The 114,425-nt window shown below is 65.2% G+C and carries 100 protein-coding genes (2 of these 100 only partly in view); 51 read left to right on the forward strand and 49 right to left on the reverse strand.

Annotated features, from left to right (window positions below; genetic code table 11):
* Together CCOS191_RS05000 and yejK are read right to left on the reverse strand one after the other, a co-directional pair.
* Positions 1-35 carry the start of a hypothetical protein gene (locus CCOS191_RS05000; protein ID WP_046854291.1) on the reverse strand. Its footprint begins 208 nt before the window's first position, so the window shows 35 of its 243 coding nt (coding positions 1-35); its start codon is at positions 33-35; its stop codon lies off the left edge, out of view.
* Positions 36-388: 353 nt separating this feature from the next.
* Positions 389-1,396, reverse strand: coding sequence for a nucleoid-associated protein YejK (yejK, locus tag CCOS191_RS05005; RefSeq protein ID WP_046854292.1), 1,008 nt, complete (start codon positions 1,394-1,396; stop codon positions 389-391).
* A 392-nt stretch (positions 1,397-1,788) separates the two neighbouring features.
* Between yejK and CCOS191_RS05010 the strand changes: the two genes are divergently transcribed.
* A complete protein-coding gene (locus tag CCOS191_RS05010; RefSeq protein ID WP_004882926.1) occupies positions 1,789-2,070 on the forward strand; it encodes an HU family DNA-binding protein in 282 nt (93 codons plus the stop codon).
* A 47-nt stretch (positions 2,071-2,117) separates the two neighbouring features.
* Here the strand turns inward: CCOS191_RS05010 and rlmF are convergent, their stop codons facing one another.
* From rlmF to CCOS191_RS05035, 5 genes are all read right to left on the reverse strand, one after another.
* Positions 2,118-3,068 (reverse strand): 23S rRNA (adenine(1618)-N(6))-methyltransferase RlmF, encoded by a 951-nt coding sequence (gene rlmF / locus CCOS191_RS05015; RefSeq protein ID WP_046854293.1) that lies wholly within the window; start codon positions 3,066-3,068, stop codon positions 2,118-2,120.
* 119 nt (positions 3,069-3,187) lie between these two features.
* Complete coding sequence (locus CCOS191_RS05020; RefSeq protein ID WP_046854294.1) at positions 3,188-6,034, reverse strand: valine--tRNA ligase; 2,847 nt, start codon at positions 6,032-6,034, stop codon at positions 3,188-3,190.
* 128 nt (positions 6,035-6,162) lie between these two features.
* Positions 6,163-6,534: a hypothetical protein gene (locus CCOS191_RS05025; protein WP_046854295.1), complete on the reverse strand. Its 372-nt coding sequence runs from the start codon at positions 6,532-6,534 to the stop codon at positions 6,163-6,165.
* Between the two features lie 5 nt (positions 6,535-6,539).
* The gene (locus CCOS191_RS05030; RefSeq protein ID WP_023629112.1) at positions 6,540-6,968 is read right to left on the reverse strand and encodes a DNA polymerase III subunit chi; all 429 of its coding nucleotides are present in this window, start codon (positions 6,966-6,968) and stop codon (positions 6,540-6,542) included.
* A gap of 50 nt (positions 6,969-7,018) precedes the next feature.
* On the reverse strand, positions 7,019-8,512 hold the full coding sequence (locus CCOS191_RS05035) for a leucyl aminopeptidase (RefSeq protein ID WP_046854296.1): 1,494 nt from the start codon (positions 8,510-8,512) through the stop codon (positions 7,019-7,021).
* 294 nt (positions 8,513-8,806) lie between these two features.
* Between CCOS191_RS05035 and lptF the strand changes: the two genes are divergently transcribed.
* Positions 8,807-9,922 (forward strand): LPS export ABC transporter permease LptF, encoded by a 1,116-nt coding sequence (lptF, locus tag CCOS191_RS05040; RefSeq protein WP_023632478.1) that lies wholly within the window; start codon positions 8,807-8,809, stop codon positions 9,920-9,922.
* Positions 9,915-10,976 carry an LPS export ABC transporter permease LptG gene (lptG, locus tag CCOS191_RS05045; RefSeq protein WP_046854297.1) on the forward strand — a complete coding sequence of 354 codons (1,062 nt, stop codon included), beginning with the start codon at positions 9,915-9,917 and terminating at the stop codon, positions 10,974-10,976. The genes lptF and lptG overlap by 8 nt, the downstream gene beginning before the upstream one ends.
* A gap of 80 nt (positions 10,977-11,056) precedes the next feature.
* Here lptG and CCOS191_RS05050 read toward each other — a convergent pair whose 3' ends face one another.
* From CCOS191_RS05050 to arcD (CCOS191_RS05105), 12 genes are all read right to left on the reverse strand, one after another.
* Positions 11,057-11,545: an RDD family protein gene (locus CCOS191_RS05050; RefSeq protein WP_046854298.1), complete on the reverse strand. Its 489-nt coding sequence runs from the start codon at positions 11,543-11,545 to the stop codon at positions 11,057-11,059.
* Positions 11,546-11,638: 93 nt separating this feature from the next.
* Entirely contained in the window at positions 11,639-11,851 is a 213-nt protein-coding gene (locus CCOS191_RS05055) for a cold-shock protein (protein ID WP_046854299.1), read from the reverse strand.
* Positions 11,852-12,199: 348 nt separating this feature from the next.
* Positions 12,200-13,321, reverse strand: coding sequence for a glycine cleavage system aminomethyltransferase GcvT (gene gcvT / locus CCOS191_RS05060; RefSeq protein WP_046854300.1), 1,122 nt, complete (start codon positions 13,319-13,321; stop codon positions 12,200-12,202).
* A gap of 26 nt (positions 13,322-13,347) precedes the next feature.
* Positions 13,348-14,724: an L-serine ammonia-lyase gene (locus tag CCOS191_RS05065; RefSeq protein ID WP_046854301.1), complete on the reverse strand. Its 1,377-nt coding sequence runs from the start codon at positions 14,722-14,724 to the stop codon at positions 13,348-13,350.
* Between the two features lie 141 nt (positions 14,725-14,865).
* Positions 14,866-17,721 (reverse strand): aminomethyl-transferring glycine dehydrogenase, encoded by a 2,856-nt coding sequence (gene gcvP / locus CCOS191_RS05070; protein WP_046854302.1) that lies wholly within the window; start codon positions 17,719-17,721, stop codon positions 14,866-14,868.
* A 9-nt stretch (positions 17,722-17,730) separates the two neighbouring features.
* Positions 17,731-18,114, reverse strand: coding sequence for a glycine cleavage system protein GcvH (gene gcvH / locus CCOS191_RS05075; protein WP_046854303.1), 384 nt, complete (start codon positions 18,112-18,114; stop codon positions 17,731-17,733).
* 302 nt (positions 18,115-18,416) lie between these two features.
* Positions 18,417-19,925: a sigma-54-dependent transcriptional regulator gene (locus CCOS191_RS05080; RefSeq protein WP_046854304.1), complete on the reverse strand. Its 1,509-nt coding sequence runs from the start codon at positions 19,923-19,925 to the stop codon at positions 18,417-18,419.
* A 105-nt stretch (positions 19,926-20,030) separates the two neighbouring features.
* The gene (locus CCOS191_RS05085) at positions 20,031-20,393 is read right to left on the reverse strand and encodes a DUF5064 family protein (RefSeq protein WP_046854305.1); all 363 of its coding nucleotides are present in this window, start codon (positions 20,391-20,393) and stop codon (positions 20,031-20,033) included.
* A gap of 56 nt (positions 20,394-20,449) precedes the next feature.
* Positions 20,450-21,379: a carbamate kinase gene (gene arcC, locus CCOS191_RS05090; RefSeq protein ID WP_046854306.1), complete on the reverse strand. Its 930-nt coding sequence runs from the start codon at positions 21,377-21,379 to the stop codon at positions 20,450-20,452.
* A gap of 85 nt (positions 21,380-21,464) precedes the next feature.
* Positions 21,465-22,475, reverse strand: a complete 1,011-nt coding sequence (locus CCOS191_RS05095) for an ornithine carbamoyltransferase (protein WP_046854307.1) — start codon at positions 22,473-22,475, stop codon at positions 21,465-21,467.
* A 68-nt stretch (positions 22,476-22,543) separates the two neighbouring features.
* A complete protein-coding gene (arcA, locus tag CCOS191_RS05100) occupies positions 22,544-23,800 on the reverse strand; it encodes an arginine deiminase (RefSeq protein WP_046854308.1) in 1,257 nt (418 codons plus the stop codon).
* 32 nt (positions 23,801-23,832) lie between these two features.
* Positions 23,833-25,260 carry an arginine-ornithine antiporter gene (arcD, locus tag CCOS191_RS05105; protein WP_046854309.1) on the reverse strand — a complete coding sequence of 476 codons (1,428 nt, stop codon included), beginning with the start codon at positions 25,258-25,260 and terminating at the stop codon, positions 23,833-23,835.
* A gap of 425 nt (positions 25,261-25,685) precedes the next feature.
* On the opposite strand from arcD (CCOS191_RS05105), the gene arcD (CCOS191_RS05110) reads away from it, so the two are divergent.
* Positions 25,686-27,113, forward strand: coding sequence for an arginine-ornithine antiporter (gene arcD / locus CCOS191_RS05110; protein WP_046854310.1), 1,428 nt, complete (start codon positions 25,686-25,688; stop codon positions 27,111-27,113).
* Between the two features lie 24 nt (positions 27,114-27,137).
* On the opposite strand, the gene CCOS191_RS05115 is transcribed toward arcD (CCOS191_RS05110), so the two are convergent.
* From CCOS191_RS05115 to gap, 6 genes are all read right to left on the reverse strand, one after another.
* On the reverse strand, positions 27,138-27,551 hold the full coding sequence (locus CCOS191_RS05115; RefSeq protein WP_046854311.1) for a YbaN family protein: 414 nt from the start codon (positions 27,549-27,551) through the stop codon (positions 27,138-27,140).
* Positions 27,552-27,600: 49 nt separating this feature from the next.
* Complete coding sequence (locus CCOS191_RS05120) at positions 27,601-28,206, reverse strand: biliverdin-producing heme oxygenase (protein ID WP_038706745.1); 606 nt, start codon at positions 28,204-28,206, stop codon at positions 27,601-27,603.
* 147 nt (positions 28,207-28,353) lie between these two features.
* Positions 28,354-30,963 (reverse strand): TonB-dependent receptor, encoded by a 2,610-nt coding sequence (locus tag CCOS191_RS05125; RefSeq protein WP_046854312.1) that lies wholly within the window; start codon positions 30,961-30,963, stop codon positions 28,354-28,356.
* Between the two features lie 125 nt (positions 30,964-31,088).
* Positions 31,089-32,051: a FecR family protein gene (locus CCOS191_RS05130; protein ID WP_046854313.1), complete on the reverse strand. Its 963-nt coding sequence runs from the start codon at positions 32,049-32,051 to the stop codon at positions 31,089-31,091.
* Positions 32,052-32,144: 93 nt separating this feature from the next.
* On the reverse strand, positions 32,145-32,657 hold the full coding sequence (locus CCOS191_RS05135) for an RNA polymerase sigma factor (RefSeq protein WP_023632569.1): 513 nt from the start codon (positions 32,655-32,657) through the stop codon (positions 32,145-32,147).
* A gap of 385 nt (positions 32,658-33,042) precedes the next feature.
* A complete protein-coding gene (gene gap / locus CCOS191_RS05140; protein ID WP_046854314.1) occupies positions 33,043-34,044 on the reverse strand; it encodes a type I glyceraldehyde-3-phosphate dehydrogenase in 1,002 nt (333 codons plus the stop codon).
* A 266-nt stretch (positions 34,045-34,310) separates the two neighbouring features.
* Between gap and edd the strand changes: the two genes are divergently transcribed.
* The 11 genes from edd (at position 34,311) to CCOS191_RS05195 (ending at position 47,499) form a co-directional block, all read left to right on the forward strand.
* Positions 34,311-36,137 (forward strand): phosphogluconate dehydratase, encoded by a 1,827-nt coding sequence (gene edd / locus CCOS191_RS05145; RefSeq protein ID WP_046854315.1) that lies wholly within the window; start codon positions 34,311-34,313, stop codon positions 36,135-36,137.
* Positions 36,134-37,090 (forward strand): glucokinase, encoded by a 957-nt coding sequence (locus CCOS191_RS05150; RefSeq protein WP_046854316.1) that lies wholly within the window; start codon positions 36,134-36,136, stop codon positions 37,088-37,090. The genes edd and CCOS191_RS05150 overlap by 4 nt, the downstream gene beginning before the upstream one ends.
* A 97-nt stretch (positions 37,091-37,187) precedes the next feature.
* Entirely contained in the window at positions 37,188-37,883 is a 696-nt protein-coding gene (locus CCOS191_RS05155; protein WP_267967174.1) for a response regulator, read from the forward strand.
* A complete protein-coding gene (locus CCOS191_RS05160; protein ID WP_046854318.1) occupies positions 37,867-39,321 on the forward strand; it encodes an ATP-binding protein in 1,455 nt (484 codons plus the stop codon). The genes CCOS191_RS05155 and CCOS191_RS05160 overlap by 17 nt, the downstream gene beginning before the upstream one ends.
* A 121-nt stretch (positions 39,322-39,442) precedes the next feature.
* On the forward strand, positions 39,443-40,699 hold the full coding sequence (locus CCOS191_RS05165; protein WP_046854319.1) for a D-mannose isomerase: 1,257 nt from the start codon (positions 39,443-39,445) through the stop codon (positions 40,697-40,699).
* 115 nt (positions 40,700-40,814) lie between these two features.
* The gene (locus tag CCOS191_RS05170; protein ID WP_046854320.1) at positions 40,815-42,101 is read left to right on the forward strand and encodes an ABC transporter substrate-binding protein; all 1,287 of its coding nucleotides are present in this window, start codon (positions 40,815-40,817) and stop codon (positions 42,099-42,101) included.
* 132 nt (positions 42,102-42,233) lie between these two features.
* Positions 42,234-43,142: a carbohydrate ABC transporter permease gene (locus CCOS191_RS05175; RefSeq protein WP_046854321.1), complete on the forward strand. Its 909-nt coding sequence runs from the start codon at positions 42,234-42,236 to the stop codon at positions 43,140-43,142.
* A complete protein-coding gene (locus CCOS191_RS05180; RefSeq protein ID WP_023630394.1) occupies positions 43,135-43,980 on the forward strand; it encodes a carbohydrate ABC transporter permease in 846 nt (281 codons plus the stop codon). The genes CCOS191_RS05175 and CCOS191_RS05180 overlap by 8 nt, the downstream gene beginning before the upstream one ends.
* Positions 43,981-43,983: 3 nt before the next feature.
* Positions 43,984-45,138, forward strand: a complete 1,155-nt coding sequence (locus CCOS191_RS05185) for an ABC transporter ATP-binding protein (protein ID WP_038706737.1) — start codon at positions 43,984-43,986, stop codon at positions 45,136-45,138.
* A gap of 43 nt (positions 45,139-45,181) precedes the next feature.
* Entirely contained in the window at positions 45,182-46,525 is a 1,344-nt protein-coding gene (locus CCOS191_RS05190; protein ID WP_046854322.1) for a carbohydrate porin, read from the forward strand.
* Between the two features lie 119 nt (positions 46,526-46,644).
* Positions 46,645-47,499: a D-hexose-6-phosphate mutarotase gene (locus CCOS191_RS05195; RefSeq protein WP_046854323.1), complete on the forward strand. Its 855-nt coding sequence runs from the start codon at positions 46,645-46,647 to the stop codon at positions 47,497-47,499.
* Here the strand turns inward: CCOS191_RS05195 and hexR are convergent.
* Entirely contained in the window at positions 47,492-48,355 is an 864-nt protein-coding gene (gene hexR / locus CCOS191_RS05200) for a DNA-binding transcriptional regulator HexR (RefSeq protein WP_172670918.1), read from the reverse strand. The genes CCOS191_RS05195 and hexR overlap by 8 nt on opposite strands.
* 191 nt (positions 48,356-48,546) lie before the next feature.
* Here hexR and zwf point away from each other — a divergent pair, with 191 nt between their 5' ends.
* The 3 genes from zwf to CCOS191_RS05215 are packed head-to-tail and all read left to right on the forward strand — an operon-like array spanning position 48,547 to position 51,408.
* Positions 48,547-50,016: a glucose-6-phosphate dehydrogenase gene (gene zwf / locus CCOS191_RS05205; RefSeq protein ID WP_046854324.1), complete on the forward strand. Its 1,470-nt coding sequence runs from the start codon at positions 48,547-48,549 to the stop codon at positions 50,014-50,016.
* Positions 50,003-50,716 carry a 6-phosphogluconolactonase gene (pgl, locus tag CCOS191_RS05210; protein ID WP_046854325.1) on the forward strand — a complete coding sequence of 238 codons (714 nt, stop codon included), beginning with the start codon at positions 50,003-50,005 and terminating at the stop codon, positions 50,714-50,716. The genes zwf and pgl overlap by 14 nt, the downstream gene beginning before the upstream one ends.
* 17 nt (positions 50,717-50,733) lie before the next feature.
* Positions 50,734-51,408 (forward strand): bifunctional 4-hydroxy-2-oxoglutarate aldolase/2-dehydro-3-deoxy-phosphogluconate aldolase, encoded by a 675-nt coding sequence (locus tag CCOS191_RS05215; protein WP_046854326.1) that lies wholly within the window; start codon positions 50,734-50,736, stop codon positions 51,406-51,408.
* Positions 51,409-51,617: 209 nt separating this feature from the next.
* Here CCOS191_RS05215 and leuA read toward each other — a convergent pair whose 3' ends face one another.
* The 4 genes from leuA to CCOS191_RS05235 all read right to left on the reverse strand — a co-directional run bounded on the left by leuA (position 51,618) and on the right by CCOS191_RS05235 (position 56,907).
* The gene (gene leuA / locus CCOS191_RS05220; protein ID WP_046854327.1) at positions 51,618-53,291 is read right to left on the reverse strand and encodes a 2-isopropylmalate synthase; all 1,674 of its coding nucleotides are present in this window, start codon (positions 53,289-53,291) and stop codon (positions 51,618-51,620) included.
* A 350-nt stretch (positions 53,292-53,641) separates the two neighbouring features.
* Entirely contained in the window at positions 53,642-54,469 is an 828-nt protein-coding gene (locus CCOS191_RS05225) for a M23 family metallopeptidase (RefSeq protein WP_046854328.1), read from the reverse strand.
* A gap of 3 nt (positions 54,470-54,472) precedes the next feature.
* A complete protein-coding gene (gene xseA, locus CCOS191_RS05230) occupies positions 54,473-55,852 on the reverse strand; it encodes an exodeoxyribonuclease VII large subunit (RefSeq protein WP_046857695.1) in 1,380 nt (459 codons plus the stop codon).
* Between the two features lie 176 nt (positions 55,853-56,028).
* Entirely contained in the window at positions 56,029-56,907 is an 879-nt protein-coding gene (locus CCOS191_RS05235; RefSeq protein ID WP_046854329.1) for a LysR family transcriptional regulator, read from the reverse strand.
* 97 nt (positions 56,908-57,004) lie between these two features.
* Between CCOS191_RS05235 and CCOS191_RS05240 the strand changes: the two genes are divergently transcribed.
* The 4 genes from CCOS191_RS05240 to guaA all read left to right on the forward strand — a co-directional run bounded on the left by CCOS191_RS05240 (position 57,005) and on the right by guaA (position 61,579).
* On the forward strand, positions 57,005-57,760 hold the full coding sequence (locus tag CCOS191_RS05240; RefSeq protein ID WP_046854330.1) for a sulfite exporter TauE/SafE family protein: 756 nt from the start codon (positions 57,005-57,007) through the stop codon (positions 57,758-57,760).
* 50 nt (positions 57,761-57,810) lie between these two features.
* Complete coding sequence (locus tag CCOS191_RS05245) at positions 57,811-58,368, forward strand: hypothetical protein (protein WP_046854331.1); 558 nt, start codon at positions 57,811-57,813, stop codon at positions 58,366-58,368.
* Between the two features lie 86 nt (positions 58,369-58,454).
* Entirely contained in the window at positions 58,455-59,924 is a 1,470-nt protein-coding gene (gene guaB, locus CCOS191_RS05250; RefSeq protein WP_023628475.1) for an IMP dehydrogenase, read from the forward strand.
* A gap of 77 nt (positions 59,925-60,001) precedes the next feature.
* A complete protein-coding gene (gene guaA, locus CCOS191_RS05255) occupies positions 60,002-61,579 on the forward strand; it encodes a glutamine-hydrolyzing GMP synthase (RefSeq protein ID WP_046854332.1) in 1,578 nt (525 codons plus the stop codon).
* A 49-nt stretch (positions 61,580-61,628) separates the two neighbouring features.
* On the opposite strand, the gene CCOS191_RS05260 is transcribed toward guaA, so the two are convergent.
* On the reverse strand, positions 61,629-62,102 hold the full coding sequence (locus tag CCOS191_RS05260) for an OsmC family protein (RefSeq protein WP_046854333.1): 474 nt from the start codon (positions 62,100-62,102) through the stop codon (positions 61,629-61,631).
* Positions 62,103-62,385: 283 nt separating this feature from the next.
* Here CCOS191_RS05260 and CCOS191_RS05265 point away from each other — a divergent pair, with 283 nt between their 5' ends.
* Positions 62,386-63,768, forward strand: a complete 1,383-nt coding sequence (locus CCOS191_RS05265; protein WP_046854334.1) for a multicopper oxidase family protein — start codon at positions 62,386-62,388, stop codon at positions 63,766-63,768.
* The gene (gene tadA / locus CCOS191_RS05270; RefSeq protein ID WP_046854335.1) at positions 63,768-64,247 is read left to right on the forward strand and encodes a tRNA adenosine(34) deaminase TadA; all 480 of its coding nucleotides are present in this window, start codon (positions 63,768-63,770) and stop codon (positions 64,245-64,247) included. The genes CCOS191_RS05265 and tadA overlap by 1 nt, the downstream gene beginning before the upstream one ends.
* Before the next feature lie 104 nt (positions 64,248-64,351).
* Here tadA and mltF read toward each other — a convergent pair whose 3' ends face one another.
* On the reverse strand, positions 64,352-65,809 hold the full coding sequence (gene mltF / locus CCOS191_RS05275; protein ID WP_046854336.1) for a membrane-bound lytic murein transglycosylase MltF: 1,458 nt from the start codon (positions 65,807-65,809) through the stop codon (positions 64,352-64,354).
* Positions 65,810-66,031: 222 nt separating this feature from the next.
* On the opposite strand from mltF, the gene purL reads away from it, so the two are divergent.
* On the forward strand, positions 66,032-69,931 hold the full coding sequence (purL, locus tag CCOS191_RS05280) for a phosphoribosylformylglycinamidine synthase (RefSeq protein ID WP_046854337.1): 3,900 nt from the start codon (positions 66,032-66,034) through the stop codon (positions 69,929-69,931).
* Between the two features lie 3 nt (positions 69,932-69,934).
* A complete protein-coding gene (locus tag CCOS191_RS05285) occupies positions 69,935-70,246 on the forward strand; it encodes an NIF3 1 (protein WP_023632229.1) in 312 nt (103 codons plus the stop codon).
* A gap of 110 nt (positions 70,247-70,356) precedes the next feature.
* Here the strand turns inward: CCOS191_RS05285 and nagE are convergent, their stop codons facing one another.
* The 8 genes from nagE to tatA all read right to left on the reverse strand — a co-directional run bounded on the left by nagE (position 70,357) and on the right by tatA (position 79,513).
* The gene (gene nagE, locus CCOS191_RS05290; protein WP_046854338.1) at positions 70,357-72,018 is read right to left on the reverse strand and encodes an N-acetylglucosamine-specific PTS transporter subunit IIBC; all 1,662 of its coding nucleotides are present in this window, start codon (positions 72,016-72,018) and stop codon (positions 70,357-70,359) included.
* A gap of 12 nt (positions 72,019-72,030) precedes the next feature.
* On the reverse strand, positions 72,031-74,574 hold the full coding sequence (gene ptsP, locus CCOS191_RS05295) for a phosphoenolpyruvate--protein phosphotransferase (RefSeq protein ID WP_046854339.1): 2,544 nt from the start codon (positions 74,572-74,574) through the stop codon (positions 72,031-72,033).
* Between the two features lie 18 nt (positions 74,575-74,592).
* Positions 74,593-75,615 (reverse strand): SIS domain-containing protein, encoded by a 1,023-nt coding sequence (locus tag CCOS191_RS05300; RefSeq protein WP_046854340.1) that lies wholly within the window; start codon positions 75,613-75,615, stop codon positions 74,593-74,595.
* Positions 75,612-76,700 carry an N-acetylglucosamine-6-phosphate deacetylase gene (nagA, locus tag CCOS191_RS05305; protein WP_046854341.1) on the reverse strand — a complete coding sequence of 363 codons (1,089 nt, stop codon included), beginning with the start codon at positions 76,698-76,700 and terminating at the stop codon, positions 75,612-75,614. The genes CCOS191_RS05300 and nagA overlap by 4 nt, the downstream gene beginning before the upstream one ends.
* An 11-nt stretch (positions 76,701-76,711) precedes the next feature.
* Positions 76,712-77,443, reverse strand: a complete 732-nt coding sequence (locus CCOS191_RS05310; protein ID WP_046854342.1) for a GntR family transcriptional regulator — start codon at positions 77,441-77,443, stop codon at positions 76,712-76,714.
* An 830-nt stretch (positions 77,444-78,273) separates the two neighbouring features.
* Positions 78,274-79,008, reverse strand: a complete 735-nt coding sequence (gene tatC, locus CCOS191_RS05315) for a twin-arginine translocase subunit TatC (protein ID WP_046854343.1) — start codon at positions 79,006-79,008, stop codon at positions 78,274-78,276.
* On the reverse strand, positions 79,008-79,295 hold the full coding sequence (gene tatB, locus CCOS191_RS05320; protein WP_046854344.1) for a Sec-independent protein translocase protein TatB: 288 nt from the start codon (positions 79,293-79,295) through the stop codon (positions 79,008-79,010). Before tatB ends, tatC begins: the two co-directional genes overlap by 1 nt.
* On the reverse strand, positions 79,295-79,513 hold the full coding sequence (gene tatA / locus CCOS191_RS05325) for a twin-arginine translocase TatA/TatE family subunit (protein ID WP_046854345.1): 219 nt from the start codon (positions 79,511-79,513) through the stop codon (positions 79,295-79,297). Before tatA ends, tatB begins: the two co-directional genes overlap by 1 nt.
* 136 nt (positions 79,514-79,649) lie before the next feature.
* Here tatA and gspK point away from each other — a divergent pair, with 136 nt between their 5' ends.
* Entirely contained in the window at positions 79,650-80,615 is a 966-nt protein-coding gene (gspK, locus tag CCOS191_RS05330; RefSeq protein ID WP_046854346.1) for a type II secretion system minor pseudopilin GspK, read from the forward strand.
* Between the two features lie 73 nt (positions 80,616-80,688).
* Here the strand turns inward: gspK and CCOS191_RS05335 are convergent, their stop codons facing one another.
* Positions 80,689-82,734, reverse strand: coding sequence for a PhoX family protein (locus CCOS191_RS05335; protein ID WP_046854347.1), 2,046 nt, complete (start codon positions 82,732-82,734; stop codon positions 80,689-80,691).
* A 207-nt stretch (positions 82,735-82,941) separates the two neighbouring features.
* Between CCOS191_RS05335 and CCOS191_RS05340 the strand changes: the two genes are divergently transcribed.
* From CCOS191_RS05340 to CCOS191_RS05395, 12 genes are read left to right on the forward strand one after another with little or no spacing between them, the layout of a single operon-like run.
* A complete protein-coding gene (locus tag CCOS191_RS05340; RefSeq protein ID WP_046854348.1) occupies positions 82,942-84,588 on the forward strand; it encodes a lipoprotein UxpA in 1,647 nt (548 codons plus the stop codon).
* Complete coding sequence (locus CCOS191_RS05345; protein ID WP_046854349.1) at positions 84,585-85,004, forward strand: pilus assembly protein PilZ; 420 nt, start codon at positions 84,585-84,587, stop codon at positions 85,002-85,004. Before CCOS191_RS05340 ends, CCOS191_RS05345 begins: the two co-directional genes overlap by 4 nt.
* A gap of 3 nt (positions 85,005-85,007) precedes the next feature.
* Positions 85,008-86,957, forward strand: a complete 1,950-nt coding sequence (gspD, locus tag CCOS191_RS05350; protein ID WP_046857696.1) for a type II secretion system secretin GspD — start codon at positions 85,008-85,010, stop codon at positions 86,955-86,957.
* Entirely contained in the window at positions 86,957-88,405 is a 1,449-nt protein-coding gene (locus tag CCOS191_RS05355) for a GspE/PulE family protein (protein WP_046854350.1), read from the forward strand. Before gspD ends, CCOS191_RS05355 begins: the two co-directional genes overlap by 1 nt.
* Before the next feature lie 2 nt (positions 88,406-88,407).
* Positions 88,408-89,604: a type II secretion system inner membrane protein GspF gene (gene gspF, locus CCOS191_RS05360; protein WP_046854351.1), complete on the forward strand. Its 1,197-nt coding sequence runs from the start codon at positions 88,408-88,410 to the stop codon at positions 89,602-89,604.
* A gap of 14 nt (positions 89,605-89,618) precedes the next feature.
* Positions 89,619-90,053 carry a type II secretion system major pseudopilin GspG gene (gene gspG / locus CCOS191_RS05365; RefSeq protein ID WP_046854352.1) on the forward strand — a complete coding sequence of 145 codons (435 nt, stop codon included), beginning with the start codon at positions 89,619-89,621 and terminating at the stop codon, positions 90,051-90,053.
* 13 nt (positions 90,054-90,066) lie between these two features.
* Positions 90,067-90,510 carry a type II secretion system minor pseudopilin GspH gene (gspH, locus tag CCOS191_RS05370; RefSeq protein ID WP_046854353.1) on the forward strand — a complete coding sequence of 148 codons (444 nt, stop codon included), beginning with the start codon at positions 90,067-90,069 and terminating at the stop codon, positions 90,508-90,510.
* Complete coding sequence (locus tag CCOS191_RS05375) at positions 90,507-90,875, forward strand: type II secretion system protein (protein WP_046854354.1); 369 nt, start codon at positions 90,507-90,509, stop codon at positions 90,873-90,875. Before gspH ends, CCOS191_RS05375 begins: the two co-directional genes overlap by 4 nt.
* Positions 90,872-91,462: a prepilin-type N-terminal cleavage/methylation domain-containing protein gene (locus CCOS191_RS05380; protein ID WP_046854355.1), complete on the forward strand. Its 591-nt coding sequence runs from the start codon at positions 90,872-90,874 to the stop codon at positions 91,460-91,462. The genes CCOS191_RS05375 and CCOS191_RS05380 overlap by 4 nt, the downstream gene beginning before the upstream one ends.
* The gene (locus CCOS191_RS05385) at positions 91,459-92,520 is read left to right on the forward strand and encodes a GspL/Epsl periplasmic domain-containing protein (RefSeq protein ID WP_046854356.1); all 1,062 of its coding nucleotides are present in this window, start codon (positions 91,459-91,461) and stop codon (positions 92,518-92,520) included. Before CCOS191_RS05380 ends, CCOS191_RS05385 begins: the two co-directional genes overlap by 4 nt.
* A complete protein-coding gene (gene gspM / locus CCOS191_RS05390; protein WP_046854357.1) occupies positions 92,517-92,903 on the forward strand; it encodes a type II secretion system protein GspM in 387 nt (128 codons plus the stop codon). The genes CCOS191_RS05385 and gspM overlap by 4 nt, the downstream gene beginning before the upstream one ends.
* On the forward strand, positions 92,900-93,559 hold the full coding sequence (locus CCOS191_RS05395; protein WP_046854358.1) for a general secretion pathway protein GspN: 660 nt from the start codon (positions 92,900-92,902) through the stop codon (positions 93,557-93,559). Before gspM ends, CCOS191_RS05395 begins: the two co-directional genes overlap by 4 nt.
* Positions 93,560-93,571: 12 nt before the next feature.
* Here the strand turns inward: CCOS191_RS05395 and CCOS191_RS05400 are convergent, their stop codons facing one another.
* The 4 genes from CCOS191_RS05400 to CCOS191_RS05415 form a co-directional block, all read right to left on the reverse strand.
* On the reverse strand, positions 93,572-95,191 hold the full coding sequence (locus CCOS191_RS05400; protein ID WP_156177509.1) for a ShlB/FhaC/HecB family hemolysin secretion/activation protein: 1,620 nt from the start codon (positions 95,189-95,191) through the stop codon (positions 93,572-93,574).
* A 187-nt stretch (positions 95,192-95,378) separates the two neighbouring features.
* Entirely contained in the window at positions 95,379-99,095 is a 3,717-nt protein-coding gene (locus CCOS191_RS05405) for a hemagglutinin repeat-containing protein (protein WP_046854360.1), read from the reverse strand.
* Positions 99,096-99,317: 222 nt separating this feature from the next.
* Positions 99,318-99,881 carry a L,D-transpeptidase family protein gene (locus CCOS191_RS05410; protein ID WP_046854361.1) on the reverse strand — a complete coding sequence of 188 codons (564 nt, stop codon included), beginning with the start codon at positions 99,879-99,881 and terminating at the stop codon, positions 99,318-99,320.
* 20 nt (positions 99,882-99,901) lie between these two features.
* A complete protein-coding gene (locus tag CCOS191_RS05415; RefSeq protein WP_046854362.1) occupies positions 99,902-100,456 on the reverse strand; it encodes an NUDIX hydrolase in 555 nt (184 codons plus the stop codon).
* A 137-nt stretch (positions 100,457-100,593) separates the two neighbouring features.
* On the opposite strand from CCOS191_RS05415, the gene CCOS191_RS05420 reads away from it, so the two are divergent.
* From CCOS191_RS05420 to purT, 5 genes are all read left to right on the forward strand, one after another.
* Positions 100,594-101,193 (forward strand): CoA pyrophosphatase, encoded by a 600-nt coding sequence (locus tag CCOS191_RS05420; RefSeq protein ID WP_046854363.1) that lies wholly within the window; start codon positions 100,594-100,596, stop codon positions 101,191-101,193.
* 45 nt (positions 101,194-101,238) lie between these two features.
* Positions 101,239-101,763 carry a gamma carbonic anhydrase family protein gene (locus tag CCOS191_RS05425; RefSeq protein ID WP_046854364.1) on the forward strand — a complete coding sequence of 175 codons (525 nt, stop codon included), beginning with the start codon at positions 101,239-101,241 and terminating at the stop codon, positions 101,761-101,763.
* Positions 101,756-101,950, forward strand: coding sequence for a DUF1289 domain-containing protein (locus tag CCOS191_RS05430; RefSeq protein WP_046854365.1), 195 nt, complete (start codon positions 101,756-101,758; stop codon positions 101,948-101,950). Before CCOS191_RS05425 ends, CCOS191_RS05430 begins: the two co-directional genes overlap by 8 nt.
* Positions 101,951-102,030: 80 nt before the next feature.
* Positions 102,031-102,498 carry a VUT family protein gene (locus tag CCOS191_RS05435; protein WP_023629807.1) on the forward strand — a complete coding sequence of 156 codons (468 nt, stop codon included), beginning with the start codon at positions 102,031-102,033 and terminating at the stop codon, positions 102,496-102,498.
* Positions 102,499-102,572: 74 nt separating this feature from the next.
* Positions 102,573-103,754: a formate-dependent phosphoribosylglycinamide formyltransferase gene (gene purT, locus CCOS191_RS05440; protein ID WP_023629808.1), complete on the forward strand. Its 1,182-nt coding sequence runs from the start codon at positions 102,573-102,575 to the stop codon at positions 103,752-103,754.
* A gap of 77 nt (positions 103,755-103,831) precedes the next feature.
* On the opposite strand, the gene CCOS191_RS05445 is transcribed toward purT, so the two are convergent.
* The 3 genes from CCOS191_RS05445 to CCOS191_RS05455 form a co-directional block, all read right to left on the reverse strand.
* Entirely contained in the window at positions 103,832-105,136 is a 1,305-nt protein-coding gene (locus CCOS191_RS05445) for an MFS transporter (protein ID WP_046854366.1), read from the reverse strand.
* A gap of 240 nt (positions 105,137-105,376) precedes the next feature.
* Positions 105,377-106,564, reverse strand: a complete 1,188-nt coding sequence (locus tag CCOS191_RS05450; protein ID WP_046854367.1) for a transporter associated domain-containing protein — start codon at positions 106,562-106,564, stop codon at positions 105,377-105,379.
* 9 nt (positions 106,565-106,573) lie between these two features.
* Positions 106,574-107,383 (reverse strand): cytochrome C assembly family protein, encoded by an 810-nt coding sequence (locus tag CCOS191_RS05455; protein ID WP_046854368.1) that lies wholly within the window; start codon positions 107,381-107,383, stop codon positions 106,574-106,576.
* Positions 107,384-107,653: 270 nt separating this feature from the next.
* On the opposite strand from CCOS191_RS05455, the gene ffh reads away from it, so the two are divergent.
* From ffh to CCOS191_RS05485, 6 genes are all read left to right on the forward strand, one after another.
* The gene (gene ffh, locus CCOS191_RS05460) at positions 107,654-109,030 is read left to right on the forward strand and encodes a signal recognition particle protein (protein ID WP_023629809.1); all 1,377 of its coding nucleotides are present in this window, start codon (positions 107,654-107,656) and stop codon (positions 109,028-109,030) included.
* Between the two features lie 232 nt (positions 109,031-109,262).
* Positions 109,263-109,514: a 30S ribosomal protein S16 gene (gene rpsP / locus CCOS191_RS05465; RefSeq protein WP_011535318.1), complete on the forward strand. Its 252-nt coding sequence runs from the start codon at positions 109,263-109,265 to the stop codon at positions 109,512-109,514.
* A gap of 5 nt (positions 109,515-109,519) precedes the next feature.
* Complete coding sequence (gene rimM, locus CCOS191_RS05470) at positions 109,520-110,056, forward strand: ribosome maturation factor RimM (protein WP_023629810.1); 537 nt, start codon at positions 109,520-109,522, stop codon at positions 110,054-110,056.
* A gap of 3 nt (positions 110,057-110,059) precedes the next feature.
* Complete coding sequence (trmD, locus tag CCOS191_RS05475) at positions 110,060-110,812, forward strand: tRNA (guanosine(37)-N1)-methyltransferase TrmD (protein WP_023629811.1); 753 nt, start codon at positions 110,060-110,062, stop codon at positions 110,810-110,812.
* Between the two features lie 43 nt (positions 110,813-110,855).
* Positions 110,856-111,206 carry a 50S ribosomal protein L19 gene (gene rplS / locus CCOS191_RS05480; protein ID WP_023629812.1) on the forward strand — a complete coding sequence of 117 codons (351 nt, stop codon included), beginning with the start codon at positions 110,856-110,858 and terminating at the stop codon, positions 111,204-111,206.
* Positions 111,207-111,304: 98 nt separating this feature from the next.
* The gene (locus CCOS191_RS05485; RefSeq protein WP_023629813.1) at positions 111,305-111,712 is read left to right on the forward strand and encodes an acyl-CoA thioesterase; all 408 of its coding nucleotides are present in this window, start codon (positions 111,305-111,307) and stop codon (positions 111,710-111,712) included.
* Between the two features lie 115 nt (positions 111,713-111,827).
* On the opposite strand, the gene CCOS191_RS05490 is transcribed toward CCOS191_RS05485, so the two are convergent.
* Positions 111,828-113,648, reverse strand: coding sequence for a cation:proton antiporter (locus CCOS191_RS05490; RefSeq protein ID WP_046854369.1), 1,821 nt, complete (start codon positions 113,646-113,648; stop codon positions 111,828-111,830).
* Positions 113,649-113,716: 68 nt separating this feature from the next.
* Between CCOS191_RS05490 and xerD the strand changes: the two genes are divergently transcribed.
* A protein-coding gene (xerD, locus tag CCOS191_RS05495; protein ID WP_046854370.1) for a site-specific tyrosine recombinase XerD crosses the window boundary here: on the forward strand, positions 113,717-114,425 show its 5' portion. The gene runs 188 nt beyond the window's last position; 709 of the gene's 897 nt are visible here — the first part of the coding sequence; the start codon lies at positions 113,717-113,719; the stop codon falls past the right edge of the window.

Here is a 114,425-nt window from a genome sequence, read left to right on the forward strand (position 1 = left end):
GGGTTGTGGGGTGGATCGGGGACAATCTTCAGCATGATGAATCCTCAATTTGAGATGGAACCATCACCATTCGCTGTCAAACAAAGGGTGGCAGCTGTACATGGGTTGACAGACCGGTCAAATAGAGGAAACCCGGCGCACCCGAAGATGCCCCACGCACAGCCGCCATAAAGGCAAAGCCATACGGTTCGTATTTGAGTCGGCCTGTCAAAGCACGGTCGCTGAATGTGCAGCGACCGTCCGAGACTAGAGGCCAACCCAGACCACCGCAATGGCTTGAAAGGGCTTGGGAGTATGTTTGGGAAATGGACTACAGGGAATGGGGAAAGTCTTATAAACAGGCGATCTGCTCCAGCTCGCCGGAGGGCGCAACGCGCCCCCGACCCTCTCAGTCCTTGCGCCGTTTCAGCTGATCGATCAGCTGGGTCGGCAGGCCTTTGATGACCAGCGTCCCGGCTTCTTCGTCATACTCGACCTTCGAGCCGAGCAGGTGCGCCTCGAAGCTGATCGACAAACCCTCGGCACGCCCGGTGAAGCGGCGGAACTGGTTGAGGGTGCGTTTGTCGGCCGGGATCTCCGGCGACAGCCCATAGTCGCTGTTGCGGATATGGTCGAAGAACGCCTCGGGGCGGTCTTCGTCGATCAGGCTGGAGAGCTCTTCCAGCGTTACCGGCTCGCCCAGCTTGGTCTGGGTGGTGGCGTAGTCGACCAGGGTCTGGGTTTTTTCGCGGGCGGACTCTTCCGGCAGGTCCTCTTTCTCGACGAAGTCGCTGAAGGCCTTGAGCAGGGTGCGGGTCTCGCCCGGGCCATCCACGCCTTCCTGGCAGCCGATGAAGTCGCGGAAGTAATCCGAGACCTTCTTGCCGTTCTTGCCCTTGATGAACGAGATGTACTGCTTGGAGTTCTGGTTGTTCTTCCACTCGGACAGGTTGACCCGCGCCGCCAGGTGCAATTGCCCCAGGTCCAGGTGGCGCGAGGGGGTCACGTCGAGCTCGGCGTTAACCGCCACGCCTTCACTGTGGTGCAGCAGGGCGATGGCCAGGTATTCGGTCATGCCTTGCTGGTAGTGGGCGAACAGCACGTGGCCGCCGGTGGACAGGTTGGACTCTTCCATCAGCTTCTGCAGGTGCTCGACGGCAACACGGCTGAAGGTGGCGAAGTCTTTCTCTTCGTCCTGGTACTGCTTGAGCCAGCCGCTGAACGGATAGGCGCCGGATTCGCCGTGGAAGAAGCCCCAGGCTTTGCCTTGCTTGGCGTTGTAGCTGTCGTTGAGGTCGGCCAGCAGGTTCTCGATGGCGTCGGAGGCCGCCAGTTCGCTGTCGCGAGCATGGAGCACGGCGGGGCTGCCATCGGGCTTCTTGTCGATCAGGTGAACGATGCAATGACGGATTGGCATGGAATTCTCGGTGATAGGAGCGGTGAAAAGCCGCGCTGCAAAAGGCGTTCAGTTTAACCCAGGGCGAGGGTGGTGCAGTGGCCAGATGTTGGCGTATATGTCGGTTGTTCGTTTTTTGTTCAATTTTTTGCGATTTTTCTGAAAACCCCCGAAAAACCTGAACAAAAACGCGGTCGGCAGCGGATATTTATCGATTCCTGTGGTAGCTTTGCGCGGTCTTGCGCCCCTTGGGTGGCGCATTGCTGGCAGATCGCTTGCGCGGTGTCGAACCAAACGCCGATTTGCGTATCTACATACGCGATCGACGCGGCCTCTGGATTGTCCCGGGCTGGCCCGACCACCGACCAAGCACGCTGCACAACCACTGAATTTGATAGGGAAGGAACACCACCATGGCACTGACCAAAGACCAACTGATTGCCGATATCGCTGAAGCCATCGACGCGCCGAAAACCACCGCGCGTAACGCCCTGGAGCAACTGGGCCAGATCGTCGCCGACCAACTGGAAAACGGCGCCGAAATCACCCTGCCAGGCATCGGCAAACTGAAAGTCACCGAGCGTCCTGCCCGTACCGGCCGCAACCCTTCGACTGGCGCTGCCATCGAAATCGCTGCCAAGAAAGTCGTCAAGTTCGTTCCAGCCAAAGTGCTGACCGACTCGATCAACAAGTAATTGTTGATTTGACGAAACCGCGCCCGGCTTGCCCGGGCGCGGTTTTTTCATGCCCGTGATTTACGCAGGGCGTGCCATTGCTGGCGTGCGCCATCGTCCTGGAAGCTCCAGGCGACCATGCGGCTCTGCTTCTGCCCCTGGCCCATCTCGATGATGCGCAGGGCCTTCACCCCGGCCTTTTTCAAGGCTGCCTCGATACCCGGCAGGTTGCTGGCCTTGGACACCAGGCTGGTGAACCACAGCACCTGGGCGGCGTACTGCGCGCTTTCGGCGACCAACTGGGCGACGAAGCGGATCTCGCCACCTTCGCACCACAGTTCATTGTTCTGCCCGCCGAAGTTCAGCACCGGCAGCTTGCGCTTGGGGTCCTGCTTGCCGAGGTTCTTCCATTTGCGCTGGCTGCCGCGGGTGGCTTCCTCGCGCGAGGCGTGGAAGGGCGGGTTGCACAGGGTCAGGTCGAAGCGCTCGTCGGCCTGCAGCAGGCCGCTGAGGATGTGCTTGCGATCGGCTTGCAGGCGCAGGCCGATGGCCTTGTCGAGCTTGTTGGCCTGGACGATGGCCTTGGCCGAGGCCAGGGCCACGCTGTCGATGTCGGAGCCTGTGAAGCGCCAGCGGTAGTCGCTGTGCCCGAGCAGGGGGTAGATGCAGTTGGCGCCGACGCCGATGTCCAGGGCGTGCACCTGGGCGCCGCGGGGGATTTCGCCACCGTTGTCTTCGCCCAGCAGGTCGGCCAGCACATGGATGTAGTCGGCGCGGCCGGGGATCGGCGGGCACAGGTAGTCGACGGGGATGTCCCAGTGCTGGATGCCGTACTGGGCCTTGAGCAGGGCGCGGTTGAACACCCGCACGGCTTCAGGGTTGGCGAAGTCGATGCTGGGCTTGCCGTAGGGGTTGGTGATGGTGAAGCGGGCCAGGTCCGGATGCGCCTTGATCAGGGCGGGGAAGTCGTAGCGGCCCTGATGGCGGTTGCGCGGGTGCAGGGTGGGTTTCTGGGTCATGGTGGGGTCCTGAAAAAGCATCGCCGGCAAGCCGGCTCCCACAGGATAGTGCAGTACCTGTGGGAGCCGGCTTGCCGGCGATGGGCTGCGAAGCAGCCCCCTATGGCTTCACGTTTGAATTACAGCGCAGCAATCCGCGCATGCTGTTCGGTGAAGTTGGCCAGGGCCTGCTCCGATTCGGCCAGCTTGGCGCGTTCCTTCTCGATCACCGCAGGCGGAGCCTTGTCGACGAAGGCGGCGTTGGACAGCTTGCCGCCGACGCGCTGGACTTCACCCTGCAGGCGCTGGATCTCCTTGCTCAGGCGCGCAAGCTCGGCGTCCTTGTCGATCAGGCCGGCCATTGGCACCAGCACTTGCAGGTCACCCACCAGGGCGGTAGCCGACAGCGGTGCTTCGTCCTGCTCGCCGAGCACGGTGAACGATTCGACCTTGGCCAGCTTCTTCAGCAGGGCTTCGTTTTCCTGCAGGCGACGCTGGTCGTCGGCGTTGGCGTTCTTCAGGAACAGCGGCAGTGGCTTGCCCGGGCCGATGTTCATCTCGGCGCGGATGTTGCGCAGGCCGACCATCAGCTCCTTGAGCCACTCGATGTCGCCTTCGGCGGCGGCGTCGATGCGGCTTTCGTTCGCTTCAGGCCATGGCTGCAGCATGATGGTCTTGCCGTCGATGCCGGCCAGCGGCGCGATGCGCTGCCAGATCTCTTCGGTGATGAACGGCATGAACGGGTGGGCCAGGCGTAGCGCCACTTCCAGCACGCGCACCAGGGTGCGGCGGGTGCCACGGGCACGCTCGACCGGGGCGTTCTCGTCCCACAATACCGGCTTGGACAGCTCCAGGTACCAGTCGCAGTACTGGTTCCAGATGAACTCGTACAGGGCCTGGCTGGCCAGGTCGAAGCGGAACTGCTCGAGCTGGCGGGTCACCTCGGCTTCGGTACGCTGCAGCTGCGAGATGATCCAGCGGTCGGCCAGCGACAGCTCGTAGGCCTCGCCGTTTTGGCCGCAGTCCTCGCCCTTGTCCAGCACGTAGCGGGCGGCGTTCCAGATCTTGTTGCAGAAGTTGCGGTAGCCTTCGACGCGGCCCATGTCGAACTTGATGTCACGACCGGTGGAAGCCAGCGAGCAGAAGGTGAAGCGCAGGGCGTCGGTGCCGTAGCTGGCGATGCCTTCGGGGAACTCGGCCTTGGTCTGCTTGGCGATCTTCTCGGCGAGCTTGGGCTGCATCATGCCGCTGGTGCGTTTTTCCAGCAGGGCGTCGAGGGTGATGCCGTCGACGATGTCCAGCGGGTCGAGCACGTTGCCCTTGGACTTGGACATCTTCTGCCCCTGGCCATCACGCACCAGGCCGTGCACGTAGACGGTCTTGAACGGTACCTGCGGGGTGCCGTCCTCGTTCTTGATCAGGTGCATGGTCAGCATGATCATCCGGGCGACCCAGAAGAAGATGATGTCAAAGCCGGTGACCAGTACGTCGGTGGAGTGGAACTTCTTCAGGAACTCGGTCTGTTCCGGCCAGCCCAGGGTGGAGAAGGTCCACAGGCCCGAGCTGAACCAGGTGTCGAGGACGTCGTCGTCCTGGCGCAGCTTCACCTCGCTGCCCAGGTTGTGCTTGGCGCGCACTTCGGCCTCGTCGCGGCCGACATAGACCTGGCCGGCCTCGTCGTACCAGGCCGGGATGCGGTGGCCCCACCACAGCTGGCGGCTGATGCACCAGTCCTGGATGTCGCGCATCCACGAGAAGTACATGTTCTCGTACTGCTTGGGCACGAACTGGATGCGGCCGTCTTCGACGGCGGCGATGGCAGGCTCGGCCAGCGGCTTGGTGGAGACGTACCACTGGTCGGTCAGCCATGGCTCGATGACGGTGCCGGAGCGGTCGCCTTTCGGTACTTTCAGGGCGTGGTCGTCGATGCTGACCAGCAGGCCTTGGGCGTCCAGGTCGGCGACCATCTGCTTGCGCGCGACGAAGCGGTCGAGGCCGGCGTACTGGGCCGGCAGCGAGGTATCGAGCTGCTCGTTGACGCTGCCGTCGAGGTTGAACGCCTGCACCGCGGCCAGCACGGTGGCGTTCTTGTCGAAGATGTTCAGCAGCGGCAGGTTGTGGCGCTTGCCGACTTCGTAGTCGTTGAAATCGTGGGCCGGGGTGATCTTCACACAGCCGGTGCCGAATTCGGGGTCGCAGTAGTCGTCGGCGACGATCGGGATCAGACGGCCGACCAGCGGCAGTTTGACGAACTTGCCGATCAGGGCCTGGTAGCGCTCGTCGGTCGGGTTGACGGCAACGGCGACGTCACCGAGCAGGGTTTCCGGACGGGTGGTGGCGACCACCAGGTGATCCTTGCCGTCGGCGGTCTTGGCGCCGTCGGCCAGCGGGTAGCGCAGGTTCCACAGGTGGCCCTTCTCGTCGTGGTTTTCCACTTCGAGGTCGGAGATTGCCGTGTGCAGCTTGGTATCCCAGTTGACCAGGCGCTTGCCGCGGTAGATCAGGCCGTCTTCGTGCAGGCGCACGAAGGCTTCCTTGACTGCCTCGGAGAGGCCGTCGTCCATGGTGAAGCGCTCGCGGCTCCAGTCCACCGACGAGCCCAGGCGGCGGATCTGGCGGCTGATGTTGCCGCCCGACTGGTCCTTCCACTCCCAGACCTTCTCCAGGAACTGCTCACGGCCCAGGTCGTGGCGGTTCTGGCCCTTGGCCTCGAGCTGGCGCTCGACCAGCATCTGGGTGGCGATACCGGCGTGGTCGGTGCCCGGCTGCCACAGGGTGTCGCGCCCTTGCATGCGGCGGAAACGGATCAGGGCGTCCATGATCGCGTTGTTGAAGCCGTGGCCCATGTGCAGGCTGCCGGTCACGTTCGGCGGCGGGATCATGATGGTGTAGGACTCGCCTGCACCTTGTGGGGCGAAATAGTTCTCGGACTCCCAGGTGTTGTACCAGGAAGTTTCGATGGCGTGCGGCTGGTAGGTCTTATCCATGCGCGGCGGGACCCTTAGGCATTAATTCGGGAAAGCCGGGAAGTATAACCAAGCTGCGCGTTTCAAGACAGGTGTAGCGGGCAAGCCCGCTTGTGGGAGCGGGCTTGCCCCGCGATGCGGACGAAGGGTTACTCGGAACGCTTGAGCAACCGTTCCAGCCGCGCATCGAGGCGGCGCTTGATCTCGGTCTCGATGTGCGGGGTGAAGTCGTTGATCACGTCCTGCATGATCGACTGCGCCGCGGCGCGCAGTTCGGCGTCCAGATGCAGCAGGGTGTCCTGGCGGCGGGTCTGGGCATCCTCTTCAGGTGCAGGAGTCGGTGCAGGCGCTGCGGCGGCGGGCGCTTCGGCGCTCGGCTCGTCGAGCAGCAGGGGGATCTGCTCCACGGTTTCGGTCAGCAGGGGCGGTTGCAGGTCGGCGTCACCCAGCAGCTCGCGGATCGACTCGAGGTCGTCGAGCAGGTGGGCGGAATGGGTCAGGGAGTTCAGCTGCTTGTCCATCGTCGTCAGAGTCGCTGTAAGCGGTGGTCTTGCAGAGCATAGCCCTGTTCGCGGTAGAAACGGAATCGCTCGCGAGCGGCCAGGCGGATGGCCGGTTCCTCGACGACGATTTCGGCGACCCGTTCGAACTGGCCGACAAAGGCCGGAACCTCGCCACCCAGGTTGATCAGCAGGTCACGGTGTTGGCCAGCATCGGCGCCGACACCCAGCGCGACAACGGCGTCCGGATGCTGTTCGGCATGGTCGTGGGGCAAGAAGGCCTCGCCCTTGAACTGCCACAGGCGCAGGTCGAGCTCGCTGCGCTGCGCCTCGTCCTGGCAGTGCAGGTAGACCCGGTGGCCGAGGCGCCAGGCCTTTTCGCACAGCTTGCAGGCGAAATCCAGGCGCACCGACAGCGAGTCGCTGGGCAGGATGTAGAAATCGACTTTGCTCATGATCGTTCAGTGCCGGCCGGTGGCGCAGGGGCGCCACCGGCTGCGCGCCATCAGGCGCCGGCGCGGTCCAGCAGGTACTGGGTGAGCAGCGGTACCGGGCGGCCCGAGGCGCCCTTGTCCTTGCCGCCGCTGATCCAGGCGGTGCCGGCGATGTCCAGGTGCGCCCAGTGGTAGGCCTTGGCGAAGCGCGACAGGAAGCAGCCGGCGGTGATGGTGCCGGCCTTCGGGCCGCCGATGTTGGCGATGTCGGCGAACGGGCTGTCCAGCTGCTCCTGGTACTCATCGAACAGCGGCAGCTGCCAGGCGCGGTCGTCGGCGCGCTTGCCGGCGTCGAGCAGTTGCCCGACCAGCGCGTCGTCATTGCCCATCAGGCCGGAGGTGTGGCTGCCCAGGGCGACGATGCAGGCGCCGGTCAGGGTGGCGATGTCGATCACTGCCTGCGGCTTGAAGCGTTCGGCGTAGGTGAGGGTGTCGCACAGCACCAGGCGGCCTTCGGCGTCGGTGTTGAGGATCTCGACGGTCTGCCCGCTCATGGTGGTGACGATGTCGCCCGGACGGGTGGCGCCGCCGCTCGGCATGTTTTCGGCGCAGGCCAGCAGGCACACCAGGTTGATCGGCAGTTGCAGCTCGAGCACGGCGCGCAGGGTGCCGAACACGCTGGCGGCGCCGCACATGTCGTACTTCATCTCGTCCATGCCGGCGCCGGGCTTGAGGCTGATGCCGCCGGTGTCGAAGGTGATGCCCTTGCCGACCAGCACGAACGGTTTTTCGTTCTTCTTGCCGCCCTGGTAGTTGAGCACGATCAGCCGTGGTGGCTGGTCGCTGCCCTGGCCCACGGCGTAGAACGCGCCCATGCCCAGGTCCTTGATCTTCTTCTCGTCCAGCACCTCGACCTTGAGGCCCTTGTGCGCCTTGCCCAGGTCCTTGGCCTGCTCGGCGAGGAAGCTCGGGTGGCAGACGTTCGGCGGCAGGTTGCCCAGGTCGCGGGTGAAGGCCATGCCGGTGGCGATGGCGCTGGCATGCTTGACGGCGCGCTCGGCCTCGGCCTGGCCGGCCTTGGCGGTGAGCAGGATGACTTTCTTCAGGGCGCGCGGTTCGGCCTTCTGGCTCTTGTAGCGGTCGAACACGTAGTTGCCGTCGAGCAGGGTCTCGGCCAGCAGGCGGTACTTGCCGTAGTGGCCATCGCGGCCGGTGACGGCGATGTCGTCCAGGGCCAGCACGGCGTCGCCGCCACCCAGGCCCTTGAGCACGCCGGCGACGCTGGCCACCAGCTTGCGCCAGGCGCGGTCGCCGAGGGCTTCGTCCTTGCCGCTGCCGACCAGCAGCACGCGCTCGGCCTTCAGGCCCGGCAGGCTGTGCAGCAGCAGGGTCTGGCCCGGCTTGCCGGCCAGGTCGCCACGCTTGAGCAGCGCGCTGATGGCGCCTTCGGTGGCCTGGTCGACGGCCTTGGCGGTGGCGCCGAGCTTGCGCCCTTCACCGACGGGTACGACCAAGGTTGCGGTCTTGACGGATACAGCGGCTACGCTTTTTACAACCAATTCCATGTCTGGGGTCCCCGAATGATCTGTCTGTCAGTGGGCGCTGTCTTTCGCAGGCGCTCGGAAAACGCGGCTGACGGGCGCTGCCTGCCAGCGGAAAAGCTGCCAGTTTGAGCCCGCCGCGACCACGATGACAACCCCGATATGCGCCATGGTGCGCGGCCAAGTGACAGGCGCCGTCAATCACAGGATAATGCGCGCACTTTTACATGGAGGTTCGCCTTGGCGAACCGGCATTGGTCTTGGCTGTCCGAATCGTTCGTTTGGCTGTCCGCCCCTGACAACCCAGGAGTGTCTGGTTTGATCGTCTTTCGTTATCTGTCCCGCGAGGTCCTGGTGACCTTGAGCGCCGTCAGCGCCGTGCTGCTGGTGATCATCATGAGCGGGCGCTTCATCAAGTACCTGGCCCAGGCGGCCCAGGGCATGCTCGATCCGGGCGTGCTGTTCATGATCATGGGGTTCCGCCTGCCGGGCTTCCTGCAACTGATCCTGCCGCTGGGGCTGTTCCTCGGTATCCTGCTTGCCTATGGCCGGTTGTATCTCGAAAGCGAGATGACCGTGCTGTCGGCCACTGGCATGAGCCAGCAGCGCCTGCTGGCCGTGACCATGGTGCCGGCGGCACTGGTCGCCCTGCTGGTGGCCTGGCTGAGCCTGAGCCTGGCACCCCTGGGGGTTGCCCAGGTGCAGAAGATCATCGCCCAGCAGGATACCCTGACCGAGTTCGACACCCTGGTGCCGGGCCGTTTCCAGACCCTGCGCGATGGCTCGCGGGTGACCTACACCGAGCAGCTGTCCGATGACCGCATCAACCTGGCGGGCGTGTTCATCTCCGAGAAGCGCTTCAACCAGGACAAGACCAAGGACCGCGCGCCTTCGGTGCTGGTCGCCGAGAAGGGCCACCAGGAAGTGCAGGCCGACGGCAATCGCTACCTGGTGCTGCAGAACGGATACCGCTACGACGGCAATCCCGGCCAGGCCGACTACCGTGCGATCAAGTACGACACCTATGGCGTGCTGCTGCCAAAGCCTGAGGTCGCCGAGGAGGTGACCGAGCGCGAGGCCATCCCGACCTCCGACCTGTTCGGGCACCAGGGGCTGCGTGAGCGCGCCGAGCTGCAATGGCGCCTGTCGCTGCCGCTGCTGGTGTTCGTGGTCACCTTGCTGGCGGTGCCGCTGTCGCGCGTCAACCCGCGCCAGGGCCGCTTCCTCAAGCTGCTGCCGGCGATTCTCCTGTACATGGCCTATCTGACAATGCTGATTTCCGTGCGTGGCGCCCTGGAGAAGGGCAAGTTGCCTATCTCGCTGGGTATCTGGTGGGTCCATGGCCTGTTCCTGCTGATCGGCCTGGCGCTGATGTACTGGGAGCCGCTGCGTCTCAAGCGTGCCGCTCGCCGTGCGGAGGTGGCCCGTGGTTAAACTGGATCGCTACATCGGCCAGAGCGTGCTGCTGGCCATTCTCGCCGTGCTGGGCATCATCCTCGGCCTGGCCTCGTTGTTCGCCTTCATCGATGAGATGGGCGACCTGAGCGACACCTACACGGTCATGGACGCCAGCAGCTTCGTGCTGCTCACCGCGCCGCGCCGGCTCTACGACATGCTGCCGATGGCGGCGCTGATCGGCTGCCTGATCGGCCTGGGCAGCCTGGCCAGCAGCAGCGAGCTGACCATCATGCGCGCCGCCGGCGTGTCCATCGGCCGCATCGTCTGGGCGGTGATGAAGCCGATGCTGGTGCTGATGCTGGTCGGCCTGCTGGTCGGCGAATACGTGGCCCCGGTGACCGAGAACAAGGCCCAGGCCGACCGTTCGCTGGCCCAGGGCGGTGGCGAGGCGCAAAGCTCCAAGCGCGGCATGTGGCACCGCCAGGGCGAGGAGTTCGTGCACATCAACTCGGTGCAGCCCAATGGCCTGCTGCTGGGTGTGACCCGCTACCGCTTCGACAGCGAGCGCAAGATCCAGACTTCCAGCTTCGCCCGGCGGGCGCAGTACGTCGATGGCAAATGGATGCTCAACGACGTGGCCACCACCTACTTCCGCGGTGATCACACCGAAGTGGTCAAGAGCCCCGAAGAAGTGTGGGACGTGTCGGTGACCCCGGAGCTGCTCAACACCGTGGTGCTGGCACCGGAGTCGCTGTCGATCACCGGGCTGTGGGACTACATCCACTACCTGTCCGACCAAGGGCTGAACAATGCGCGCTACTGGCTGGCGTTCTGGACCAAGGTCCTGCAGCCAGTGGTCACCGCGGCGCTGGTGCTGATGGCGATTTCGTTCATCTTCGGCCCGTTGCGTTCGGTCACCCTTGGCCAGCGCGTGTTCACCGGTGTGCTGGTGGGCTTCGTGTTCCGCATCGCCGGGGAACTGCTGGGCCCATCGAGCCAGGTGTTCGGCTTCCCGCCGCTGCTGGCGGTGGTGATCCCGGCCGGCATCTGTGCGCTGGCGGGCTTGTGGTTGATGCGCCGGGCGGGTTGATGGCCTGAGCTGCACAAAGAAGCCGACCCTTGGGTCGGCTTTTTTGCGGGTGCTTTTCGCAGGCCTGATGCCCGCGCAGCTCACTTCTTGCGCTTGGGCAGGCGTACCAGTTGGGTTTCAGAATAGATGTCGTGCCAGCTGCGTTTACGTTTGTCGAACAACGACCAGATGAAACCCAGCCCCAGACACAGCCACGACGCGATCGACACCACGAAACGCAGCAACGCCTGCCAGAGGCTGATGGCGCTGCCATCGGCGTTCTGCACGCGCATGCCCCACACCTGCATGCCGAGGGTCTGGCCGCCGTGGGTCCAGAACTTGGCGAAGAAGCCGAACAGGGCGAACAGCAGGATAGTCGACAGCAGCGGGTCGCCGTCCAGGGCACCGGCCTCGGTCAGCTCGCGCATGCGCGCCTCGCCGATGATCGCCATCTGGATCATCTTGTAGGCGCCGGCAGTCACGATCAGCAGGGCGGTGCACAGCAGGAAGTCGTAGAACATCGCGGCCAGGCGACGGCCCAGGCCGACCGGCGGGAAATCACCCTGGGGGTTGAGCAATGGCTTGGACATGCATGACAGCTCCAGATGGCAAAGGCCCATTCTATGGAATTGCGCGCACAAAAAAGCCCCTGTGCGTCAACACAGGGGCTTTTTATCGGAAGATCAGCCTTCGGCCTGGACTTCGTCAGCCTGCATGCCTTTCTGGCCCTGGACGGCCACGAAGGTCACTTTCTGGCCTTCTTTCAGGCTCTTGAAGCCGTTGCCTTGGATGGCGCGGAAGTGCACGAACAGATCCGGACCGCTTTCTGGGGTGATGAAGCCGTAACCTTTCTCGTCATTGAACCACTTGACGGTACCGTTCTGACGCTCAGCCATTGTCTTATTTCCTATGAAGCTTAAATATTGATGACAGTTTCTTTCACACTTTTTGTAAGTGAAAGACTACTGGGCTGGGTTGCAGGAAAGTAAGAGACGTCGAACGGGTTGTAGCAGATTGCGGCTACTGGCCCAGGTCACGAACTGTTGCGACCCATGCAAACACAGTGCAGTGACTCTACGCCAACTGCCGAGCGAAAAACAAGCCCTCGCGACGGGTGAAAATCAGGCTTTTCCCGATCACCGAACGATTTGTCGGAAACGCCGTGGCGCCTGGCCTGGCGCTATGTTCAGAAGTTATTGGACAGGTTCGAAAACGAATATGTCGAACCCGTCCAATCCACTCATTCAGCCACGGTAGTAACGTTGCGTCACGAAAGGCATTTTGCTGACTTTCATGGCAACTTGCTTGCCGCGCACCATTGCAAACAGCGCAGTGTCCAGGGTCGCGTGTTCGTTATCGACATAGCCCATTGTGACCGGCGCGCCGAGCGTCGGGCCGAAGCCGCCGCTGCACACCTCGCCGACCACCTTGCCTGCCGCGTCGACGATCTGCGCGCCTTCACGCACCGGGGTGCGCTCCTGGGGCAGCAGGCCTACGCGCTTGCGCGCCACGCCGGCCTGTTGCTGGGCAAACACAGCGTCGGCACCCGGGAAACCACCGGCACGTGCACCGTCGGCGCGGCGCACCTTGGAGATGGCCCACAGCAGGCTGGCCTCGATCGGCGTGGTGGTGGTGTCCATGTCGTGGCCGTACAGGCACAGGCCGGCTTCCAGGCGCAGTGAGTCGCGTGCGCCCAGGCCGATTGGCTGTACCTCTGGCTCGGCCAGCAGCCGGCGCGCCAGCGCTTCGGCCTTGTCGGCCGGCACGGAAATCTCGAAACCGTCCTCACCGGTGTAGCCCGAGCGGCTGACATAGCAGTCGGCGCCGAGCAGTTGAACGGGCTGGAACTGCATGAACGTCATCTGCGCCACCGCAGGTGCCAGGCGCTCCAATACCTTGACCGCCGCCGGGCCTTGCAGGGCCAGCAGGGCGCGTTCCTCGAACAGTGGCTGGATCTCGCAGCGGCTGCCGATGTGCTGGCGCAGGTGGGCCAGGTCCTGGTCCTTGCAGGCGGCGTTGACCACCAGGAACAGGGTGTCGTCACCCAGGTTGGCGACCATCAGGTCGTCGAGGATGCCACCCTCGGCATTGGTGAACATGGCATAGCGCTGCATGCCCACCGGCAGGTCGATGATGTCCACCGGCACCAGGGTTTCCAGGGCCTTGGCGGCGTCGTTGCCGCGCAGGATGATCTGGCCCATGTGCGAAACGTCGAACAGGCCGGCCTGCTCGCGGGTGTGCAGGTGCTCCTTGAGCACGCCCAAGGGATATTGCACGGGCATGTCGTAGCCGGCGAACGGCACCATGCGCGCGCCCAGTTCCAGGTGCAGGGCGTGCAGTGGGGTCTTGTGCAGTGTTTCGGACATCGGTGACTCCTTGGTTTTTATTCGGGTCAACATTCGATGATGTTGACGGCCAGACCGCCGCGGGCGGTCTCCTTGTATTTGCTTTTCATGTCGGCGCCGGTCTGGCGCATGGTGCGGATGACCTTGTCGAGGGAAACGTAGTGCTGCCCGTCGCCGCGCAGGGCCATGCGCACCGCGTTGATCGCCTTTACCGAGCCCATGGCGTTGCGCTCGATGCAGGGCACCTGGACCAGCCCGCCAATGGGGTCGCAGGTCAGGCCCAGGTTGTGTTCCATGCCGATCTCGGCGGCGTTCTCCACCTGTTGCGGGGTACCGCCCATCACTTCGCACAGGGCGCCTGCGGCCATGGAGCAGGCCACGCCGACCTCGCCCTGGCAGCCCACCTCGGCCCCGGAGATCGATGCATTCTCCTTGTAGAGAATGCCGATTGCCGCGGCAGTGAGCAGGAAGCGCACCACCCCGTCCTCGTTGGCGCCGGGCACGAAGCGCATGTAGTAGTGCAGCACCGCGGGGACAATACCGGCCGCGCCATTGGTCGGTGCCGTGACCACGCGTCCGCCGTAGGCGTTTTCCTCGTTCACCGCCAGGGCGTAGAGGTTGACCCAGTCGAGCACCGACAGCGCATCGCGCAGGCTGGCTTCCGGGTGGTGGCTGAGCTGGCGGTACAACGCCGGGGCCCGGCGCTTGACCTTCAGCCCGCCGGGCAGGATGCCTTCGTGCCGGCAACCGGCCTCGACGCAGTCCTGCATCACCTGCCAGATGCGCAGCAGGCCGGCACGGGTCTCGGCTTCCGGGCGCCAGGCAGCCTCGTTGGCCAGCATCACCTGGCTGAACGACAGGTGCTGCGCGGTGCAGTGGCCGAGCAGTTCCTTGCCGGTCTTGAAAGGGTAGGGCAGCACGGTGCTGTCCTCGACGATGCGGTCATGGCCGGCTGCATCCTCGTCAACCACGAAACCGCCGCCCACCGAGTAGTACTCGCGGCTACGGATCTGCAGGCCGGCGGCATCGAAGGCGCGGAAGATCATGCCGTTGGGGTGGTAGGCCAGCGGTTTGCGGATCATCGCCAGGTGCTGTTTTTCGACGAAGTCGATGTCGTGTTCACCGAGCAGGCTGAGCCGACCGCTTTCACGAATGGCTTGCAGGCGGGCGGGGATGGCTTCGGTATCGACGGTATCCGGATGCTCGCCTTCCAGGCCAAGCAGCACGGCCTTGTCGCTGCCGTGGCCCTTGCCGGTGGCGCCGAGCGAGCCGTACAGCTCGGCCTTGACCGTGGCCGTGCCGGCCAGCAGGCCATCACGGCGCAAGCCTTCGGCGAAGCGCGCGGCGGCGCGCATCGGCCCGACCGTGTGCGAGCTGGAGGGGCCGATGCCGATCTTGAACAGGTCGAAGACGCTCAAAGACATGCTGCTTCCTCCTGATGATGGCCAGTAAGCCCATTGGCGGCTGCTACGCAGCCCATCGCCGGCAAGCCGGCTCCCACAGCTTAGCGCTGAACCTGTGGGAGCCGGCTTGCCGGCGATGGGGCGCGCAGCGGCCCCACCCGATCAGACGTCCTGGTAGCTCTCGATGGACGGGCAGGCGCACACCAGGTTGCGGTCGCCGAACACGTTGTCGACCCGGCCGACCGGTGGCCAGTACTTGCCTTCCACCAGGCTCGGCAGCGGGTACACCGCCTGCTCGCGGCTGTAGCCGTGAGCCCATTCGCCGGCCAGTTCCGCCGCGGTGTGCGGGGCGTTCTTCAGCGGGTTGTCGTCCTTGTCCAGGCTGCCGTTCTCGACCGCGCGAATCTCTTCGCGGATCTGGATCATGGCGTTGCAGAAGCGATCCAGTTCCTCTTTCGACTCGCTTTCGGTCGGTTCGATCATCAGCGTGCCGGCCACCGGGAAGGACATGGTCGGGGCGTGGAAGCCGAAGTCGATCAGGCGCTTGGCGACGTCGTCGACGCTGATGCCGCTGGTGTCCTTGAGTGGGCGCAGGTCGAGGATGCACTCGTGCGCCACCAAGCCGTTGCCGCCGGTGTACAGCACAGGATAGTGCTCTTCCAGGCGACGGGCGATGTAGTTGGCGTTGAGGATCGCCATCTGCGAGGCGCGCTTGAGGCCCGCGCCACCCATCATGCGAATGTACATCCAGGTGATCGGCAGGATGCTGGCACTGCCGAACGGTGCGGCGCATACCGCGCCCTGGGTGTTCTCCAGCTGGGCATGGCCCGGCAGGAATGGCGCCAGGTGCGCCTTGACGCCGATCGGGCCGACGCCCGGGCCGCCGCCGCCGTGGGGGATGCAGAAGGTCTTGTGCAGGTTCAGGTGCGAGACGTCGCCGCCGAATTTTCCCGGGGCGCACAGGCCGACCATGGCGTTCATGTTGGCGCCGTCGATGTACACCTGGCCGCCGTTGTCGTGGATGATCGCGCAGATCTCGCCGATGGCTTCCTCGAACACGCCGTGGGTCGACGGGTAGGTGATCATGATCGCCGCCAGGCGCTCGCGGTGCTCGATGGCCTTGGCGCGCAGGTCGTCGATATCGACGTTGCCGCGCGCGTCGCAGGCGGTCACCACCACGCGCATGCCGGCCATGTGCGCGGTGGCCGGGTTGGTGCCGTGGGCCGAGGACGGGATCAGGCAGATGTCACGGTGGCTGTCGCCACGGCTGCGGTGGTAGGCGCGGATCGCCAGCAGGCCGGCGTATTCGCCCTGGGAACCGGCGTTGGGCTGCAGCGACACGGCGTCATAGCCGGTGGCGGCGCAGAGCATGGCTTCCAGCTCGCTGGTCATCTGCAGGTAGCCCTGGCTTTGCGCGGCCGGGGCGAACGGGTGCAGGTTGCCGAACTCGGCCCAGGTCACCGGGATCATTTCGCTGGCGGCGTTGAGCTTCATGGTGCACGAGCCCAGCGGGATCATGGTGCGATCCAGGGCCAGGTCCTTGTCGGCCAGGCGGCGCAGGTAGCGCATCAGCTCGGTTTCGCTGTGGTAGCGGTTGAACACCGGGTGCTCGAGGATCGCCGACTGGCGCAGCAGGCCGGCCGGCAGGCGCACGGCGACCGTGTTGGCCAGGGCGGTGAAGTCAGGGCTGGCCTGGCCGTCGGCGAACAGCTGCCACAGGGCCTCGACATCGGCCTGGGTGCTGGTTTCGTCCAGCGACAGGCCCAGCTGGGCGGCGTCGACCTGACGCAGGTTGATGCCCTGGGCGCGGGCCTTGTCGTGCAGCGCGCTGGTGCTGGCACCGGTGGCCAGGGTCAGGGTGTCGAAGAAATCGCCGGTGACGACCTTGGTGCCCAGCTTGGTCAGGCCGGTAGCGAGGATCGCGGTCAGCGCATGGGTGCGCTCGGCAATGCGCTTGAGGCCGGCAGGGCCGTGGTACACGGCGTACATGCTGGCGATGTTGGCCAGCAGTACCTGGGCGGTGCAGATGTTGCTGGTGGCCTTCTCGCGGCGGATGTGCTGCTCGCGGGTCTGCATGGCCAGGCGCAGGGCCGGCTTGCCGAAGCGGTCGATCGATACCCCGACCAGACGGCCCGGCATGTCGCGCTTGAAGGCGTCGCGGGTGGCGAAGTAGGCCGCGTGCGGGCCACCGAAGCCCAGCGGCACGCCGAAGCGCTGGGCGCTGCCGATGGCCACGTCGGCGTCGAACTCGCCCGGCGGGGTGAGCAGGGTCAGGGCCAGCAGGTCGGCGGCCACGGCCACCAGGGCGCCTGCGCCGTGGAAGCGCTGCACCACCTCGCGGTAGTCGAACACGTCACCGTTGCTGGCCGGGTACTGCAGCAGGGCGCCAAAGAAGGCGCTGACGTCGCCCAGTTCGCGCTCGTCGCCCACCACCACCTCGATGCCCAGCGGTTCGGCGCGGGTGCGCAGCACGTCGAGGGTCTGCGGGTGGCAGTGCACGGAGGCGAAGAAGGCATGGCTGGCCTTGTTCTTCGACAGGCGCTTGCAGAAGGTCATGGCTTCTGCGGCGGCGGTGGCCTCGTCGAGCAGGGAGGCGTTGGCGATCGGCAGGCCGGTGAGGTCGCTGATCAGGGTCTGGAAGTTCAGCAGCGCTTCCAGGCGGCCCTGGGAAATCTCCGGCTGGTACGGGGTGTAGGCGGTGTACCAGGCCGGGTTTTCCAGCAGGTTGCGCAGGATCGGCGCCGGGGTGTGGGTGTTGTAGTAGCCCTGGCCGATGTAGCTCTTGAACAGCTGGTTCTTGCCGGCGATGGCTTTCAAGGCGGCGAGGGCATCGGCCTCGCTCTGCCCGTCGTGGCTGCCGAGCACGCTGGTGCCCTTGATGCTGTCGGGGATGACGGCGGCGGTCATCGCGTCCAGCGAGTCGAAGCCCAGGGTCGTGAGCATGGCCTGCTCGTCAGCGGCGCGTGGGCCGATGTGGCGGGCGATGAATTCGTTGGCGGTGCCGAGGTTGATGGTCATGGTGATTCCTCAGGCGTCGTCGTTGGCTTTGAGCAGGCGATCGTAGGCATCCTGGTCGAGCAGGGCATGCACTTCGCTCATGTCGGCAGGCACGAAGCGGAAGAACCAGCCTTCGCCCAGCGGGTCTTCGTTGACCAACTCGGGGCTGTCGTTCAGATCTTCGTTGACCGCAACCACTTCACCGGTCAGTGGCATGTACACGCCGCTGGCGGCCTTGACCGACTCAACGGTGGAGGCTTCGGCGCCCTTGTCGTACTGCTGCAGCTCCGGCAGTTGCACATAGACCACATCACCCAAGGCGTTCTGGGCGTAGGCGGTGATGCCCACGGTGACGCTGCCATCGGCTTCGACGCGCAGCCATTCGTGATCTTCGGTGAAACGCAACTCGCTCATGGGAATTCCTCGGGAAGCAGGGGCGTTGGGCGCGGTAGGCTCCGCGCTCTTAAGGTTGGAATTCCCTTAGCAATAATGCGGCCAGTCTTAAAAATCCTTATAAATCAATTAGTTAGCTTGTTAATGCAATCGATTTGTCATTTTCGTGGAATGAAATCGATACAGCAGGAGGGTGATTCAAAAGCACTGTGGGATCAAACCCTTGTGCACAGGCACCCAGATGGTTGTGTAGCGAATTCGATACGGTGTAATGAATTCAATACGGTCTGCTTCCGGGGCAGGACTGGCCAGACGAAGCGGCATCAGGCCTTGTTTGGAATACCGTACTTGCGCAAGCGCTGGGCTATCGCGGTATGCGAGGTTTGCAAGCGCCCCGCCAACTGCCGCGTCGAGGGATAGCTGGCATACAGGCGTTGCAGCAACTCCCGCTCGAAATCCCCCACGGCCTGTTCCAGGCTGGCCACCTCGCCATCTTGACCGCGTGCCACCGAGGTGCCGGCAATGTCCAGGTCGCCGATGTCCACCACGTAACTTTCGCAAATGGCCGCGGCGCGGAAGATCACGTTCTGCAACTGGCGCACATTGCCCGGCCAGGGGTTGCCCAGCAGCGCCGGATGGGTGGCGGGCGCCAGGCGGCAGGGCGGGCGCTGGATCTGGGTGCAGGCCTGCTGCATGAAGTATTGCGCCAGGGACAGGATGTCCTGGCCGCGATCACGTAGGGGCGGCACCTGCAGGTTGAGCACGTTGAGGCGGTAGAACAGGTCTTCACGGAAGGTGCCCTCGGCGACCATGCGCTCGAGGTCGCGGTGGGTGGCGCTGATGATGCGCACATCCACCTTCACCTCGCGGTCGCCGCCGACGCGGCGGAAGCTGCCGTCGCTGAGGAAACGCAGCAGTTTGGCCTGCAGGTACGGCGACATCTCGCCGATCTCGTCGAGGAACACCGTGCCCTGGTTGGCCAGCTCCATCAGCCCGGGCTTGCCGCCGCGCTGCGCGCCGGTGAAGGCGCCCGGGGCGTAGCCGAACAGCTCGCTCTCGGCCAGGCTCTCGGGCAGTGCCGCGCAGTTGAGGGCGAGGAACGGCGCGGCATGGCGGCTGCTGATGGCGTGGCAGGCGCGGGCCACCAGCTCTTTGCCGGTGCCGGTTTCGCCATGAACCAGCAGCGGCGCGTCGAGGGCCACCACGCGCAGGGCGCGGGCCTTGAGGGTGCGAATCGCCGGGGAATCGCCGAGCATGGCGTCGAAGCCTTCGGCGTGGTCGTGGTGCAGGGCCGACAGGCGCTCGCCCATGCGGTTCGGCGGGTACAGCGTCAGCAGGCCGCCGGCATGGGTGATCGGCGTGGCGTCGAGCAGCAGGCTCTGGCCGTTCAACTGCATTTCGCGCATGGGCAGGTGGAAATTGTTGTCCAGCAGGGCCTGCAGCAGGTCGGGGTCGCCGAACAGCTCGCCCACCGAACGCCCAGCGGACTCACGCCCGCACAGGGCGATCAGCGCCGGGTTGGCCAGCAGCACCTTGCCCGCGCTGTCCACCGCCAGCACCGGGTCGCTCATGGCGGCGAGCAGGGCGTCGAGCTGCAGGTGCCGGCGTTGGCCGGGGAGGATGTCGACCACTTCCACCGATTGCACGCCGCGTACCTCGAACAGCGCGTCGTGCAGCTCTTCGAGCACGGCGGGGCTCAGGGTCGGGGCGTCGATGTAGACGTTCGGCGGGACCATCTCCACGGCATCGAGGTTGAGGTTGCGGGCGCCGAGCAGGGCCAGGACTTCCTGGGTGATGCCGACGCGGTCGATGAAGCTGACGTGGATGCGCATGGGGAGATCGGGGCAGTGGCCAAGCGAGTGCGCCAGTATGCCTTGCCAGGCGGGTTAAACCCAATCGCGGGGCAAGCCCGCTGCCATAAGCACGCAGCCGTTTGACTACTCAAGGTGTTCAGGATTGATCGGATCGCCTGGCTTACGCCCCAGCTGCTCCTGAATATCCTTGAACATCCGATCATAGAATTTGTGATTGGAGCCGAGAGCGATGGCTGATTCTGGTAAACCGTGGACGATCAATCGTCTGCTGATATCGCTCGCGAAATTGAATGCTTGGTCTTTTGCCATCTTGAAGGTTTCATCAACCTCCTTGCCCTGAACCTCACCTTTCAAACGAAACTCCATGCAGCGGCCATCCGTTGGGTCCTGCACCACGGAGTAGTAGATGTTCAGGTTATAGCTGTACTTCTCCAGGTTTTGAGGTGTGTGCTGAATATGCACGTGGCCGGGTTCGAACGTAGCCATGACAGAATCCTCCGGAAGGTTGAAAACGGCCGGTGCCAGGCACCGGCCAACTGCGTTCAACGGTAGCTGATTCCCGGCTTGGCGGTGGAAACGCGGGTACCGGCGGTGCCTTTGACGATGTCCTCGATGTTCTCCAGCGAGCTGATTACCGCGACCTTGCCGGTATGCCGGGCGAAATCGCAGGCAGCCTGCACCTTGGGCCCCATTGAGCCGGCGGCAAAGCCCAGCTTCTCGAGCTCGTCGGGGTGCGCCTGGGCGATGGCTTTTTGTGTCGGCTTGCCGAAATCGATGTACGCAGCGTCGACGTCGGTGGCGATGATCAGCAGGTCGGCATCCAGCTGTTCGGCCAGCAGCGCCGAGCACAGGTCCTTGTCGATCACCGCCTCGATACCCTTGAGCTTGCGGTTTTCGTCGTACATGGTAGGGATGCCGCCGCCGCCGGCGCAGATCACGATGCTGCTTTTTTCCAGCAGCCACTTGATCGGACGGATCTCGAAGATGCGCTTGGGTTTCGGGCTGGCCACCACCCTGCGGTACTTGTCGCCGTCGGGCTTGACCACCCAGCCTTTCTCCTTGGCCAGGCGCTCGGCTTCGTCCTTGGCGTACACGGGGCCGATGAACTTGGTCGGATCCTTGAACGCCGGGTCGTTGGCGTCCACTTCAACCTGGGTGAGCAGCGTGGCGAACGGCACCTCGAAGTCCAGCAGGTTGCCCAGTTCCTGTTCGATCATGTAGCCGATCATGCCTTCGGTTTCAGCGCCAAGCACGTCCAGCGGATAGGCTTCATCCGGCTTGTATGACAGCCCCTGCAGCGACAGCAGGCCGACCTGCGGTCCGTTGCCGTGGGCGATGACCAGTTCGTTGCCGGGATGGATCTTGGCGATCTGTTCGGTGGCGGTGCGGATATTGGCACGCTGGTTGTCGGCGGTCATCGGCTCGCCGCGGCGCAGCAGGGCGTTGCCGCCCAATGCAACAACGATACGCATGGGGAATGTCCTTTGCGATTTAGGGTGAGCGCCTCATTCCTTTGTGGGAGCCGGCAAGCCGGCTCCCACAGAGTCAAGGCCGCTGTCAGAGATCAGCCAGGGTCGACACCAGGATCGCCTTGATCGTGTGCATGCGGTTTTCCGCCTGCTCGAAGGCGATGCACGCCGGCGACTCGAACACGTCATCGGTCACTTCGATGCCGTTGGCCAGGTGCGGATACTGTTCGGCAATCTGCTTGCCGACCTTGGTGTCGGAGTTGTGGAACGCCGGCAGGCAGTGCATGAACTTGGTGCGCGGGTTGCCGGTGGACTTCATCAGCTCCTTGTTCACCTGGTAAGGCAGCAGTTGCTGGATACGCTCGCCCCAGGCCTCGACCGGCTCACCCATCGATACCCAGACGTCGGTGTGGACGAAATCCACGCCCTTGACCGCGGCTTTCGGGTCTTCGGTCAGGGTGATGCGCGCGCCGCTTTCTTCTGCGTACTTCTTGCAACGCTCGACCAGGTCGTCATGCGGCCACAGCGCCTTGGGCGCGGCGATGCGCACGTCCATGCCGAGCTTGGCGCCGATCAGCAGCAGCGAGTTGCCCATGTTGTTGCGGGCATCGCCCAGGTAGGCGTAGCTGATGTCGTGCAGCGGCTTGTCGCTGTTCTCGCGCATGGTCAGCACGTCGGCGATCATCTGGGTCGGGTGGTACTCGTCGGTCAGGCCGTTGAACACCGGCACGCCGGCGAACTTGGCCAGTTCCTCGACGATCTCCTGCTTGAAGCCGCGATACTCGATGGCGTCGTACATGCGCCCGAGCACGCGGGCGGTGTCCTTCATGCTTTCCTTGTGGCCGATCTGCGAGGAGTTGGGGTCGATGTAGGTGACGTTGGCGCCCTGGTCATAGGCGGCGACTTCGAAAGCGCAGCGGGTGCGGGTCGAGGTCTTCTCGAAGATCAGGGCGATGTTGTTGCCCTTCAGGTGTTGCTGCTCGGTGCCGGTGTACTTGGCGCGCTTGAGGTCGCGGGACAGGTCCAGCAGGTAACGCAGCTCGCGGGTGGTGTGATGTTCGAGGCTGAGCAGGTTACGGTTGTGGATGTTGAACGCCATGATGATTCTCCTTGAGTTCGGTAATCCCCCGGCCGCCGCTGGGTGAGCACGGCCGGGGTGATGGACGTTTAGTAGTCGATAGGGTCACGCACGATCGGGCAGGTCATGCAGTGACCGCCGCCGCGGCCCCGGCCCAGTTCGCCGGCGCTGATGGTGATGACCTCGACCCCGGCCTTGCGCAGCAGGGTGTTGGTGTAGGTGTTGCGGTCGTAGCCGATGACCACGCCCGGCTCCACGGCCACCACGTTGTTGCCGTCATCCCACTGTTCGCGCTCGGCGGCGAAGCTGTTGCCGCCGGTCTCGACCACGCGCAGCTTCTTGAGGTTGAGCGATTCGGCCACCACCTCGATGAACGATTTGTTCTCGCGACGCACGTCCATGCCATAAGGCTTGCTGCTATCCGGACGGATCACGAACGGCACGATTTCCTTGACCACTTCGGGGAAGACGGTGACCAGGTCGCGGTCGCAGAAGCTGAACACGGTGTCCAGGTGCATGGCGGCGCGGGATTTCGGCAGCCCGGCGACCACCACCTTCTCTACCGCGCCCTTGGCGAACAGCGATTGCGCCAGTTGGCCGATCGCCTGGCGCGAGCTGCGCTCACCCATGCCGATCAGTACGACACCATTGCCGATCGGCATCACATCGCCACCTTCAAGGGTGGCCTTGCCATGGTCCTTGTCCGGGTCGCCGTACCAGACTTCGAAGTCGGCATTGGTGAACTCTGGGTGGAACTTGTAGATGGCGCTGGTCAGCAGCGTTTCCTGGCGTCGCGCCGGCCAGTACATCGGGTTGAGGGTGACGCCACCATAGATCCAGCAAGTGGTGTCACGGGTGAACTGGGTATTGGGCAGCGGATCGAGCAGGAAACTGGAGTGGCCGAGGTAGTCGCGGTACATCTTGATCACGCTCGCGCCTTCGCTGTCGGGCAGGTCTTCGCCTGCCACGCCGCCGATCAGATACTCGGCCAGCTTGCGTGGCTCGAGGCCTTCGAGCCAACTGCGCACTTCGTTCTTCAGGCCGATGCCAACCGTGTCGTCGGTGAGCTTGCGGTCGAGGATCCATTTGAGCGCTTCGGGGTTCTGCACGGTCTCGGTCAGCAGGTTGTGCATTTCCAGGACCTCGATGCCGCGTTCACGCATCTTGGTGACGAAGTCGAAATGGTCGCGCTTGGCCTGGTTGACCCAGATGACGTCGTCGAACAGCAGCTCGTCGCAGTTGCTCGGGGTCAGCCGTTGGTGCGCCAGGCCCGGGCTGCAGACCATCACTTTGCGCAGCTTGCCGGCTTCGGAATGAACGCCGTATTTCTGTTTCTCAGTGGACATGGTGAATCCTCCTGTAATGCGAAGACATGGGTTCAGAGCGTCAGGAAGCCGTCATACAAGCCGTAGGCAGCCACCAGGGCACCCGCGACCACGGCGGCGAAGATCAGTTTTTCCACGCTGGTGAAGATCGGCTGGCCGACCTCGCGCTTGGCCTTGGCGAACAGGATCGCGCCGGGGGCGTAGAGCAGGGCCGAGAGCAGCAGGTACTTGACGCCACCGGCGTACAGCAGCCAGATCGCGTAGAGCAGGGCGATGCCGCCGATGATCAGGTCTTTCTTGCGTTCGGCCAGGGCCTGTTCGTAGGTTTCGTTGCGCCAGGCGAGCAGGAAGGCATAGGCCGCCGACCACAGGTAAGGCACCAGGATCATCGAGGTGGCGAGGTAGATCAGCGACAGGTAGGTGCTGTTGGAGAACAGGGTGATGACCAGGAAGATCTGCACCATGGCGTTGGTCAGCCACAGAGCGTTGGCCGGCACATGGTTGGCGTTCTCGCGGCGCAGGAACTCCGGCATGGTGTGGTCCTTGGCGGCGGCGAACATGATCTCGGCGCACAGCAGCACCCACGACAGCAGCGCCCCCAGCAGCGAGATGATCAGGCCGACGCTGATCAGCACCGCGCCCCAGTGGCCCACCACATGTTCAAGCACGGCGGCCATCGACGGGTTCTGCAGCTTGGCCAGCTCGGGTTGGGTCATCACGCCCAGCGACAGCACGTTGACCAGCACCAGGAACAGCAGCACGGTGACGAAACCGATGACCGTGGCCTTGCCGACGTCGGAGCGTTTTTCCGCGCGGGACGAGAAGATGCTCGCGCCCTCGATGCCGATGAACACCCACACGGTGACCAGCATCATGTTGCGCACCTGGTTCATCACGCTGCCCAGCTCTGGCGTGCCAAGGGCCCAGATATCCGCGGTGAAGATGTCGAGCCTGAAGGCGAACAGGCAGATCAGGGCGAACAGCGCCAGCGGCACGACCTTGGCCACGGTGGTGACCAGGTTGATGAACGCCGCTTCCTTGATGCCACGCAGTACCAGGAAGTGCACGGCCCAGAGCAGGACCGAGGCGCCGATCACCGCCGCCGGGGTATTGCCCTCGCCGAAGATCGGGAAGAAGTACCCCAGGGTGCTGAACAGCAGCACGAAGTAGCCGACGTTGCCCAGCCAGGCGCTGATCCAGTAGCCCCAGGCCGAGGAAAAGCCCATGTAGTCGCCGAAACCGGCCTTGGCGTAGGCGTACACACCGCCGTCAAGGTCAGGTTTGCGGTTGGCCAGGGTCTGGAACACGAAGGCGAGCGTGAGCATGCCCACCGCGGTGATGGCCCAGCCGATCAGCACGGCGCCGACACCGGCGCTGGCGGCCATGTTTTGCGGTAACGAGAAGATCCCGCCGCCGATCATCGAGCCCACTACAAGTGCAACAAGCGCACCCAGTTTTAGTTTTCCGGGAGAATCAGACATTTATCGACTCCGTACCAGGAGAAAGTTGACCTCAGAATAAATCTGACGCCTGGATCATTCGCTGACTTAGATCAGTTCATGCCCGCATGAAGGTAAGAAAAATCCTTCATGCGTCTCCTGGAGGATGCCGACAGCTTCGGCGCAGGCCTTGTGCGCTGGCACCTCCATGTCCTTCTGGAGCAAACGCTCCGTTTTGCCTGCGAACCATGAAGTTAGTCTCTTTTAGGGTTTTCGCAAATTTTTCACAGTAAATAGCGACGTATTTAGGTGGTGGGTGAGATACTTCGCAACTGTCATTTTTATCAGGTGGCTGGTATAGACAGTCCGGTTATGAGTGCTATAGCTTTAATGGCTCGATTCAATAAGAAACTTGTAACATTTATGTTGGTTAATACGTTTACGCGCGTGCGCGCACGAGGAGCCCCATGAGCGAACCGGGACAGAAGCTACGTCTGGGCGCGCTGATTGCGCTGGTGGTCGGTTCGATGATCGGCGGCGGGATCTTTTCGTTGCCACAGAACATGGCGGCGCGAGCCGATGTGGGGGCCGTGCTGATTGGTTGGGGCATCACCGCCGTGGGCATGCTGGCGCTGGCCTTCGTGTTCCAGACCCTGGCCAACCGCAAGCCCGAGCTGGACTCGGGGGTGTATGCCTATGCCAAGGCCGGTTTCGGCGACTACATGGGTTTTTCCTCGGCCTGGGGCTACTGGATCAGTGCCTGGCTGGGCAACGTCGGCTACTTCGTGCTGCTGTTCAGTACCCTCGGTTTCTACTTCCCGGTGTTCGGCCAGGGCAACACGCCGGTGGCCATCGGCTGCGCCTCGTTGCTGCTATGGGCGGTGCACTTCCTGGTGCTGCGCGGCATCAAGGAGGCGGCGTTCATCAACCAGGTGACCACCGTGGCCAAGGTGGTGCCGTTGCTGATGTTCATCGTCATCGCCGCGTTCGCCTTTCGCGCCGATATCTTCACCCGCGACATCTGGGGGCTGAGCAATCCGCAGTTCGGCAACGTGCTGGAGCAGGTACGCAACATGATGCTGGTGACAGTGTTCGTGTTCATCGGCATCGAGGGGGCGAGCGTCTATTCGGGGCGGGCGCTGCACCGTTCGGACGTGGGCAAGGCCACGGTGATCGGTTTTCTCGGCGTGCTGGCGCTGCTGGTGCTGGTCAACGTGTTGTCGCTGGGTGTGATGACCCAGCCAGAGTTGGCCGGCTTGCAGAATCCCTCTCTGGCCTCGGTGCTGGAGCATATCGTCGGGCCCTGGGGCGCGTTGCTGATCAGCATCGGCCTGGCGGTGTCGCTGATCGGGGCGTTGCTGTCGTGGGCGCTGTTGTGTGCCGAGATCCTCTTCGCCACCGCCCGTGACAAGACCATGCCGCGCTTCCTGGCGCGGGAAAACGCCAACCAGGTGCCGGCCAACGCGCTGTGGTTGACCAATGTGATGATCCAGGGCTTCTTGCTGATCACCCTGTTCTCGGCTGGTACCTACACCAGCCTGATCTACCTGGCGTCGTCGATGATCCTGGTGCCGTACTTCTGGTCGGCCGCCTATGCGGTGTTGCTGACCGTACGTGGCGAGAGTTACCAGGGGCAGCCAGGGCTGCGGCGCAAGGACATGCTGGTCGCGGTGATCGCGCTGTTGTACGCGGTGTGGTTGCTGTATGCCGGTGGGCTCAAGTACATCCTGCTGTCGGCGTTGCTCTATGCGCCAGGGGTGATCCTGTTCGCCCGGGCCAAGCGCGAGCAGGGGCAGGTGCTGTTCACCACATGGGAGAAGCTGATTTTCGCGGCGGTGCTGGTGGGCGCCGGGTTGGCGGCGTATGCGCTGTATTCGGGGTTGCTTAGCCTCTGACTGCTCATGTCGGGCACGATTGAATCAATTTTGCAGTTCGACGCTGCCTTGAGGGGTGGGCCGTTCCGGGCGCGACCAGATCCACAGGTTGCCCAGCGCCATGCCGCCGATGGCGAGGAACACGGGCCAGTGGTGCTCCAGGACGATCAGCATGAGGCTCGCGCACAGCAGCATGCTGATGGTGGCGCTGACCTTGGCGCGGCGCTGGATGACCTTGCCATTGCGCCAGTTGAACAGGATCGGGCCGAACAGCCGGTGGTTCTCAAGCCACGCGGACAGGCGCGGCGAGCTGCGGGTGGCGGCCCAGGCGGCGAGGAGGACGAACTCGGTGGTGGGCAGCCCCGGAATGACGATGGCCACCAGGCCAATCCCCAGGCTGACGTAGGCCAGGATCGCGTAGAGCAGGCGGGATACTTTGGAGCGGGCGATTCGGGTCATGGTCTCACTGCAACGGTGCGACCGCCCGCAGGCGGCCGGGTAAAGCGTGTCAGGCCAGCGCCGCGTCGGCGGCATAGGCATGCTTGAGCAGCTCGGTGAAGCGCTCGAAGGCGGCGACCGCGCCACGTTCGGCGGCGGCGTCTTCCTCGGGCGACAGGTCCAGGCTGTCAAGGATGCGGGTGAACTGCTTCCAGCCTTCGGCGCGACCGCCGGCCGGTTCGCCCAAGTGGCGGGCACCGAAGGTTTCGGACAGTTCCAGGGCCACGGCGCGCTTGATCAGGAACGCGGCGCCCAGTTTGGAGCCTTCGGAGACGAAGATCCAGCCCAGGGCTTCACCCAGGCTTGGCTTGCCCAGGGCGCCGGCGAAGGGCGCGGGCACTTCGGTGTCGAGGTCGGCCAGGTCGAGGCGGGCCTGCTCGGCGCGGCAGCGCTCGGCCAGGTCGGGGACGATGGCGATCAGTTGCGGGTCGGTGTACAGCGCCTGCAGCTCGGACTGGAACAGGTACTGGGCGACCACGAAACGGGCGAAGCTCTCGCGGCTGTCGAACGGCTTGTGCGACTTGACCAGGGCGTCCAGCTCGGTGTGCGGGGCGTGGGTGACCTGGTTCAGGCGCTGGGAGCGCAGGTTGGCGCGTTCGGTGGAAGGGGCGGTCATGGGGGCATCCTTGGAAAATGGGGCGTCTAGTGACAAGACGAAAAAGGAGACGCAGAACAGTAAAAAAACCTCACCTGCGAAGTGAAATCATTCTCATGACATGACAAGGGCGGCACCTGCATCGCGGGCGCCGCCGATTTCAGCCGATCAGATATCCCACACCAGGTTGATGGCGAAATTGCGCCCCGGCGCGGTCAGGCGGTCCAGATTGGCCGGCTGGGTGACGGCGGCCTCGCTCACGCCGGTGTTGTTGCCGACGCTGGCGTACTTGCGCACATCGTCCCACTGCCAGTACTTCTTGTCGGTCAGGTTGTACAGGCCGCCATTGATGGTCAGGTCGTCGGTGATCCGGTAGAACCCGGTCAGGTCGAGCACGCCGTAGCCCGGTGTGCGGAACTCCGAGCTGGAGCCGTCGGGGGCGAAGAACGTGGTGTCGTCCACCCGATTCTTGCGCTTGACCAGGGTCCAGCTCAGCTGAGTGCCGTAGTCGACTTGTTCGTAGCCCAGGCCGAACACACCCGTCAGCGGGTTCACGCTGTTGAGCGGCTGGCCGGTGTCGTCGTTGCGGCCATAGGCATAGGCAACCGAGGCGATCGAGTAGAGGCCTTCCGGCGCTCCGAAACGGTCCAGGTTGAGGCGACCCTTGATCTCCGCACCCTTGATGGTGGCGTGCTTGATGTTGTTGGCCTGGAAGGTCGCCCCGAGATTGCCGGACTGGACGGCGTCCTCGTTGATGAAGTCGCGATACTTGTTGTAGAACACCGCCACATCGAAGTTGCCGGCGTCGAAGTTACCGCGCAGGCCGGTTTCATAGCTCTTGCTCTTTTCCGGCTCCAGTCCCGAGTTGGGCTCCACCACATAGCCGCCGGCCAGGTTTTCGAAGCGCCCGTACAGGGCTTTCGCCGTCGGCGTGCGGAAACCTTCGGCGTACTGGCCGTACCAGGTGTAGTGATCATTGAATGCATAGGTCACGCCGAGTTTCGGCGACAGGCGATGCCAATTCTTCTGCGAGTCGTCCACGCCGGTCGACTGCCCTGGAGCGGCGCTCTGCAGGCCAAGCAGGTACTCGTCGGTCATGCGTGGATCGAGGCGGGTGTAGTCGTAGCGCAGGCCGGGCAGGAAGGTCCACTGGTTCCAGCGGATTTCGTCCTGGGCGAACAGGCTGTAGGTGTCCACGGTCGGGTCCGGGAAGTCGCTGACGCGCGCTTGGGTGTCGTCCGCGCTGATCTGGCCGATTGCCCGGCACGATCCACCGATGTTGAGACAAGTGCCGGTACCGCTACGCGAGCCGGTGATCTTCTCGTGCTTGAGCGTGGTGCCATAGGTCAGCAGGTGATCGGTTGCGCCAATGCTGAAGGCCTTGTCCAGTTGCGCATCGAACACCCATTGCCGGTCCTTGTAGGTGGTCTGTCGGTCACGAGCGACTTGGCGACCACGGGCGAAGTAGAGCTCTTCGGTGGTCTGGTCGGTCTTGGCGATCTGGTAGTTCAGGCTCCACTTGATGTTATCGGCGAACAGGCTGTCGAGGCCGAACTCGTGATTGATACCGAAACGCTCGCGGGTAACGGTGTCGTTGCCCTGGCGCATGCGGTACGAGTTCATCGCTGGCATGCCAGGAATGAATGGCCCACCCACGGCGCTGAGGACGTTCTGGTCGCGGTCGTCCTTGTAGCGCTCGTAGGTCAGCCCCAGTCGAGCATCTTCGGCATAGTTCCAGCCCAGCTTGGCCAGCACGTTGGTGGTACGCACGTCCTCGGGGTTGGCGGCGGTGCGTGACAGGCCGGTGCCACCGTGCCCACCGTACGAATCGGTTTCGTGGCCGTTGCGTTGGCTCAGGTGCAGCAGCCCGTCGAAGTCACCCTGGCGCCCGGCGACGGTGGCCGATGTCAGCCAGCTTTCATCAGCTGAACTGTAGCCGGTCTTCAGGCGTGCGCCGACGTCCTTGCCGGGCTTGATGATGTCTTCAGGGTCCAGGGTGAAGTAGCTCACCGCGCCACCAATGGCATTGCTGCCGTACAGCACCGAGGCCGGGCCGCGCAGGATCTCCACGCGCTTGACGATTTCCGGGTCGACGTAGTTGCGCTGGGTCTGGGCATAGGGACCGTAGAAGAAGCTGTCGGGAATCGACACACCGTCCACCTGGGTCAGTACCCGGTCGCCATCGATCCCACGGATGTTGTAGCCGTTCAGGCCACTGCGCTGGCCGGTGCCGGACACCGAGACGCCAGGCTCGTAACGTACCAGCTGCTTGATGTCGTTGACGTTCTGCCGGTCCAGTTGCTCGCGGGTCTGCACGCTGACGGTGCTCGGCACCTGGCTGACGTCCTGGGCGCTGCGGGTGGCGCTGACGGTGACCTGCTGCAGGGCGATGGCGTTGCCGGCGGCCTGGCGTTCCAGCACCACGTTGCCATTGCTGATCTTGCGGTAGCCCAGGCCGGTGCCGCGCAGCAGGCGCTGCAGTGCTGCCTCCGGGGCCAGCGAGCCCTGTACGCCCGGCGAGGCCACGCCGTCGGCCAGCTCGGCACTGAAGCCGACCTGCCAGCCGGTGACCTGGCTGAAGGCATTGATGGCCTCGACCAGCGGTTGCTGGGCAATGGCGAAGCGGTAGTCGCCCATGCGCGGGCTGCTCGCCTGGGCCGGTTCCACGGCCAGCGCGGGCAGGCTGCAGGCGCCGCTGGCGAGCAGGGCCAAGGTCAACAGGGACAATTGCCCGCGGCGGCGGGAAGAAGAGGACGGGCGGGTTTGACCTGTGGGCATCGAAAGCGCTCCCTGTCGCGCGTGAGTCATAGACAGTGTTTGTTCTCGTTTTCGAACGAGAATCAATCGTATTGGCTATAACGAGACGGGCGAGGCAGGGTGATCGCGTAAAAAAACTTGCAAGGTCAGTTGAGGATTACCACGGCAGGGTATTCATGCAGTTGCGCCGAGGTGATGTGGGCCAGGGCGCGCAGCGTTTCCAGCGGTTGGTCGAGGCGGTAGTTGCCGGTGACCGCGACCTGCTCCAGGTGCGCGTTGCGGTTGATGATCCAGCCCGGGTAGTAACGGCGGACCTCCGCGAGCACCTGGCTCAGCGGGCAGTTCTCGAACACCAGGCGGCCTTCGATCCAGGCCAGGTCCTTGCTCATGTCGGGGCGCTGGCGCTGGCCGAAGCCCTTGGGACCGACGCTGATGCTGTCGCCGGCGCTCAGGCGGATGCGCTGGTCGCTCGCGGCCTGCAGGTCGACATCGCCGCGTTGCACCCGCACCTGGGCCTCGCCATCGAGGTAGCGCACGGCGAAATCGGTGTCGCGCACGCTGGCCCGCAGTGGGCCGGCCTGGACTTCAAGCGGCGGCTGGCTGGCGTTGGACACCTGGAAATACGCCTCGCCCTGCAACAGCCGGGCGACCTTGCGGCCTTCGCGCTCGTCGCTGGCAAAGGCCGAATTGGTGTTGAGCAGCACCTTGGCGCCGTGGTCCAGCTCCAGGCGCTGGCGCTCGCCGACCACGGTCAGGTGGTCGGCCTGCAGGCGCACCGGCAGGTTGCCGAAAGTGAACAACCCGACCAGCAGTACCGCGGCGGTGGCCAGCGGTTTCCAGTGGCTGCGCAGGCGCCCGGCAAGCGAGCGCTTGCGCCTGTGCTGCAGTTGCCCGGCCACCTGGCGCAGCGATGCGCCGTTCCACATCGCCTCGGCTTCGACATAGGCCTCGGCGTTTTCCGGTTCGGCACCCAGCCAATGCTCGAAAGCGCGGGTGTCGTCTTCGCTGGCGCATTGCAGGCGGATCAACCAGTCCAGCGCCTCTTCGCGGGCACGGGCGCGGGCATCAGGCTCGGCGGGTGACGGGCGAGGGGTGGGGTGGTCGGTCACGGGGGATCCTTGCATCGGGCATTTTTTGCGCATGATCAGTGCAGACCTTGCCCATGGCAAGGGCTTTGCGCTGACCAGCGGCGAGCGGTCGCGTCACTGGTGACGATCGGCCACGCCCATGCAGATGGCCATGATCAGTTTCAGCTCCTTCTGCACGGTGCTGGCCGAGACGCTCAGTTGCTCGGCGATTTCCAGGTAGCTGGCGCCGTGCAGGCGGCTGAGGATGAAGATGCGCTGCTGGCGTTCGCTCAACTGGCCAAGGCTGACGCTCAGGTGCTTGAGCAGTTGCTCGGCGTGGGCGGCGTCCTCGCTGCTGGCGGCAGGCGCCGCGACGTTATGCAGGACTTGCTCGGGCACGTCGTCCACCAGTGTGCGCGCCTGCACCCGGCGCGTGCGCAGGTGGTCCAGGGCAAGGTTGCGGGCGGTCTGGAACACGAAAGGTTCCAGGTGCTCGATCGGGCGCTCGCCCAGGGCGCGGGTGACCCGCAGGTAGGTTTCCTGCAGCAGGTCCTCGGCGGTGCTGGGATTGCCCACCATGCGCTGCAGCGTGCGCAGCAAAGTGAGACGCTGGGTGAGGAACACTGAGTTGAACCGGGACTGACTCACGGGGGAACCTGGCCGATGAAAAGCTAATGATAATGCTTATCATCTTGTTGTCAGGTCAAGCTGGGAATTGTTAGGAAAAGGTAAAGATTGTGTGGGGAGGTATTTCGGGGTGTATGCCGTGAGGTTTTCAGCGCTTATGAGGTCGAGCGCCGCCCGCGCGGCGCATCGCGAATAAATTCGCTCCTACATTTTGTTGCAACGTAACCATGCCTGTAAGGCCATGGTTGTCAGCCTTGTTTGCAGGGTTCAAGACATGCGCCAGGACTGGCACCCATGGCGTGACAGGTTCGGCACGTTGCAACAAATGTAGGAGCGAATTTATTCGCGATGCGCCGCGCGGGCGGCGCTCGATCCCACAGGCGCTAAACCTCTACAGCCAGGCGCCTCAGCGCGCATTGAACAGCGCCAGACAGTTGTCCAGCATGCGGTTGGAGAAGCCCCACTCGTTGTCGTACCAGGCCAATACCTTGAGCATCCGCCCGTTGGCGCGGGTGTGGTTGGCGTCGAAGATCGATGACAGCGGGTTGTGGTTGAAGTCGCACGACACCAGCGGCAGGGCGTTGTAGCCCAGCACCCGGGAATGACGGCTGGCCTCGAGGAACAGCTGGTTGACTTCCTCGGCGCTGGTTTCGCGCTGCAGGTTGACGGTGAGGTCGACCAGCGACACGTTGATAACCGGCACCCGAACGGCCATGCCGGTGAGCTTGCCGGCCAGTTCCGGCAGTACCAGGCCGACGGCCTCGGCGGCGCCGGTCTTGCTCGGGATCATCGACTGGGTGGCCGAACGGGCGCGGTATGGATCGCCGTGGTAGACGTCGGTGAGCACCTGGTCGTTGGTGTAGGCGTGGATGGTGGTCATCAGGCCTTGCTCGATGCCGAACTCGCGGTGCAGCACCTGGGCAATCGGCGCCAGGCAGTTGGTGGTGCACGAGGCGTTGGAGATGATCTGGTGCGAGGCGCGCAGCACATCGTGGTTGGCCCCGTAGACCACGGTGGCGTCGACACCCTTGGCCGGGGCGCTGACGATCACCTTGCCGGCCCCGGCACTCAAGTGCGCGGCAGCCTTGGCGCGTTCGGTGAACAGCCCGGTGCATTCGAACACCACGTCGATGGCCAAGGTTTTCCAGGGCAGCTCGGCAGGGTTGCGGATGGCGCTGACGGCGATACGGTCGCCATTGACGGTGAGGCTTTCGTGGTCGGCCTCGACAGTGGCGTCGAAGGTGCCGTGGACGCTGTCGTACTTGAGCAAATGGGCATTCATCGCGCTGTCGCCCAGGTCGTTGATGGCGACGACCTGCAGGTCCTGGCGGTAGCCCTGCGTGTACAGTGCGCGCAGGACGTTGCGTCCGATACGGCCGAATCCGTTGATGGCGATGCGTAGGGTCATGGTATTACCTCTGGCAGTCGGGTGAAGCCTGTGGCACAAAGGACAGCTTCACTGAAACGGTTTTGTTGTTGGAATTACAAGATTATTCACCGAGAGATAGAAAACAAGCCTTTTTGCTGGCAGTATTTTGTTTAAACATACAACGAGTGGTTGGGTTGTTCCCTTGTCGAGCGGTGCTGGCGCCTTTTCCTAGAGACTAGGTCGCAATCGTTTGGAGGGAAAATGCCCCAGTAAAGCCGCCCCACAGTTAGCCTGGAGTCCAGTACATGCATCCGCGCATCCTTGAGGTCACCGAACGGCTGATCGCCCGCAGCCGCCGTACCCGTGAACGCTACCTTGAGCTGATCCGTGGGGCGGCCAGTGACGGACCCATGCGCGGCCAGTTGCAGTGCGCCAACTTCGCCCATGGCGTGGCCGGCTGCGGTGGGGACGACAAGCAGACCCTGCGGCTGATGAACGCCGCCAACGTGGCCATCGTCTCGGCCTACAACGACATGCTCTCGGCGCACCAGCCGTACCAGCACTTCCCCGAACAGATCAAACAGGCGCTGCGCGAAGTCGGTTCGGTCGGCCAGTTCGCCGGCGGCGTGCCGGCCATGTGCGACGGCGTCACCCAGGGCGAGCCGGGCATGGAGCTGGCCATCGCCAGCCGCGAGGTGATCGCCATGTCCACCGCCATCGCCCTGTCGCACAACATGTTCGATGGCGCGCTGATGCTGGGCATCTGCGACAAGATCGTTCCCGGGCTGATGATGGGTGCCCTGCGTTTCGGCCATCTGCCGACGATCTTTGTGCCGGGCGGGCCAATGGTCTCGGGCATCTCCAACAAGGAAAAGGCCGATGTGCGCCAGCGCTACGCCGAGGGCAAGGCGACCCGCGAGCAGTTGCTCGAATCGGAAATGAAGAGCTACCACGGCCCCGGCACCTGCACTTTCTACGGCACCGCCAACACCAACCAGCTGGTGATGGAGGTCATGGGCCTCCACCTGCCGGGCGCTTCGTTCGTCAACCCCTACACGCCGCTGCGCGATGCCCTCACCGCCGAGGCCGCGCGCCAGGTCACGCGCATGACCAAGGCCAGTGGCAGCTTCATGCCCATTGGCGAGATCGTCGACGAAAAGGCCCTGGTCAATTCGATCGTCGCCCTGCACGCCACCGGCGGCTCGACCAACCATACCCTGCATATCCCGGCCATCGCCCAAGCCGCCGGCATCCAGCTGACCTGGCAGGACATGGCCGACCTGTCCGAGGTGGTGCCGACGCTGTCCCACGTCTATCCCAACGGCAAGGCCGACATCAATCACTTCCAGGCCTCCGGCGGCATGGCGTTCCTCATTCGCGAGCTGCTCGACGCGGGCCTGCTGCACGAGGACGTCAACACCGTTGCCGGGCATGGCCTGCGCCGCTACACCCAGGAGCCGTTCCTCGAGGATGGCCGCCTGGTCTGGCGCGAGGGGCCGCAGCACAGCCTCGACGAAAGCATCCTGCGCCCGGTGGCGCGGCCGTTCTCCGCCGAGGGCGGTTTGCGGGTGATGGAAGGCAACCTTGGCCGTGGCGTGATGAAGGTCTCCGCCGTGGCGCCCGAGCACCGGGTGGTCGAGGCGCCTGCCCGGGTGTTCCACGACCAGCAGTCGCTGGCCGATGCGTTCAAGGCCGGCGAGCTGGAGCGGGACTTCGTCGCCGTGGTGCGCTTCCAGGGGCCGCGCTGCAACGGCATGCCCGAGCTGCACAAGCTGACGCCGTTCCTCGGCGTGCTGCAGGATCGCGGCTTCAAGGTGGCGCTGGTTACCGACGGGCGTATGTCCGGCGCCTCGGGCAAGATCCCGGCGGCCATCCACGTCTGCCCGGAGGCTTTTGATGGTGGCCCGCTGGCGCGGGTGCGCGATGGTGATATCGTGCGCGTCGATGGTGCCGAAGGCACGCTGCGGATCATGGTCTCGGCCGAGGAACTGGCCGACCGTGAACTGCCTGCGCCACCCAAGGGTAACGACCTGGGCTGCGGGCGTGAGCTGTTCGGCTTCATGCGTGTGGCGTTCAGTTCCGCCGAGCAAGGCGCGAGCGCCTTCACCTCGGCTCTGGAGAACCTCGAATGAAGGCCTTGCTGGTCGGCGACATCGGTGGCACCAACGCGCGTTTCGCCGTGTGGCGCGACAATGAACTGCAGGCGGTCCAGGTGCTGGCCACTGCCGACTACACCAGCCCCGAACAGGCCATCGAGGCCTACCTGGCCGACCAGGGCATCGCCCGTGGCGGCCTGGCGGCGGTGTGCCTGGCGGTAGCAGGCCCCGTGGACGGCGACGAGTTCCGCTTTACCAACAACCACTGGCGCCTGAGCCGCAGCGCGTTCTGCCAGACGCTGCAGGTCGATCGCCTGTTGTTGATCAACGACTTTTCCGCGATGGCGCTGGGCATGACCCGCCTGCGCGCAGGCGAATTTCGTGAAGTCTGCGCAGGCCTCGCCGATCCATCGCGCCCGGCGCTGGTGATCGGCCCCGGCACTGGCCTCGGCGTGGGCAGCCTGCTGCGCCACGGTGAGCACTGGCTGGCGCTGCCGGGGGAGGGCGGGCATGTCGACCTGCCGGTGGGTAATGCCCGCGAAGCGGCGATTCATCAGGAAATCCATCGGCAGATCGGCCATGTCAGTGCCGAGACCGTGCTCAGTGGCGGTGGGCTGGTGCGTCTGTACCAGGCCATCTGTGCGCTCGATGGTGCAGTGCCGACGCACAAGACCCCGGCACAGATCACCGACGCGGCGCTGGCCAACGAGCCACGGGCGCTGGCGGTGGTCGAGCAGTTCTGCCGGTTCCTCGGCCGGGTGGCGGGCAACAATGTGCTCACCCTCGGGGCGCGGGGTGGCGTCTACATTGTCGGTGGCGTGATTCCACGTTTCGCCGAATTGTTCCTGCGCAGCGGCTTTGCCGCGAGCTTCGCCGACAAGGGCTGCATGAGCGGCTATTTCGCCGGGGTGCCGGTATGGCTGGTGACGGCGGAGTTTTCCGGGTTGCTGGGGGCGGGGGTGGCGCTGCAGCAGGCGCTGGATCGGTGATCGTTGGGGCCGCTTTGCGGCCCCAAACAGCAGACACGAAGATCTGCGCATAACAAGAGGACTGACCATTGTGACCACTGCCGGCAAATCGATCCTGATGGTCGACGACGACCAGGACATCCGCGAACTGCTGCAGACCTACCTCGCCCGCTGCGGCCTGCAGGTGCACGCCGAACCTGACGGGCAGGGCTTTCGCCGCGCCCTGGACGCCAACCCCTACGACCTGGTGATCCTCGACGTGATGCTGCCCGACGAAGACGGTTTCAGCCTGTGCCGCTGGGTTCGCCAGCACCCGCGCCAGGCGCGGGTGCCGATCATCATGCTCACCGCCAGCTCCGATGAAGCCGACCGGGTCATCGGCCTGGAGCTGGGCGCCGACGACTACCTCGGCAAACCCTTCAGCCCGCGTGAGTTGCAGGCGCGGATCAAGGCCTTGTTGCGCCGTGCCGATTTCGGCCAGGCGGCGCCGGCCAGTGCGGTGCTGGCCTTCGATGACTGGCGCCTGGACACGATCAGCCACCGCCTGTTCCACCGCGACGGCGAAGAGGTGATCCTCTCCGGCGCCGACTTCGCCCTGCTCAAACTGTTTCTCGATCACCCGCAGCAGATCCTCGACCGCGACACCATCGGCAACGCCACCCGTGGCCGCGAGCCGATGCCGCTGGACCGTATCGTCGACATGGCGGTCAGCCGCCTGCGCCAGCGCCTGCGCGACACGGAAAAACCACCCCGGCTGATCCGCACCGTGCGCGGCAGCGGCTACCTGCTGGCGGCCAATGTCTGCCCGGCCTGACGAGCGTCGCTGGCGCCTGCTGCCGCGCTCGCTGCTGGGGCGCATGCTGCTGCTTACCTTGCTGGTGGTGTTGCTGGCCCAGGGCCTGTCCAGCGTGATCTGGGTCGCGCAGCTGCGCGCCAGCCAGCTGCAGGGCCTGCGCGCCAGCGCCAGCAGCCTCGCGCATTCGATGAGTGCCAGTGTCAGTTACTTCCGCTCGCTGCCGGTGGCGTACCGGCCCATGGTGCTGGACCAGTTGCGCAGCATGGGCGGCACGCGCTTCTTCGTCTCGCTCAACGTCAAGCCGCTGGAAATGCCGGTGTTGCCGATCACCCCGCGCAAACAGGCGGTGATCGACGTCTTCCAGGAGGTGCTGCACGAGCGCCTTGGCCAGCAGATGGAGATCTCCGTGGAATTCGTCAGCCCCGACGATCTGCGCATCTTCAACAGCGGCCTGAAACTCGATGAGCTGCCCCGCTCCTGGGCGCACTATTCGCTCACCCTCGAGCCGCTCAACCCGCCGGTGCTGGTGACCCAGATCCGCCTCGGCGAGGGCGAGTGGCTGTACATCGCCTCGCTGCTGCCCGAGCCCTACACCAGCCTTGAGGCCGAACGCCTGCCGCGTCAGCAGATCGGCTTCATTGCCCTGACTACCGTGCTGTTGCTGCTGTTCATCGGCCTGCTGGTGCACTGGCAAAGCCGGCCGCTCAAACGCCTGGCACGGGCTGCGCGGGAAATGTCACTGGGCGCCGACGTGGCCCCGGTGGCCGAGGGCGGGGGTAGCGAGGTGGTCGAGGTGGGGCGGGCGTTCAACAATATGCGCGAGCGGATCAGCCGCTACCTGACCGAGCGTTCCCAGCTGTTCAGCGCCATTTCCCATGACCTGCGCACACCGATCACGCGCCTGCGCCTGCGGGTGGAGCTGCTCGAGGACGAAAAGCTGCAGGCCAAGTTCAGCCGCGACCTCGATGAGCTGGAGCTGCTGGTCAAGGGCGCCCTGCAATGCGTGAAGGACACCGATATCCACGAGAACATCGAGCCGATCGATCTCAACCAGGTGCTGGAGATGCTGGCCGAGCCTTATCTCGGCGATGGGCGCATCACCGTGGAGGGGCAGGCATTGGCACCGTACCCCGGCAAATCGCTGGCCTTGCGCCGCTGCATCGGCAACCTGATCGACAACGCCATCAAGTACGGCGAGCGCGCGCAGCTGCGCATCATCGATACCGCCGAGAGCTTCGTGTTGCAGGTGGACGATCAGGGGCCGGGGGTGCCGGAGCAGCGCCTGGAGCAGGTGTTCGAGCCGCACTTCCGCCTGGCTGGGCAGCAGCAGGGATATGGGCTGGGGCTGGGCATCGCGCGCAACATCGCCCATAGCCATGGCGGCGAGGTGAGCCTGTTGAACCTGCGCGAGGGTGGTTTGCGGGTGACCTTGTACCTGCCGCGTACAGCCGAATGAGCCCTTGTCGCGCGATAAGCGCTTCGATGTAACGATGTGGTGACAATCGAGCCGGGCTTCGTGACATGCCAGCCAGGACCGCTGGCTAGAATCGGCTGACAACAACAAGGAAGGTGCACCCATGGCCATCAGCTGGCTCGACTCCCCGACACACCATGCCTGGCTCGACGCCGAGGCCCTGCGCCTGCTCGCCTTCGCCAGGGCCTCACGCCTGCCCCAGGGGTTCGGCAACCTCGATGACGCAGGCCGCCTGCCCCAGGGGTTCGGCAACCTCGATGACGCAGGCCGCCTGCCCCGTTGCGCCCTGGCCGAGACCATGAACACCGCGCGCATGACCCACAGCTTTGCCCTGGCGCATATCCAGGGCGTTCCGGGTTGCCGCGAGCTGGTCGAGCATGGCGTCGGCGCCCTGCTAGGCCCGTTGCGCGACCAGGAGCATGACGGCTGGTACGCGCAGCCCGAAGGTCATGGCGACACCGGCAAGGCCGCCTACCTGCACGCCTTCGTCGCCCTCGCCGCCAGCTCGGCGGTGGTGGCGGGCATCAGCCAGGCGTCGGCGTTGCTGGAGGCGGTGACCCAGGTCATCGAGCAGCGCTTCTGGTGCGAAGAGGAGGGCGCCCTGCGCGAGTCGTTCTCCCGCGACTGGCTGCACGCGGAGGCCTACCGGGGCGCCAACAGCAACATGCACGGCGTCGAGGCGTTCCTCGCCCTGGCCGACGTGACCGGCGACACGCAGTGGTTGCTGCGCGCCCAACGGATCGTCGAGCGCTTGATCCTGACCCGCGCCGCTGCCGACGGTATGCGCGTCACGGAGCATTTCGATGCGCAGTGGCAGGCGCTCCCCGACTACAACCGCGAAAACCCCGCCGATGGCTTCCGTCCCTACGGGACCACGCCCGGCCACGCCTTCGAATGGGCGCGCCTGGTGCTGCACCTGGAGGCGGCCCTGCAAAGGGCGCAACTGCCTGCGCCCGAGTCCTTGCTGCCCGCCGCCCGGGGCCTGTTCGACAGCGCCTGTCGCCACGCCTGGCAGGCAGATGGCGCGCCGGGGCTGGTCTACACCCTGGACTGGCACAATCGCCCGGTGGTGCGCGAGCGCCTGCACTGGGTGCATGCCGAGGCCTGTGCCACTGCCGCGGCGCTGTTGCGACGTACCGGTGAAGCCCAGTACGAACACTGGTACCGCTGCTTCTGGGACTTCATCGCCAGCCACTTCATCGACCGCGCCCACGGCAGCTGGCACCACGAACTCGACCCGGCGCTGCTGCCCAGTGCGCGCATCTGGGGCGGCAAGCCCGACCTCTACCACGCCTACCAGGCCTTGCTGCTGCCACGCCTGCCGCTGGCGCCGAGCCTGGCCACGGCGCTGGCTTTGTAACCAGACGATGACATTCGCGCATCCGTTCGTTACCTGATGCCGGGCGCGACCTCCCTACACTCCATGCCATGCAAGCGACAGTCTTGCCTCGCATAACAACAAGAAAGGTAATCCCATGCATCCGACGCTTCGTCTCGCCGCCGCGATCTCCTTCGCCTCCCTGTTCTCCCTCAGTGCCCAGGCCGCCGACTCCAAAGGCAGCGTGGAAGTCGTCCATTGGTGGACCTCCGGCGGCGAGAAGGCCGCGGTCGACGTGCTCAAGGCCCAGGTCGAGAAGGACGGCTTCACCTGGAAGGACGGCGCCGTGGCTGGCGGTGGTGGCGCCACCGCCATGACCGTGCTCAAGAGCCGCGCCGTGGCTGGCAACCCGCCCGGGGTCGCGCAGATCAAGGGCCCGGATATCCAGGACTGGGCCGCCACCGGGTTGCTCGATCCCGACGTGCTCAAGGACGTGGCCAAGGACGAGAAGTGGGACGGCCTGCTCGACAAGAAGGTCGCCGACACCGTCAAGTACGACGGCGACTACGTGGCCGTGCCGGTGAACATCCACCGTATCAACTGGCTGTGGATCAACCCGGAAGTATTCAAGAAGGCCGGTATCGACAAAGCCCCGACTACCCTCGATGAATTCTACGCCGCTGCCGACAAGCTCAAGGCTGCTGGCTTCATCCCGCTGGCCCACGGCGGCCAGCCGTGGCAGGACAGCACTGTGTTCGAGAATGTGGTGCTCTCGGTGATGGGCGTCGAAGGCTACAAGAAGGCCCTGGTCGAGCTGGATGAAAAGGCCCTGACCGGCCCCGAGATGGTCAAGGCGCTCACCGAGCTTAAGAAGGTCGCCACCTACATGGACCCGGATGGCAAGGGCCAGGACTGGAACCTTGAAGCGGCCAAGGTCATCAATGGCAAGGCTGGCATGCAGATCATGGGCGACTGGGCCAAGAGCGAATGGACCCTGGCGAAGAAGACCGCCGGCAAGGACTACCAGTGCGTGGCCTTCCCGGGCACCGACCAGGCGTTCCTCTACAACATCGACTCGCTGGTGGTGTTCAAGCAGAAGGACAAGGGTACCGCTGCAGGCCAGCAGGACATCGCCCGCAAGGTCCTGGGCGAGGACTTCCAGAAGGTCTTCAGCATCAACAAGGGCTCGATCCCGGTGCGTAACGACATGCTCGCCGACATGGGCAAGTACGGCTTCGACAGCTGTGCCCAGACGGCGGCCAAGGACTTCCTGGCCGACGCCAAGTCCGGCGGCCTGCAACCGAGCATGGCGCACAACATGGCCACCACCCTGGCGGTACAAGGGGCGTTCTTCGATGTGGTGACCAACTACATCAACGATCCCAAGGCCGATCCGGCCGACGCGGCGAAGAAGCTGGCCGCAGCCGTCAACGCCGCCAAGTAAGGCTCTGACGGCCCTATCGCCGGCAAGCCGGCTCCCACAGGTACAGCGATCAGCCTGAGCACACCTACCTGTGGGAGCTGGCTTGCCAGCGATGAGGCCCGTGCAGGCAACTTCGCATCGGGAACCCAGATCATGACTACAGCAACCGCCCGCCTGCGGGCCTCACCCCTGGACGCGCTGCAGCGCTGGCTGCCGAAACTGGTGCTGGCGCCGAGCATGTTCATCGTCCTGGTGGGCTTCTACGGCTACATCCTGTGGACCTTCGTCCTCTCGTTCACCACCTCGACCTTCCTGCCCACCTACAAGTGGGCAGGCTTGGCGCAGTACGCCAGGCTGTTCCACAACGACCGCTGGTGGGTGGCGAGCAAGAACCTGCTGCTGTTCGGCGGGCTGTTCATCGGCATCACCCTGGCCATCGGCGTGTTCCTTGCGGTGCTGCTCGACCAGCGCATCCGCCGCGAAGGCTTCATCCGCACCATCTACCTGTATCCCATGGCGCTCTCGATGATCGTCACCGGTACCGCCTGGAAGTGGCTGCTCAACCCCGGCATGGGCCTGGACAAGCTGCTGCGTGACTGGGGCTGGGAAGGCTTTCGCCTGGACTGGCTGATCGACCCCGACCGGGTGGTCTATTGCCTGGTGATCGCTGCCGTGTGGCAGGCCTCGGGCTTCATCATGGCGATGTTCCTCGCCGGCCTGCGCGGCGTCGACCAGTCGATCATCCGCGCCGCCCAGCTCGATGGCGCCAGCCTGCCGCGCATCTACTGGACCGTGGTCCTGCCCAGTCTGCGCCCGGTGTTCTTCAGCTCGCTGATGATCCTTGCGCACATCGCGATCAAGAGCTTCGACCTGGTCGCGGCGATGACCGCGGGCGGGCCGGGCTACTCCTCGGACCTGCCGGCGATGTTCATGTACTCGTTCACCTTCAGCCGTGGGCAGATGGGCATGGGTTCGGCCAGCGCCATCCTCATGCTGGGCGCGATCCTGGCGATCATCGTCCCCTACCTGTACTCCGAATTGCGGGGCAAACGCCATGACTAGTCCTGTCGACAAACCCGCGCTGAACCTCAGCCGCATCGCCATCCACGCGGTGCTGCTGCTGGCGGTGCTGCTGTACCTGGTGCCGCTGGTGGTCATGCTGCTGACCAGCTTCAAGACCCCCGAGGACATCGGCAGCGGCAACCTGCTGAGCTGGCCGGCAGCGTTCACCGGCATTGGTTGGGCCAAGGCCTGGGCCACGGTCAACGGCTACTTCCTCAACTCGATCCTGATCACCGTGCCGGCGGTGCTGATCTCCACGGCCATCGGCGCGCTCAACGGCTACGTGCTGTCGATGTGGCGCTTCCGTGGCTCGCAGCTGTTCTTCGGCCTGCTGCTGTTCGGCTGCTTCCTGCCGTTCCAGACCGTGCTGCTGCCGGCCTCGTTCACCCTCGGCAAGCTGGGCCTGGCCAGCACCACCAGCGGCCTGGTGCTGGTGCATGTGGTGTACGGCCTGGCCTTCACCACATTGTTCTTCCGCAACTACTACGTGAGCATCCCCGAGGCGCTGGTCAAGGCCGCGCGCCTGGACGGCGCCGGGTTCTTCACCATCTTCGGGCGGATCATCCTGCCGATGTCGACGCCGATCATCATGGTCTGCCTGATCTGGCAGTTCACCCAGATCTGGAACGACTTCCTGTTCGGCGTGGTGTTCTCCAGCGGCGACTCGCAACCGATCACCGTGGCCCTGAACAACCTGGTCAACACCAGCACCGGGGCCAAGGAATACAACGTCGACATGGCCGCGGCGATGATCGCCGGGCTGCCGACGCTGCTGGTCTACGTGATTGCGGGCAAGTATTTCGTGCGCGGGCTGACCGCCGGCGCGGTCAAGGGGTAAGTCATGGCAACACTCGAACTACGCAATGTGCACAAGACCTATGGCGCGGGCCTGCCGGACACGCTCAAGGACATCCAGCTGGCGATCAAGGACGGCGAGTTCCTGATCCTGGTCGGGCCCTCGGGCTGCGGCAAGTCGACGCTGATGAACTGCATCGCCGGCCTGGAAAGCATCAGCGGCGGGGCGATCCTCATCGACGACGAGGATGTCAGCGGCATGAGCCCCAAGGATCGCGACATCGCCATGGTGTTCCAGTCCTACGCGCTGTACCCGACCATGAACGTGCGTGACAACATCGCCTTTGGCCTGAAGATCCGCAAGATGTCCCAGGCCGCCATCGACGAGGAGGTGGCGCGGGTCGCCAAGCTGCTGCAGATCGAGCACCTGCTGGGGCGCAAACCCGGGCAGCTGTCCGGCGGCCAGCAGCAGCGCGTGGCCATGGGCCGGGCGCTGGCGCGGCGGCCGAAGATCTACCTGTTCGATGAACCGCTGTCGAACCTCGACGCCAAGCTGCGGGTGGAGATGCGCACCGAGATCAAGCTGATGCACCAGCGCCTGAAGACCACCACGGTGTATGTCACCCATGACCAGATCGAGGCCATGACCCTGGGCGACAAGGTGGCGGTGATGAAGGACGGCATCATCCAGCAATTTGGGACCCCGCAGCAGATCTACAACGACCCGGCCAACCTGTTCGTCGCCAGCTTCATCGGCTCGCCGCCGATGAACTTCATCCCTGTGCGCCTGATGAAGCAGGACGGGCGGGTGCTGGCGCTGCTCGACAGCGGCCAGGCGCGCTGCGAGCTGCCGCTGGGCGTGGCGGCGGACGAGCTGGAGGGGCGCGAGATCATTCTCGGCGTGCGCCCTGAACAAATCTCGCTGGGCGCCGCGGAGGGCAACGGCATGCCCGCGATCCGCGCCGAAGTACAGGTCACCGAGCCCACTGGCCCGGATCTGCTGGTGTTCGTCACCCTCAACCAGACCAAGGTCTGCTGCCGCCTGGCGCCGGATGTGGCGTGCCGGGTCGGCGACAGCCTCAACCTGCAGTTCGACCCGGCGCGGGTGTTGCTGTTCGACGCCGGCAGCGGCGAGCGCCTCGACCTCGCCGCCAGTGGCACTGCCATCAAGGACAACGTGACTCGCTTCAAAGGCCGTTGAATCGTCTAGAACAATGCATAACAAGAAAAGAGGACGCAAAGGGATGGAACATCACAAACGCATCAAGACCCTGGGATCGCTCGCCTTGCTGGCGCTGGTCGGCAGCAGCGGGGCCCAGGCCGCCGAGGCCTTCTCGTCGGAATCGAAATGGATGACCGGCGACTGGGGCGGCACCCGCACCGAGCTGCTGGAGAAGGGCTACGACTTCACCCTCGACTACGTTGGCGAAGTGGCCGGCAACCTGCACGGTGGCTACAACGACGACAAGACCGCGCGCTACAGCGATCAGTTCGCCCTGGGCGCGCACCTGGACCTGGAGAAGATCTTCGGCTGGAAGGACACCGAGTTCAAGCTGGCGATCACCGAGCGTAGTGGCCGCAACCTGTCCAACGACCGCATCAGCGACCCGCGTGCTGGGCAGTTCAGCTCGGTGCAGGAGGTCTGGGGGCGCGGCCAGACCTGGCGCCTGACGCAGATGTGGGTCAAGCAGAAGTACTTCGACGGCGCGCTGGACGTGAAATTCGGCCGCTTCGGCGAGGGCGAGGACTTCAACAGCTTCCCCTGCGACTTCCAGAACCTGGCCTTCTGCGGCTCGCAGGTGGGCAACTGGGTCGGCGGCATCTGGTACAACTGGCCGGTCAGTCAGTGGGCGCTGCGGGTCAAATACAACATCACCCCGGAATTCTTCGTCCAGGTCGGCGCCTATGAACAGAACCCGTCGAACCTGGAGACCGGCAACGGCTTCAAGCTCAGCGGCAGCGGCACCAAGGGCGCGATCCTGCCGGTGGAAGCGGTGTGGTCGCCGAAGGTCAACGGTCTGCCGGGCGAGTACCGCCTCGGTTATTACTACAGTACCGCCAAGGCCGACGACGTCTATGACGACATCAACGGCAACCCGCAGGCGCTGACCGGCGCGGCGTTCAAGTCGCACTCCAGCAAGCACGGCTGGTGGGTGGTTGCGCAGCAGCAGGTCACCGCCCATGCCGGCGATGTCAATCGGGGCCTGAGCCTGTTCGCCAACTTCACCGTGCACGACAAGGCCACCAATGTGGTCGACAACTACCAGCAGGTCGGCCTGGTCTACAAGGGCGCCTTCGATGCCCGGCCCAAGGACGACATCGGCTTCGGTATCGCCCGCATCCACGTCAATGACGATGTGAAGAAGCGCGCCGAGCTGCTCAATGCCCAGTCCGGCATCAGCGACTACGACAACCCAGGCTTCGCGCCGCTGCAGCGCACCGAGTACAACGCCGAGCTCTACTACGGCTTCCACGTCACCAACTGGCTGACCGTGCGGCCCAACCTGCAGTACATCAAGAGCCCGGGCGGTGTGGACGAAGTGGACAACGCGCTGGTCGCGGGGTTGAAGATTCAGTCGTCATTCTGAGAAAAATTGTTGTAAATTTACGCCATCCATTTCGGCCTCCCGCTAACCACTGGTCTGCAGTGGTTAGCGGGCACAGGCTGAGACAGCGCTATCTCGAACAACAAAAGAGCTTGGAAACCATGCCCGAACATCCGCTACATCGCTTCTTCACCTCGCAACGGCCGAGACCGACCTTCGAGTGGGAGCGTTACCAGCAGCGCGATGTGCTGATCATCGACCACCCTCGCTGCCAGGCGGTGTTCAGCCGCCAGGGCGGGCAGCTCCTGCACTTTCAACCCGCCGGTGAAAAGCCTTGGTTGTGGTGCGCCGAGCAGTGGCCGCAGGTGGGGGCCATCCGCGGAGGCGTGCCGGTGTGCTGGCCCTGGTATGGCCGCCATCCCAGCGAGGACTTGTGGCCGGCCCATGGCTGGGCGCGCCTGCTGGACTGGAAGCTGGTGGACAGCCGCGAGGACGAGGAGGGGGTGACCCTGAAATGGCGCCTGGACCTGTGCGACTGGCAGGTCGACCTGCATGCCCGGCTCGGGGCGAGCATGGAACTGAGCCTGAGCACCGAGCACCAGGACAGCGAACCGTGCCAGCTGAGCCATGCGCTGCTGGCCTACTGGCGGATCAGCGACGTGTCGAAGATAGCGCTATCCGGGCTGGAGGACATCGACGGCTACGATCGCCTCAATCGCCAGGCCTGCCGCGAAGATGGCGCGCTGACCCTCAAGGGCGGTTGCCAGCGGGTCTATCCCGGCACGCCGCGGGTGCAGCTGCAGGATCCGGCCTGGCAGCGCGAACTGTGCATCGATACCGGCGACAGTGACGACACCGTGGTCTGGCACCCTGGCAACCGGCCCTTGATGGGCGTGAGCGGGCGCGAGTGCCAAGGCTTCGTCTGCGTGGAGGCGGCCAGCGGCAGTGGCGAGGGCCTGAGCCTGGCGCCGGGCGAGCGGGCGCACCTGCGTTTGCAGGCGCACCGGCTCAGTTGAGGTCGTCGTCCTCGATCGGGTAGCGGCTGGCGTTGAGGCTTTCCTTGATCTTGCGCAGGTGTGGCTGGAAGTCCACGCCACGGCGCAGGGTCATGCCGGTGGCGAGCACGTCGAGCACGGTGAGCTGGATGATCCGCGAGGTCATCGGCATGTAGATGTCGGTGTCTTCCGGCAACGGAATATGCAGGCTGAGGCTGCAGGCCTGGGCCAGGGGCGAGCCGGCGGCGGTGAGGCCGAGCACCGAGGCGCCGTTTTCCCGGGCCAGGCGCGCCACCTCGACCAGTTCGCGGGTGCGCCCGGTGTAGGAAATGATCACGAACAGGTCACCGGTGTGGGCCACCGAAGCCAGCATGCGCTGCATCAGCACATCGGCGTGGGCCGACACGGCGAGGTTGAAACGGAAGAACTTGTGCTGAGCATCGAGGGCCACCGGAGCCGAGGCGCCGAGGCCGAAGAAGTGGATCTGCCGGGCCTGGATCATCATGTCCACGGCGCGGCTGACCTGCTGCGGGTCGAGCGCCTGGCAGGCGCTGTCGAGCGAGGCAATGGCGCTGCCGAAGATCTTCTGGGTGTAGGCGGCCGGATCGTCGTCGGCTTCCACCGCGCGGCTGACATAGGCGGCGCCGCTGGCCAGGCTCTGTGCCAGTTGCAGCTTGAGCTCGGGGTAGCCGCTGACGCCGAACGAGCGGCAGAAGCGGTTGACCGTCGGTTCGCTGACACTGGCCGCCTGGGCCAGGGCGGCGATGCTGAAGCGGGTGGCTTGTTGCGGGTTGAGCAGGATGACTTCGGCGACCTTGCGTTCGGCCTTGTTCAGCTCGTCGAGGCGGCCCTGGATCTGTTCCAGGAGGTTTCGCACGCGGTCCATGGTGTGTCCTTGGGTCGGGAAGCAGGCTTTTTGCGCTGGTGTGTATCCTACTGTCGGTAAGATTGTCACACCACTTGTCTGTAATGGCTGTATTGGATGTTGTGGTTTTTACTACATTAACCCTTGAAAAGCAGGGTTGAAACCGGTATTCCTAGTCCAACATTTATAAAAGAACCAACATCATGGCCGCGATCAGTGTCGAACCCTGCACCTTCGCCCTCTTTGGCGCCCTAGGCGACCTGGCATTGCGCAAGCTGTTCCCCGCGCTCTACCAGCTCGACCGCGCCGACCTCCTGCACCCCGACACCCGCCTGTTGGCCCTGGCCCGCGAGCCGGGCAGCGTGCAGGAACACCTGAACAACATCGAAGCCCATCTGCGCCGCCACGTGCCTGAGGCCGAGATCGATGCCGCCTCCCTGGGGCGCTTCCTGGCGCGCCTGAATTACCTGCACCTGGACTTCGTCGAGCCCGAGGGCTACCAGGCCTTGGCCGAACAGGCACCGAGCGGGCAGCCGCTGATCGCCTACTTCGCCACGGCGGCGGCGGTCTACGGCGCGATCTGCGAGAACCTCGACAAGGCCGGCCTGGCGTCGCGTACCCGGGTGGTGCTGGAGAAGCCCATCGGCCACGACCTGGAGTCGTCGCGCCGGGTCAACGACGCCGTGGCGCGGTTCTTCCCCGAGAGCCGGGTCTACCGTATCGACCACTACCTGGGCAAGGAGACGGTGCAGAACCTGATCGCCCTGCGCTTCGCCAACAGCCTGTTCGAAACCCAGTGGAACCAGAACTCCATCTCCCATGTGGAGATCACCGTCGCGGAGAAAGTCGGCATCGAGGGCCGCTGGGGCTACTTCGACAAGGCCGGCCAGCTGCGCGACATGATCCAGAACCACCTGTTGCAGCTGCTCTGCCTGATCGCCATGGACCCGCCCAGTGACCTCTCGGCCGACAGCATCCGCGACGAGAAGGTCAAGGTGCTCAAGGCCCTGGCACCGATCACCGGAGAAGGGCTGAGCACCCATGTGGTGCGTGGCCAGTACATCGCCGGTTTCAGTGACGGCAAGCCGGTGCCGGGTTACCTCGAAGAGGACAACGCCAACGCCCAGAGCGACACCGAGACCTTCGTCGCCCTGCGCGCTGATATCCGCAACTGGCGCTGGTCGGGCGTGCCGTTCTACCTGCGCACCGGCAAGCGCATGCCGCAGAAGCTGTCGCAGATCGTCATCCACTTCAAGGAAACCCCGCACTACATCTTCGCCCCGGAACAGCGTTTGCAGATCGGCAACAAGCTGATCATTCGCCTGCAGCCGGACGAGGGCATTTCGCTGCGGGTGATGACCAAGGAGCAGGGCCTGGACAAGGGCATGCAACTGCGCAGCGGCCCGCTGCAGCTGAATTTCTCCGACACCTGGCGCAGCGCGCGGATCCCGGATGCCTACGAGCGGTTGTTGCTTGAGGTGATGCGCGGCAACCAGAACCTGTTCGTGCGCAAGGACGAGATCGAATACGCCTGGAAATGGTGCGACCAGCTGATCGCCGGCTGGAAGCACACCGGCGACGCGCCCAAGCCCTATGCGGCCGGATCCTGGGGGCCGATGAGCTCGATTGCATTGATCACACGTGATGGGAGGGCCTGGTATGGCGATATCTGAACTGCAACTGCCGGCGACCGTGAAGGTTCATCAGCTGGCCGATCCGAAAACCCTGGCGGCGACCCAGGCCCATGATGTGGCCGAGCGCCTGCGCCAGGCGATCGCCAGTAAGGGGCAGGCCTGCCTGGTGCTGTCCGGTGGGCGTAGCCCGGTGCCGTTTCTCGAGAAACTGGCCGGCGAGGTGCTGGACTGGTCCCGGGTCACGGTGAGCCTGGCCGACGAGCGCTGGGTGCCGGTGGCGCACGACGACAGCAACGCCGGCCTGCTGGCTCGCCACCTGTTCAAGGGGCCGGCGGCCAAGGCCCGTTTCATCGGGCTCTACCAACCCGCCGCCAGCCTCGAAGCCGCTGCCGAGCAGGCCGACCAGGTGCTGGCCGACCTGCCACCGATCGATGTGCTGGTGCTGGGCATGGGCGACGATGGCCATACAGCCTCGCTGTTCCCGGCCAGCCCCAACCTGCGCCAGGGCCTGGCCAAGGTCGGTGAGCGCCGCTGCCTGCCGATGCTGGCACCCAGCGTGCCGCACCAGCGCCTGAGCATGACCCGCGCACTGCTGGCCACTGCCGGCCTGACGCTGTTGTCGGTGCAGGGCGCGGGCAAGCTCGCCACCCTGCGCACCGCGCTGGCGGCCGAAGACCCAACCGAAATGCCGATTCGCGCCTTTCTTCACGACCCCCTGGACATCTACTGGTGCCCATGAGCCAAGGATCCATTGTCATGACCACCCTCGAACGCCCACAGCCTTTGCTCTCGATGGCCGACAAAGCCGCGCGGATCGACGCGATCTGCAACAAGGCGCGCATCCTGCCGGTGATCACCATCGCCCGTGAGGAAGACATCCTGCCCCTGGCCGATGCCCTGGCCGCTGGCGGCATCCGCACCCTGGAAGTGACTCTGCGCTCGCAGCACGGCCTGAAGGCCATCCAGGTGCTGCGCGAGCAGCGTCCGGAGCTGTGCGTCGGCGCCGGCACCGTACTCGACCGCGGCATGTTCGCGGCCGTCGAGGCGGCGGGCGCGCAGTTCGTCGTTACCCCGGGCATCACCCAGGACATTCTCGAGGCAGGCGTGGACAGCGACATTCCGCTGTTGCCAGGCATCAGCACGCCGTCGGAGATCATGATGGGCTATGCCCTGGGCTACCGCCGCTTCAAGCTGTTCCCGGCCGAGATCAGTGGCGGCGTGGCGGCGATCAAGGCGTTCGGCGGCCCGTTCGGCGACATTCGCTTCTGTCCCACTGGCGGGGTCAACCCGGCCAACGTGCGCAACTACATGGCCCTGCCCAATGTGATGTGCGTGGGCGGCACCTGGATGCTCGACAGCAGCTGGATCAAGAACGGCGACTGGGCGCGGATCGAGGCGTGCAGCGCCGAGGCGATGGCGTTGCTGGACTGATAGATTTCGTTGTGTGCTACACGGCTTGTGGGGCGCTTGGTCGGCGCCCCTTTTTTTCGCCTGTGGGTTTTGGATTGTCTGTACCGGCCTCATCGCGGATGAATCCGCTCCTACACGGTCCCTGTAGGAGCGGATTCATCCGCGATGAGGCCGGTACAGACAAAAAAAGCCCGCATCCAAGATGCGGGCCTTGATCATCACATTGCGACTTACGCCGCCTTGGCCTGCTGCTGGCTCAGCGAGCGGTTCAGTGCGCTGAACAGCGCCTTGAAGCTGGCGGTGGTGATGTTCTCGTCGATGCCCACGCCGTGCACCGGACGCCCGCCGGCCACGCGCAGCTCGATGTAGGCCGCGGCCTTGGCATTGGTGCCGGCACCGATGGCGTGTTCGTTATAGTCCATGATCTCCACGGCGATCGGCAGGCCGGCCACCAGTGCTTCGAGGGCGCCGTTGCCCTTGCCGTGCCAGTGCAGGGTGGTTTCGCCTTCACCGGAGACTTCCACTTGCACGTGGCTGCTGCCGTTCTCTTCCTGCAGACGGTGGCTGACCAGGGCATATGGCGCGTTGGCCTGGAGGTATTCCTTCTGCAGCAGTTTGTAGATCTGCTCGGCGGTCATTTCCAGGCCGAGACGGTCGGTCTCGCCCTGCACCACCTGGCTGAACTCGATCTGCATGCGGCGCGGCAGGCTGATGCCATATTCCTGCTCGAGCAGGTAGGTGATGCCACCCTTGCCCGACTGGCTGTTGACGCGGATCACTGCCTCGTAGCTGCGGCCGATATCGGCCGGGTCGATCGGCAGGTATGGCACTTCCCACAGCTCGCCGTCCTGCTGCTTGGCGAAGCCCTTGCGAATGGCGTCCTGGTGCGAACCGGAGAAGGCAGTGTGTACCAGGTCGCCGACGTATGGGTGACGTGGGTGCACCGGCAGCTGGTTGCACTCCTCGACGACCTTGCGCACGCCGTCGATATCGGAGAAGTCCAACTGCGGGTCGATGCCCTGGGTGTAGAGGTTCAGTGCCAGGGTCACCAGGTCGACGTTGCCGGTACGCTCGCCGTTGCCGAACAGGCAGCCTTCGGCACGGTCGGCGCCAGCCATCAGGCCCAGCTCGGTGGCGGCGATGCCGGTGCCACGGTCGTTGTGGGTGTGCAGGCTGATGATCACACTATCGCGGCGGTTGACGTTACGGCAGAACCACTCGATCTGGTCGGCGTAGACGTTCGGCGTGGCGACTTCGACGGTGGCCGGCAGGTTGAGGATGATCTTGTGCTCGGGGGTCGGGTTCCACACCTCGATCACCGCGTCGCACACCTCTTTGGCGAATTCCAGTTCGGTGGCGCTGAAGGTCTCGGGCGAGTACTGGAAGGTCCACTGGGTTCCCGGCTGCTGCGCCGCGTACTTGACGAACAGCTTGGCGGCATTGACCGCGATGTCCTTGACGCCCTGCTTGTCCTGGTTGAAGACGATGCGGCGGAACGACGGGCAGGTGGCGTTGTACAGGTGAACGATGGCCTTCTTGGCCCCGCGCAGGGATTCGAAGGTACGCGCGATCAGGTCTTCACGGGCCTGGGTGAGTACCTGGATGGTGGTGTCGTCCGGGATGTGGCCGTCTTCGATCAGGGTGCGCACGAAGTCGAAGTCGGTCTGCGATGCGGACGGGAACGATGCTTCGATTTCCTTCACGCCTACTTGCACCAGGGTCTTCCAGAAACGCAGCTTCTTCTCGGCATCCATCGGCTCGATCAGCGACTGGTTGCCATCACGCAGGTCGGAACTGCACCAGATCGGCGCCTGGGTGATGGTCTTCGACGGCCAGGTACGGTCAGGCAGGTCGATGGTCGGGAAGGCGCGGTACTTCTTCGATGGATCTTTGAGCATGGTCATGGAAGCAATCCTTTTATGTGCGGCCGTGATCGGGCCTGCCGAACGTGTACGAGATGAAAAGGCGAGGCGACGCGATTCACCCTGGTAGTCGGGCGCTGACCAGGCAGAGGCTGCGGTGTTGTTGGAGGAGGGTGCTGAAGATGTTCATATGCTCAACCCTAACCAGTGGGTTGGGGGATGGCAAGCATTGCGGGAAAATTGAGAGGAATGCTTAAAAAAACGAGTTTACAGAGTTTTTATGGCCATTAATTTAGGCTTGTTGAGATTTTATTGCTTTAAGTTTTTTCATTGCGCAAGTCGCGGGGCCAGCGTTGGCTACGTCGGAGCGGGCTCGCCCCGCGATTGCGATTTCAGGGCTGGAACGCGCCGATGAAGATCGCCGGATCCACCCGCGCATCGTTGAGGCTGACGTTCCAGTGCATGTGCGGCCCGGTGGCCCGGCCAGTCGAACCTACGCGGCCCACCACCTCGCCACGGCGCAGCGCCTGGCCCGGTTTCACGTCGATCTTCGACATGTGGCAGAACATGCTGATGAAGCCTTGCCCATGGTCGACGAATACCGTGCGGCCATTGAAGAAGTAATCGCCCACCAGGATCACCTTGCCATTGGCCGGGGTCTTGATCGGCGTGCCGGCGGGCACGGCGAAGTCCAGGCCGGCATGGGGGTTGCGTTCCTCGCCATTGAAGAAGCGGCGCACGCCGAACTTGCTCGACAGCGGGCCGTTGACCGGCTTGTCGAGGATCAGGTTGCTCGGAAGCACAGGGCTGAAACTGCGGTAGGCCTTGATCTGCTCGGCCAGTTCGCGGTCGATGCGCTTGAGGTCCTGCGGCTCAGGGTTGACCTGGCGCTTGTTCTTCAAGGTGATGTGCTGCTCGGGGTACTTCTTGCTGCCAACACTGAAAGGAATGTTGCGCCCACCCTGGGTCAGCACGGCACTGCCGGGCTTTTGCGTCAGCGGAATACCGACGATGGCCAGCCAGTTGTCCTGCTCCCTGACCACCAATACCGGTTTGCCATCGAAGCGCGCGGTCGGGGCGCTGGCGCCCGGGCCCAGGTCGACCACCGCCACGCCGCCGGGCACGGGCTTGTTGAGGGCGCGGGTAATGTAGCTGGCGTGGGCGGCCGTGACCGGCAGCAGCAGGGCGAGGGCAAGCAGGGGCGCGAACAGGCGTGGCATGTGTCAGTCCAGTAGCGAGAGGGTGACCGGGGTCTGGTGGTTGTCCTCGACCCGCACCTTGAGCTCGCCTTCGTTGAGGCGGGCGGTCAGGCGTTGGCCGTTGTGGGTTTGCGCGGCGCTGCGGATGGCCTGGCCGCGCTCATCCAGGAGGATGCTGTAGCCGCGGGCAAGGGTAGCCAGCGGGCTGACCACCTGCAGGGTCTGCAGCTGTGCCTGGAAGCGCTGGCGGCGGTCCTTGAGCACGTCGCGCATGGCCCGCGGCAGGCGCTCGGCGAGGCTGTCCAGGCGCTGCTTGAGCAGTTTCAGGCTGCGCCCCGGATGTTGCGCGGCCAGGCGCGTGTCAAGGCGACCGAGGCGTTGCTGGCGCTGGTTCATGTCGAGCATGAAGGCGCGGCGCAGGCGCATGTCCAGGTCGTCCAGGCGCTGGGCCTGCTGGCGCAGGCGCTCGCCGGGGTGACGCAGGCGTCGGGCCAGCCCGTCGAGGCGCAGGCGGTCGTGGGCCAGGCGGTTCTGCATGCGCAGCAGCAGGCGTCGTTGCAGGCCGTCGAGGCGCTGCTGCAGGCCACTGCTGTCGGGGGCGAGCAGCTCGGCGGCGGCGGACGGCGTGGGGGCGCGCACATCGGCGACGAAATCGCTGATCGACACGTCGGTCTCATGGCCCACGGCGCTGACGATGGGCGTGACGCAGGCGGCCACGGCGCGGGCCACGGCCTCTTCGTTGAAGCACCAGAGGTCTTCCAGCGAGCCACCGCCACGGGCCAGGATCAGCGCGTCGAAGCCTTGCCGATCGGCCATCTGCAGGGCGCGGACGATCTGGTTGATCGCCTCGCGGCCCTGCACCGCGGTGGGGATCAGGTTCAACTCGACCTGCGGCGCACGACGGCCGAACACACTGATGATGTCGCGGATCACCGCGCCGGTGGGCGAGGTGATGATGCCGATGCGTTGCGGGTGCGCTGGCAGCGGCTTCTTGCGTTCGGTGCTGAACAGCCCCTCGGCGCCGAGCTTTTCCTTCAGCGCCTCGAACGCCAGGCGCAGGGCACCGTCGCCGGCCGGCTCGACCGTATCGAGGATCAGCTGGTAGTCGCCACGCCCTTCGAACAGCGAGACCTTGCCGCGCACCCGTACCGCCAGGCCGTCACGCAGGGCCTGGCGCACCCGGGCGGCGTTCTGCCGGAACAGCGCACAGCGGATCTGCGCGCCGCTGTCCTTGAGGGTGAAGTACATATGGCCGGAGGCCGGGCGGGCGAGGTTGGAAATCTCGCCTTCCACCCAGACGCTGCGGAACACGTCCTCGAGCAGCACGCGGGCGCGGCCGTTGAGCTGGCTGACGGTGAGGACCTCGCGGTCCAGGCCGAGTCGTTCGAAAGGGTCTCTTATCATGGCGGGCATCATAAATGAGCGAAGGCCCGGTTGTCTGTGCCGGCCTCTATCGCGGGGCAAGCCCGCTCCCACGTTCTGGACTGTCCCCAAGAAGCTGGACACCAATCCAATGCTTGGGGGCAGTCCATTCTACGTCGGTAGCTGCGTGGGAGCGGGCATGCCCCGCGATGAGGCCTTCAGCCTTGCATGATCGCCACGAACTGGCGCACCAGTTCCCCGGCATCCCGCCGGCAAGCCAGCGCCACGGTACTTTGGCACGCCTCGTCCAGCGGCACGAAATGCACCTCCGGCGGGGCAATCTCGCGCATGCTCGCCGGCAACAACGCCACGCCGAACCCGGCCTGGATCAGTTGCAGTTGCGTGGTCTTGCGCGATACCACCTGTGCTGCCTGCGGAAAGAACCCCGCATTCATGCACAGCGACGCCGACAGGTAGCTCAGGCCGCCGCGTTGGCGATGGGGGATGGAAATGAAACGTTCCTCGCGCAGTTGGTCCAGTCGAACACTGCTTGCCGTGGCCAGTGGGTGGCCCGCCGCCACTGCCAGCAGCAGGGGTTCGTCGAACAGCGCATGCAGCTCCACGCCTTCATGCTGGCGTAGCACCGGCAGGCGCAACAGGCCGATCTCCAGGCGGCCTTCGGCGATGTCCTCCAGTTGCGCCTCCGACGATTGCTGGGCGATCTCCAGGGAAACGCCGGGGTTGTCCTCGAGGTAGCCGCCGAGGCGCTGCAGCAAATGGCCGGTCAGCGGCACGGTGCTGGAGTGGTTCAGTCGCAGGCTGCCGCGCAGGCCCTGGCCGATTTCCCGGGCCAGGCGCTCGGCCTTGTCCAGGTCGGCCAGCAGATGGCGGGCGCGCTCGAGAAAGGCCAGCCCGGCGACGGTCAGCCGTGGCTGGCGGGCAGTGCGTTCGAACAGGACGGTGCCCAGGTGAAGCTCAAGCTCCTTGATCTGCCGACTGAGGGCCGACTGGGCAATGTACAGCCGCTCGGCAGCGGCACTGAAACTGCCGGCCTCGGCGATTTCGACGAAGTAGCGCAGCTGGCGGATCGAAGTCATGTCATGCCTTTTCGAGATGGCTAATAGCAAAAATGCATATTAGTCGGCATGGCTCGTCACTGGCTAACCTTCAGTTGTCTTCAAGGGAACTGCCGTGATGCTCGCTCAACTGTCGTTATCCACGTTCGACTGGCTGCCCATCCTGCTGGGAGTGGGGGTGGCCTATATCGTCTTCGGTATTGCCGGTTTCGGCACCGCGCTGGTCGCCGGCCCCGTGCTGATCCATTTCATGCCGTTGTCACGGATCATTCCGCTGCTGGTGCTGCTGGATTTCGTCGCCGCCTTCGGCAACCTGCTGCCTTCGCGGCGCGATGTGGTGCGCGGCGAGTTGCTGCGCCTGCTGCCGTTCATGGCCGTGGGGTGCACCCTGGGCGTGGTCTTTCTGCTGCGGCTCAAGTCCGATGTGTTGCTGTTGCTGATGGGCATCTTCGTGACCGCCTATGCGGTCTATGGCCTGGCGGTCAAGGTACGCCCGGCTAGCCTGTCGGGCGCCTGGGCGGTGCCCATGGGCACGGTGGGCGGATTGTTCGGCGCCTTGTTCGGCAGTGGTGGATTCCTCTACGCGATCTACCTCAGTGCCCGCCTGGAGGCCAAGGAACAGGTGCGCGCGACCCAGGTCGCCCTGATCAGCTGCAGCACGGTGGTGCGTCTGTCGCTGTTCCTGATCGCCGGGGTGTATGCCGATACCAGCCTGTTGCTGCTCGCCGCCTGCCTGCTGCCGGTGATGTTCGTTGGCACCTGGCTGGGGAGGCGACTGACCTTGAAACTGTCCCGCGAGGCCTTCATACGCCTGGTCACCTGGTTGGTCCTGGCCAGCGGCCTGGCGCTGATCGGCCGCTACCTGAGCGCCTGAGCAGGCGCTAGAATTGCGCCATTACCGCAGTCCGCAGGCCCGCCTCACCCATGAATACCCAGAGCATCATCGTCCCCAAACTGTCCACCGTGCCCGTCCATGAGGCCCGCTCTCGCGCCATCCTGCGCTGGTTGGTGCGCGAAAAAATCGTCGAGGAACAGTTGAGCACCTGTGGGCGCACCGGCAACCGCATGGGCCATGCCCTGGCGGAGGGGGCGCGCAAGGTGGCCCTGCGTCCCGAGAAGTTGCCGTTCGGCGAGCAGGTCAACGGCCTGGAGGTGATGCTCAAGCGCTGCATCTACACCCCCACCGACGGTTTTCTCGAAGAAGCCGGTTGCCCGGAGTGCCGGCGCGAGGTCGGCGAGCCGCTGTTCGAGAGCCTGGAGGAGTGGATGCCGGGGGTGAGTGACAACTTCACCTGCCCGCTGTGCGGCTTCGAAGACGACATCAATGGCTTTCTCTATTTGCAGCCGTGTGCCTTTTCCAACCTGGGGTTCATCTTCAATAACTGGGGCGAGGCCGGGTTTACCCAGGCCTTCCTCGACAGCTTCGCCGACTGGCTGGACCAGCCAGTGGCGGTGGTGCAGGTAAAACTGCCGCAAGGCTGACCGAAGGCCCTTATTTTGCATTGAGCGGCGCGCCATGGATGGGTATAATGGCGCGCTTCCATTTTTCCCTCCCGGGAGCCCCCGCGATGCTGCGTATCAGCCAAGAAGCCCTGACCTTCGACGATATCCTCCTTGTACCTGGCTACTCCGAGGTACTGCCCAATGAAGTCAGTCTCAAGACCCGTTTGACTCGTGGCATCGAGCTGAACATTCCCCTGGTCTCCGCCGCCATGGATACCGTGACCGAAGCGCGCCTGGCCATCGCCATGGCCCAGGAAGGCGGCATCGGCATCATCCACAAGAACATGACCATCGAGCAGCAGGCCGGCGAAGTACGCAAGGTCAAGAAGTTCGAGGCTGGCGTGGTCAAGGACCCGATCACCATCGACGCCGACGCCACCGTGCGCGACCTGTTCGACCTGACCCGCCTGAACAACATCTCCGGTGTTCCGGTGCTGGAAAACGGTGATCTGGTCGGCATCGTCACCTCCCGCGACGTGCGCTTCGAAACCCGCCTGGACGCCAAGGTCCGCGACGTGATGACCCCCAAAGAGCGTCTGGTCACCGTCCGCGAAGGCGCCGACAAGAACGAAGTCCGCGAGCTGCTGCACAAGCACCGCCTGGAAAAAGTCCTGATCGTCGACGACAAGTTCGCCCTCAAGGGCATGATGACCGTCAAGGACATCGAGAAAGCCAAGGCCTACCCGCTGGCCAGCAAGGACGACCAGGGTCGTCTGCGCGTCGGCGCCGCGGTCGGCACCGGCAAGGACACCGGCGAGCGTGTTGCCGCCCTGGTAGCCGCCGGCGTTGACGTGGTTGTCGTCGACACCGCCCACGGTCACTCCAAAGGCGTGATCGACCGCGTTCGCTGGGTCAAAGAGACCTACCCGCAAGTGCAGGTGATCGGCGGCAACATCGCCACTGGCGCTGCCGCCAAGGCCCTGGCCGAAGCCGGTGCCGACGCGGTCAAGGTCGGTATCGGCCCAGGCTCGATCTGCACCACCCGTATCGTCGCCGGTGTCGGCGTGCCGCAGATCAGCGCCATCGCCAACGTCGCCGCCGCACTGGAAGGCACTGGCGTGCCACTGATCGCCGACGGCGGCATCCGTTTCTCCGGTGACCTGTCCAAGGCCATCGTCGCCGGTGCTTCCTGCGTGATGATGGGTTCGATGTTTGCCGGTACCGAAGAAGCACCGGGCGAAGTCGAGCTGTTCCAGGGCCGTTCCTACAAGGCCTACCGCGGCATGGGCTCGCTGGGAGCCATGGCACAGGCACAAGGCTCGTCCGACCGTTACTTCCAGGACTCCTCGGCCGGCGCCGAGAAGCTGGTGCCGGAAGGTATCGAAGGCCGCGTGCCGTACAAAGGCGCTCTGGCCGCGATCATCCACCAGCTGATGGGCGGCCTGCGTTCGTCCATGGGCTACACCGGCAGCGCGACCATCGAAGAGATGCGTACCAAGCCGGAGTTCGTGCGCATCACCGGTGCCGGCATGGCCGAGTCCCACGTGCATGACGTGCAGATCACCAAAGAAGCCCCTAACTACCGCGTAGGCTGAGGCTTCCAGCAATTACCGAACGGGGCTGTCATACACAGCCCCGCGTCGTTTCCGATTTCCACTGACGAGATTGAGTCATGGCCCTCGACATTCACGCTCACCGTATCCTGATCCTCGATTTCGGTTCCCAGTACACCCAGCTGATCGCCCGCCGCGTGCGCGAGATCGGTGTGTATTGCGAGCTGCACCCGTTCGACATGGACGATGAAGCGATCCGCGAATTCAACCCGCGCGGCATCATCCTGGCCGGTGGCCCCGAGTCGGTCCACGAAGCCAACAGCCCGCGCGCGCCGCAGGCCGTGTTCGACCTGAAGGTCCCGGTGCTGGGCATCTGCTACGGCATGCAGACCATGGCCGAGCAGATGGGCGGCAAGGTCGAAGGTTCCGACCTGCGCGAGTTCGGCTACGCCCGCGTCGACGTGGTCGGCAAGAGCCGCCTGCTCGACGGCATCGAAGACCATGTCGACGATGACGGCGTGCTGGGCCTGGACGTGTGGATGAGCCACGGCGACAAGGTCACCCAGATGCCAGGCAACTTCAACGTGCTGGCCAGCACCCCGAGCTGCCCGATCGCCGGCATGTACGACGATGCCCTGGGCTACTACGGCGTGCAGTTCCACCCGGAAGTGACCCACACCAAGCAAGGCGGTCGCATCCTGTCACGCTTCGTCCAGGACATCTGCGGCTGTGAAGCCCTGTGGACCGCCTCGAACATCGTCGAGGACGCCATCGCCCAGGTACGTGCTCAGGTCGGTTCGGCCAACGTCCTGCTGGGCCTGTCCGGCGGCGTCGACTCGTCCGTGGTTGCCGCGCTGCTGCACCGCGCCATCGGCGACCAGCTGACCTGCGTGTTTGTCGACAACGGCCTGCTGCGCCTGCACGAAGGCGACCAGGTGATGGCCATGTTCAAGGAGAACATGGGCGTCAAGGTGATCCGTGCCGATGCCGAGAAGCAGTTCCTCGACAACCTGGAAGGCGAAGCGGACCCTGAGAAGAAGCGCAAGATCATCGGCCGCACCTTCATCGACGTGTTCGATGCCGAGGCCAGCAAGCTGGAGAACATCCAGTTCCTCGCCCAGGGCACCATCTACCCCGACGTGATCGAGTCGGCCGGCGCCAAGAGCGGCAAGGCCCACGTGATCAAGTCGCACCACAACGTCGGCGGCCTGCCGGAGGAAATGAACCTCAAGCTGGTCGAGCCACTGCGTGAACTGTTCAAGGACGAAGTGCGCAAGATCGGCCTGGAACTGGGTCTGCCGTACGACATGGTCTACCGCCACCCGTTCCCGGGCCCGGGCCTGGGCGTGCGCATCCTCGGTGAAGTGAAGAAGGAATACGCCGACATCCTGCGTCGCGCCGACCACATCTTCATCGAAGAACTGCGCAAGGCCGACTGGTACCACAAGACCAGCCAGGCGTTCGTGGTGTTCCAGCCGGTCAAGTCGGTCGGCGTCGTCGGTGACGGCCGTCGCTACGCCTGGGTCGTGGCCCTGCGTGCCGTCGAGACCGTGGACTTCATGACCGCGCGCTGGGCGCACCTGCCGTACGAGCTGCTGGAAACCGTCAGTGGTCGTATCATCAACGAAATCGACGGTATCTCTCGCGTCACCTACGACGTGTCGAGCAAGCCGCCGGCCACTATCGAGTGGGAATGAGTTGAGCCACAAGGGCGCCGTAAGGCGCCCTTGTCGTATCCGCGAGGGCTCAGGCCTTGCGCTGGATCACTGCCTCGCAGCGGACCGGGAAGTTCACCGAATTGGCGATGAAGCAGTCGTGGTGGGCATCTTCGTGCAGGCGCAGGGCCAATTGCGTATTCGACTCAGGGCTTACGACAACCTGCGGGCGCAGCAGGACATCGGTGAAGCGCCCCTTGTGCTCGGCATTTCCCTCGACCATGCGCCCCTCGGGGTGGTCGACGTATTCCAGGACCTGCACGCCGTTCACCGCGCACAGGTGCAGGTACCAGAGCTTATGGCAGGCTGATAGGGAGGCCAGCAGCATGTCCTCGGGGTTCCAGCGCCCGGGATCGCCACGAAAGGCCGGGTCGGCCGAACCGTGCAGCGGCGGTTTGCCCGGTGCCTGGACATCGAAGTCGCGTTGGTAGGCGGTGTAGCTGGAGGTGCCGGAGCCGGTGTTGCCAGTCCAGTTCACGGTGACGGCGTACTTATGTTCCTTCATGTGTTCCCCGTTCGGTTGTCTGGCTGGCGTGAATGCACCAGCTTGTGGACTGTCCCTGTTCCAGGTTCCAACTGCAATAGCGCTCTATGCAGAGATTGGGCGTGATGCAGCGCAGCTGTGGGGATTCACTCGCGAAGCAGGCGTACCGCCCCGTCGCTACGGCAACGAACAGCCCTGCGACAAGACTTCACTTAATATTTCGCAAATGCAGGTGTATCGTATTCGCCCTTCATCGCCAGCCCTGCTGGCAGCTTGATCGCGCTGAAACGAGGTACCCGCACCGATGTCCTTTACCCGTCGACAAATGCTCAAGGGCCTGACCGGCCTTGTAGTGGTAGGCCTGGGCGCCGGTGGCGCGGCGCGTTACTGGCTGGGCAAGGTCGAGGACGACAACGCCGGGCACGACTACGAGTTGATCGCCGCACCGCTGGACGTCGAGCTGGTGCCAGGCTTCAAGACCGAGGCCTGGGCCTTCGGCCCGTCGGCGCCGGGCACCGAGTTGCGGGTGCGCCAGGGTACCTGGCTGCGGGTACGCTTCATCAACCATCTACCCGTCGAGACCACCATCCACTGGCACGGTATCCGCCTGCCGCTGGAGATGGACGGCGTGCCGTACGTGTCGCAATTGCCGGTCAAGCCCGGCGAATATTTCGACTACAAGTTCCGTGTGCCGGATGCCGGCAGCTACTGGTACCACCCCCATGTGAGCAGTTCCGAGGAACTGGGGCGCGGGCTGGTTGGCCCGCTGATCGTCGAAGAGCGCGAACCGACCGGTTTCAAGCACGAACGCACGCTGAGCCTGAAGAACTGGCACGTGGACGAGCAGGGCGCCTGGCTGCCGTTCAGTATCCCCCGCGAGGCGGCGCGCAACGGCACGGCCGGGCGGTTGATCACCATCAATGGCCAGGCCGAGTCGGTCACGGAGCTGCCGGCCGGGCAGGTGGTACGGGTGCGTCTGTTGAACCTGGACAACACCTGGACCTATCGTTTGAACCTCAAGGGCAACTGCGAGGCGATGATCTACGCCCTCGATGGCAACCCGATCACCCCGCGCCCGCTGGACGAGGAGTACTGGCTTGGCCCCGGCATGCGCATCTGCCTGGCGATCCGCATACCCGAGGCGGGCGAGGAGGTCTCGTTGCGTGACGGCTTCGTGCGCCTGGGCACCTTGCGCTCGGTGGCCAGCAGCGACGCTCCCGGCGACTGGCCCAAGGCGCTGCCGCCGAACCCGGTTGCCGAGCCGGACCTGGAGAATGCCGAGAAGCTCAACTTCAATTTCGAATGGGTCGGCAAGGTTTCGGTGAATACCGAGAACGGCAAGCCGCCGAGTCTGTGGCAGATCAACGGCCAGGCCTGGGACATCACTGACAAGACTTGCGCCGACCGGCCCATCGCCACGCTGCAGAAGGGCAAGAGCTATATCCTCGAGCTGAAGAACATGACCCAGTACCAGCATCCGATCCACCTGCACGGCATGAGTTTCAAGGTGATCGCCTCCAATCGGCGCAAGATCGTCGAGCCGTGGTTCACCGACACTTACCTGCTGGGCAAGAACGAGCGGGCGCAGGTGGCGCTGGTGGCGGATAACCCAGGCACCTGGATGTTCCACTGCCATGTCATCGACCACATGGAAACCGGCCTGATGGCCGCGATCGCGGTGGTCTGATGCGTCCGCAGATCATCGATCGCAGCCGTGATCAGGAATTCATGCGCCTGGCCCTGGAACTGGCGGCCCAGGGCGCGGCCCTGGGCGAGGTGCCGGTGGGCGCGGTGCTGGTGCAGCACGGCCAGGTGCTCGGCCAGGGCTTCAACCGGCCGATCCTCGACAGCGACCCCAGCGCCCACGCCGAGATGGTGGCGATCCGCGCTGCGGCCAAGTCCGCCAGCAACTACCGCCTGCCGGGCAGCACCCTGTACGTGACGCTGGAGCCGTGCAGCATGTGCGCGGGGCTGATCGTCCATTCGCGGGTGGCGCGGGTGGTCTACGGCGCGCTGGAGCCCAAGGCGGGGATCGTGCAGAGCCAGGGGCAGTTCTTCACCCAGGGCTTTCTCAATCATCGGGTGATGTACGAGGGCGGGGTGCTGGCCGAGGAATGTGGCGCGATACTCAGCGAGTTTTTCAAGGCTCGACGGGCCAAGGGCTAACCTGCGCCGGCCTCATCGCTGGCAAGCCAGCTCCCACAGGATAGCGCTCGGCTTTAGAAGGGCGATTGAGGGAGCTGGCTTGCCGGTGAAGTGGCCTTGAAGACTCACATCGGCGACGCTTGCTCCGCTGGCTTGTCCTTGTTCACCGCGGGCACATGCAGGTTGCCCTCGGCCACCTGGCCTTCGAGCTGCGGTTGCGTGACCCAGGTGAGGATGTCGTAGTAGCGGCGGATGTTGGCGACGAAATGCACCGGCTCGCCGCCCCGGGCATAACCGTACTTGGTCTTGCTGTACCACTGCTTCTGCGACAGGCGCGGCAGCATCTTCTTCACGTCCAGCCACTTGTTCGGGTTCAGGCCTTCGCGCCTGGCCAGGGTGCGGGCGTCTTCCAGGTGGCCGCTGCCGACGTTGTAGGCCGCCAGGGCGAACCAGGTTCGGTCCGGCTCCTTGATGCTGTCGTCGAGCTGGTCCTTGACCAGCATGAAGTACTTGGCGCCGCCCTGGATGCTCTGCCGGGGGTCCAGGCGGTTGGACACGCCCATGGCCTGGGCGGTGCGCTGGGTCAGCATCATCAGGCCGCGCACACCGGTCTTGGAGGTGACCTCCGGCTGCCACATCGATTCCTGGTAGCCGATCGCGGCCAGCAGCCGCCAGTCCACCTGTTCGACCTTGGAGCTGGTCTTGAAGTGTTTCTCGTACTTGGGCAGGCGTTGCTGCAGGTGCTGGGCGAAGGTGTAGGCACCGACGTAGCCCAGCACATCGACATGGCCGTAGTAGCGGTCTTTCAGGCGTTGAAGCGTGCCGTTCTTCTGCGACTTGTCGAGAAACTCGTTGATCTCGTTGAGCAGGCTGTTGTCTTCGCCGGCGGCCACCGCCCAGCGCTGGTCACGGGTGTCGCCCAGGTCGAAGGCCACGCGCACGTTGGGGAAGTAGACCTGGTTCATGGCCAGTTCGTTGGAGTCGACCAGGGTCAGGTCGATCTGGCCTTCGTCGACCATGCGCAGCAGGTCGACCACTTCGACGGCGTCGGATTCTTCGTAATCCAGCCCCGGATTCTGCTTTTTCAGCTCGGCCAGCTGGTCGGCGTGGCTGCTGCCCTTGAGCACCATGATCTTCTTGCCCACCAAGCCCTTGGCATTGGTCGGGCGCGAGCGGCCGTTGCGGTAGATGACCTGCGGGGTCACCTCGAGATACGGGTGGGAGAACTTCGCCTGGCTGGCGCGGCGCTCGCTGCTGACCAGGCCGGCGGCGGCCAGTACCGGGCCGGAGGGCTTGCCCAGTTGGTCGAACAATTGGTCGAGGTTGTCGGCGGTCTCGATCTCGAGTTTTACCCCCAGGTCATCGGCGAAGCGCTTGACCAGTTCGTACTCGAAACCGGTTTCGCCGTTGCGGTCCTGGAAGTAGGTGGCCGGGCTGTTGCGGGTAATCACGCGCAATACGCCATCCTCCTTGACGCGCTCGAGGGTGCTGGGTTTTTCAACGCAGGCACCGAGCATCAGGAAGAGTCCGGTTGCGAAGAGCCATTTGGCGCAACGCTGGCGCAAAGCAGTGTGGGCGAACATAGGGTGCAGTATACGCAAAGGACTGCCGGCGCCATATCTCGACAATAGGTGGCTTGTCTGGTAGCAGGCGCTGTGACGGGCGTGGCGCAAGGGGGGATTTTTTGACCCCTGGGTCCGGTTCCACCGCCCGGCAGCATTGGCTTAGAGCGGGTGCCGAAAGCCTGCGAATTAGGCTAGAATGCACGGCCTCTAAGCACACCCCTTCCTGAGGCTGTCCCGACGATGTTGATCCTGCGCGGCGCTCCTGCCCTTTCTGCCTTTCGCCACGGTAAATTACTCGAGCAACTGAGCCAGAAAGTCCCCGCTGTTACTGGTTTGTATGCCGAATTCGCCCACTTCGCCGACGTCGACGGCGAGCTGACCGCCGACCAGCAGCAGGTGCTGGGCCGTCTGCTCAAGTACGGCCCGAGCGTGCCGGTACAGGAGCCGAGCGGCCGCCTGTTCCTGGTCGTGCCGCGCCTGGGCACCATCTCGCCCTGGGCATCCAAGGCCAGCGACATCGCCCACAACTGCGGCCTGCAGTCGATCCAGCGCCTGGAGCGCGGCATCGCCTACTACGTCGCCGGCAACATCAATGACGCCGACGCCCAGGCCATCGCCGCCGAGCTGCACGACCGCATGACCCAGCGCGTGCTGGGCAAGCTGGAAGACGCCGCCGACCTGTTCAGCCACGCCCAGCCCAAGCCGATGACCTCGGTCGACATCCTGGCCGGTGGCCGCGCCGCCCTGGCCCAGGCCAACATCGACCTGGGCCTGGCCCTGGCCGAAGACGAGATCGACTACCTGGTCGCCGCCTTCCAGAACCTTGCGCGCAACCCGAACGACATCGAACTGATGATGTTCGCCCAGGCCAACTCCGAGCACTGCCGCCACAAGATCTTCAACGCCAGCTGGGACATCGACGGCCAGGCGCAAGAGAAGAGCCTGTTCGGCATGATCAAGAACACCTACCAGATGCACAGCGAAGGCGTGCTGTCGGCCTACAAGGACAACGCCTCGGTGATCGTCGGTTCGGTGGCCGGGCGCTTCTTCCCGAACCCTGAGACCCGCCAGTACGGCGCGGTACAGGAGCCGGTGCACATCCTGATGAAGGTCGAGACGCACAACCACCCGACCGCCATCGCCCCGTTCTCCGGCGCCTCCACCGGCTCCGGCGGCGAAATCCGCGACGAAGGCGCCACCGGCCGTGGTGCCAAGCCCAAGGCCGGCCTGACCGGTTTCACCGTCTCCAACCTGCGCATCCCCGGTTTCGAGCAGCCTTGGGAAAAGCCGTACGGCAAGCCCGAGCGCATCGTCGACGCCCTCGACATCATGATCGAAGGCCCGCTGGGCGGCGCCGCGTTCAACAACGAATTCGGTCGCCCGGCCCTGACCGGCTACTTCCGTACCTTCGAGCAGGGCATCAACACCCCGCACGGCGAGGAAGTCCGTGGCTACCACAAGCCGATCATGCTGGCCGGCGGCATGGGCAACATCCGTGAAGACCACGTGCAGAAGGGCGAGATCACCGTCGGCGCCAAGCTGATCGTGCTTGGCGGCCCGGCCATGCTGATCGGCCTGGGTGGCGGCGCCGCTTCGTCGGTTGCCACCGGCGCCAGCTCCGCCGACCTGGACTTCGCCTCGGTGCAGCGCGAGAACCCGGAAATGGAACGCCGTTGCCAGGAGGTCATCGACCGCTGCTGGCAGCTGGGTGACAAGAACCCGATCGCCTTCATCCACGACGTCGGCGCCGGCGGTATCTCCAACGCCTTCCCCGAGCTGGTCAACGACGGTGGCCGCGGTGGCCGCTTCGAACTGCGCAACGTGCCCAACGACGAGCCGGGCATGGCCCCGCACGAGATCTGGTCCAACGAGTCGCAGGAGCGCTACGTGCTGGCGGTCAGCGCCGAGGACTTCGAGCGCTTCCAGGCCATCTGCGAGCGCGAGCGTTGCCCGTTCGCGGTGGTCGGCGAGGCCACCGAAGAGCAGCACCTGACCGTTACCGACAGCCACTTCGACAACACCCCGGTGGACATGCCGCTGGACGTGCTGCTGGGCAAGCCGCCGCGCATGCACCGTTCGGTCACTCGCGAAGCGGAGCTGGGCGATGAGTTCGACCCGAGCACGCTGGACCTGACCGACTCGGTCGAGCGCGTGCTGCGTCACCCGGCCGTGGCCAGCAAGAGCTTCCTGATCACCATCGGCGACCGCACCATCACCGGCCTCGTGGCCCGCGACCAGATGGTCGGCCCGTGGCAGGTTCCGGTGGCCGACTGCGCCGTTACCGCCACCAGCTTCGACGTCTACACCGGCGAAGCCATGGCCATGGGCGAGCGTACCCCGCTGGCCCTGCTCGACGCCCCGGCGTCCGGGCGCATGGCAATTGGCGAAACCCTGACCAACCTGGCCGCCTCGCGCATCGAGAAGCTGTCCGACATCAAATTGTCGGCCAACTGGATGTCCGCCGCCGGCCACCCGGGCGAAGATGCCCGCCTGTACGACACCGTCAAGGCCGTCGGCATGGAGCTGTGCCCGGAGCTGGGCATCACCATTCCGGTGGGTAAAGACTCGATGTCGATGAAGACCCAGTGGAGCGAAGCCGGCGAGCAGAAGAGCGTCACCTCGCCGATGTCGCTGATCATCACCGGCTTCGCCCCGGTCACCGACATCCGCAAGACCCTGACCCCGCAGCTGCGCATGGACAAGGGCGAGACCGACCTGATCCTGATCGACCTGGGCCGTGGCAAGAACCGCATGGGCGCCTCGATCCTGGCGCAGACCCACGGCAAGCTGGCCGCCCAGGCGCCGGACGTCGACGACGCCGAAGACCTCAAGGCGTTCTTCGCCGTCATCCAGGGCCTGAACGAAGACGGCCACCTGCTGGCCTACCACGACCGTTCCGACGGTGGCCTGCTGACCACCGTGCTGGAAATGGCCTTTGCCGGCCACTGTGGCCTGGAGCTGGAACTGGGCAACCTGACCAGCAAACGCGAGAAAGTCGCGGCCATCCTCTTCAACGAAGAGCTGGGCGCGGTGATCCAGGTCCGTCAGGACGCCACGCCGGATGTGCTGGCGCAGTTCAGCGCCGCAGGCCTGGGTGAGGATTGCGTCGCGGTGATCGGCCAGCCGATCAACAACGGTGAAGTGCTGATCAAGTTCGAAGGCGAAGAGCTGTTCAAGGGCGACCGTCGCCTGCTGCAGCGCCAGTGGGCCGAGACCAGCTACCAGGTCCAGCGCCTGCGCGACAACGCCGACTGCGCCGACCAGGAGTTCGACGCGCTGCTCGAGGAAGACAACCCAGGCCTGTCGGTCAAGCTCGGCTACGACGTCAACGAAGACATCGCCGCGCCGTACATCAAGAAAGGCGTGCGCCCGCAAGTGGCGATCCTGCGCGAGCAGGGCGTCAATGGCCAGGTCGAGATGGCCGCGGCCTTCGACCGCGCCGGCTTCGCTGCCGTCGACGTGCACATGAGCGACATCCTGTCTGGTCGTGTCGATTTCGAAGCGTTCAAGGGCCTGGTGGCCTGCGGCGGCTTCTCCTACGGCGACGTGCTCGGTGCCGGTGAGGGCTGGGCCAAGTCTGCACTGTTCAACGCCCGTGCCCGCGATGCCTTCCAGGCCTTCTTCGAGCGTACCGACAGCTTCGCCCTGGGTGTGTGCAACGGTTGCCAGATGATGTCCAACCTACACGAGCTGATCCCGGGCACCGAGTACTGGCCGCACTTCGTGCGCAACCGCTCGGAGCAGTTCGAAGCCCGTGTGGCCATGGTCGAGGTGCAGAAGTCCAACTCGATCTTCCTGCAGGGCATGGCTGGTTCGCGCATGCCGATCGCCATCGCCCACGGTGAAGGCCATGCCGAGTTCGCCAGCGAAGAGGCACTGCTGGAAGCCGACCTGTCCGGTTGCGTGGCCCTGCGCTACGTCGACAACCACGGCAAGGTCACCGAAGCCTACCCGGCCAACCCGAACGGCTCGCCGCGCGGGATCACCGGCCTGACCAGCCGCGACGGCCGCGTGACCATCATGATGCCGCACCCGGAGCGTATGTTCCGCGCCGTGCAGAACTCCTGGCGCCCGGATGAGTGGCAGGAAGACGCAGCCCTGATGCGCATGTTCCGCAACGCGCGGGTCTGGGTGAACTAAGGCGTGTACAAGCTCGCCTTCTTCGTCCCCGACAGCCATGTCGAAGTGGTCAAGGCCGCTGTGTTCGCCGCTGGTGGCGGGCGTATCGGCGACTATGACCACTGCGCCTGGCAGACCCTCGGCCAGGGCCAGTTCCGCCCGTTGCACGGCAGCCAGCCGTACCTCGGGCAGACCGGTCAGGTCGAGGTGGTCGAGGAATGGAAGGTGGAGCTGGTGGTGGCTGATGCGCTGATCGCCCAGGTGGTCGCTGCGCTCAAGCAGAGCCACCCGTATGAAACACCGGCCTATGAGGTCTGGCCGCTGGCTGATTTCTAAGGCAGCATCGAATTACATCGCGGGGCAAGTCGCATCGGCGCACCGCCGCTCTCACGAAGCAAATTCGTGGGAGCGGCGGTGCGCCGATGCGACTTGCCCCGCGATGCTTTTCAGCCTTGCAAGGCGGCGCCCAGCGCAGGCGCCTTGCCACCCACCAGCAGATGCCACACGCCGTCTGCCTGCGGGCTCACTCCCAGGCATCCCAAGGCGGCCAGGTGATCCTGTTCCACCTTGCTCTCATCCCTGACTTGCACCCGCACCCGGCTCGAGGCCACGCACTGCGCTTCCAGCAGATTGTCGCGCCCGCCCAGGGCCTGCAGCCATTCATCCACGACGACCGTCTCGGTGACCACGGCGGCCTTCTCGGCCACCGCTGTCGTCACCCGCGCATGGGGTAGCTCACCACGGATCTCATCGGCCAGCGCATCGGCCATCGGCCCCACCACCACTTGGAGGCTGCCGCCGCTGCCAGGCCGTACCACCGCCATGGCGCCGAGGGCTTTCAAGGCCTGGTCCTGGGCCAGGCCGCGATCGGCCAGTACCAGGCGCAGGCGCGTGGTGCAGGCGTCTACCCCTTGCAGGTTGGCCGCGCCGCCCAGTGCGTCGATATAGCGCCGGGCCCTGGGCACCTCCGCGCCGGCCGCCGCTTCGTTGCCGGGTTGCTCCTCGCGCCCTGGTGTCTTGAGGTCAAAGCGGCGGATACAGAAGTCGAACACGAAGTAGTAGACCACCGCGTACAGCAGGCCTACAGGGAACACCAGCCAACCGTTGCTGGAGCGCCCCCAGCCCAGGGCCATGTCGATGGCGCCGCCGGAGAAGGTGAAGCCCAGGCGGATGCCGAGCAGGTCGCAGACCGCCATGGACACCCCGGTGAGCAGCGCGTGGATCAGGTACAGCAGCGGCGCGAGGAACATGAAGGCGAACTCGATCGGCTCGGTCACCCCGGTCAGCGCCGAGGTCAGCGCCATCGACAGCAGCACGCCACCGATCAGCTTGCGCCGGGCCGGCAGGGCGTGGCGATACATGGCCAGGCACGCAGCAGGCAGGCCGAAGATCATCACCGGGAACATGCCGGCCATGAACTGGCCGGCGTTCGGGTCGCCGGCGAAGAAGCGCGCCAGGTCGCCGGTGACCACCTGGCCGCTGGCCGCCTGGAAGCTGCCGAAGACGAACCACACCAGGTTGTTGAGGATGTGGTGCAGGCCGGTGATGATCAGCAGGCGGTTGAGCACGCCGAAGAAGAACGCGCCGATACTGCCGCTCTCCAGCATCAATTGGCCGAGGCTGTTGATGCCGTCCTGGATCGGCGGCCAGGCCAGGCCGAACAGCAGCCCGAGGAACACCGCCGACACCCCGGTGGCAATCGGCACGAAGCGCCGGCCGCCGAAGAACGCCAGGTAGTCCGGCAGCTGGATGTCCTTGAAGCGGTTGTACAGGCCACCGCCGAGCAGACCGCAGATGATCCCGGCGAGCATGCCCATGTCGATCTTCGGGTCGATCACCTTTAGCGTCGCCACCAGCACCAGATAGCCGATGGCCCCGGCCAGCCCGGCGGTGCCGTTGTTGTCGCGGGCGAAGCCCACGGCGATGCCGACGGCGAAGATCAGTGCCAGGTTGGCGAAGATCGCTTGCCCTGCGTCATGCACCAGGGCGATGTCGAGCAGGTCGGTGTCGCCCAGGCGCAGCAGCAGGCCGGCGATGGGCAGGATGGCGATGGGCAGCATCAAGGCGCGGCCGAGCCGTTGCAGGCCCTGGATGAAGTGCTGGTACATGGTGCGCTCCGATTATTGTTGTAGGGCCGCGGCGGCGGCTGGTTGGGCGTGGGACTGGGCGGTGAAGTCGCGGCAGGCCTGGCGTACCGCGGCGGCGCTGGACAAGCCCAGCAGGCCCTGGCTGAAGCGGCGGCAGGCGGCGGCGTCGAGCTGGCGCACCTGCGCCTTGATCTCGCCGATCTGCGGCGCGCTGACCGACAGCTCGGCCACCCCCAGCCCGACCAGCACCGGCGTGGCCAGCGGGTCGGAGGCCAGCGCACCGCACACGCCAACCCAGCGCCCGTGCTTCGCCGCGCCCTGGCAGGTCAGCTCGATCAGGCGCAGCAAGGCGGGGTGCAAGGCATCCACCCGTGCAGCCAGCCCGGCGTGGTCGCGGTCCATGGCCAGGGTGTACTGGGACAGGTCGTTGGTGCCGATGGAGAAGAAATCGGCATGTTCGGCCAGGCGCTCGGCGAGCAGCGCCGCGGCCGGCACCTCGATCATCACCCCCAGCTCGGCGCGTTGCCCGATGCCCAGCTCGCCGGCCAGCCGGTCCAGGCGCTGGCGGATGGCGATCAGTTCGTCGACTTCGGTCACCATCGGCAGCATGATCCGGCAACGCTGTTGCGGGCTGACTTGCAGCAGCGCGCGCAACTGCTGGTCGAGCAGTTCCGGGCGCACCTGGCCCAGGCGGATGCCGCGCAGGCCCAGCACCGGGTTGGCCTCGGCCGGCAGGGGCAAGTAGTCGAGCTGCTTGTCGCCGCCTACATCGATGGTACGGATGATCACCGGGCGTTCGGCCATGGCATCAAGCACGGCCTGGTAGGCGCTGCGCTGCTCGGTCTCGTCCGGCGCGGTGGGGCGGTCGATGAACAGGAACTCGCTGCGCAGCAGGCCGATGCCGTCAGCACCTTGTGCCAAGGCCTCGGCGGCTTCCTCGGCACTGGCGACGTTGGCGGCGACCTCGATCACTTGGCCATCGCGGGTGCGGGCGCTCTGTTGGGCGGCGGCCTGCTGGCGTTGGCGGGTTTCACGGCGCTGCTGCACATGCTGGCGCACCTCGGCCAGGCGCTGCGCATCAGCCTCGGTTTCCAGGCGGCCCTGGTCGGCGTCCAGCACCAGCGGCGTGCCGGCGGGCAGCTCCAGCAGCGCTTCGCCCACGGCCACCAGGCACGGCAGGCCGCGGGCGCGGGCAAGGATGGCGACGTGCGAGGTGGCGCCGCCTGCGGCCATGCACAGCCCGGCGACCTCGTGGCGGGCCAGTAGCAGCAGGTCGGAGGGCGTCAGTTCATGGGCGACGACAATGGCCGAGGGCGGCAGGCGCAGTTGCCGGGTTTCACCAAGCAAGGCCCGCAGAACACGCTGTTGCAGGTCGTACAGGTCGTTGGCGCGCTCGGCCAGCAATGGGTTGCCCAGGCTGCGCAGGATCTGGCACTGGGCATCGATGGAACGGCTCCAGGCATGGCTGGCGGCGACGCCGTTGGCGATATGCTGGCGGGCGTCGCCGAGCAGGGCCGGATCGTCGAGCAAGGCCAGGTGGGCCTCGAGGATCGCGGCCGCGTCCTCCTGGCCGCGCGGCAGGTGGCGCCAGTCGCGGTCGATGGCATGACGCACTTCGGCCAAGGCCGTGTTCAACGCCTGGTGCTGTGCGGCAGGGTCGTTGTCGCCGTTGTCGGGCGGCAGGCTGACCCCGTCCAGCCGGGCCAGCGGCCCTTGGGCCAGGCCGGGGGCGGCGCAGACACCGGTAAGCATGCCGGGCCCGGCAGCGGGCTTGGGCATGGCGGTACTGGTCGGCGCGTGCGCGGCATGGCGCTCACCGACCGAGGCCGTCTGCACGGCGGCGATCAACGCCAGCAGCGCGGCCTGGCTGTCCGGCCCGGTGCAGATCAGTTCGACTTCGGCGCCTTCGCCAACGCCCAGGCCCATGACCGCCACCAGGCTGTCGAGGTCGGCCTCGCGCTCGGCGAAGCGCAGCACGGCATGGCTCTGGAAACCTTGCGCAGTCTGGCGCAGCAAGGCGGCGGGGCGGGCATGCAGGCCGCCGTGATGAGCGACCCGGGCGTGACCGCGCGCGCTTTCATCGCTGACCGGCCGGGCATGCGCTTCGCGACCCGTGGCCTCGACCTCCAGCAGCGCCGCGCCCAGCTGCGCATTGCCTGCCTCCAGTCGCCTCAGGCCAAAGCCTGGGCCATTGCTGATCAGCATCACGGTGACCAGGCTGACACAGTGCCGCGCCACGAGGTCCATGTCGAAGCGCACCAGCGGTTGGCCTTGGCTGACCTGGTCGCCCAGCGCCACCAATGGCGAGAAGCCACGGCCCTGCAGTTGCACGGTGTCGACACCGATATGCAGGAGGATTTCCGCGCCGTTGGCCGCGCGCAGGGTCAGCGCGTGGCCGGTGCGGGCCAGTTGCACCACCTCGCCGGCACACGGGGCGTGCAGCACATCGTTGAGTGGGTCGATGGCGACGCCGTCACCGAGGGTGGCGCTGCTGAACACCGGGTCCGGTACCTGCTCCAGCGGCACCAGCGGCCCGGCGAGCGGGGCATGGAGGATGATCTTGTTATTGTCGGGCATGCGCTGTTCCTCGCGGCTTCACTGCGTGCAGGTCACTTTGCTCAGGTGGCGCGGCTGGTCGGGGTCGAGGCCACGGGCCTCGGCCAGGGCCGCGGCCATGACGTAGAAGCTCTGGATCGCCAACAGCGGGTCCAGGGCCGGGTGTTCGGCGCAGCTCAGGGTGAGGTCGCGCCCGGCGATATCGGCGGGCGCCGCCAGCAGCACATGGGCGCCGCGCTGGCGCATGTCGGCGGCCAGTTGCAGCAGGCCGGCCTGCTCGACACCGCGCGGGGCGAACACCAGCAGCGGGTACTGGGCGTCGATCAGCGCCATGGGGCCGTGGCGCACCTCGGCGCTGCTGAAGGCCTCGGCCTGGATCACCGAGGTTTCCTTGAGCTTGAGGGCCGCTTCCTGGGCGATGGCAAAGCCGGCGCCACGGCCGATCACCATCAGCCGTTCGGCATCGCGCAAGGTGTCGAGGGCCGGGCTCCAGTCCTGGGCGGCGGCCTCGCGCAATTGCGCGGGCAGGGCAAGGCCGGCTGTCAGCAGGGCGCGGTCCTGGCCCCAATGGGCGACCAGGCGGGCGCTGGCGCTCAGGGTGGCGACGAAGCTCTTGGTCGCCGCCACCGACAGCTCGGGGCCGGCGCCCAGCGGCAAGTGGTGCTGGCAGGCCTGCTCCAGCGGCGAGCCCTCGGCATTGACCAGCGACACGGTGGTCGCGCCGCACTGGTTCAGGCGACGCAGGCTGTCGACCAGGTCCGGGCTCTGGCCCGACTGCGAGAAGCCCAGCGCCACCTGGCCGCGTACCCGCAACGGCGCCTGTTGCAAGGTCACCACCGACATCGGCAGCGAGGCCACCGGCAGGCCGAGTTGCTGCATGGCGACATAGGCGAAGTAACTGGCGGCGTGGTCCGAGCTTCCCCGGGCCACGGTCAGTGCCACCTGTGGGTCGAGGCGGCGCAGTTGTTCGCACAGGGTTTCCAGGCGCGGGTCCAGCGCCTGGTTCTGTCGTTCGACGACATCGGCGCAGCTGCGGGCTTCTTCGAGCATCCTTGAACTCATGCGGTTTCTCCTTCGACCATCACGGCGGTCAGGTTCAGTTGGCGATCGAGCAGCACCGCGTCGGCCCAGGCGCCCGGTTGCAGGCGGCCACGGTCGGCGATGCCGAGGTAATCGGCGGGGTAGCGGGACAGGCGCGCGGAGGCCTCGGCCAGGGGCAGGCCGATCTTCACCAGGTTGCGCAGGGCCTGGTCCATGGTCAGGGTACTGCCGGCCAGGGTGCCGTCGGGCAGGCGCACGCCGCCCAGGCACTTGGTCACGGTGTGGCTGCCCAGGCGGTATTCGCCATCGGGCATGCCGGCGGCGGCGGTGGAGTCGGTGACGCAGTACAGGCACGGGATCGCGCGCAGGGCCACCTTGATCGCTCCGGGGTGCACATGCAGCAGGTCGGGGATCAGCTCGGCGTAGCGGGCATGGGCCAGGGCCGCGCCGACGATGCCAGGCTCGCGGTGGTGCAGCGGGCTCATGGCGTTGTACAGGTGGGTGAAGCTGCTGGCGCCGGCGTCCAGGGCCGCCACGCCTTCCTCGTAGCTGCCCAGGGTGTGGCCGATCTGCAGGCGGATGCCGCGCTGGCTCAAGGCCTGGATCAGCGGCAGGTGCCCGGCGATTTCCGGGGCGATGGTGATGACCTTGATCGGTGCCAGGGCCAGGTACTCCTCGACTTCGTCGAGCAGCGCCTGGTGGGCGAAGTTCGGCTGCGCGCCGAGCTTGCCGGGGTTGATATACGGGCCTTCCAGATGCACGCCGAGAATGCGCGCGCCCTGGCGCGGCTGTTTGAGGTGCGCGCCCAGTTCGCCCAGCACGCGGGCCAGTTCCTCGCGTGGCGCGGTCATGGTGGTGGCCAGCAACGAAGTGGTGCCGAAGCGCCGATGGGTGCGGGCGATGGTGGCGAAGGCCTCACCGCCCTGCATGATGTCGCTGCCGCCGCCGCCGTGCACATGCAGGTCGATGAAACCGGGCAACAGGTAGGGCAGGTCGTTGGCCTGCGGGTCGCACGGCGTGCCCTCGATGGCCTGTATGCGGCCGTTTTCGAGGTGCAGTTGTCCGCGCACCCAGCCGTCGGGGGTGAGGATGTTGGCGATGTCCATGGGGGCTCCGGTCAGCGTCGCAGTTCGGCGACGAAGTCGTAGTAGTCGTTGCGGCAGTAGGTGTCGGTCAGCTCGATGGCGGTGTTGTCGTCGAGGTAGCCGATCCGGGTCATCAGCAGCATGGCGGTGCCGGGGGCGATGCCCACCTGGGCGGCCAGTTCGTCGCTGGCGTTGATCGCGCGGATATGTTGCAGGGCGCGGACCACCGGGCGGCCGAGTTGGTCGAGGTGCTGGTACAGCGAATCGCCGATGGCCTGCGGGTCGCCGAGCAGGCGGGCGGGCAGGGTGCTGACCTCCACCGCCATGACGATGTCGTCGGCCTTGCGCAGGCGCTTGAGGTGGGCCACCTGGTCTGTGGGCGACAGGCCGAGGCGGATCAGTTCGTCGCTGCTCGGCGTGCCGATGCTGCGCTCCAGCCACTGCGAGCTGGGCACGAAGCCTTTCATGCGCAGCATTTCGCTGAAGCTCGACAGGCGTGACAGGGGTTGTTCGAGGCGTGGCGTGATGAAGGTGCCGGAGCCCTGGATGCGCTGGATCAGGCCTTGTTCGAGCAGGACTTCCAGGGCCTTGCGCGCGGTGACCCGGGAGATGTCCAGGGTTTCGCTGAGGGTGCGCTCCGAGGGCAGGGCCTGGTCGGCGGTCCACTGGCCGGCATGGATGGCCTGCTCCAGGTTGCGTGCCAGCTGCAGGTAGAGCGGGGTGGCGCTGGTTTCGTCGGGGCGCAGGGCGGTTAGAGGACGCATGGGCGGTGTCCGATATTGTTGTGGGATGAAAATTAATACCACTTTAATACCAGGTCAATACCACTGGTCTGGATTGGTGTGTCGATGGAGATGTATGTCGATAGATATTTGGCGCCTATGAGATCGAGCGCCGCCCGCGCAGCGCATCGCGGATGAATCCGCTCCTACATTTGTTGCAACGTGCCGAACCTGTCAGGCCATGGTTGCCAGCCTTGGCGCAAGGCTTGAGACAGGTGGGGCGGCAGCAATGCCCGCCGAAACATCGCGTCCAGCGCACAAGGCTTACAACCATGGCCTATCAGGCGTGGCCACGTTGCAACAAATGTAGGAGCGGATTCATCCGCGATGCGCCGCGCGGGCGGCGCTCGGTCTCACAGGCGCAGCCCTCCTATCGATGAACGCCCCGTCCCCCCAATCTCCTGTCGGACATTTCCGAACTTGAAACCAAATGCTTCAGCCAGAAAAGCTTGAGAACTATCCTACGTGCTTGCCGGAAGCTGCTGCGTTGTCGGGGAAAGACCCCAGGGATAACTTCACCGGGTCGCCAGATATGGTGACCAGGATGTGAGAGTCCTGGAGTACAAGTTTTTCGGCAGTCCCTTCATGGCAGCCGTGCATGGGCAGACTTCGGTCTGACCGGGTTTCTTGTGCCCCGGATTCTCACCCCGTTCATGGCTGCCACCTTAATCGGGCGTGAGAGTCCGTATAACGAAGATCGCTGCTCTGCCATGGCAGCCGTAGGCGGGCAGGCCTTGCCTGATCGGTTTTCTTCGTGACCGGTTCTCACTCCGTGTACGGCTGCCACCCGACCAAGTAATGGCTCCTGCCTTTTACTCCGTCCGCCGCACCAACCCACACGCCAGCAACCCCACCTCGAACAGCACCCACATCGGCACCGCCAGCATGGTCTGGGAAAACACATCCGGCGGCGTCAGGATCATCCCCACCACGAAGCAGCCGACGATCACATAAGGCCGGCTGCGCCGCAGCGTGGCCACGTCGGTCAGCCCCGCCCAGACCACGATGAAGGTCGCCACCGGGATCTCGAAGGCCAGGCCGAACGCCAAAAACAGCGCCAGGATGAAGTCCAGGTACAGGCCGATGTCGGTCATCATCGCCACCCCGTCCGGGGTCACGCTGGCGAAGAAACCGAACATCATCGGGAACACCAGGAAGAACGCGAACGCCATGCCGCCATAGAACAGCACGATGCTCGACACCAGCAGGGGCAGGGCGATGCGCCGTTCGCGGCGGTACAGTCCCGGGGCGATGAAGCCCCAGGCCTGGTGCAGCAGCAGCGGCATGGCGACGAACAGCGCGCACATCGCCGTCAGCTTGAACGGCGCAAGAAACGGCGAGGTGACGCTGGTGGCGATCATGCTGGCGCCTTCTGGGAGGTAACGGCGCAGCGGTTCGGAGATGTGCGTGTACAGCGTCTGGGCAAAGGGGAACAGCCCGCAGAACACCAGCGCGATCACCAGCAGGCAGCGCACCAGGCGCTTGCGCAGGTCGCGCAGATGATCGGTCAGCGGCATGCGCGCCGCCTGGTCGAGAGCGAGGGACATCAAGCGCTCTCCTTGGCATGGGCGACTGGTGTCGGGTCATTGGCCGGCGTCGCGTCGAGCTGGATGCCTTGGCGCAGCTCCTGCTCCAGGCGCTGCAACGGCGCGGCATCCAGGGCGGGCATGTCGATCTCCCGTTCCACCTGCGCCTTCAACGCATTCAGTGCCCGACGGGCCTGGCCCAGCCCACGGCCCAGGGTCCGCGCCGCCACCGGCAGGCGCTCGGGGCCGAGCACCAGCAGGGCGACAATGCCCACCAACAGCAGTTCGGTGAAGCCGATCTCGAACATCAGGCCTGACGATCCGTTTGTGTCTGTTGCACCGGCTGATTGTTCAGCACTTGCGGCTGCTGCTCGACAGTGTTGTCGGCAGTGCCGCCCATGGACTTGCGAAAGCCCTGGATCGCCTCGCCCACATCACCGCCCAGCCCCTTGAGACGCTTGGTGCCGAACAGCAGGAAGACGATCAACAGCACGATCACCAATTGCCAGATTCCGATGCCACCCATGTAAGACCACTCCTGTCAGGTCAAAGAAAAAGGAAGGCCAATCCTGCCCTGCGCAGATGACGGGCACATGACTGCCATCTGCCTGCAACAACCGGCGTGTTGACTGGCGCTTTTCAGCGGCCAATGGAAGACAGGGATGGGGCGCAGGCGACAACGGGGCGCGGCACTGCTGATGGTGCTGGTGGTGCTGGCGATGCTGGCGGCGGGGCTGGCCTGGCTGGTGGAGGATGGCCGGCGCCAGGTGGACGCGGTGCGCCTGTTGCACCAGCGGGTGCAGGTACGGGCCATGGAGCAGGCGGGGCTGGCCTACGCCTCCCAGGCCCTGCGTGATCCGGCCTGGCGCGCCAGTCCGCTGTTCTGGCAGGCCCTGCGTGGGCAGCCGCTGGCCTACGACTTTGGTGCCGGCAAGGCGCAGTTGCGGGTGATCGACCAGCACAGCTGCTTCAACGTCAACGCCCTGCTGGGGGAGGATGGCCCACGGGCCGAGCGCCAGTTGCGCCAGCTGTTGGGCGATGACATGGCTGCCGAACGGCTGGTCGATGCCCTGGCCGACTGGCTGGATGCCGACAGCGATGCCCGTCTGCAGGGCGCCGAGAGCGCCCAGTACCTGCGCCAGCAGCCACCGCGGCTGGCGGCCAACCAGCCCATGCTCGACACCAGTGAACTGAACCTGCTGCTGGAGCCGGACAGTGCTCGGCAAGGCCGCTATCGAATGCTCTGCGCGCTGCCGTCGACCAGCGGCTGGCGGCTCAATGCCAATGCCCTGGGGTTGGAGCACCTGCCGTTGCTGGAGGCGATGTACGAAGGACGGTTCTCCCGTTCGATGCTCAGCCGCGTGATCAGTGGCCGCCCGGCGGCCGGGTATGTCGATGCCGCGGCCTTGCGCCAGGCGCTGGGGGCGGTGGATGACGAGACCTTCGCCCGGCTAAGCGAAGGGTTGCTGCTCAACAGCAGCCATTTCGTCCTGCAACTGTCGTTCGAGGAAGAGGGGCGCACGCTGCGCAGCCAGTTCCAGATCGAGGCGCTGGGCGTGGTGCAATGGCACGCGCGGGTGCCGGCGCAGCAGGTGCGGGTCAGGGGCAGGGAGGCGGTGGCCTGGTAGAACAAAATCGCGGGACAAGCCGCATCGGCGCACCGATGCGACTTGTCCCGCGATTGAGGTAAAAGCTGATCGATCAGACGGTGCCGATCTCCCCGCCATCATTACGCTGGATCACCACCGTCGAAGCCCGTGGCCGCACCGGGGTGCCGGCCGGCGTGACGTCGGTGGCCTTGTCGGTGCTCGGCCAGTTGTCCGGGTGCTGGATGTTGACGAACATGGTCTTGTTGTCCGGGGTGAAGGCAATCCCCGTCACCTCGCAGCCATTCGGCCCGACGAAGAAGCGGCGCAGGTCCACCTGGTTGGTGGCGTTGACCGGGACCTGCTTGCCGTTGGCGTCCACCAGGTCGGTGGGGATCACTGCCAGCACCTGGTCGTTGGTGTAGCTGGTCAGGGTGGCTTCGCCGTTGTCGGTCTCGAACCACAGCACGCCGCGGCTATCGAAGCTCATGCCGTCGGGGCTGGCGAACTGGTTCAGTTCGGTCAGGCCCGAGCGGTTGATGTCCGGCGCACCGGCGGCGTTGGCGCCGAACACGAAGATGTCCCAGGTGAAGGTCTTGTGGTCGTCGCTGTCGTGCCAGCGGATGATGTGGCCGTGGCGGTTCGGCCCGCGTGGGTTGGCCGCGTCGACCTTGGCCGCGGTGCGCGCGCTGTTGTTGGTGAGGGTTAGGTAGACGTCGCCGTTGAGCGGGTTGACGGCGGTCCACTCGGGGCGGTCCATGGGCGTGGCGCCCACGGCGTCGGCAGCGCCACGGGTGTTGAGGATGATGCCCGGCAGGTCGCCGAACTGCGCGCCCAGGGTGCTGCCGGCAGTGGTCGGGGTGGCCACGTCGAGCAGCAGCCACGCGCCGGTGCCGTTGGCATCGAAGCGGGCGACATACAGCTTGCCCTTGTCCATGTACTTGGCGCCGGTGGCCAGGCGGTCGGCCGGATTGGCGTCGGCCGGGTCCCACAGGGCGTCGGAGACGAACTTGTACAGGTACTCGTTGTTGGAGTCGTCGCCGGTGTACCAGACCAGCGGCTTGCCGGCCACCGGCAGGCCCGGGCAGCAGCCTTCATGGCGGAAGCGGCCCAGGGCGGTGCGCTTCACCGCCAGGGTGTTGTTGGTGTACGGGTCGATCTCGACGATATAGCCATAGGTGCTGGCTTCGTTGCGGAAGTCGTCGGTGGCGCTGGCGCCGCTGGGGGTGATGTTGAAGCGGGTGAATTCGCCGGCCACTTCGCTGGCATCACCAGCCGCGGTTTCCCACTTGTACTGGCCGCTGCTCGAAGAGACGCCGATACGCACCTGGTCGGCCGGGCGCACACCCTTGTTGACGAAGATGCCGGGCCAGTTCTCCTCGCAGGTCAGGTAGGTGCCCCACGGGGTGTAGCCGTTGCCGCAGTTGTTGTTGGTGCCGCGGCACTGGGTGCCGGTGGGCGAGAACTTGGTCTTGACGTGGTCGGTGCCGCGCATCGGGCCTGCGATATCCATCAGCGAGACGGTGGTGAAGCGGCGGTTGAGCGGGTCGTTGTCGACCACCTGCCAGCGTCCGGCGACCTTGCTGATGCGCACCACGCCGGCGCCATGGGCGTTGATCTCCTTGCGCACCTCTTCGACCGGGCGTTTGCCGGCGACGGTGGTGGGGCCGGCCGGGTGCAGGGCGGCGGTGTCGATGTATTCGAAGTTGATCGCCAGCAGGCCATCGCTGGAGCTGCCGTTGATGGGGAAGAAGTGCATGCCGTCATGGTGCATGCCCATGGCGTTGGCCTGGTCGGTGGAGGTGTTGCTGCCGTCGGCCTTCCATGGGTTGGCGGTGGCGTTCAACGGTGTACCCCAAGGGGCCAGCACGTAGGCGCTGTAGCCGGCGGCGACCACGCAGGCGTCGGTGCGCGAGCCGGCGATGGAGTTGAAGCCCAGCTTGAGTTTGGGTTTCTCCGGCTGCGGCGCGGGATCGTCGTGATCCGAGCCGCCGCCGCTGTCGAAGCAACCGGTCAGGCCGGCACCGGCGATCATGGCGATGGCCGCGCCGAGGCTGCCGCGCACCACGGAACGACGGCTCAGGTAAGTGTCCATGACACTGGCCATCGGCAGGTTGCCGCTCTGGTTGCGGTCCAGGTTATCGCCGGTATCTCGACTCATCAGGGTGTCCTTTTTTTGGCTGAGTTGAAGGAAACCGCGACTGTAGAGGGCAAGTATGATGATTGATTGTCAGATTTGTTAAAGAGCCTTTAAAACTCACCGCTATTACTAAAGCGTTAACCTGCGCTGTTTTGGAATTAACGTCGGTTTTCTGCCATCAAACTGTCACGCAAGCGCCGCAATATCCGGAGCCCTACGTGAACAGGGATGGCGGAGTCGATGGCGAGCAGGCGCGAAGTGATCAGCTGGATGGGTGTCGGTGCCCTGGCACCGTTGCTCGGCGCCTGCTCGGCCCTGCCCATGCCCGGTGGCGCTGGCGACCGTGCGCTGGACCTGCTGTATGTCGCCGATACCCTCGATGCCCGCCAGCCGGGCCAGGCCGTGGTGCCGGCCACGCGCCTCGGCCCGGTCAGCCACCTGGGGCGTGCACCCTGGATGAGCGGGCCGAATGCCAGCGCCGGGCAGCCGGCTTTGGCGCCGTTGCTCGATGCTGGCCTTGCCGGCCAGGCCCAGACTGGAGGCTATGCAATATTGGCCGCGCTGCTCGAACAGCTGCGGCGCGAGGCCGGCAGCGAACAATGCCTGACTCTGGAGAACGGCCAATGCTGGAACGGCAGCGGCCTGGCCTACCTGACCCAGGGCGAAAGCGGTGTGCAGGGCAGCCAACTGCTGGGCAGCGAGGTGCGGGTCAGCAGCGATGAGCGGGTGCTGTGGCCGCAGCGCAGTGCCGGGCTCTATCGCCAGTCCTCCTCTATTACCCTCGGTGCCGGCCTGGCCGATGCCCAGGCCAAGGCCTTGGGCGTCAAGGGGCTGCAGGTGTTCCAGCGTGGCGGTGTGCGCATTGCCGTGGTCGGCGTCACCGACCCCTATGCGCAGGATCAGAAAGCCTCCCTCAAACAGTGGTACCAATCCTTGCAACCGAGCTTCCAGCAAGCCCGGCGCGAGGCCGACCTGGTGGTGGCGCTGGCGGATGTCGGCACCGGCCCCGGCTTGTGGTTGGCCGAGCGAATACCCGAGGTGGATGTACTGCTGTGCGCCCGTGGCCAGGACCTGTGGCCGGCGCCGGTGCAGGCCACCCAGGCCAGCGGCCGCCGGGTACCGGTGCTGTTCGCTGGTTGCCGGGCCAGCGGCGCGTTTCGTCTGCGCTGCCGCCAGGCAGGCGGCCAATGGCAGTTCGAGGCGCGGTTCTTCCCGGCCTTCGAGCACAGCCTCGCCCCCCAGGCCCTGGCCCGCGCCAACCAGTTGCGCGGCGAGTTGCAACGTCAGCGCAGCGGCCATGCCGCTTGGCTCGACCAGCCGCTGGCGCGTGCCCCAGAAGCATTGTGGCGCCGCGATACCCGTGGCGGCAGTTGGGACCGCCTGCTGCACCAGGCCCTGGCCGACGATTCGAGCATGCCGGTGCTGCTGCCCGGTCTGCGTTATGACTACCCTCTGCAAGCCGGTGAAGCGATCACCCGCGAGCATCTGATCAGCCTGACTGGCGGCTATCCCGCCCCGGTGGTCGAGGCCCCGGCGCGCCAGGTCGAGCAGGTGCTGGAAAACGCCGCCGAGCAGCTGTTCGGCGACCCGTTGCTGCTGGACAACAGCCAGGACCTGCCGCGCTGGCAAAGCCAGGACTGGCAGGTGAGCTACAGCCCCAACGGCAAGCGCATCATCGGCCTGCAACCCGTCGAGGGCCTGTGCCGCACCTTTGGCCTGCACTTCGATGCCCAGGCCGGCGCGCCCCTGTGGCAGACCCTCGAAGCCTGGCTGACCCGCCAGGCGCCGGGATGGGCCCTGGCTCCCTTGCAACTGCCGGCCGTGCGCTACGTGCAGGGCCATCCTGGCTGGCACCCGCACCAGGTGGCCGCGTGATCTCGCGTGTTTTCAGCTTCGCGTTGCTGACCCTCGCCGGTTGGCTGGCGGCGCAGTGCGTGCTGCTGTTTAGCCGCCAGCCGCAACCGGCCAGTGCGCCGGTGCCGGCGCTGGCACCGTTGCCAGGCTTGTTGGCTGAGCACTGGCAGGCGCCTGTCGATGACGGACGCATTCCACTGACCCGCCTGCCCCTGGCCTACCTGGGCGGGCTCAAGGCCCAGCCGCTGTCGGCCAGCGTGGTGGTACTGCGCCATGGCCAGCAGGTGCGCACCCTCGGCCGTGGCCAGCGCCTGGCGCCGGGCATCGTGCTGCAGGACATCGACGCCGATGGCCTGATCTTCGACAACAACGGGCGGCGCGAGCGCCTGCCCTGGCCACCACGCCCCGCCGTGACCGGCTTCAAGCGCCAAGGATGAATGATGATCGCAAGGTACTGTCTGGCCGGGCTGCTGATGCTCGGCATATCCCTGGCCCAGGCCGAAGAGGCGGAAGTCTTCGCCGACGACGGCACGCCGCTGTACGAGGTGAACTTCGTCGACACCGAGCTCGGTGAGTTCATCGACAGCGTTTCGCGCATCACCGGCACCACCTTCATCGTCGACCCCCGGGTGCAGGGCAAAGTCACCGTGCGCACGGTCGATCGCCACGACGCCGACGCCATCTACGACATCTTCCTCGCCCAACTGCGCGCCCAGGGTTTCGCCGCCGTGGACCTGCCCAACGGCAGCGTGAAGATCGTGCCCGACCAGGCCGCGCGCCTGGAGCCGGTGCCGGTGGAAACCGCCGGCAAGAAGGCCGAAGGCAGCGACGGCGTGGCCACCCGCGTGTTCAATGTGCGCAACGCCGCCAGCGAGCAGATGCTCGGCATTCTCAAGCCGCTGATCGACCCACGGGTCGGGGTGATCACTCCGTATCCGGCGGCCAACCTGCTGGTGGTCACCGACTGGCGCAGTAACCTGGAGCGCATCGACAGCCTGCTGCGCCAGCTCGACCAGGTCAGCGACGAGCCGTTGCAGGTGATGCCGCTCAAGCACGCCAGCGCCGCCGACACGGCCGGCCTGGTGACCCGCCTGCTGGCCCGCGAGCAGGGCGCCGACAGCGCCCAGGTGGTTGCCGATCCGCGCAGCAATGCGCTGCTGGTGCGCGGCAGCGCCGACAGCCGGGAGCGGGTGCGGGCGCTGCTGGTGCAGCTCGACCGGCCCAGCGACAGCCTGCGCAGCAGCAACACGCAGGTCATCTATCTGCGCCACGCCAATGCCGCCGAGGTGGTCAAGGTGCTGCGCGGCCTGAGCCAGGCTGGCACGGTGCCGGCGGCGGAAGGCGAGGGCAAGGATGCGCCCGTGCCGGCGGCCAGCGACTCGGGCATTCGCCTGGAGTACGAGGAAGGCACCAACGCCGTGGTGATGGTCGGCCCGGACAGCGAGCTGGCCGCCTACCGCAGCATCGTCGAGCAGCTGGACATTCGCCGGGCGCAGGTGGTGGTCGAGGCGATCATCGCCGAGGTTTCCGACAGCAGCGCCCAGGAACTGGGCGTGCAGTGGCTGTTCGCCGACGAGAAGTTCGGCGCCGGCATCGTCAACTTCGGCGGCAACGGGGTGAACATCGCCAGCATCGCCGGCGCCGCCAGCAGCGGCGACAACGAGAAACTCGGCAAGCTGCTGTCGGCCACCACCGGCGCCACCGCCGGCATCGGCCATATCGGTGGTGGCTTCAACTTCGCCATGCTGGTCAACGCACTCAAGGGCAAGAGCGGTTTCAACCTGCTGTCGACGCCGACCCTGCTGACCCTGGACAACGCCGAGGCGTCGATCCTGGTGGGCCAGGAGGTGCCGTTCGTCACCGGCTCCGTCACCCAGAACAACGCCAACCCCTACCAGACCATCGAGCGCAAGGAAGTCGGGGTAAAGCTGCGCATCAAGCCGCAGATCAGCATCGACGACAGCGTGCGCCTGGACATCGTCCAGGAGGTGTCGTCGATCGCCGACTCCAGCGCCGCCAGCGACGTGATCACCAACAAGCGCGAGATCAAGACCAAGGTAATGGTCGAGGACAACGGCCTGGTGATCCTCGGCGGGCTGATCAGCGACGAAATGGCCACCAGCAACCAGCGCGTGCCGCTGCTCGGCGATATTCCCTACCTGGGCCGGCTGTTCCGCTCCGACGCCAGCAAGAACACCAAGCAGAACCTGATGGTGTTCATCCGTCCGCGCATCCTGCGTGACGGCGAGAGCCTGGCCGGGATCAGCCAGCAGAAGTACCAGAGCCTGCAGCAGAACACTCCGCTCAAGCTGCCTGCCCTGGCCGAGGGCCTGCCACTCCTGCAGGTGTTTCCCTCCAGCCGAGCACGCCTTGAAGGCGGTGACTGGTGATGCTGCCCTATCGCCTGGCACGGCAGAGCGGGGTGGCCATGGCACCGGCTGAAAACGGCTGGCAGTTGTGGCTGCGCGGCGACGCCGACAGTGACCAGTTGCAGGAACTGCTGCGCGTGCATGGCCAGCCGGTGGGCTTCGAGCAGCTCGACAGCGCGAGCTTCGACGAGCGCCTCGGCCAGCTTTACCAGGCCGGCGAGGCGGCAAACCAGGCCTTGATCGAAGGCATCGGCGAGCAGGTCGACCTGGACAGCCTGATGAGCGAGATGCCGCGCATCGAGGACTTGCTGGAGAGCGATGACGAAGCCCCGGTGATTCGCCTGATCAACGGCCTGTTCGGCCAGGCGCTGCGTCTGCGCGCCTCTGACATCCATATCGAGACCTTCGAGCAGAGCCTGGTGGTGCGCCTGCGCATCGACGGCCACCTGCGCGAGGTGCTGCGCCCGCCACGGGCGTTGTCGGCGATGCTGGTGTCACGGATCAAGGTCATGGCGCGGCTCGATATCGCCGAGAAGCGCCAGCCCCAGGATGGCCGCATCACTTTGCGCGCCGCCGGGCGCGAGGTGGACGTGCGTGTCTCGACCTTGCCCGGCATCCATGGCGAGCGGGTGGTGATGCGCGTGCTCGACAAGCAGGCCAGCCTGCTGGCGTTGGACAACCTGGGCATGCCTGCCGCAGTGCTGCGTGGCTTGCGCGGTTGCCTGGCGCGGCCCAACGGCATCGTGCTGTCCACCGGCCCCACCGGCTCGGGCAAGACCACCACGCTGTACGCCAGCCTCAACAGCCTGAATGACGGCAGCCGCAATATCCTCACCGTCGAGGACCCGGTGGAATACGCCATCGCCGGCATCGGCCAGACCGCCATCAACCCGCGTGCCGGGCTGACCTTCGCCAGTGGCTTGCGCGCCATCCTGCGCCAGGACCCGGACGTGATCATGCTGGGCGAGATCCGCGACCAGGAGACCGCGCAGATCGCCGTGCAGGCCAGCCTCACCGGGCATCTGGTGCTGTCGACCCTGCACACCAACAGTGCCGTGGGGGCAGTGACCCGCCTGCGCGACATGGGCATCGAACCGTTCCTGATTGCCTCGTGCCTGCGTGGCGTACTGGCCCAACGCCTGGTGCGCCGCCTGTGCACCTGCGCGGTGGCGCAGCCGCTGCAAAGCGCCGAGCGTGAACTGTGGCCGGAGCTGGGCAGCCTGCGTGAAAGCTTTCACCCGGTTGGCTGCGAGCACTGCCAGGGCAGCGGCTATGTCGGCCGGCTGGGGCTGTACGAGTTCATCGAGCTGGACGCCGGGATGGTTGCCTTGCTCTACGACGGCGAGAGCGAACTGGCCATGCAGGCCTACCTGGATGGCCGCCGGCAGAGCCTGGTGGCTGAGGCCCGCGATTGCCTGGCCCGTGGCGAGACCAGTCTGGCCGAAGTGCTGCGCGTGGTGCAGGGCTAGCCATGCCGACCTATCGCTACCAGGCCGTGGATCTTGCCGGCAAGGCGCACAAGGCCAGCGTGCAGGCCGACAGCGAGCGCCATGCGCGGCAATTGCTGCGCGAGCAGGGGCTGTTCACCCGGCACTTGCAACGCCACGACAGCGCCCAGCCACGTCGTCAGCGCCTGACTCGCGCCCAACTGTGCGAGCTGACCCGCCAATTGGCGACCTTGGTTGGCGCTGGCATCCCCCTGGTCGATGCCCTTGCCACACTGGAGCGGCAACTGCGCCAGCCGGCCTTGCACGCGGTGCTGGTGGCCTTGCGCGGTTCCCTCGCCGAGGGCCTGGGGCTGGCGCGTAGCCTGGCGCGACAGGGCGCGCCGTTCACCGGTTTGTATTGCGCGCTGGTCGAGGCCGGCGAGCGCTCCGGGCGCCTTGGCCAGGTGCTGAGCCGTCTGGCCGACCATCTCGAACAAGTGCAGCGTCAGCGCCACAAGGCACGCACCGCGCTGATCTACCCGGCGGTGCTGATGGGCGTGTCGCTGGCCGTGGTGGTCGGCCTGATGACCTTCGTGGTGCCCAAGCTCACCGAGCAGTTCGCCCACTCCGGGCAGAGTCTGCCTTTGATCACGTCGCTACTGATCGGCTTGAGCCAGGGGCTGGTGCAGGCCGGCCCCTATCTGCTGGCACTGGCGATCCTGGTCGCGCTGTTGGGCGGCTGGCTGCTGCGCAAGCCGCACTGGTGCCTGCGCCGCGACGACCTGCTGCTGCGCCTGCCGCGCATCGGCGCGCTGCTGCAAGTGCTGGAGAGCGCGCGCCTGGCGCGCAGCCTGGCGATCCTCTGCGGCAGCGGCGTGGCCCTGCTCGAAGCCTTGCAGGTGGCCACCGAGACGGTTGGCAACCGGCGCATCCGCGCAGCCATGGAGCAGGTGCGCCAGCAGGTGCAGGGCGGCACCAGCCTGCATCGGGCGCTGGACAACGCCGGGGAATTTCCGCCGCTGCTGGTGAACATGGTCGGCAGCGGCGAGGCCAGCGGCACCCTGGCCGACATGCTCGAACGGGTGGCCGACGACCAGGAGCGCGGCTTCTCCCGCCAGGTGGACACCGCCATGGCGCTGTTCGAACCGCTGATGATCCTGGTGATGGGCGCCGTGGTGCTGTTCATCGTGCTGGCGGTGCTGCTGCCGATCATGCAGCTCAACCAGGGATTGCAATTGTGACAAGGAGACCTTCGATGCAACGACGACGCAACCGCCAGCGGGGCTTCACGCTCATGGAAATCATGGTGGTGATCTTCATCATCGGCCTGCTGATTGCCGTGGTCGCGCCCAGCGTGCTGGGCAACCAGGACAAGGCGATGAAGCAGAAAGTCATGGCCGACCTCGCGACTCTGGAGCAGGCGCTGGACATGTACCGCCTGGACAACCTGCGCTTCCCCAGCACCGAACAGGGCCTGGCGGCGCTGGCGAAGAAGCCGACCCAGGAACCGCTACCGCGCAGCTGGCGCAGTGACGGCTATATCCGCCGCCTGCCGGAAGACCCGTGGGGCACTCCGTACCAGTACCGCATGCCCGGCGAGCATGGCCGGGTCGATGTGTATTCGCTGGGCGCCGATGGCGTGCCGGGCGGCGAAGGGCTGGATGCCGACCTGGGCAACTGGGCGCTTTAAGTTGATCAAGCCTATGGCCCACCCCCTCCAGCGCGGTTTCAGCCTGCTCGAACTGCTGGTGGTGCTGGCCATCGCCGCCTTGATGACCAGCCTGGCCGTGGCCTGGCTCGACAGCGGCCGAAGCAGCATCGACCAGGCGCTCGATCGCCTGGCCGCCGCCACCGTGGCCCAGGCCGACCTGGCGCGCCATGCCGGGCAGTTGCGCGGGCTGCGCTGGAACGGTCAACGCCCCGAGTTCGTCCGTCGGCAAGGCGAGCACTGGCAGGTGGAAGGCGTGGCACTGGGTGATTGGCCCAAGGGCTTGCGGCCGGACTGGCCCGTCAGCCAGGCGCCAGCGCTGCTGTTCACCCCCGATGGCTGGTCACGTCCGGGCACTGTGCGCTGGCGCTGGGCCGAGGGCGGTCAGCGCTGGGACTGGGACCGCGGCGGGCAGTTGCGCGTGAGCGCGATGCCATGAAGCGCCGGCAACGCGGCTTCACCCTGTTGGAGGTGAGCGTGGCCCTGGGCATCGCCGCCGTCCTGGCGGTGATCACCAGCCAGGTCCTGCGCCAGCGCCTGGCGGTGCAGGACACCGTGCAGCAGCATCGCCTGGGCCTGCTGTGCGCCCGTGAGCTGCAGGCACGTTTCGTGGTCGAGCAGTATTGGCCGGCGGCCAACCAGGACAACGGCGTGCTGGTGCAGGGCGGGCAGGCCTGTCATTGGCAGTTGCAGTTGCGCCGCACCGGTGTGCGCGACCTGCGCCGTGGCGAACTGCTGTTGCATGCCGATCGTGACCAGCGCCTGCCGCTGGGGCAGTTCACTGTGTTTCTGGAGCGGCCATGAAACGGCGCCAGGCGGGCATGACCCTGATCGAACTGCTGGTGGCCCTGGCCCTCACGGCCTTGCTCGGGGTGATGCTGTCGGCGCTGGTCAACGGCTGGCTGAAGGTGCGCGAGCGGCTCGATGAACAGGTGAGCGAAACCGGCGTAGTGGATTTTTGCCTGGCCTTGGAGCGGCGCTTCGACAGCCCGGTGCTGCGCCGCCTGTACGAACAGCGTTTGCCGTTGGCGGCGCGCTGGCTCGACTGGCAGCCCGACCGCCAGCAACTGCTGTGGGTGGCCGCCGCCGCCTGGCCGCAGGCCGAAGGGGGATCGCGCCTGCAGCGCCAGCGCCTGCGCTTCGAGCCGCGTGAAAAACGGCTGCTGCTGGAAACCTCGGCCGACCTGTATGCCGCCGCGGCACCGGTTTGGCTGCTACGTGAACGGCTGGAGCGGGTCAGCGCGATGAATGTTCTCTACCACCAGGCCGGCCGTTGGCTGGCCTGGCCTTCCGATCAACCGGCGCACCCCGGTAGGGGCGTGCGCGTGGAGCTAGTGCGTGATGGAGCACCTTATACCTGTACCTTCGTTCTGCCCTGGGGGCGCGCATGAAGCTTGAATGGCGCCGGCGGGCGCCGGCACAACCCTGGCTGCTGCTGCGCCCCGGCGAGGTCTGGGAGTGGCTGTTGGTCAGCCAAGGCCGTCCATTGCGCCAGGGGCAGGGCGAACCTCCGGCGGGGCTCGGAGCGCGGGTTGCCCTGATCGTCCCCGGTGAGCATTGCAGTCATTTCCAGCTGCCCGCGCCGCCTGGGCTGAAACGCGAGGAATGGCCCTTGCTGCTCGAGGACCGCTTGCTGCAAGGCGACGATGATGTGCTGTGCGGCTGCATCGGCCGTCACGCAGGGCACTTGCGCTTGCTGGTGGTGGCCCGGGGCAGGCTCAACGAATGGCGGGGGCAGTGCGCCGGCTGGGGGCTGATCGTGGAACGTTGCTGGGCCGAGTTCCAGTTGCTGCCCGACTGTGCAGCAGAAGCGGCTTGGCATTGGCGCCGAGGAGCGATGAGCCTGTACAAGGGCCAGGCCCACTGGCTGGCCTGGCCGCAGGGCCTTGGCCCGCCTCCCGCGCTCGCCTGGCTGCCTGGCGAGGTCGAGGGCATCGACGGTGATTGGCCCGATGTGCTGGTCCCGCTCGATGGCTTGCCCGGCTTGTTCGAGGCCCGCCGGCCACACCAAGGCCTGCGGCTGGCAAAAGGGCAGGCGCGCCTGGCAATTGCCTGCCTGGCGTTGATGTTGGCGTGGGGCGGGCTGTGGAGCGCGCAACAATGGCGCCAGGCTCAGCTCTATCGCGCCCAGGTGCAGGCCGTGACCGGCGTTCAGCCGACGCCTCGCCAGGCGGCGCGGGTGTTGACGCAACTGCAGGACGAGGCGCGTGAAAGCCAGGTGCGCCTGCGCCAGCTCGAGGCGTTGCAGGCGCAAGTCCATGGATGGTTGAACGATCATCCCGGCTGGCGCCTGCAAGTAGTGCGCTTCGATGGCCAGCGTTGGCACCTTGAGCTGGTCGGAGAGGGTGTAGCCGCGCCCTGGCAGGAGATGGCCAAGGCGGCCGGCGTGCAGGTCCAGATGGAAGACGAGGCGCGCCGCGTGGTGTTCGACCTGGGGAGCGCCGCATGAGCCGTGAATGGATGCGACACCATCGGCTACCGCTGGCCTGGGGCGTCGTCGCGCTGTTGCTGGTGTTGCTGGCGCTGCGCGAGGGCATGGCCTTGTGGCAGGAACAGCGGCAATGGCAGGCACTGGCCGAATCGCTGGCGGCACAGCCGCGCCAGCCAGCGCTGACCCTCGAAGCGCTGCACCAATCGGCTCAGGCCCGGCACATCGAGTTGGCCGAGGTGCAGTCCGAGGACCAAGGCTGGCTGCTGCGCGGCAAGGTGGTCGATGCCCAAGCCCTGCTGGGCTGGTTGCAGAGCCTGCGCGATGACGGCGCGCAGCCGTTGCAATGGGGGCTGGAGCGAGATACCGAGGGGCTGCGTTTCACTGTGCGGCTTCGACCATGAGGCGGCGGGCGTACCTTTGGCTGGGCCTGGTGTTCTGCCTGACCCTGATGGCCGAACTGCCGGCGCGTTGGTTGGTGGCGGGGTTCGGGTTGCCAGCAGAGGGAGTGAACGGCAGCCTGTGGCAAGGGCAGTTTACCCGGCTGGGACCGGTGGGGCCCGTGCAATGGACATGGCGTCCATGGCAGCGCGACCTGCAGGTGCGCCTGGGCTTCCAGGGGCAGGGCTGGCAAGGCCGCCTGAGCGGCTGGCCGTGGCGTTGGCAGGCCGACCTCCAGGCTCTGGGCGCACAGCCAAGCGTCGTCGGTGACTATCGCCTGGCCGGGCAATGGCAGGGCAGCATCAAGCTGCAAGGTTCGGGGCAGCGTTGCCGGGCGGCCGCAGGCAGCATCACCGTGGCCGACCTGGCTTTAAACGCGCCCTGGTCGCTGGTGCTGGGGCAGGGCTCGCTGGCGATGGACTGCCGTCAGGGCTGGCGGTTGAGCGCTGGCCTGGTTCGCCAAGGCCAGCACCAGATGAGCCTGGAGGCCGACCTGGCCGTCCGGCAAGCGCAGGTTGATTTCGTGTTGCAGGCCAATGCCGGTTTGACGCCGGTGCTGCGCGGCGTGCAATGGCTGGGGCCCGAAGACACGGTCGGGGAGCGCCGGCTCAGGTGGTAGCTCGCTTGTCGGTCAGAGGGCAAGGGACCATTGCGCGACCCAGAAGCCTTGCTCCAGTGATTTACGCGGGCGATCGCTGGCATGCAGTGCGCGTTGGTAGTCCAGGCGCACCGTGCTGTGCGGCAGGTGCAGCTCGACACCTGCCGAGGCACCGACCAGGCGCTGCGACGGGGTGGTGCGCGCATAACGGGCCCAGCCCAGGTCAACGCCGAAGGACGGGCGTACCTGCACCGGCAGGGGCAGCGGCTGGCTGAAGGTGTTGCGCCACGCCCCGGCGCTGGCGCCCGCGACATTGTGTTGGCGGAATCCGCGCACCGCCGAATGATCGCTCAGTTGCATCTGTTCGACGGCGGGCAGCACATGGGCGCTGTATTGCAGGGCCAGTTCGCTCTGCCAGCGCCAGGGCCATTGAGCCGGGCCCTGGCGCAGGTGCAGCAGGTTGGCGCGGTACTTGGTGAAGTCCGGGCGCGGCGCCTGCTTGTGCGCAAACGGTCGGTCGGCGCCGAACCAGCGTACCCCTTGGCTTGCGCCCAGGTAGGCATGCCATAGTCCACCTTCGAGCCACAGCAGGTTCAGGCCGGCTTCGAGGGTGGCCAGGGTCGGGCTCTGTACTGCCAGTACGGCGGGGCCGAAGCGGTTGAGCAATTGCTTGCGGTCCAGCCGGGCGCTGGCGCTGAACATGCCTTGCTGGTTGCGCCACAGCACGCGCTCGGCGCTGACACCGTAGAATTCGCTGCGGCCACTGCTGGCGTAGCGGGTATTCGGGATCGGCGCTCGGTAGCGCATCTGGCTGGCATTGAGGCTGAAGGTCCAGCGGCCATGGGGAATGCTGTAGTACAGGCTGGCGCCTTCACTCTGGCCGGGCGCGTCGAACACCACCGAACTCAGCGACAGGCGCAGGTCGTCGTTCAGGCCCAGCGGGCTGTCCAGGCCAAGGCCCAGGTTGAGGCGGTGACGTCCGGTCAGCTCACCGCCGCGGTTGTCGAGCAGGGCGTCCAGATGGGCGCGTGAAGCGACGCGCCGGGGTTCGAGCACAACGCGGGTGCCGCCTTGCATCTCGCCCGGCAGCAAGGCCATTTGCAGGTCATAGGCACGCAGCCGGTTGAGTTGGTCCAGGCCTTGCTCGAGGTCTGGCAGGTGCAGGGGAAGGCCGAGCATGCCCGGAAATGCGCCTTGCAGCGACAGGGGCAGGTCGGCGCCCGCCAGTTCGATCGATTCGATGAAGCCTTCGACGATGACGATGTCCAGCGGGGCGCCGTGCTCGGGCGCGCGGGCCACATAGGGGCGGCTGGTGGGAAATCCGGCTTGCACGTAGTGCCGGGTCAGTTGTTTGAGTAGCCGGTCAATTTCGGCGACACCCATGCAAGAGGACGACAGCGCACGCACGATCGGCTGCAGTTGCCGGTTGTCGAGCATGCGGTTACCGGCCAGGCGTACCCCGCTGATTGCCCAGCAGTGCTGGTCGGAGTCGAGCGTTGCAGTATCTCGGTCTTCAGTGGCGTTAACAGGTTGACTGCGCTGCCAGCGTTCGAGCCTCTGCTGCTGCTCCAGTTGCCGCACGGCCTGCTGCTGATCCCGCAACTGCTGGCTGGCCGGGTCTACCGTGGCGATGGCGTTGGCCGATAGCGTCATGATGAGGCAAGCCAGCAGGGCAGTGGCGATGCGGCGTAGGCCTGCACTTGATGGGCGGAAAATATGGGAAGAGAAGATCGGTGCGTTCATGGGGTTCGGTCCGATGCCGCTGTGGGAACGGGTGTACCCGCTCCCGCAGAGTCCGTGTGGGAGGCCCAGCGACCCACAGGCCGCTGCCTGGCACGCGTCAGCGCTGGCGGCTCTCCTTTATCTGCGAGACATACTCGGTAGTGCGGTCGTGACCGGTGTTGCTGTACGCCTTGTGGTCGTCAGCCTTGTCGGTGTTGCCGGTGAACAGATTCGAGAGGTACGAATAGGCGGTACCGGCAAGACCGGTCGTCGACAAATCGACATTGACCTTCACATCCTTGGCGTAGTCCCGACCGCTCAGGTTGTCGCGGGCGACCGCGCTGCCGCCGAGTTCGACCTGGCCATCGGCCGCCTGCAGCGTGGCGCCGACCAGCCGAGTGTCGCCAGCTACCTGCAGATCGATGCCTTGCGTGCCGGACAGGAGCGTCTGCTGGCTGATGGTGTCGTTGGTGCGCTTGGCGTAATCGATCTTGACCGACGGGGTAAATTTCGCGGTGACTTTGTTCCACAGCGCCCCGGCGATTTCCGTGATGTTGCCGCCCTCGAAAACGCTTGCCAGCGAAGCCGGGGCGTCAGTGTCGACAGTTGCCTGTTGCTTCTGGGCGAGACTGGCGTCGATCTCTAGCTTCACGCTGTCGACCTGGTCCTGCCGGCTGGCCACCCGCAGGTTGCCGTCGATCTTGCCTTCGATTGCCTGCGCCTCAAGTTGTGCGCCTTCGATGCGGGTATCGCCCTGGCTGCGCAAGTCGATCAGGTCGGCGCGCAGTTTGCTGTCATGCCAGGTGGTGTTGTCGCGTTTGTCCCGGCCGACCTTGACCTGGGCGTTGATGCCTCCGATCTCCATGGCATTGACCTTCAGGCCGCCACCAATGGTGACGTCGAGGTTGTCATGGCGCTCGGTGTTGCTGGCCGCCTCGACCAGCAGGCCACCATTGCGGGCGTCAAGGCCTATCCGTTTGGCGTTGGCTTGCAGCCCTTGCACATGTAGCGCGATATCCTCGTGGGCAAGACTGGTGAGTTGCAGTGTGCCCTTGCTGTCGAACCGCGCACCAATGGCTGTACTGCCCTGCTCGTTGACCCAACCGAAGGTGCCCTGGCCACCCAGTCCGCCACCGGTGCTGCTGCCTTCGACATCCAGCTTGCCGCCCCTGGTCTGGCCCTGGCTCTGGCGTGTATCGCTGGCGGCTGTCACGCTCAGTGTGCCTTGGCTGCGCAGGGTAATATCGCCGTTGCCGCCGTCGACGCGGACTCCCTCGTAGTGACCACTACGTTCGAGTTCTACCTGAACCCCCTGGCTGCCCTGCAAACTGCCTACTCGAGCTGTGGTTTTCTGCTTCAGCTGGTTCAGGGTGTTGCCATGACCTTCAAGTCTTGCTTTGAGATCCGTTCCCGTGATGGTGCTGACACGCAGGCTGCCGCCACCCGTGGTGTCGCGTATTTCGCTGCTGCTCTGATCCCGGGCGGCCAGCATCTGGTGTTCTCCAGCCTCAATGCGCAGGCTCCCGGCCCTGGCCTTGTAGGCGCTCCCTTCATCCTTGAGCTGATCAGCCCGAACGATGATATCGCCGCCATCGAAGGTCGTGATCTGCGCGGTGCTGTCGGTGTCCTTGTGCACACGCGACGTGCGCTGCAGCGACAGTTCGGCGCCGGCGTTTGGGGAGGCCGCCTGGTCTTTGGCTTTCTCGCCACCGAACAGCCACTTGACGCGATCGCTGAGGTATTTGTAATCGATACCGACGCTCAGGCCGCCGTCCCATTCAGCGAAGCTGGTTTCGTGGACCTTGGTGTTGGCTGCCGCACGGTTGTCGATGTGCCCGGCGTCCACTTTCAATGTACGTCCTGCTTTCAGCTGTGCAGCGGCGGTGGTCAGTTGCGTGGCGTCGATGTGCAGGTCGCGGGCTGACTCCAGATTGCTTCGTCGCGCGGTCGTTTCGTGTTCGAGCACCGCGGCCGGGCCATGGTGGCCATCGATGCCAAGGCCTACACGGTCGCTGCCGCCGGTGACGCTTAGCGCGGCGCCGGTGCGGGTATCTAGGGTATGCCTGGCGTGGCTGTCGTAGGCCGCCGCCAGTTCGATTTCGCTGGCGGCCAGCTTGAGGTCTCCTGCTTCTGCGTGCACATCCGAACCGCTGACCGTCAGTTTGCGATCGCTGCGCAGGGTGACGGAGCCCGCGTTGATGCTGCTGGCGACCTGGCGTGTCGCGGTGGTCTGCTCAACGCTGTGAAGATTCTCGTAGCCGACCTTGGCCGTGTACTGCTGCGAGTCCGGTGCGTCCTTGCCGGCGCGGGCCACGAACTCACGCTTGCCAGTGGTGCGCTGGGCTTGGTCGTTTTCCACGGCGCTTTCGATCCGCAGGGCGCCTTTGGCGTCGAGTTCGACCTGCTTGCGCGCCTCGAGGCGGGCGCCAGAGATCTGCATGTCGGCCCCGGCGCTGGCGATGAGAGTGCCGCCCTTGAGGGTGCTGGTCTTGACCTGCTCGGTGTGCGCCTGGCTGTCGATATCGGTGCGATCCAGGTAGCGCCTGTGGGTGGACTGCTCGGCGATATCGAGAGTGTCCACGCCAGCGTCGATCGTCATCTGTCCACCGCTGCGCAGTTGCAGGGCGTTGTCCGCCTCCAGTTGCGCGGCCGTCAGGTGCAGGTCGGTGCCGGCCGTCAGGTTCAGGCTGTCCTCGGCCACCAGGCGGCTACCCAATTGCTGGCGACTGGTTTGCGTGGTGTTGCCATCATGGCTTTCAGTGGGGATGAACAGCCATTGCTTCGCCCAGTTGACCGGATCGTTCGTGACCTTTTCGCGGGTGGCGGTATCCAGGGTGAGTTTTTTGCCGGCGTGTACCTCGATCTGCCTGGCCTTGCCATGGGCATGGGTAAGCTGCAGGTCGCCGGCGGCCTTGAGGTCCAGCTTGCCGGTGTTGCTGACGAGACTCGCCTGGCGCTTGTCATTGCCCTGTACCTTCAGGTCGCCCGCGGAATGGATGATCAAATCGCGATCCGCACGCAGTTCCTTGTCGCCAATCTGTACGCCGGCGCCTTCGGCGGTACTGACGATGCGGATGCGTCCGGCCTGCATGGCGCCAAGCAGGTTGGCATCGATGGCTGTGGCGACGGGCAGATGTTCGAGCACCGCGCGGCTGCCGGCGTCGACAAGGTTGTGGCCGATGGTCAGGTTCAATTGCCCCTTGGCCAGCAGGTGCCCTGTGCTGTCGATACGCGGCGCGATGAGGTCCAGGGCGCCACCGGCATTGCTCTGGCCACGGCCCAGCACATTGAGCGTGCCGCTGGCGTCGCGGCTGTCGAGGTGCCTGATCTGCCCGTCATGAATGTCCGCCTTGCCGACCAGGAAGCCGGCGCGGGTGGTATTGATGAAGCTGCCGCCGTTGAGGGTGATGCCGTTGGGGTTGGCGAGCAGGTAATCGGCTTTCTGGCCAAAGATTTCCTGGGCCCCCTCGATACGCGAGGCGTTCTGGCCAACCACCTCGTTGAGGATGGTCGAGGCGGCCTGGCCCTGGAACTGCGAGTTGGCGCCCAACTGGCCGGCCAACTGCGACTGCCCGGCCTGCAGGGCATTGTTCAGCACCAGGCCGGGCTTGCCGACGTTGTAGTCGAGGAACTGGTTGTGCGACAGGCCGCTGGCATTGGGTGCGACGATGTCGATGACCGGTACGCCATGGCCGTTGTCGATGATCGGGGTGCCGCCGGGGCCTGGTGTCGGTGTCAGGGCGCCTTGCGCCTGAACCTGGGTGCTGCCCAGAAGGGCAAGGAAGACAGCCCAGCGCAGGGTATCTGGTCTGGTCTTGGAGACAGGGTTTTGCATGAGAACCTCGCAAGTGATGTACGAAATCGTGAAATCAGCTGCGGGAATTCTAAGAATGTCAGTGGTGGCATTTATGTGGCTTAACGCCACTATGCTGCGGGGAATGAGGCGATTCTATCTGTAGGAAAAGTGAGCGGCGGTGTGGCGAAAGGGGGAGGGTACTAAAAGAGAAAGGCCTGTCGCGCGTGAGCAGGACAGGCCTTTGGTGCCAACGGTGGGTGCTCAGGGGCGGATTTCGATCAGCGTGCCGTCTTTCACCATGCTCCACACCTCGCGCATGTCGTCGTTGCGCATGGCGATGCAGCCCTCGGTCCAGTCAAGGGTGTGGAAGTACCACTCGGGGTACTCCTCGTTGATCGGCGTGCCGTGGATCATGATCATGCTGCCAGCGGCAACGCCTTCGCTGCGAGCCTTGGCGGCATCGGTGATATTCGGGTAGGAGATGTGCATGGCCAGGTTGTAGCGGTCGCTGACCTTGCGCCAATCCAGCCAGTACAGGCCTTCCGGGGTTTTCTTGTCGCCTTCGCGGGCCTTGGCCCCCTTGGGTTGCTTGCCCAGGGAGATGCGGTAGGTCTTGAGCGGCTCGCCACGGCTGATCAGTTGCAGCCGGCGCTCGGACTTGATCACCAGCACCTTGTCGATCAGCCGCTCCTGCTGGACGCCGGTAGTGGCGGGCTGGACCGGCGACGGCGCGGCCGACGGCGTCTTGCGGATGATGGTCTCGGTGAAGGCGGCTTGCGACACCGAGGCGACACTGAAACAGAGGAGGGCAAGCAGCCAGCGCATGAAACCGTATCCCTGAAAACTTAGGTGGTGGACGACGTGACGTTCATCGGCGGCAAGTATTCATGGCCAATCGGATAGTGCTGCCTGACGCGGTCGCGATAATAGCATTCTAGTGTGCGAGTGACGGTGCGGAAAGCCAGCTCGCGCCAGGGGATCTCGTGTTCTTCGAACAAGCGTACCTCGAGGCTCTCGATACCCACGGCGAAGTCCAGATCGGCCAGTTCGGCGCGGAAGAACACGTGCACCTGGTTGATGTGCGGCAGGTCGAACAACTGGTACAGGCTGGTTTCGCCGACCCGCGCGCATGCCTCCTCGACGGTTTCGCGACGGGCGGCGGCATCGAGGGTCTCGCCGTTTTCCATGAAGCCGGCGGGCAGCGTCCAGAACCCTCGGCGCGGTTCTATCGCCCGGCGGCACAGCAGCACCTGGGAGCCCCAGGTCGGCAGCACCCCGGCGACGATATTGGGGTTCTGGTAGTGGATCGTCTGGCAATGGTCGCAGACATACCGCAGGCGGCTGTCGCCTTCGGGGATCCGCTGGGTGACCGGTTGGCCGCACGCGCTGCAGAATTTCATGCTTTCATTCATTCCAGTGGGGTCGGGCTATCTTGGCGCGCCCGGCCCGCTTACCGCAAGCGGCCTGCGGGCGGGGCTTGGGTGCCTCGCGGCTTTGGTGCATCATGCAGGGCAGGCCTTGGACACGAGAGTGCGTAATGCTGGACGAGCTTCTTCGCCGAATGAGCAACCATACCCCCGCGTCACCGGAGACGGATCGCCGTTTCCCCGAAGCGGCGGTGCTGCTGCCCATTACCCGCAGCGAGGAGCCGGAGCTGGTGCTGACCCTGCGCGCCAAGGGCCTGTCCACCCACGGCGGTGAAGTCGCCTTCCCCGGCGGGCGGCGCGACCCGGAGGACCCAGACCTGGTGTTCACGGCCCTGCGCGAAGCCGAGGAGGAAATCGGCCTGCCGCCCGGGCTGGTCGAGGTCATCGGCCCGCTCAGCCCGCTGATCTCACTGCATGGCCTGAAGGTGACGCCGTTCGTCGGTTTGATCCCGGACTATGTCGAGTATCGTGCCAACGATGCGGAAATCGCCGCCGTGTTCAGTGTGCCGCTGGCGTTCTTCCGCCAGGACCCCCGCGAGCACACCCACCGCATCGACTACCAGGGCCGCAGCTGGTATGTGCCCAGCTACCGCTACGGCGACTACAAGATCTGGGGGCTCTCGGCGATCATGATCGTCGAACTGGTCAACCTGCTGTTCGACGCTGGCATCAGCCTGCACCAGCCCCCCGAGCGTTTCATCGAAAATTGAGCGGGGCACACCCCGCCACTGGCGTTCAACCGTGAGGAGCGACACATGAAATACCGCCTGGGCGACCTGCGCGTCGAAACCCATCCCGAGAGCTGGGCCGCGCCCACTGCCACGCTGATCGGCAAGGTGCGTCTGCACGCCCGGGCCAGCGTATGGTTCGGCGCGGTACTGCGCGGCGATAACGAGCTGATCGACATCGGCGAGGACAGCAATGTCCAGGACGGCACGGTGATGCACACCGACATGGGCTCGCCGCTGACCCTTGGTCGCGGGGTGACCATCGGCCACAACGCCATGTTGCATGGCTGCACGGTCGGCGACTACAGCCTGGTCGGCATCAACGCGGTGATCCTCAACGGGGCGCGTATTGGCAAGCACTGCATCATCGGCGCCAACGCCCTGATCCCCGAGGGCAAGGAAATTCCCGATGGCTCGCTGGTGATGGGCTCGCCGGGCAAGGTGGTGCGTGAGTTGACCGAGCAGCAGAAACGCATGCTCGAGGCCAGCGCCGCCCATTATGTGCACAATGCCCAGCGCTATGCCCGTGACCTGGTGAGCGACGATGAGTGACGAGCGGCCCGTGGCCTCGCCCTGCGTCAATGTCTGCGCGCTGGACGAGCAGGATATCTGCACCGGTTGCCAGCGCACGGTGAGCGAGATCACGCGCTGGGGACGCATGGACAATGCCGAGCGGCGCGTGGTGTTGCAGCGCTGTCATGAGCGGGCGGTGGCGGCGGGGCTGATCATCGGTCTGTAGCACCGACGCCCGTGGCACGGGCTTGTCCCGCGATGGTGCCGGCGCTAATCTGTGCGGCTGGCCCTCCGAAAACGCAGACCATGTTCTATCTCATCGCCTACATCAGCAGCGTGGTGCTGATCAACTTCGCCTTCTCCAGTGCGCCGCACCTGGACGTGATCTGGTCCGCCTGGGGCGGGTTGGTGTTCATCCTGCGCGACATGGTGCAGACCCGCTACGGCCATGGCGCATTGTTGGCCATGCTGGTGGCGCTGGTGCTGTCCTATATCACCTCCGAGCCTGCCATCGCCCTGGCCAGCGCGACCGCGTTCTTCGTCTCCGAGCTGATCGACTGGCTGGTGTTCAGCGTTACCCGGCGCCCCCTGCGCGACCGGCTGTGGTTGAGCTCGGCGCTGAGCATCCCGGTGGACACCTTCATCTTCTTTGGCATGATCGGCGCCTTGACGCCTGCGGTGATCGGCACGGCGATGGCCTCGAAGTTCGCCGGGGTCACGGCGGTGTGGTTGATCATGGCCTGGCGGGCACGGCGCGCGGTGGCCACATCCTGATGTAGAATACCGGTCCATTTTTCAGCGGGCGGCAGCCAGCGTGGCGCGGCCCCGGACGCCTTCGAGGACCTGAAATGACCCGTATCGGAACCCCACTGTCGCCCACCGCGACCCGTGTACTGCTGTGCGGCTGCGGCGAGCTGGGCAAGGAAGTGGTGATCGAGCTGCAGCGCCTGGGCGTCGAAGTGATCGCCGTGGACCGCTACGCCAATGCGCCGGCGATGCAGGTCGCGCACCGCAGCCATGTGATCAACATGCTCGACGGCGTGGCCCTGCGCGCAGTGATCGAGGCGGAAAAACCGCACTACATCGTTCCCGAGATCGAAGCCATTGCCACCGCCACGCTGGTCGAGCTGGAAAGCGAAGGTTTCAATGTCGTCCCCACCGCCCGCGCCACCCAGCTGACCATGAACCGTGAAGGCATTCGTCGCCTGGCTGCCGAAGAGCTGGACCTGCCGACCTCGCCGTACCATTTTGCCGACACCTTCGAGGATTACAGCAAGGCGGTGGCCGACCTGGGCTACCCCTGCGTGGTCAAGCCGGTGATGAGCTCGTCCGGCAAGGGCCAGAGCCTGCTGCGCGGCGCCGATGACCTGCAGAAAGCCTGGGACTACGCCCAGGAAGGCGGCCGTGCCGGCAAGGGGCGGGTGATCATTGAAGGCTTCATCGACTTCGAATACGAAATCACCCTGCTGACCGTACGCCATGTCGGTGGCACGACCTTCCTCGCGCCGGTCGGCCATCGCCAGGAGAAAGGCGACTACCAGGAGTCGTGGCAGCCCCAGGCCATGAGCCCGAAGGCATTGGCCGAGTCGCAGCGCGTGGCCCAGGCGGTCACCGACGCGCTGGGCGGCCGTGGGTTGTTCGGTGTGGAACTGTTCGTCAAGGGTGACCAGGTGTGGTTCAGCGAAGTGTCGCCACGCCCGCACGACACGGGCCTTGTGACCCTGATTTCCCAGGACCTGTCGCAGTTCGCCCTGCACGCGCGGGCCATCCTCGGCCTGCCGATCCCGGTGGTGCGCCAGTTTGGCCCGTCGGCGTCGGCGGTGATCCTGCCTGAAGGCCAGTCGCAGCAGACCAGCTTCGCCAACCTGGGCGCGGCCCTGAGCGAGCCGGATACCGCCATCCGCCTGTTCGGCAAGCCGGAGATCAATGGTACCCGGCGCATGGGCGTGTGCCTGGCGCGTGACGAATCGGTCGAGGCGGCACGAGCCAAGGCGACCCGGGCTTCGCAGGCGGTCAAGGTCGAGTTCTGATCTGAAACGATTGCGGGGCAAGCCCGTTCCCACGCCAGTATCAGTCTGGCGTGGGAACGGGCTTGCCCCGCGATTGATTAAAGCTCGGTATTGCGCGTCTCTTTCAGACACAGCACGGCAATCAGGCTGATCAGCGCCGCCGCCGACACATAGCCTCCCACCCAGCTCAAGCCCCCCATGCTCACCAGCTTCTGGGCAAAGAACGGTGCCGCCGAGGCGCCGACGATGCCGCCCAGGTTGTAGGCCGCCGAGGCGCCGGTGTAGCGCACATGGGTCGGGAACAGCTCCGGCAGCAACGCGCCCATCGGGGCGAAGGTCACCCCCATCAGGAACAGCTCGATGCTCAGGAACAACGCCACCCCGGTGGTCGAGCCCGAGGTCAGCAGTGGTTCCATGGCAAAGCCCGAGGCGATGGCCAGCAGCGCGCCGGCGATCAACACCGGCTTGCGCCCGTAACGGTCGCTCAACCAGGCCGACAGGGGCGTGGCCAGGGCCATGAACACCACGGCGAAGCACAGCAGGCCGAGGAAGGTTTCGCGGCTGTAGCCCAGTGTGGACACGCCATAGCTCAACGAGAACACCGTGGAGATGTAGAACAGCGCGTAGCACACCACCATCGCCGCTGCCCCCAGCAGGGTCGGCAGCCAGTACTGGGAAAACAGCTCGATCACCGGCATCCTGACCCGCTCCTGGCGGGCCACGGCCTTGGCGAACACCGGGCTTTCCTCGAGTTTCAGGCGCACATAGAGCCCGACCAGCACCAGTGCGGCGCTGAGCAGGAACGGAATGCGCCAGCCCCATTCGCGGAACTGCTCGTCGCTGAGCACCAGGGCCAGGGTGAGGAACAGGCCGTTGGCGGCAAGGAAGCCGATCGACGGGCCCAACTGCGGGAACATGCCGAACCAGGCGCGCTTGCCCTCAGGGGCATTTTCGGTGGCCAGCAGTGCCGCGCCGCCCCATTCACCACCCAGCCCCAGGCCCTGGCCGAAGCGCAGCACACAGAGAATGATCGGTGCCCACACGCCGATGCTGTCATACCCGGGCAACACGCCGATAAGGGTGGTCGAGACGCCCATCAGCAGCAGCGAGGCGACCAGCGTCGACTTGCGCCCGATGCGGTCGCCGAAGTGGCCGAATAGCGCTGACCCCAGTGGTCGGGCGAGGAAGGCGATACCGAAAGTAAGGAAGGCCGCCAGCATTTGCGCGGTGCCGGAACCGGACGGGAAGAACACCGGCCCGATTACCAGCGCGGCGGCAGTGGCGTAGACGTAGAAATCGTAGAACTCGATGGCGGTGCCGATGAAGCTGGCGGTGGCCACCCGGGCAGGCGAGTTGACCGGGGCAGCCGAGGCAGGTTCGGCGTAGGTGCTGCTGGTAGTCATGCGAAGGTCCCTGACAGTCATGCTCCATGGGGCACGGCCCATGTGGCGGGCACACGGGAGCCGGAGCGTATTGTTGTTGGTCGCCGACTGACGATAGCCCAGGGGATAGGCGGTGAGCGGTGGCTGCTCGGGGTGCTGAGCAGGGCCGCGGGGCGTGTCAGTGGGGCGGACTGGCCGTCGAGCGCCGGGTGCGGGTAGCGGGCGGGACGGCAGGGCTGGGTAAGCGTGAGCCGAGTATAACTATCGAGCCAGTGTCCAGACCAGTACCTTGCTCGCGCAATTATCCTCGGTTTCTAGGATTTCCAGCCGATATCTGCCAATTTTCAGGCATACAGCGCTTTCTGGAATGCTTTCAAGCGCTTCGGTGACCAGGCCGTTCAGGGTTTTCGGCCCGCCATCGCACGGCAGGTGCCAGCCCAGGGTACGGTTGATCTCGCGCAGCGAAGCCGTCCCTTCGATGACGAAGCGGCCATCGGGCTGAGGGTGGACATGCGGGTTGTCCAGGCTCTGCTCGTCCTCGAACTCGCCGACGATCTCTTCGAGAATGTCTTCCAGGGTAACGATGCCCAGGACCTCGCCATACTCGTCCACCACCACGCCCATGCGTCGCTGCTGCTTGTGGAAGTTCAGCAGCTGCATCTGCAGCGGTGTGCTTTCGGGCACGAAGTAGGGTTCGTAGCAGGCCGCCTGGAGCTTCTCCGGGGTGAGCTCTGCCCGTGGCAGCAGGTGGCTGATCAGCTTGGTGTTGAGGACCGCTTCGACCTGGTTGATGTCGTTGTGGTAGACCGGCAGGCGCGTGTGACGGCTGATGATCAGTTGCTCGATGATCTGCTCGATGGGGTCGTCGAGGTTGATGCCGTCTACTTCGTTGCGCGGTACCAGGATGTCGTTGACGGTGATCTTGTCCAGCGCCTGCAGGCCCTCCAGCAGGCCGTGCTGGTTGGTCTCGGCAGGTTCGTCTTCGTCGAATGTATCGCCCTGCTGTGGGTGCAGTGCCACCGCGTTGGGTTGCACGCGAAACGGGCGCAGGATCAGTTTGGCGCAGCCGTCGAGCAGGCAGCCCAGTGGCTGCAGCAGCGCCAACGGCAATTTCAGCAGGTTGCCGCCCAGGTCCAGGAAGGCTTGCGGGTTGCGGCGTGCCAGGCGGCGCGGCAGGTAGTCGGCGAGTACCAGCAGGGTGAAGCTGGCGCCAAGGCCGGACAGCCAGAAACCGTGTTCACCGCTGTAGCGCTGGCCAATCAGGCAGGCCAGGCCCAGTACCAGCAACTTGCCCAGGCTGGCGCCGAGCACCAGACCCTGGGCGGGCAGGGTTGGGGCGCCGTGGCCATTGAGCTGCTGGCGGGCGCAATCTACCGCGGTGAACAGCGCCGACCACAGCAGGGCCAGTGCGATGATGCCGAGCAGCGGGGCGTACGGCAGAGTGTCCATGGGCGGCCGTCAGATGTGCAGGATGAATTCGCGGACCAGCTTGCTGCCGAAGTAGGCCAGCATCAGCAGGCAGAAGCCAGCCAGGGTCCAGCGGATCGCCTTGTGACCGCGCCAGCCGAGGCGGGTGCGGCCCCACAGCAGCACGCTGAAGACGATCCAGGCGACACAGGCCAGCAGCGTCTTGTGCACCAGGTGCTGGGCGAACAGGTTGTCGAGGAACAGCCAGCCGGAGATCAGCGACAGCGACAGCAGCCCCCAGCCGGCCCAGAGGAAGCCGAACAACAGGCTTTCCATGGTCTGCAGCGGCGGGAAGTTGCGGATCAGCCCGGACGGGTGCTTGTGCTTGAGCTGGTGGTCCTGCAGCAACAGCAGCAGGGCCTGGAACACGGCGATGGTGAACAGGCCGTAGGCCAGGATCGACAAGAGGATATGGGCGAGGATGCCCGGCTCTTCGTTGATCAGCGGCACCGTGCCGGGTGGCGCGAACTGGGCCAGCAGCGCGGTCACCGCGCCGAGCGGGAACAGCAGCACCAGCAGGTTCTCCACGGGAATGCTCAGGCAGGCGAGCAGGGTCAGGCCGATCACCGCCACGGCGATCAGGCTGGCGGCGCTGAAGAAGTCGAGGCTCAGGCCCAGGGGCGTGATCAGCTGGAAGAACAGGGCACCGCCCTGGGCGACGACCGCCAGGGTGCCGAGCAGGCCAAGCAGCCGTTTGTCGGCACGGGCGCCACGGGCCAGGCCGGTGGCCTGGTAGACGGTCGCGGCCAGATAAAGGAAGGCGGCGAGCAGGTTGGGGATGAGGCTGGGTGAAGAGAACATAAGTCCTGGCGTGCAAGCCCTAAAGGGACGGAGTTTGGCATAGAACGCAGCAGGCAAGGAAGACTGCGTATCAATCGCGGGGCAAGCCCGCTCCCACGAATTCAATGTGGGGCAGCCTGGCATGAGCTGCATGATTGGCCGGTGGTCCAGCGCGAGGTGTGCGTCTATCCCAGTCTTCGCTATAATCGCCGCCTTGTTGTGCCCAGTGCGTGTGCATTTCCACCTGGGCGCCTGAAAAACCTCGGCTTCACTGGGCCTGAAAGGATCACCATGTTCGAAAACCTGACCGACCGCCTGTCACAGACGCTGCGCCATGTCACCGGCAAGGCCAAGCTGACCGAAGACAACATCAAGGACACGCTGCGCGAAGTGCGCATGGCCCTGCTCGAGGCCGACGTCGCCCTGCCGGTGGTCAAGGATTTCGTCAACAGCATCAAGGAGCGCGCGGTCGGCACCGAAGTGTCGCGCAGCCTGACCCCGGGCCAGGCGTTCGTGAAGATCGTCCAGGCCGAGCTGGAAAGCCTGATGGGCGCAGCCAACGAAGAGCTGACCCTCAACGCCGCCCCGCCGGCCGTGGTGCTGATGGCCGGTCTGCAAGGTGCGGGCAAGACCACCACCGCCGGCAAGCTGGCGCGTCACCTGAAAGAACGCAAGAAGAAGAGCGTGATGGTGGTGTCGGCCGACGTCTACCGTCCGGCGGCGATCAAGCAGCTCGAGACGCTGGCCAATGATATCGGCGTGACCTTCTTCCCGTCCGACATCAGCCAGAAGCCGGTGGCCATCGCCGAAGCGGCGATCCGCGAAGCCAAGCTCAAGTTCATCGACGTGGTGATCGTCGATACCGCGGGTCGTCTGCACGTCGACGCCGACATGATGGACGAGATCAAGGCCCTGCACGCCGCGGTCAAGCCGATCGAAACCCTGTTCGTGGTCGACGCCATGACCGGCCAGGACGCCGCCAACACGGCCAAGGCCTTTGGCGATGCGCTGCCGCTGACCGGCGTGGTGCTGACCAAGGTCGACGGTGACGCCCGTGGCGGCGCCGCCCTGTCGGTGCGCGCCATTACCGGCAAGCCGATCAAGTTCATCGGCATGGGCGAGAAGACCGAAGCCCTCGAGCCGTTCCACCCCGACCGGATCGCTTCGCGCATCCTTGGCATGGGTGACGTGCTCAGCCTGATCGAGCAGGCCGAGCAGAACATCGACAAGGAAAAGGCCGACAAGCTGGCCAAGAAGTTGAAGAAGGGCAAGGGCTTCGACCTCGAAGACTTCCGCGATCAACTGCAACAGATGAAGAACATGGGCGGCCTTGGTGGCCTCATGGACAAACTGCCGAGCATCGGTGGCGTCAACCTGTCGCAGATGGGCAATGCCCAGGGCGCGGCCGAGAAGCAGTTCAAGCAGATGGAAGCGATCATCAATTCCATGACCCCTGCCGAACGCCGCGACCCTGACCTGATCAGCGGTTCGCGCAAGCGCCGCATCGCCCTCGGTTCCGGCACCCAGGTGCAGGACATCGGCCGGTTGATCAAGCAGCACAAGCAGATGCAGAAGATGATGAAGAAATTCTCCGCCAAGGGCGGCATGGCCAAGATGATGCGCGGCCTCGGCGGGATGCTGCCGGGTGGCGGCATGCCCAAGATGTAAGCGAATTCGGGCGGCTGTCTTTATATGAAGACAGCCGCCCAGCCCCCGCTTCGGCGGGTACAGTGCCGCCAAATGGCGGCTTAACCGGCAGATCTGAACGGTGGGTCAAGCGCTCGCCGAAAAAGGCATTTGCAAATGTCCGTGTATTCCCCGAGAATATGCGGCCTTTTGGGCACCCGTGTGCCCATTGGGCATTCAGTTTTGCAGCACCGACTATAGGAACGATGTTCACATGGTAACCATTCGTCTGGCCCGTGGCGGCTCGAAAAAGCGCCCATTCTACCACCTGACCGTGACCAACTCGCGTAACGCCCGTGACGGCCGTTTCGTTGAGCGCGTTGGCTTCTTCAACCCGATCGCATCGGGCGCCGAAGTCAAGCTGTCGGTCAACCAAGAGCGCGTCACCTACTGGCTGAGCCAGGGCGCACAGCCGTCTGAGCGTGTTGCTCAGCTGCTGAAGGAAGCTGCCAAGGCTGCAGCCTGAGCAGTATGAACGCGACGCCAGAAAAGGCTGATGACCTCATCGTCGTTGGCAAGATTTTTTCGGTTCACGGCGTTCGCGGCGAGGTGAAGGTGTATTCCTTTACCGATCCGATTGAAAACCTGTTGGATTATCCGCGCTGGACGCTTCGGCACGAAGGCAAGGTAAAGCAGGTCGAGCTGGTCAGCGGTCGTGGCTCCCAAAAGGGCCTGGTCGTGAAATTGAAAGGCCTCGAGGATCGTGACGAAGCCCGTCTTCTGAGCGGTTACGAGATCTGCATTGCGCGGAGCCTTTTGCCCAACCTGGCAGCCGACGAGTACTACTGGTACCAGTTGGAAGGCCTGAAGGTCATCAATCAGGACGAACAGCTGTTCGGCACGATCGATCACCTGTTGGAGACCGGTGCGAACGATGTAATGGTGGTCAAGCCTTGCACAGGCAGCCTGGATGATCGCGAGCGTCTGTTGCCCTATACGGAGCAATGCGTGCTGGCAATCGACCTGCAGGCCGGTGTGATGCGAGTCGAATGGGACGCGGATTTCTAGACGATGGGTAGCCTTCGCGTAGAAGTCATCACGTTGTTCCCCGAGATGTTCTCGGCCATCACGGAGTACGGCATTACCAGCCGTGCGGTGAAACAGGGGTTGCTGCAAGTGACCTGCTGGAACCCGCGGGACTACACCACAGATCGCCACCACACCGTGGATGATCGGCCGTTTGGCGGTGGTCCGGGCATGGTGATGAAGATCAAGCCTCTGGAAGACGCCCTGGTTAGCGCCAGGCAGGCGACCGGAGCTGCGGCAAAGGTGATCTACCTTTCGCCACAAGGCCGCAAGCTGACCCAGCAGGCGGTCAAAGGCTTGGCCGAACAGGAATCGTTGATCCTGATCGCCGGCCGTTATGAAGGCATCGACGAGCGCTTTATCGAGGCTCATGTCGATGAGGAGTGGTCGATTGGCGACTATGTGCTTTCCGGTGGCGAGCTGCCGGCCATGGTACTGATCGATGCGGTTACGCGGCTGCTGCCCGGAGCTTTAGGGCATGTGGACTCGGCGGAGGAAGATTCTTTCACCGACGGTCTGCTGGATTGCCCGCACTACACCCGACCTGAGGTGTATGCGGATCAGCGTGTACCCGACGTGTTGCTTAGTGGCAACCATGCACATATCCGGCGATGGCGGATGAAGCAGTCCCTTGGTAGGACCTTCGAACGACGCGCCGATCTTCTGGAAAGTCGCTCGCTTTCTGGAGAAGAGAAGAAGCTGCTCGAGGAATACCTCCGCGAGCGGGACGATAGTTAAACGTATCGATGGTGGATCGCGTTATCCATCTTAGGAGCACAGCATGACCAACAAGATCATCCAGCAGCTCGAAGCCGAGCAGATGAGCAAAGAGATCCCGACCTTCGCACCAGGCGACACCATTGTCGTCCAGGTCAAAGTGAAGGAAGGCGACCGCTCGCGTCTGCAGGCGTTCGAAGGCGTCGTTATCGCCAAGCGTAACCGCGGTCTGAACAGCGCCTTCACCGTGCGCAAGATCTCCAGCGGCGTTGGCGTAGAGCGTACCTTCCAGACCTACAGCCCGCAGATCGACAGCCTGGCCGTGAAACGTCGTGGTGACGTGCGTAAAGCCAAGCTGTACTACCTGCGTGACCTGTCCGGTAAAGCAGCTCGCATCAAGGAAAAACTGTCCTGAGTGCAGTTTGTCCGGTGGCCTAGGCCCCGTGCGAGAAAAAGCAGCCTTCGGGCTGCTTTTTTGCGTCTTGAATCTTGCCTTTGCGATGTGACTCCGAGATGACAACCCGAGACCAGGAAATTCAGCGCCGCACCGAACTGTCGGTGACCCGCGTGACCAAGGCGGTGTTCCCCAACACCACCAACCACCACAACACCCTGTTCGGCGGCACGGCGCTGGCGTGGATGGACGAAGTGTCGTTCATCGCCGCCACCCGTTTCTGCCGGCTGCCGTTGGTGACCGTGTCCACCGACCGCATCGATTTCAAGCACCCGATTCCGGCAGGCTCGATCGTCGAGCTGGTGGGGACGGTGATCAAGGTCGGCAACACCAGCCTGCAGGTGCAGGTGGATGTGTTCGTCGAGAACATGTACCTCGATGGGCGCGAGCGGGCGATCCATGGCGTGTTCAGCTTCGTCGCCATCGACGAGGACAAGCGTCCGGTGCCGGTGCTGCCGTTGGCCTGATCGCCAAAGCGCTGGTTTGACGCGTCCCTGTAGGAGCGGCTTCAGCCGCGATCACCCGCAAAGCGGGTGCCAGGCACCGCGACGCATTCATCGCGGCTAAAGCCGCTCCTACAGGTCAATTTGCTACTGGCTGCTCAGTAAGCTCCGGCTCCACCAGCGCCACCAGTGTCCACCCCGGTTGTGGCTTGAGCGGGTTGTCCGGGCTGGTCACATGTACCCAGCCTTGCCCGTCGCGGGCGAACAGCAGCGTCGCCCGTGGGCCATGCAACTGCTGGTAGTCGCCCCAGCCGAAGGCCTCGGTCAGCGTGGTGCTGTACAGCTCGGCACCCTGATGCAGCAGTTTGGCCAACTGCCCATAGGTCATTGCGCTCGACCCGAGCAATTGCCCGCGATGCTCCTCGCTGGCCCGGTGCTTGTCGCTGCGCTGTTTCTCCAGGCCGCTGGCCAGCACAAAAAGCCGGGCGTGGCCGAAGTCATGACGAAAGCGCGCGCAGGCCAGGGCATTGAGTTCGCCTGCCGGTGACAGCCCCAGCAGATGGCCCAGCCCGACCAGGTCGAGGTGAGCGTCGGCATGCTGCGACGCAGGGTTGCCGAAGTAGGTCGGCAGGTTGTCCATGCGAGCGGCGCGGATGTTCTCCCAGCTCGAATCGGTCAGCAGCACCCGGCAGCCCAGTTGTTGCAGCGCTTTGGCGATGGCACGTGCAGGCGGGTTGGCGCCGACCAGGAGAAACCCGCTCGGTGCCGGTTCTGCCACCTTCAGCAGGCGCGCCAAGGGGCGTGCGGTGGCGCTTTGCAGGACCACGGTGCCGATGATCACGGCAAAGGTCAGTGGTACCAGTAGCAGTGCGCCCTCATGCCCGGCCTGGTCCAGGCGAATGGCGAAGATGGCCGAAACCGCCGCGGCGACGATGCCCCGCGGTGCGATCCAGGCCAGCAGCGCGCGTTCCCGCCAGTTCAGCGGCGATCCCAGGGTCGACAGCAACACGTTCAGCGGCCTGGCCAGCAACTGGATCACCAGCAGCAGTGCCAGCACCGCTGGGCCCAAGGCGAGCAGGGCCTGCAGGTCGAGCCGCGCCGCCAGAAGGATGAACAGGCCGGAGATCAGCAGCACGCTGAGGTTCTCCTTGAAGTGCAGGATCTGCCGCACATCCACGCCGGGCATGTTGGCCAGCCACATGCCCATGACCGTGACCGCCAACAGGCCCGACTCATGGACGATCTGGTTGGCGGCGATGAAGATGCCCAGCACCGCGGCCAGCGACGCCAGATTGTGCAGATACTCCGGCAGCCATTGCTCACGCATGATCTGCCCGAGCAGCCAGCCTCCGGCGACGCCGAGCGCGCTGCCGCAGAAAATCACCCCGGCGAAGGTCGCCAGGCTGTGGCTCAGGCCTTCGCCGGCGGCGCTGGCGATGATGAAGCTGTAGACCACCACCGCCAGCAGCGCGCCGATCGGGTCGATGACGATGCCTTCCCAGCGCAGGATATTGGCGATCGTCGCCTTCGGCCGCACCACCCGCAGCATGGGGATGATCACCGTGGGGCCGGTGACCAGGGTCAAGGTGCCGAACAGGATCGCCAGGGGCCAGTCGAAGCCCAGCAGCCAGTGGGTGGCCAGGGCGATCACCAGCCAGGTGCTCAGCGCGCCGATGGTAACCAGGCGATGCACCACGCTGCCGATCTCGCGCCATTGCGACAGGTGCAGGGTCAGGCTGCCTTCGAACAGGATCAGCGCCACCGCCAGCGATACCAGTGGCATCAGCAACGGGCCGAACAATGCCTGCGGTTGCAGCCAGCCCAGCACCGGCCCGGCGAGGATGCCGCACAGCAGCAGGAACAGGATCGCCGGCAGTTTCAGGCGCCAGGCCAGCCATTGGCAGAGCAGGGCGGCCGCGCCAATGCCACCGACGCTCAAAAGAATCTGCTGTTCGTTCATGCGGGCTCCCTCTGCATGCCATGTTGTGAAAGACTAAGCGTCATTTCGTCGTTTGCCACCGAGTTTTCATGCCTGCACTGGACCACCCACTGATCGACCAGTTCCTCGATGCCTTGTGGCTGGAAAAGGGGCTTTCCGACAACACCCGCGCTTCCTACCGCAGTGACCTGGCCTTGTTCAACGGCTGGCTGCAGGAAAAGCACGTGCTGTTGCCCGATGCCGGCCGCGAACTGATCCTCGATCACCTGGCCTGGCGCTTCGACCAAGGCTACAAGCCTCGTTCCACAGCGCGCTTCCTGTCCGGGGTGCGCGGCTTTTTCCGTTACCTGCTGCGCGAGCGGCTGATCGGCGTCGATCCGACCTTGCAGGTGGATATGCCGCAGTTGGGCCGGCCACTGCCCAAGTCGCTGTCGGAGGCCGATGTCGAAGCCTTGCTGCAGGCGCCGGATCGCGGTGAAGCGATCGGCCAGCGTGACCGCGCCATGCTCGAAGTGCTGTATGCCTGCGGTTTGCGGGTGACCGAGCTGGTCAGCCTGACCCTGGACCAGGTCAACCTGCGCCAGGGCGTGCTGCGGGTGATGGGCAAGGGCAGCAAGGAGCGCCTGGTGCCGATGGGCGAGGAGGCGGTGGTGTGGATCGAGCGCTACCTGCGCGATGGTCGCGCCGAGCTGCTGGGCGGGCGCCCCAGCGACGTGCTATTCCCCAGCCAGCGGGGCGAGCAGATGACCCGCCAGACTTTCTGGCACCGCATCAAGCACCACGCGCGGGTGGCCGGCA

The organism is Pseudomonas sp. CCOS 191, assembly GCF_001007005.1.
GTDB classification, from domain to species: domain Bacteria; phylum Pseudomonadota; class Gammaproteobacteria; order Pseudomonadales; family Pseudomonadaceae; genus Aquipseudomonas; species Aquipseudomonas soli.

Coding starts and splice junctions, on each gene's coding strand:
- yejK (WP_046854292.1), bottom strand. CDS start 1,396: ATGCCAATCCGTCATTGCATCGTTCACCTGATCGACAAGAAGCCCGAT.
- CCOS191_RS05010 (WP_004882926.1), top strand. CDS start 1,789: ATGGCACTGACCAAAGACCAACTGATTGCCGATATCGCTGAAGCCATC.
- rlmF (WP_046854293.1), bottom strand. CDS start 3,068: ATGACCCAGAAACCCACCCTGCACCCGCGCAACCGCCATCAGGGCCGC.
- CCOS191_RS05020 (WP_046854294.1), bottom strand. CDS start 6,034: ATGGATAAGACCTACCAGCCGCACGCCATCGAAACTTCCTGGTACAAC.
- CCOS191_RS05025 (WP_046854295.1), bottom strand. CDS start 6,534: ATGGACAAGCAGCTGAACTCCCTGACCCATTCCGCCCACCTGCTCGAC.
- CCOS191_RS05030 (WP_023629112.1), bottom strand. CDS start 6,968: ATGAGCAAAGTCGATTTCTACATCCTGCCCAGCGACTCGCTGTCGGTG.
- CCOS191_RS05035 (WP_046854296.1), bottom strand. CDS start 8,512: ATGGAATTGGTTGTAAAAAGCGTAGCCGCTGTATCCGTCAAGACCGCA.
- CCOS191_RS05050 (WP_046854298.1), bottom strand. CDS start 11,545: ATGTCCAAGCCATTGCTCAACCCCCAGGGTGATTTCCCGCCGGTCGGC.
- CCOS191_RS05055 (WP_046854299.1), bottom strand. CDS start 11,851: ATGGCTGAGCGTCAGAACGGTACCGTCAAGTGGTTCAATGACGAGAAA.
- gcvT (WP_046854300.1), bottom strand. CDS start 13,321: ATGTCCGAAACACTGCACAAGACCCCACTGCACGCCCTGCACCTGGAA.
- CCOS191_RS05065 (WP_046854301.1), bottom strand. CDS start 14,724: ATGTCTTTGAGCGTCTTCGACCTGTTCAAGATCGGCATCGGCCCCTCC.
- gcvP (WP_046854302.1), bottom strand. CDS start 17,721: ATGACCATCAACCTCGGCACCGCCAACGAATTCATCGCCCGCCACATC.
- gcvH (WP_046854303.1), bottom strand. CDS start 18,114: ATGAGCGAGTTGCGTTTCACCGAAGATCACGAATGGCTGCGCGTCGAA.
- CCOS191_RS05080 (WP_046854304.1), bottom strand. CDS start 19,925: ATGCGCATCCACGTCAGCTTCATCGACCGCGTCGGCATCACCCAGGAA.
- CCOS191_RS05085 (WP_046854305.1), bottom strand. CDS start 20,393: ATGGCTACGTTCGAACCCGGCCACGTGCATATTCAGCACACACCTCAA.
- arcC (WP_046854306.1), bottom strand. CDS start 21,379: ATGCGTATCGTTGTTGCATTGGGCGGCAACGCCCTGCTGCGCCGCGGC.
- CCOS191_RS05095 (WP_046854307.1), bottom strand. CDS start 22,475: ATGGCGTTCAACATCCACAACCGTAACCTGCTCAGCCTCGAACATCAC.
- arcA (WP_046854308.1), bottom strand. CDS start 23,800: ATGTCCACTGAGAAACAGAAATACGGCGTTCATTCCGAAGCCGGCAAG.
- arcD (WP_046854309.1), bottom strand. CDS start 25,260: ATGTCTGATTCTCCCGGAAAACTAAAACTGGGTGCGCTTGTTGCACTT.
- arcD (WP_046854310.1), top strand. CDS start 25,686: ATGAGCGAACCGGGACAGAAGCTACGTCTGGGCGCGCTGATTGCGCTG.
- CCOS191_RS05115 (WP_046854311.1), bottom strand. CDS start 27,551: ATGACCCGAATCGCCCGCTCCAAAGTATCCCGCCTGCTCTACGCGATC.
- CCOS191_RS05120 (WP_038706745.1), bottom strand. CDS start 28,206: ATGACCGCCCCTTCCACCGAACGCGCCAACCTGCGCTCCCAGCGCCTG.
- CCOS191_RS05125 (WP_046854312.1), bottom strand. CDS start 30,963: ATGCCCACAGGTCAAACCCGCCCGTCCTCTTCTTCCCGCCGCCGCGGG.
- gap (WP_046854314.1), bottom strand. CDS start 34,044: ATGACCCTACGCATCGCCATCAACGGATTCGGCCGTATCGGACGCAAC.
- edd (WP_046854315.1), top strand. CDS start 34,311: ATGCATCCGCGCATCCTTGAGGTCACCGAACGGCTGATCGCCCGCAGC.
- CCOS191_RS05150 (WP_046854316.1), top strand. CDS start 36,134: ATGAAGGCCTTGCTGGTCGGCGACATCGGTGGCACCAACGCGCGTTTC.
- CCOS191_RS05155 (WP_267967174.1), top strand. CDS start 37,188: ATGGTCGACGACGACCAGGACATCCGCGAACTGCTGCAGACCTACCTC.
- CCOS191_RS05160 (WP_046854318.1), top strand. CDS start 37,867: ATGTCTGCCCGGCCTGACGAGCGTCGCTGGCGCCTGCTGCCGCGCTCG.
- CCOS191_RS05165 (WP_046854319.1), top strand. CDS start 39,443: ATGGCCATCAGCTGGCTCGACTCCCCGACACACCATGCCTGGCTCGAC.
- CCOS191_RS05170 (WP_046854320.1), top strand. CDS start 40,815: ATGCATCCGACGCTTCGTCTCGCCGCCGCGATCTCCTTCGCCTCCCTG.
- CCOS191_RS05175 (WP_046854321.1), top strand. CDS start 42,234: ATGACTACAGCAACCGCCCGCCTGCGGGCCTCACCCCTGGACGCGCTG.
- CCOS191_RS05180 (WP_023630394.1), top strand. CDS start 43,135: ATGACTAGTCCTGTCGACAAACCCGCGCTGAACCTCAGCCGCATCGCC.
- CCOS191_RS05185 (WP_038706737.1), top strand. CDS start 43,984: ATGGCAACACTCGAACTACGCAATGTGCACAAGACCTATGGCGCGGGC.
- CCOS191_RS05190 (WP_046854322.1), top strand. CDS start 45,182: ATGGAACATCACAAACGCATCAAGACCCTGGGATCGCTCGCCTTGCTG.
- CCOS191_RS05195 (WP_046854323.1), top strand. CDS start 46,645: ATGCCCGAACATCCGCTACATCGCTTCTTCACCTCGCAACGGCCGAGA.
- zwf (WP_046854324.1), top strand. CDS start 48,547: ATGGCCGCGATCAGTGTCGAACCCTGCACCTTCGCCCTCTTTGGCGCC.
- pgl (WP_046854325.1), top strand. CDS start 50,003: ATGGCGATATCTGAACTGCAACTGCCGGCGACCGTGAAGGTTCATCAG.
- CCOS191_RS05215 (WP_046854326.1), top strand. CDS start 50,734: ATGACCACCCTCGAACGCCCACAGCCTTTGCTCTCGATGGCCGACAAA.
- leuA (WP_046854327.1), bottom strand. CDS start 53,291: ATGACCATGCTCAAAGATCCATCGAAGAAGTACCGCGCCTTCCCGACC.
- CCOS191_RS05225 (WP_046854328.1), bottom strand. CDS start 54,469: ATGCCACGCCTGTTCGCGCCCCTGCTTGCCCTCGCCCTGCTGCTGCCG.
- xseA (WP_046857695.1), bottom strand. CDS start 55,852: ATGATAAGAGACCCTTTCGAACGACTCGGCCTGGACCGCGAGGTCCTC.
- CCOS191_RS05235 (WP_046854329.1), bottom strand. CDS start 56,907: ATGACTTCGATCCGCCAGCTGCGCTACTTCGTCGAAATCGCCGAGGCC.
- CCOS191_RS05240 (WP_046854330.1), top strand. CDS start 57,005: ATGCTCGCTCAACTGTCGTTATCCACGTTCGACTGGCTGCCCATCCTG.
- CCOS191_RS05245 (WP_046854331.1), top strand. CDS start 57,811: ATGAATACCCAGAGCATCATCGTCCCCAAACTGTCCACCGTGCCCGTC.
- guaB (WP_023628475.1), top strand. CDS start 58,455: ATGCTGCGTATCAGCCAAGAAGCCCTGACCTTCGACGATATCCTCCTT.
- guaA (WP_046854332.1), top strand. CDS start 60,002: ATGGCCCTCGACATTCACGCTCACCGTATCCTGATCCTCGATTTCGGT.
- CCOS191_RS05260 (WP_046854333.1), bottom strand. CDS start 62,102: ATGAAGGAACATAAGTACGCCGTCACCGTGAACTGGACTGGCAACACC.
- CCOS191_RS05265 (WP_046854334.1), top strand. CDS start 62,386: ATGTCCTTTACCCGTCGACAAATGCTCAAGGGCCTGACCGGCCTTGTA.
- tadA (WP_046854335.1), top strand. CDS start 63,768: ATGCGTCCGCAGATCATCGATCGCAGCCGTGATCAGGAATTCATGCGC.
- mltF (WP_046854336.1), bottom strand. CDS start 65,809: ATGTTCGCCCACACTGCTTTGCGCCAGCGTTGCGCCAAATGGCTCTTC.
- purL (WP_046854337.1), top strand. CDS start 66,032: ATGTTGATCCTGCGCGGCGCTCCTGCCCTTTCTGCCTTTCGCCACGGT.
- nagE (WP_046854338.1), bottom strand. CDS start 72,018: ATGTACCAGCACTTCATCCAGGGCCTGCAACGGCTCGGCCGCGCCTTG.
- ptsP (WP_046854339.1), bottom strand. CDS start 74,574: ATGCCCGACAATAACAAGATCATCCTCCATGCCCCGCTCGCCGGGCCG.
- CCOS191_RS05300 (WP_046854340.1), bottom strand. CDS start 75,615: ATGAGTTCAAGGATGCTCGAAGAAGCCCGCAGCTGCGCCGATGTCGTC.
- nagA (WP_046854341.1), bottom strand. CDS start 76,700: ATGGACATCGCCAACATCCTCACCCCCGACGGCTGGGTGCGCGGACAA.
- CCOS191_RS05310 (WP_046854342.1), bottom strand. CDS start 77,443: ATGCGTCCTCTAACCGCCCTGCGCCCCGACGAAACCAGCGCCACCCCG.
- tatC (WP_046854343.1), bottom strand. CDS start 79,008: ATGTCCCTCGCTCTCGACCAGGCGGCGCGCATGCCGCTGACCGATCAT.
- tatB (WP_046854344.1), bottom strand. CDS start 79,295: ATGTTCGAGATCGGCTTCACCGAACTGCTGTTGGTGGGCATTGTCGCC.
- tatA (WP_046854345.1), bottom strand. CDS start 79,513: ATGGGTGGCATCGGAATCTGGCAATTGGTGATCGTGCTGTTGATCGTC.
- gspK (WP_046854346.1), top strand. CDS start 79,650: ATGGGGCGCAGGCGACAACGGGGCGCGGCACTGCTGATGGTGCTGGTG.
- CCOS191_RS05335 (WP_046854347.1), bottom strand. CDS start 82,734: ATGAGTCGAGATACCGGCGATAACCTGGACCGCAACCAGAGCGGCAAC.
- CCOS191_RS05340 (WP_046854348.1), top strand. CDS start 82,942: ATGGCGGAGTCGATGGCGAGCAGGCGCGAAGTGATCAGCTGGATGGGT.
- gspD (WP_046857696.1), top strand. CDS start 85,008: ATGATCGCAAGGTACTGTCTGGCCGGGCTGCTGATGCTCGGCATATCC.
- CCOS191_RS05355 (WP_046854350.1), top strand. CDS start 86,957: ATGCTGCCCTATCGCCTGGCACGGCAGAGCGGGGTGGCCATGGCACCG.
- gspF (WP_046854351.1), top strand. CDS start 88,408: ATGCCGACCTATCGCTACCAGGCCGTGGATCTTGCCGGCAAGGCGCAC.
- gspG (WP_046854352.1), top strand. CDS start 89,619: ATGCAACGACGACGCAACCGCCAGCGGGGCTTCACGCTCATGGAAATC.
- gspH (WP_046854353.1), top strand. CDS start 90,067: ATGGCCCACCCCCTCCAGCGCGGTTTCAGCCTGCTCGAACTGCTGGTG.
- CCOS191_RS05375 (WP_046854354.1), top strand. CDS start 90,507: ATGAAGCGCCGGCAACGCGGCTTCACCCTGTTGGAGGTGAGCGTGGCC.
- CCOS191_RS05380 (WP_046854355.1), top strand. CDS start 90,872: ATGAAACGGCGCCAGGCGGGCATGACCCTGATCGAACTGCTGGTGGCC.
- CCOS191_RS05385 (WP_046854356.1), top strand. CDS start 91,459: ATGAAGCTTGAATGGCGCCGGCGGGCGCCGGCACAACCCTGGCTGCTG.
- gspM (WP_046854357.1), top strand. CDS start 92,517: ATGAGCCGTGAATGGATGCGACACCATCGGCTACCGCTGGCCTGGGGC.
- CCOS191_RS05395 (WP_046854358.1), top strand. CDS start 92,900: ATGAGGCGGCGGGCGTACCTTTGGCTGGGCCTGGTGTTCTGCCTGACC.
- CCOS191_RS05400 (WP_156177509.1), bottom strand. CDS start 95,191: ATGACGCTATCGGCCAACGCCATCGCCACGGTAGACCCGGCCAGCCAG.
- CCOS191_RS05405 (WP_046854360.1), bottom strand. CDS start 99,095: ATGCAAAACCCTGTCTCCAAGACCAGACCAGATACCCTGCGCTGGGCT.
- CCOS191_RS05410 (WP_046854361.1), bottom strand. CDS start 99,881: ATGCGCTGGCTGCTTGCCCTCCTCTGTTTCAGTGTCGCCTCGGTGTCG.
- CCOS191_RS05415 (WP_046854362.1), bottom strand. CDS start 100,456: ATGAAATTCTGCAGCGCGTGCGGCCAACCGGTCACCCAGCGGATCCCC.
- CCOS191_RS05420 (WP_046854363.1), top strand. CDS start 100,594: ATGCTGGACGAGCTTCTTCGCCGAATGAGCAACCATACCCCCGCGTCA.
- CCOS191_RS05425 (WP_046854364.1), top strand. CDS start 101,239: ATGAAATACCGCCTGGGCGACCTGCGCGTCGAAACCCATCCCGAGAGC.
- CCOS191_RS05430 (WP_046854365.1), top strand. CDS start 101,756: ATGAGTGACGAGCGGCCCGTGGCCTCGCCCTGCGTCAATGTCTGCGCG.
- CCOS191_RS05435 (WP_023629807.1), top strand. CDS start 102,031: ATGTTCTATCTCATCGCCTACATCAGCAGCGTGGTGCTGATCAACTTC.
- purT (WP_023629808.1), top strand. CDS start 102,573: ATGACCCGTATCGGAACCCCACTGTCGCCCACCGCGACCCGTGTACTG.
- CCOS191_RS05445 (WP_046854366.1), bottom strand. CDS start 105,136: ATGACTACCAGCAGCACCTACGCCGAACCTGCCTCGGCTGCCCCGGTC.
- CCOS191_RS05450 (WP_046854367.1), bottom strand. CDS start 106,564: ATGGACACTCTGCCGTACGCCCCGCTGCTCGGCATCATCGCACTGGCC.
- CCOS191_RS05455 (WP_046854368.1), bottom strand. CDS start 107,383: ATGTTCTCTTCACCCAGCCTCATCCCCAACCTGCTCGCCGCCTTCCTT.
- ffh (WP_023629809.1), top strand. CDS start 107,654: ATGTTCGAAAACCTGACCGACCGCCTGTCACAGACGCTGCGCCATGTC.
- rpsP (WP_011535318.1), top strand. CDS start 109,263: ATGGTAACCATTCGTCTGGCCCGTGGCGGCTCGAAAAAGCGCCCATTC.
- rimM (WP_023629810.1), top strand. CDS start 109,520: ATGAACGCGACGCCAGAAAAGGCTGATGACCTCATCGTCGTTGGCAAG.
- trmD (WP_023629811.1), top strand. CDS start 110,060: ATGGGTAGCCTTCGCGTAGAAGTCATCACGTTGTTCCCCGAGATGTTC.
- rplS (WP_023629812.1), top strand. CDS start 110,856: ATGACCAACAAGATCATCCAGCAGCTCGAAGCCGAGCAGATGAGCAAA.
- CCOS191_RS05485 (WP_023629813.1), top strand. CDS start 111,305: ATGACAACCCGAGACCAGGAAATTCAGCGCCGCACCGAACTGTCGGTG.
- CCOS191_RS05490 (WP_046854369.1), bottom strand. CDS start 113,648: ATGAACGAACAGCAGATTCTTTTGAGCGTCGGTGGCATTGGCGCGGCC.